We start from the raw sequence: 115,343 nt of genomic DNA on the forward strand, positions 1-115,343 counted from the left end.
ACTCCCAGCCCGATTGTCGGCGCAAGCGCGCACCGATGGCCAATGGATTTGCGCACTGACGCATTGCGGAATCACCACCCGAGGATGCCGCAATACTCAGTGGGCTCCACTTTATACACCGTGTGGCCATTTTCAGACACGACACGGCTGCCCGCGGCGGTCAGCGTTACCTCCACGGTAGCATCAGGAATAGTAGTAAGGAAATCGTCGCTGGAGCCTTCGGGGACAGCTTCCTTCAGTGTAAAAGTGAAATCCCTTGTCTTGGTACCGTCAGCGAAGGTTTTCTTCGCATAGGGTTCGTCAGCGGAATCGTTAATAATTCCTAATGAGAGGTTGCCATCTGGGCCTGTCGTTCCCTCAGCCACTTTGGATTCACCGTCGTAGAGCGCGAAGTTGAAGGTCTTCCCATTAAGCTGAAGGCTCTCGTCAAGAGTTGTCAGAATCTGCTTCGTCAGCCCCAGATTGAACCCAGCATATTCCATGGCAACGTTTTCGAACTTGATACCAGCTTCCGTCGCATTTTCGAGAGCGGTTGCACCGGCGGGCGCCTTGTAGATAGTCGGGCTCGTTTCTAGGCTACGCTTATCCGGGGACAGCGTTACATCAACCTTCACAAGATAAGTGGTACCATCGTAATCCACGCCGCTGTCAACGTTTTGGGTACCCCCGTTTTGTTCAGCAATGGCATACCAGTAAGTTCCCGGTGCAGTGTACTCTTCAGTATCGAAGGAAACCGTACCTTCAACCTTCTGCTTTGTTGACTCTGCAAGTTGCCCGGTTTCCTTAACGGTTGCACCCTCCGCTGTAGCAATGCTGACAAGGCTGTTAGCCTGCTTAAGCTCCGTAGGATTGCTCGGATCGTTGACAACATCATCAATGTTATCGATCTTCTTGAATCCGAACGCAAAGCTGCCAGCCGCGATGCCATCAGCGATCTTCGTCACCGGAATGTTCACAGACGTCTTCAAGTTCAGCGTATTCGTAACTGTCGCAGCATCGTCGCCCGATTGATTGCCAATCTGCACCGAGCTGACCTTGGTGGTATAGGTAGTGGAAGTCAGGAGAACGTTGTTGTCCTTTTCTTCGTAGCTAGCCACCTCTTTTTCGACATTCAGACTGACATGAACATCGATGCCGTCGGGAATAGAGGACACAAATCCCGCTTCTTTTTGTTCACCGGTTAAGCACTCTTTCAGAGAGAAGGTCTTCGTTTTCTCTCCTTCGGCATCGAAACCAGGTAATGCAAATTGCAGATTGCCGTTCTCAGTGTATCCCTCGTACTTCTCATTAGTTTCTTTGTCAGTTAGTTCGAAACGGAAAACGTCATCGGAATCAGTGTCTAGAAGATCGCCTAGGCTGTTAACAATCTTCTTCGTCAGCGAGATCGTATAAGGGTTCACCGTGGTTTTTTCTTCCGTGTCGAACTTTCCGAACTTGATCGCGCCGTTGCAGGCAATACCACCGCCGTGAGTTCCACTTTTGTTTCCTGTTATGATGACACTTCGAGCTATGTTCACATTATCGGCAGTAGCCGTGTTAGTAAGACAAAGGGTGGCATCATGGGATTCATAGCTCTGGCCCACAGGAATACCGATTTCCCTTGACCACAATCCAGTATCGCTCACCGAACAACCGTTCACGGGAGGCATGCCAACCTCGAACCCCCGCCAAGCAAGAGTTTCTCCATCCCCACGCACGAGAGTATTATCCGCAGAAACATAGCTCGCGAGAGTACAATAATAGTCTTGTGCAAGATCAACCTTAAAAGACTTGCTCACATAATCCTTATTTTCAAGAGTATATTTTGTGCTCCATCCGTAGGTAAGCTTACCATCGACTACGTTGCCAGGATTCTCCCCGTTTAGTAATTTGTCAATTTCGCCTTCGCCCATACCAGTAAGGAAGAAGTCGCCCGAGGGAACATTCTTACCAGAAGAAACAACAGACGCAGGAACATTGAACCGCAGCACCGTATTCAAAGGATAGCTCGTTCCCGAAGCAGTGTTCTTGAACACTGCGGCGCTGCTTTCCAGCTGGCCTGCACTGGTTGTTTCCTTCTCTCCGATAATAATTTTCGCATGAGGGCAGCCAGCAACGCCTCCACCCAGACCAGCAGCGCTGTTGTTCGTAATAAGGGCAGAGGGAATCATCAAGGTGCCATTATTGTTGATATAAATGCCACCGCCGCCCCAGTCGGTAGTAGTCTCTGTTTCATTGTTAATGATGGAACCACCAGTTATCTTGGTGTCTTTTGCGTCAGTAAAAATTCCGCCGCCTTCATGGGCACGCAAAGGACCATCGGAGTCATCCGTTTTATCGGGGTCTTTTGCTTTGTTACTGGAGATCTCGCCGCCCGTCATTTCGAAGTGACAACCATTCCACACGAATACACCGCCACCAGCGCCCGCTTCGTTCTTGGTGATGGCGCCGCTGTGCATGATGAAGCTAGCCCCGTCGTTCACAAAAACGCCGCCGCCTACCGTGCCTGCGCCGTTGTTGAAGTTACCAGGGCTCTCCGATCCTTTGCCACCTGTAACGGTTGGTCCTACACCGTTTTCTGTGCCGAGAATGACCTTGCTGTTAGAACCAACTATCGCTATGACAGAACTGATACCCGATCCCTGGATTGTGCCTGCCCCCACAATGGACAGCGTAGCGCCGCTGGTCACTCTGATGTCGCTGTGAAGCGTGCCATTGACGGTGAGGGTGTAGGCTCCATTCCCGCTGAAGGTCAGAGGGCTAGAGGTGTTGGTCACGTCGCCTTCAATGGTATGCGATTCGTTGTTGGCCAACGCCGTGGAAGTCGTATCCGCGGGAGTTTCGGCGCCTGCGTCGGGATTCTCCTCGGGGAGCGCCGTCGCCATGATCCCGGCCTCTTCGCCTGCAGGCGGCTCTTCCCCATCGAGAGTTGCACCGTCTAAAACGTTTTCTTCTGAGAGGACCCCCTCCTCTTCACCTTCAGCATTTTCCGCACCTTCGGCGCCTTCCAGATCGTCCGTATCTTCGACGGATTCTTCCGTGCCCGTGTCGGCTAGGACGTCGTCCTTGGAGCCGTAGGCGATGTTGATCTGGGGGACAAGGGCGACGATCAGTAGGATCGACAGGGCGATTCCCAAGAATTTGATGATCGATTTGTTCTGCAGCAACTTGGTCATGTCGTCCTCCTCCCTTTAAGCGTTCATCGAATCGGTTGCGGTTTGCTCGTTCTTTTTGCGGCGACGCATCCACCAGTAGATGCCAAGGCCGGCGACCACGAGAACGATAGCGCCCGTGGCTACGACCAGCGCCATGCCCGAGCCGGAGGTCGCCACGTCCTGGGCGAGGCCGGAGTACAGCGGGTTCTCGTCGTCGACGATAGCGCGCTCAGTACCGGTGTCCTGGCCGCCAAGCGTCGCCAGCGGATTGTCATCGTCGTTGATGACCGCGGCGGCATCGCCTGTGCCCACACCGGCATCAACCGTTGCCGGCGCCGTAGCATCGGCAGCGGCTCCTTCCGCAGCGGGGGCGGCAGCAACCGGAGCGGCCGTCATCACTGTGGTGCCCGGCACCGTCACCACGCGCTCGGTGTCGACGATCTGCGTGCGGCGAATAGTGATCTGCGCGCTGAGCTCGTCGTTCACATCGCGGTAGTAAATGGTGTAGGTACGCGCCGGTGAGAAGTAGGCATGGCGGATGGCCGTTTCCTGACCCGCCAGACGCACGTAGGTGTCATCGCCGAGCGCGAACTGCTCCTCGCCGAGGATGTTCACGAAGTCGTTCGTTTCGGGATCGATGGTGATGGTCTCACTGCGGAGAATCTGGCTGTTGGCGATGTTCATGTACTGCACGGTGATGTCGTAGGTATCGCCCGGCGTGTAGTCCTCCGGCACGTAGTAGACGTACTGGAGCACGTCGGTGCCCTTTTCCAGATCTTCCCACGCGTAGGTGATGGGCTCCATATTGCCAGACCACGGCACCAGACCGTTCTTCGGGGCCGGGGTGTAGGTGGCCGTCTGCTCCGGGGTGACTTCGTAGTGGATCTTATCGATAAGAGCACCCGTCTCACCGTTGATTTCCATCACGGTGAGGTTGACCTTCTTCGTAGTGGCCTGCGAGACGTACTTCGCCGTTACCGTGCGGCCGGCCGGATACTCGCCCGCTTCGAAGGCGACGACGGGATTGCCCTGCTGGGTCTCCGCCGAGCGGGCCCCAATGGCCACATTGTCGTCCGTCGCATTGGTCTCGATGGTCCAAGAATCCAGCGTGTAGTAGTTGACGCCCCACTGTCCCTTGTCGCGGTCGGTGGTAGGCGCATCCGCTGCATTCGTGACAGCGCTCATCGAAAAGGAGTTCGGCAGGGTGTATTGGTAGCCCTTGCCCTTCACATCTACGCTGTCGGTCCACAACGTATTGCCGTTATCGTCCACATAGTTAATGGTGACCTGATAGGCGCCGGCTTCGGTGTTCTTCACTTCCATAACGCGAATCTGCTTCGTGGCCTGCTCGGGCGTCAGCATGATGGTGGAGCCGGTGAGACGCTGGATGACGCGATAATAATGCGTGGTCTCCTGGCCGGCCTCATCGGTAGTCGTCTTGAAGAAAGACTTCTTGATAGCAACCTCTTTGCCTTCGCCGAGGTTTTCCACGATTTCCGTTTCGATGATGTTGCCATCGACATCGACGTACTTGACGGCGCCGGAGATGGCGGCAGCGTCAACTTGCTCGTAGGTGACGACGAGGCGCTGGCCATGAGTGGTGTCAGCGGCCTGCACCTCGGCTTTGGGCTCGCCATCCTTGGTGGTTTCCGCGCTTTGGAAGACAATGGGGATGTCGCCCGTGAGGTTCTTATAGTAGCTGGCACCAGCGCCGACCGTTTCCGCGAACTTGTCGTTTTTGGGATCGATCGTGCGAATGCCGAGCACCTTCCACTCATCCTCATTCGGCACGGCGGGGTCGTTGACAAGCTTCGCGTAGATGGGGCAAATAGTGCCCGCGTACAACGGGTCACCGCCGCGCTTCGCGTCGAACACTTTCACTGTATAGGCAGGGAAATTGTTCGGGTCGCCAAACACGTCATGCAACGATTGCGGCACCGAGGCTGGGGCCTCGGCATCCTGAGCCGCCGGAGCCGGCTGTGCAATCTTCAGCGCGACAATTTGGGCGATGCGAAAGGAGTTGGCATCGCCAGCGTAGTCGGGCGCGGAAGTGTCGGCATCCTTTGCCTCGGGATCGGTATCCTGCGTCTCGGGAATAGCGTAGGCGAAACGCGGCGCGATGGTTTTGCCGTCTTTCTCAACCTCTATATAGATGGTCTTCCCCGCGCCGTTTTCCACGCGGAAGAGATCCCACATACCATCTTCAGCTGTGGGGGTCATGAAATCGATGCCGTGAATTTCGCCGCTCTTGACCGGGTCGACTACAGGAGCGGCAGGAGCTTCTGCCGCATCACCATTCGAAGGGTCATCGGCAAAGGCCTGGGCAACGAAAGAAAGACTCGCTGCCGGAAAAGCCAACGTAGCTGCAAGAGTAAAGGCTAGAAGGCTTCGGCCGAAAATTCTCTTTTCAGCGAGACCCCCCCATGACCGATTTCCTCATTTGTGTCTCCTCTGCTGCTCGCGATCGCCTCTGGTGCTATATGCACCTATACGCGCGCGAAGCGGGGGCTTCGGGCGCGTCGGCGATCCTCTTCTCCTCGTTGATTGCGAAGAGCCGCCTCTCTTCGTCAGCTGATTCGCAATCCTGCTCTCTTGCTTGCTATTTTAGACGGCTCATCAGGCTATTGTCTACCCGTCAAATCATCTTTTAGCAAGCTAGCTCTCTGTCAATGCTAAGGATCACTTTATTGATCTGAGATTTTTTGTCTACTGCCAAAAATGACAACAAATGAGACAATTATGGCTTCTCTTCAAATTGCAAGGCTTTGACCTGGTGATTCTTCGCTATTTCACAGAGACCCCGAAAGAAGATGACTAGGTAAATGACAGGGTAATGACTATATTAAAACGCCCTGCAAGGAGTCAATCTGTGGCAAACAATAACTACTTTTCAACGAATGGCACTCAGCTAAGCGAGTGGCAATGCGTTAGGGATGACTCATGTCCCCTTCCTTGCTTCTACTTCCCTTAACAGGCAGCTACAAAAAGACGAACACCCAAAGGTGTTCGTCTGATTCGTTTATGGTGGAGCGTAGGGGGATCGAACCCCTGACCTCAGGCTTGCAAAGCCCGCGCTCTCCCAGCTGAGCTAACGCCCCATGGCATGCACTAGCAGTCATCACTTTGCTCGTTCGGGATTTCGTCAGTTTAAAGAAAATCGGCCGATTCTGGCCCGAAATATAATAAACGCTCCACCGGCTAACTCGGCTCACGGTGGAGCGTTTATCGCAAAGTAATGGTGGGCCCGAATGGATTTGAACCAGCGACCTCACGCTTATCAGGCGTGCGCTCTAACCAACTGAGCTACGGGCCCTTGAAAAAGTGCTTGACTATCTTAAGCCTGTTTCATAGGTGAGGTCAAGGAAAATTTTCCCGATTTCCAAAACGTACACGACACGCCGCGAACGGCACGAGTAGTATCCTCTTAATCAGAATATGAATTATTTCACCTTCCGTGACAGCATCCTCCCTTTCGATGCGCGAAAAGCGACTTATACAGACATTCGAAACTCCAGGATGCAAGAATTTTGAGTTATACAGGCAAACCTGCTCCTGTTTTATTTCGGAAATGCCTGTATAAGTCGCTTTTCGCGTCCTAGACTCAATGTTTTTGTCACCGGAAGATGGGCTTAAGCGGTTAAACATTCCAAAAGTTTAAATAAGCTTGGTTCAACAATGAGACAATAGACATCAAACATAGAAAGCTCAATCTGCAATCATGTTCTCATCGAACTAGAGTAAAGGACAAAGCATGGTTCCGTTGAAAGTGTTGACATTGGTGGTGGCGGGGCAGAACCAGCCGTCCGTGCTGGTTCTGCAACCCGTAGAGGAGACACCAGCGGGGAAGGCGCGCGTTGTGCCCATTTGGATTGGCCCCACCGAGGCGGCACAAATCGGGATGGCACTGGAGCATGTGAAGTTCGCGCGGCCCATGACCCATGACCTCATGCTAGATGCGCTCACCAATTTGGATGCGCGCGTCGATTCCATGGTGATTTACGGATCGAAGGGGCAGATGTTCTTCGCGCACCTGGTTCTTTCCCAGGGAGGACGACTCATCACCTTAGACGCCCGGCCGAGCGACGCCATTGCCCTGGCGCTTCGGCAAGATGCGCCGCTCTATATTGAAGAGACGGTACTTGACGCTTCTTCGTTCCCGTTTCTCTTCAAGGGTGAGAAGCAGACGGAAGAGGAACTGGCGGCGTTCAAGACATTCCTCGACCATATATCCCCCGAGGATTTCGGAGATATCGAACAGCTTTAGTTTTCTTTCATCTGTGATAATATAACTGAACCAGCAAAGTCCGTGTGCGGGCGGGACCTACTACAAAGGAGGTTTCGCCTATGAATGAATTCCTGATTGCTTTGGCCGCCATGGCCAACGTGGTGACAGCTTTGCTATCACTGTGGCGGGAGTATAAGCACCAACGGATGGAGAGGATAGACAAGAGGGACTAGCAGCAACTAGTCCCTCAAGTTGTTAACCCGCTCCGCCCGCTCAACCGTTAACCAAACGACGGGCTTTGCTGGTGTTTCTACTATAGCACGTTTTCTAACGTTTTGCTACTCTTCCGTCGCTTCTCCCTCGTCGCCCAGATCGTCGTCGAGGTCGTCGAGGTCGTCGATGGCGAGAGTGCCTTCCTCGCTCTCCTCCTCGAGCAGGCCCATCTGGTTCTCGTCGGCGGGTGCCGCCTTCTTGGCCTTCTTCTTGCCGGTGGAGGCGATGGCCACCGCGCACACCTTGTCCTTGTCGGCGACGTTCATCACCTTCACGCCCTGGGTGGAACGGCCGAGCTCGGAGATGCCCTTCACCGGGGTGCGCACAATGACGCCGTCCTCGGAGACAATCATGATCTCGTCATCGGGGCCGACGATCTTCATGACCGACAGCAGGCCCTTCTTGTGGGTCATCGTAATGGTGTAGACGCCCTGGCCGCCGCGATGATGCTCGGGGTATTCCTCGATCTTCGTGCGCTTGCCGTAGCCCTTTTCGGTGATGACGAACAGGTCAGTGCCGGGCTTGGCGATTTCCATGCCGAGCACGTGAGCGTCGGCCGGCACGTTCATGCCGCGCACGCCCATGGTGCCGCGGCCCATGGCGCGAGCCTCCGACTCATCCCACAGAATGGCCTTGCCGGCGCTGGACACCATGATGACCTTCTCGCCCTTGGCCACGCGCTTCACGGAGATGAGCTCGTCGCCGTCCTTCAGGTTGATGGCGATGAGGCCGTCGCGGCGCGTGCGGTCGTACTGATCCATGGAGGTCTTCTTCACGTTACCCTGAGCCGTGGCGAACATGAGGAACTCCTCGGCCGGGAAGTCCTTCGTGGCGATAACGGCCGAGATGGACTCGCCCTTCTCCAGCGGCAGCAGGTTCACGATGGCCGTGCCGCGGGCATGACGGCCGGCCTCGGGGATCTCGTACACCTTCAGGCGGTAGACCTTGCCCTTGGTGGAGAAGAACAGCATGTAGGAGTGCGTGGAAGCCACAAACAGGTGCTCCACGAAGTCGGCGTCCTTCAAGTTCACGCCTTGCATGCCCTTGCCGCCGCGCTTCTGCTGGCGGTAGGTGCTCACGGGCAGGCGCTTGATATAGCCGGCCTTGGTCATGGTGACGACCATGTTCTCTTCGGCGATGAGGTCCTCCACCTCGATATCCTTGGCCTCGCCGGTCAGACGGGTGCGGCGCGGGGTGTTGTACTTCTTCTTGATCTCTTGCAGCTCTTCCTTGATGACCTGCTTCAACAGGTTCTCGTCGGCAAGGATCTGTTTGTAGTAGGCGATCTTCTCGCGCAGCTCGGCCAACTCTTCCTCGATCTTGGTGCGCTCCAGGCCGGTCAGGCGGCGCAGGCGCATTTCCAGGATGGCGTTGGTCTGCTTCTCGGAAAGACCGAAGCGCTCGGTGAGGCGCGCAGCGGCTTCCTTGTCCGTCTCGGAGGAGCGGATGATGTGGATGACCTCGTCGATGTTATCGAGCGCGATGATGTAGCCCTCGAGGATGTGCTCGCGCTCCTCGGCCTTGGCCAGCTCGTAGCGGGTGCGACGGGTGACGACGTCTTTCTGGTGCTCGATGTAGTAGAAAAGAATCTCCTTCAGCGAGAGCACGCGCGGGGTGCCGTTCACCAGGGCCAGCATGTTGCAGCCGAAGCCCACTTGCAGCTGGGTGTGCTTGAACAGCTTGTTCAGCACCACCTGCGGGATAGCGTTGGACTTCAGATCGATGATGATGTCGATGCCCTTGCGGTCGGCGGCGTCGTGGATGTTGCTGATTTCGGGCAGCTTCTTGTCGCGCACCAGCTCGCCGAGCTTCTCCAGCAGGCGCTTGCGGTTCACCTGGTAGGGGATTTCCTTCACCACGATGGAGGCGCGGCCGTTCTTCTTTTCCTCGATCTCGCATTTCGCACGGATGGTGAGGTTGCCGTGGCCGGTCTCGTAGGCATCAAGAATGCCCTTCTTGCCCATGATGAGGCCGCCCGTGGGGAAGTCGGGGCCGGGCATGGCGCCGAGGAGGTCTTCCGTGGTGCAGTCTGGGTTGTCGATCATGAGGCAGGTGGCGTCGATGGCCTCACCCAGGTTGTGGGGCGGGATGTTGGTGGCCATGCCGACAGCGATGCCGTTCGAGCCGTTGACCAGCAGATTCGGGAAGCGCGACGGCAGTACCGTAGGCTCCTGCAGCGACTCGTCGTAGTTGGGCTGGAAATCGACCGTTTCCTTGTCCAGGTCGCGCAAAAGTTCCATAGCCGGCTTGTCGAGACGCGCCTCGGTGTAACGCATGGCAGCGGCGGAGTCGCCGTCGATAGAGCCGAAGTTGCCGTGGCCGTCGATGAGGGGCAGGCGCAGGCTGAAGGGCTGGGCCAGGCGCACCATGGTGTCGTACACGGCGAAGTCGCCATGGGGATGGTACTTGCCGATCACGTCGCCGACGGTACGGGCCGACTTCATGTGCGGCTTGTTCGGCGTGTAGCCGGACTCGTTCATGGCGTACAGGATGCGGCGATGCACCGGCTTCAGGCCGTCGCGTACATCGGGCAGAGCGCGGGAGACGATAACGGACATGGAGTACTCGAGAAAGGAGGTCTGCATCTCCTTGCCGAGAAACGCTGCGCGCACGATGGTGCCCTCGCCGCCGTTGGCGCCCTCGATGATGGAGCCGTGGGGGTTGGGCATGTCCACCATCAACGAGCGGGCTCGCTCTTCCTCGGAGATGAAGCCGGGCTCGTTGCCATCTTCGTCGGCGTCTTCCACGTCTTCTTCTTCATCGAGGGTGGAGCTGGCGCTGGCGAGTTCCGCGTCATCGTCGCCCTCATCGTCGGTGTTCACTTCCTCGGCCAGGTACAGGGCGTCCTCCTCGGCGGCCTCTACCTCGTCGCGGTCGTCGTCGAATTCGTCAAAGTTATCAGCCATTTAGCTCTCCTAAATATCCAGGAAGCGGACGTCGCGGGCGTGTTTCTGGATGAATTCCTTGCGAGGCTCCACCTGCTCGCCCATAAGCTCGCTCACCACGCGCTCGGCCTCCACGGCGTCGTCGATGTTCACCTGCAGAAGCGTGCGGGTTGCCGGCTCCATGGTGGTTTCCCACAGCTGCTCGGGGTCCATCTCACCGAGGCCCTTGTAGCGCTGAACATCGAACTTGCTGGGGTCGTCGTACTCGGCCAGGGTGGCGGACAGCGCCTTCTCGTCGTAGATGTAACGCTCGACCTTCGGGCTGCGGGAATTCTTCTTCTTCAGGCCGAAGATGGGCGGCTGGGCGATGTAGATGTAGCCGAGGTTGATGAGCTCGGGCATGTAGCGGTAGAAGAACGTCAGCAAGAGGCAGCGGATGTGCGCGCCGTCGACGTCGGCATCGGTCATGATGATGATGCGATGGTAGCGGGCCTTCTCGGCGTCGAAGTCCTCGCCGATGTTGGTGCCGATGGCCGTGATGAGCGAGCTGATGGTGTCGGAGGACAGCGAGCGGTGCAGGCCGGCGCGCTCCACGTTCAGAATCTTACCGCGCAGAGGCAGGATGGCCTGGAACTTGCGGTCGCGGGCCTGCTTGGCCGAACCGCCTGCGGAATCGCCCTCTACAATGAAGATTTCGGACTGGGAGGCGTCCTTGCTGGCGCAGTCGGCGAGCTTGCCAGGCATGCTGAACGAGTCGAGCACGTTCTTGCGACGGGTCATCTCGCGAGCCTTGCGAGCAGCCTCGCGGGCCTTCAGCGCCTGGGTGGCCTTGCCGATGATGCGCTTGGCCGGCGTGGGGTTCTCCTCCAGGTATTCGCCGAGGCCCTGGGCGACGGCGTTTTGCACCAGCGGGCGGATCTCGGTGTTGCCGAGCTTCGTCTTCGTCTGGCCCTCGAATTGCGGATCGTGCAGCTTCACGGAGATGATGGCCGCCAGACCCTCGCGGGCGTCCTCGCCGGAGAGGTTCGGATCCTTCTCCTTCAGAAGGCCCTTCGAGCGGGCGTAATCGTTGATGGTACGCGTAATGGCCTGCTTGAAGCCGTCCATATGCGTGCCGCCCTCATGGGTGTTGATATTGTTGGCGAAGGCCATGACGGAGTTGGTGGAATAGGAGCTGGACCACTGCAGGGCCACTTCCACGGTGCCGTCGGCGTTCTCGGCCTCGAAGTAGATGGGCTTGTTCAGGGTCTCCTTGCCGTCGTTCAAGAACTTCACGAAGTCGACGATACCGCCCATGGCCTGGAACACCTCAGTGCGGGGGTTGCCGTCGGCGTCGGTGATGCGCTCGTCGGTGAGGATGATTTTCAGACCGCGGTTCAGGAAGGCCATCTCGCGGAAACGGGCGGCCAGGGTGTCGTAGTCGTACACCGTGGTCTCGGTGAAGATGTCGGGGTCGGGCCAGAACGTGACCGTGGTGCCCGTGTGCTTTGCCTTACCGATCTCGTGCAGCTTGGTCTTGGTCTTGCCGTGATCGAAATCGATCTCGTATTCCTTGCCATCGCGGCGCACCTGCACTTCCACCTTCGTGGAAAGGGCGTTCACAACGGAAACGCCGACGCCGTGCAAACCGCCGGAAACCTTGTAGCCTTCACCGCCGAATTTGCCGCCGGCGTGCAGAATGGTAAGCACGACCTCGACGGTGGGGATCTTCTCCTTGGGATGCTTGTCCACGGGAATACCGCGGCCGTTGTCCTCGCAGGAGATGGAATTGTCGGGATGGATGGTCACCTTGATGGTATCGCAGTACCCGGCCAGGGCCTCGTCCACAGCGTTGTCGACCACCTCGTAAACCAGGTGGTGCAGACCGCGGGGGCCGGTGGAGCCGATGTACATGCCCGGGCGCTTGCGAACAGCTTCAAGTCCTTCTAGAACTTGAATGTCAGAACCGTCGTAGTGATCTGGTTTGTTTGCCACTGACACTCCTTCGCTCTCGGAACAAAAGAACGCGCCCAGATGCGGGCGCCGAATGAGTGTCAATTATAGCATGTGAAAATCGCATTTCGGCTGAAAGTCGCGGAATGGGGCTATTTTAAGGCTGTTTGAGGGCCTATGTTGCGGTTCGGTGAAGACTTTGCCAGGAATTGTGGAAAACAGGGCTTAAATCAAGCGAGAAATGCACGGAGTTAATACTTTGGGGACTCGAATGGGACTATTCTACGGTTTTGGCGGGTCACACCACCGGCAAATGGATAACATTGCTCTTGTTCAACATGGCCTCATTAAAGTAATCGATGTTCGCTGTGGTGATAAAAGTCTGACTACCGCCTTCCATAGCGGTCACCAGCGCATCGCGTCGTCGGCCGTCCAGCTCGCTCATCACATCGTCAAGAAGGAGCACCGGCTTCTGCTCGATGATCTCCTCGATGACGGCCGCTTCAGCCAGTTTATACGAGAGTACAATGGAGCGCTGCTGTCCCTGACTTCCGTAGATTGAAGCGTTTTCCCCATCGAGAGTGAATACGATTTCATCGCTATGAGGTCCCACCACTGCCCGGCCGCGCCGCCGCTCTTCCTCCGCACGCTCATGAAGCGCGCGGGCCAACGCCTCGCGGGCTTCGTCGCGGGTAAGGGGCTCAACCGTTTCCTCTGGCGCTCCTTTTCCCCACGAGGGAACATAGACGGCGTTCAAACAATCGCGTCCTTGAGAAATCTCCTGGTACTTTGCAGTCAGATGAGGGAGCAGCCGCTCAAATAACGCGATGCGATAGATCGTGAGCTGAGCTCCCACCGTGACGATCATCTCATTGATGGCCTCCACAAGGGCAACATCGGCCTCCTCTTTGAGAAGGCGATTCTTATGGCGAATCACCTTCTCATAATCACGCCGTACCGTGTAGTAGCTTTTATTTACCTGAGCGCCCAACGTGTCCAACGATGACCGCCGCCCGCTGTTCGGCCCTTTTACCAAATCGAGATCATCAGGCGTAAAAACGACCGAGGGAATGACTCCTTTCAAATCGATCGGCCGTTTCGCCTTTCCATTGAGCCGATACTTGCGCGTACGACCATCAAGCGTGAGGTCGATATCAAGACGCCGATTGCCGTCAGTTGCCTGCATGGATACGCGACTACGCTCCTCGCCGTGGCGAATCAACTGATCAGCCGTACCATGTCGGAACGACGTGAGCGCCGTAAGCAGCTGGATGGCCTCGATGAGGTTCGTTTTGCCAACAGCGTTCTCCCCCACAAGTACGGTGATGTCCCCAAGCTCGTTTAGAGCCGCATCCTCATAGTTGCGAAAATTCCGCAAAGAGAGGCTTTCAATACGCAGGGTCATTTAGGAGATGCGCACAGGCATGACGAGGTAGAGGAAGTTTTCCGGCTCAAGCGCGCGGAAGATGCCCGGCTTCAACGCCGATTGCACTTCAAGATACACCTCGTCGGTGGCAATGGATCCGAGGCCATCCAACACATAGGCATAGTTGAAAGCGATTTCCACATCTTCGCCTTCAATGGCGCAGGAGATGATCTCCTGAGCGCTGCCCACATCCTGAGATGCTGCGGAAATCTGCACCGTTTGGGAGGCGTTGTTCAAATCAAAACGCACCGGCGAGGAGGTGGATCCGAGCAGCGAGGCGCGCCGAACACTGGCCACGAGCTTATCCACCTCGATGGTAGCGCGAGTAGCGTAGCCGTCGGGGAGCAGCTGCTTGTAATTGGGGAAGTTGCCCTCAATGCGGCGGTTGATAAACACCGTGTCCTCGCAGGTCACGACGATCTGATTGTCAGCCAAGGCCAGAGACACCGGCGACTCCGTTTTCGGCAACGACGCGATTTCCGATAGGAAGCTGCCCGAGATGACCGCGTGGAACTCATCGGCCGAGGAGTTCGGCAGAGGAGCATCCGTGATGGCGAGACGATAGGAGTCGGTGGCCACCATGCGCAGCACGCCGGCCTCCAGGGTGATGAGGACGCCCGTGAGAATAGCGCGAGACTCATCTTTGGATACGACGCGAGAAACACGCTTGACCATAGTGGAAAACTGATGAAAGGGAATTTCTATCTTCTGGTGAACGTCCACACGGGGAAAACCGGGGAAATCCTCAGCGTTCAAGGCGCGGATAGAGAACGAAGACGTGTCGCAGGTGACAAAGGCCTGATCATCAGTGGCCTCGACATGGACCGCAGCATCGGGAAGGTTCTTCACAATTTCCGAGAACAGCTTGCCGGGCACCACCGTGCGGCCTTCCTCCTCAACGAGCGCGGCCACGGAGTATTGAATGGAGAGCTCCAAGTCGGTGGCTTGGAGGATAATTTTGTCGCCGGCGGCCTCGATGAGGATACCGGACAAGACAGGGAGCGTCGATCGAGTGGAAACCCCTTTGAGGACAATGGACAGGGCGTTGGCAAGCTCGGTGCGATTGATACTGAATTTCAAGGGATGCCTCTCTTCGTAATGGCCTGAGCTGAAACAGAAGATATCGTGCGGGTATTATAACGCCGGAAAACAGGGAAACGGAGAGGCCGCGCAGAGTTGTCTGACTAATGGTTGATTAGTTTTACACCCTTTTCTCGCTCCGCTAGTGGAAAAAGTGGATAACTTCCTCTTTCCCCAGCGCAAGCAGTGGATAACCGTCCTTTTCACTGAGTGGATATCGAAGGTAAAGATGGTTGACAGTTTTAGCTAACAATTCACTGTCGATTTTTCTTTTCAAAAACGACGCGTTGAGCTGGGGTTTTGTAAATTATGTCAGGGTAATTCTCTTTAAACGCACCTATGTTCGAACAAGATCGTGCTTGATGGGAATTTTCTTCTCAAAGGCATAGGAAGCGGCTGAGAAGGGTTATCGAGAGCCTCTGTCAAGGTTTTTGGGTAAAGTTTTTCACTTTTTCCTCTTTGAATGACAGCCGTTAGGAATTCTCGAATTCCGAGTTTTCCACTTTTACTGAATATTTGGTTGATAAGTCGGAATTCTTCAGAAAATCGCAGGTAGTTCAGTTTCGGTTTTCCACTTTTACTGAACAAATAGTGAATTACTCATCACTGGTTATGAAATGCGCAGGTAGATACCTTGTAAAATGATGAAACACGTTACAATATCCTGAAAAATTCTTGAAACGACGAATTGAACGGCGAACAAAACGGAATGATCTTGGAAACCATGGAACAACATACTTCTCTTCACGACGAAGCTCCCCAGGGGGCTTCCTTCGACTATTCCTTCGTCGACACCGTGGGGCGCATCGCTCTCTACGACGACCTGCGCAGCGCACCACGGGTTGTGGAGATAAAGCCCGCCGACACGGCGGCTTATATCGAGGCGCTCGCCTCCACGGTGTACGAACAGTCCCATGGCGCAGGGGGAACCATCCCTTACACCGTTATTCGGGAGGTTTCCGAAAATTTCATCCATGCGCGCTTCAAAGAGGTGGTGGTCTCCATTCTCGACAAAGGGAACACCATCCGCTTCGCCGATCATGGCCCCGGCATCCCCTCGAAAGAAAAAGCCCAAATGCCAGGGTTTTCTTCTGCCGTCGAGCCTATGAAAAACTATATTCGGGGCGTCGGGTCGGGCCTTCCCATTGTGCGGGAGTACCTCGAATCGTCCCATGGCACCATTACTATCGAGGACAATCTGGGGACCGGCGCCGTCGTCACCGTCAGCTTGGTGCGTGAAGAAGACGATCCTCTGGACGACTGGGACGAAACCGACGTGCTGAGCAGCAAGAGAGAGTACACCTCAGGCTCGTCCTACGCTTCGGAAACCGCCGTGGTTCATCAGCCCTACGCAGCGCCCCTCGCAGCCGGCACCGAACCCTATCCCTCCAATCCAGCCGGAATCTATCCCTCCATGGGCTCATCCAGCGCACCAGGGGCGACTCCCTACCCACCCGCCTACGCGCCGCAAGGCTACAGCGCAGTACCCGCGGCTCCAGCTCCCGTACCGGCTCCCTCTTACGGAGCCCCTTACCAGGGATATCCGAGCTACGGGGCCTATGGAGCCGCCCCAACCGCCTATCCGGCCTACGGAGCAGCGCCAGCACCGGCGGCGTATCCGGGTTACCCGAGTGCCGTCATGCCGGCGCCCGCCCTCTCCGAACGCGAGCGAATATTCCTGAAGCTTCTCCTTAAAGAAGGAACCCTCCGGAACAAGGATTTCAGCGACCTGACCGAGACGCCGGCCTCCACCACCAACACCACCCTCAATCGGCTGCGAGAGGCAGGTTTGGTGGAAATGGTCGGGAAACAGCGGGCCCTCACCCCTTACGGCCGACAGATCGCACAGGGTCTCTAAGACCCAAGCCTTGCCAATTTGCTAGAATTGCCCTGAAAGCGGAGAACCACGGCAAAATACGCCGGCGGAAGGATGATGTATGGATAGCGAGACGCTCAACGAACAATGGGCGCGTATTTGCGCCCAGGTCAAAAGCTACCAGGATATCGACCCCTCCCAGGTTTCCGCCTTTTTCTCGCGGCTCGTTCCCCAGGCCATGAGCGATTCATTTCTCATGCTCACCGCCGACAACGACTTTATAAAGACATGGGTCGAGCAGCATTACACCGAGGTTATCGTACGCGCGCTGCGCGATCTCACCGGCGTCGTATTCGCGGTGGCCATCGCCGTCGACCCCACCCAAGAGCAGCGTAAAATCGCCGCTGCAGGCCAACCATCCCCTGCGGCGCCCCTTTCGGCGCCCGCCCAACCGATGCCGACGCCAACACCCGCGCAGCCAGCAGCATCGACGATGGAGTCTCTCCCTTCTCAGCCCATCGCGGCAGCTGCGCCCCCCTCACCGGCCTATGGTGCTCCCCTGTCTCAGGCGACCCCCTTCGAACCATCCGGCATGGTCGCCCATTCCCTTGCAGAGGACGTCGTGGTCGATCACTACGCGCCTCCCGCGCCCGCACCGCTCTCCCAGGAGCCGGTCGCCGAGAGGGCTTCGAATCCCTCGTCTTCCCTCACGTTCGAGAACTTCGTTATCGGGGAATCGAACCGCATGGCCTACTCCATGGCCGTCGAAGTTGCAGAGTCCCCCGGACGGCTTCCCCTTAATCCCCTGTTCATTTACGGGAAAAGCGGCTTGGGCAAAACCCATCTCATGAGAGCCATTCAGAACTACATCGAGGAAACGCGTCCCTCGATGCGAACGGTCTACGTGGATGCTCAGGACTTTGTCTCGAAGTACTCAGAGGCCGGCGCCATCAAGGACCAGGAGAAGGTCAGCTTCCGCAACTTCCGCGCCTACTATGAGCAGGCGGACATCCTCCTCCTCGATGACGTCCAGCACCTTCAGGGCAAGAAGGAATCCATGAACATGCTTTTCCAGCTGTTCAACACGCTGACCAGCCAGGGCAAGCAGGTGGTGCTCTCCGCCGACCGCGCTCCCAAGAACATCCAATTCGACGAACGTCTGAAATCTCGCTTCTACAGCGGCGGCACCATCGATATCCAGCCGCCGGAAGTGGAAACCAAACTCGGCATCGTCAAATCCTTCACCGACGAGTTCAGCCGCAGCGAGGGCCTGGGAAACTTCACCCTCTCCGACGACATTCAAATGTACATCGCCGAGAACTCCGGGTCCAACATCCGCGAGCTCAAGGGCGCCGTGAATACCGTCATCTACCGCATGATCTACTGCGATCGCAGCGATATCTCCATCGATGAAGTGCGCGAGCTTCTAGCCAATCATTTCACCGGCGGCATGTCACGAAGCTTGACCGTGGAGGACATCCAGCGCGAAGTGGAGAACTTCTTCAAAGTGAGCCATAGCGACATGGTAGGCCCCAAGCGATCCCAATCCATTGTGAGACCGCGACAGATCGCCATCTACCTGTGCCGACAACTGCTCGACCTCCCCTACGGCGATATCGGCAAGAAATTCAATCGCGACCATTCGACCGCCATCCATTCGGCAACAAGTATCGAAGAGCGTTTGAAGACCGATCGTGATACCCAGGAAGAGATTGAGGTGCTGCAGAAGATCATCTGCGAGCTGGACTAGTTTGTTCACAAACTCTTGATAAGAAGGGAAAACCTGCGCATAACAGGGCAACTTTTCAACGACAACGGGAGAGAGCAGAGGATGGCCGCCAGCGCATGGTTCACAAGCGCGCTTGACAACTCACCAAGCAGTAAGTACGTTAGCAAGCTCCCCACCTGCGGCTATGCCAGTTATCGACTAATCCACTCGTCTTATTGAGACTACTATTTGAATTCTATTTTTAGAATCCCTCTTCAATGGGAACTACTTTTTAGTTCTGCACAGCCGTTACCTGTACTTCATGGTTCCACCTCCCTATCGCAACTCCCTTCGCAGCCATCTTCCTTATTCTTCTGTTCGCCCCGTTGACAGTACTTTTTTGCGTTGTATAATTCAAAAGCTACTCTTTAAACCATGAAAGGGAAAGAAACAATGAAACGCACCTATCAACCGAACAAACGCAAGCGCGCCAAGTGCCATGGCTTCCGTGCCCGTATGGCTACCAAGGGTGGTCGCGCTGTTCTCGCTTCCCGTCGTGCTAAGGGGCGCAAGCGTCTCACCGTCTAGGAGATCTTTAGGTGCAGACTATTAAATCCAGCACTGAAATCTCCCAGCTCTTCTCTACGGGGCATCGTCTTCATACGCCATACTTTACGGTTATTGTAGGCGTCCAGGACGACAAGCAGAGCAATTATGAGCGACACGGCCATTCCGGTCGTGTCGCTTTTATTGCGGGGAAGAAGTTGGGGAATGCCGTTTGGAGAAACCGCGCCAAGCGCCGCTTGAGAGCACTCTGCATGGAAATGGGTGGGCCGTGGGCCGGCTTTGACGTGATATTTCTGGCAAAATCAGGCCTCACTCGGGCTTCTTATAGTAAAGTGCTGAAAGCATGCGGAAATGTCGCTGAGCGCCTTGCCCAAGGCGAAGGGAAGAACACCGTTGAAGAAGCTACTCGTACGCATTAAGAGGATTCCGACTCTGGTCGCTATCGGTCTTATTATGTTTTACCGAATGGCTCTTTCACCCCTTCTCCCCCCTTCTTGCCGCTTCATTCCCACATGTTCCGAGTACGGACTCACCGCGTTCAAGCGATATGGGTTTTGCAAAGGGTTCGTGCTCACTGCAAAGAGAATACTGCGATGCCGCCCTGGCGGTCCGTGTGGGTACGATCCCGTTCCCTGAGTCGCTGGTGCATTTGGAAAGGTAAGCTATGTGGGATATCTTTAAAGACTGGATCTTCGACATCATCCAGTTCTTCTATAACTTCTGCCACGACTGGGGACTGGCGATCATCATCGTCACGATTATCTTTCGTATCATTGTCGCGCCCCTCATGCATAAGCAAGCGAAGTCCAATTATGCTATGCAGAAGGTGCAGCCGAAGATTCAGGCCCTGAAAGATCGTTTCCCCGATGATCCCACGCGTCAATCCCAGGAGATGCAGAAGATATACGCGGAGATGAAGTTCAACCCGCTCGCTGGTTGTCTTCCGATGCTGCTCCAGATGCCGATCTTTATTGCTCTGTTCAAGGTGCTTCGCGAGATGGGCGATCGTATTGGCGAGGGCACGTACTCGTTCTACAACTTGGTTCCGAATCTCGTCACGACGCCCTCCCAGGCTTTCGGCGAGGGATTCGGAACATTTGTTCCCTATCTCATTCTCATGATTATCTTTGCTGGTGCTACCTTCCTTCCGATGGTTCTTCAGCAGTTGAAAACTGAAAACACCCAGCAGAAAAATCAGACGCTCATGATGGGCGCGATCATGTCTCTTATGATGCTTTGGATTTCCTGGGGTTCACCGGCGGGTGTGTTGCTGTTCTGGGGCGCATCCTCCCTTATCGGTATCGGGCAGAACCAGTTGACGCTTGCGCGCTGCCGTGCTGCCGATCGGCGTAAAGAGGAGGAAGAAGCTCTCGTCGTCAAGCCGATCGAGGTTAACGTCACGCGCAAAGAGAAGAAGAAGCGTCCTAAGAAAAAGCGCTAGACCTTACTGATTTTAGGGAGTGTTTCACATGAAACACTCCCTTTGTACGTTCCGTGGCATCATTTCAACCGCGGTGTTTAAGGTTAGGAGCCTGTAATGACTGAAGAGTTCGAGGACATGATTGAAGAGGTAGAAGACGAGGTGGTGGAAGAATCTCAGTCTTCTGCGGATCCCATTAATACCGAAGAGGTTGTTGAAGAGGACGAGCTTATCGTGACGGACGAGATGCTCGATACCATTGCCGACACTGCTATCGCGGCGCTCCAAGATATTCTCCAGTATTTCAATGTCGGCGAAGTGACTATTGATGAGTACGAGGGTGACGAGGGCGAACTGATTCTTGATATCAGCGGCAAAGATATGGCTGTCCTTATTGGTCGTCATGGAAAAACTCTTGATGCGCTGCAATTCATTGTGTCGATGATAACGGTACGCACTATCGGTTTCCGTTATCCAGTTATTGTCGATGTTGAGGGCTACAAGAACCGCCAGCGCCAAAAGCTCGAGTCGATTGCGCACAGCTCCGCTAATCGAGCTGCTTCTCAGCACCGTAAAGTTGGATTGCGCCCGATGACCCCCTACGAGCGTCGGATTATCCACATTGCTTTGAGAGACGATGATCGAGTCGAGACCGTTTCTGAGGGGGAGGGTCCTTCCCGCCATGTGGTCGTGGTTCCTCTGTAAAAACTGTTCTAATACTTTCAATGTGCTGATGGGACGCGCAAAGCACGTCCCATTTCCTTTATTATGGACACGTTCGCCTATGGAAAGGAGTTGAGATGGCAGATGATCAGACGATGAGCTTGATGCAGTGCTATCTTGCTTCAATCCTTGAAGCAAACAAAGTTACGAATCTTACTCGCATTACTGATGGGGAACAGGCGCGTCTCCTTCATATAGAGGATTCGCTGGTAGGTTTGCCGGAGGTCAATGAAGCTCCTGACGGTCTCTATGGAGACCTTGGCTCAGGAGGGGGGTTCCCCGGCGTCCCTCTTGCGCTTGCGACAGGAAGAACGACCCTTCTCGTTGATTCGGTGAAGAAGAAAATGGCCATCGTCCAATCTGTCCTTGATGATCTTTCGTTGAGTGAGCAAATTTCTACATCGAGCGAACGCATCGAGGATCTTCCTCTGGAGTACAAGGAGAAATTCGCCGTCCTCACAGCTCGAGCTCTGTCTAAACTAGTTTCTCTTATAGAGCTTGCTTCGCCCCTTTTGAAAAAGGGCGGTCGGTTAGTCTGTTATAAAGCCCAGCTATCATCGGAAGAACTTGATGAAGCTCTTGCTGTGCAAGACCTTGTGGGTATGAGAATGATCTCTCAGCGTGAGATTTGCTTGAGCGATGGAGAGACCATGAGAACCATTGTAGTGTTTGAGAAAGTCGGCAAGTCACGCATCAAGCTTCCTCGAAGAATTGGCTTGGCTCAGAAACAGCCACTGCGTCCCCGTAACTGAATGTAGTATGTGATCGTGTTTCACGTGAAACACGATCAATTTGAATCCTTCTGTCGAACATCGCCTGAACCAGCTTGAGGCGATGATATACTGTGCTCCAATCAAGGAAGGAGGTTCCTGTGGGATTCTTTGATGGTCTTAAACGAGACACAAAACAAGCCCGGACTGTCGAAGAGGTTGATCAACCTCAGACTCAGGAACAAGAAGTGGTAGCCGCTGAAGAGGAACTCGTTGACGATCCTGAAAATATTGAAGTGGTTGTCAGGGAGGTTGAGGATTACGCAGCTCCTGTGATTCCTCGAGAACCTTTGAAGAGCTATAAAGACAAAGCGCCGGTGCGTCATGTTGTCGGACAGACGAAGATTATTGCCATCATTAACCAAAAAGGTGGCGTAGGGAAGTCGACAACAGCGATCAACCTTGGGGCTGCACTGGGAGAGATGGGCAAACAGGTGCTTCTTGTCGATCTTGATCCTCAGGGAAATTGCTCCAGTGGCCTAGGCGTTGAGAAGAGTCTTATACAGCAGTGCATCTACGATGTTCTCCTTAACGATGTTCCTCTTGAAGAGGTAATTATTCCTGATATCGCCGAGGGATTAGACATTGCTCCGGCTACGATTAATCTTGCGGGGGCGGAAGTCGAGCTGGTCTCGGAAATGGCGCGAGAGAATCGCCTTAAGGATGCTGTGGGTAGCATGCGGGGCAAATATGATTTCATTCTCATCGACTGCCCGCCTTCTTTGGGTCTTTTAACAGTTAATGCTCTGGTGGCGGCTGATAAATTGCTTATTCCTATCCAATGCGAGTTCTATGCCTTGGAGGGTGTGACAAAACTTCTCGAATCAATGAAGCGTGTCAAATCTCGCCTTAATCCTACTCTGGATATCTACGGCATTCTTCTTACTATGTACGATAGCCGTACGACGCTCTCGAAGCAGGTTGTCGATGAAGTGCGTGAGTATTTTGGGCGCCTGGTGTTCGCCACGCCTATTCCTCGCACGGTTAAATTGTCGGAAGCTCCGAGTTTTGGGCAGCCGATTACCCAATACGATCCCAAGGGAAGAGGCGCTCTTTCCTATATTGAATTAGCGAAGGAAGTGATTGCACGTGGCTAAGCCCGAACGTCGTGGAGGACTCGGTCGAGGTCTGGGTTCCCTCCTCCCCGGTTCCTATGAATCACCTGCCCCTGTTTCCCCTGCGCCCGAGCGCCAGAGAGTGACAATTGAAGTAGATGAAGAGGCGGCGCGAGAGGCCCCTGTTTCCACACGGCCCGTACGGACGATGGTTGAGATAGAGGAAGAACCAGTTAAGGTCTCTGAACCCATTGTGCGAGAAGCCATCATTGAGGAATCGAGGACTGAGGAGGTTCCTGCACGGGGAACTGATGAGGTGGAGATTGATAGAATCGCCCCTAATCCTGATCAGCCGAGAACCCAATTTAAAAAAGAGGAAATAGAAGAACTCGCTGCTTCTATTGAAAAGGATGGTCTGCTCCAACCTATTCTTGTAAGGCAAATGGCCGATGGTACCTATCAGATCATTGCCGGTGAGCGCCGTTGGCAAGCCTCTAAGGCTGCTGGTCTTAAGAAGGTTCCCGTTCGTGTAAAAGAGGTTGATGACGACCAAGCCCTTGAGCTTGCGTTAATTGAAAATATCCAGCGCTCTGATTTGAACCCGATAGAAGAGGCGTACGGATACCGTCGGTTGATGGAGCGACGCTCGATGACTCAGGCGGAAGTGGCACAAGCAGTTTCCAAAGGTCGTTCGACTGTCGCCAATGCACTTCGACTTCTCGATCTTCCTGAAGAGGCTCAGCAGCTTCTGTTTGAGGAAAAGATCACGGCGGGCCATGCACGGGCCATTCTTTCAGTGCCCACAGCTGAAGGTCGTCTTTCCTTGACTCAGAAGATTATTGATAACGGTTTGAACGTACGCGAAGCAGAGAATCTTGCTCGCCTTATGTCAGGTAAAAAGGACGGCTCTGCCTCGACCCCTCGTGAGCCGATGCCTGCGGTTTACAAGTCTGTGGCGAAGACCTTACGCGAGACACTGAAGACTAACGTGCGTGTGAAATCGTCTAAAGGGAAGAACAAAATCGAGATTGAATTCAAAGATGAGGAAGATTTGCGGCGACTCTTCAGTGAGCTTGTTGGTGAGTAACTTTCGATAGCATTTAATGACTAAGAAAAGAGTCTGTTTCACGTGAAACAGACTCTTTTCTTTTGTTAAAAGAAGTCGTTGTAGACCCTAGTATGAGGTAAGAGAAAATGCTTTACATAACATGCCATTAGTTATCTTTGTTTCACGTGAAACAAGAGAAGAGAAAGACGAATTAACGAAGAGAACCTTGCGCTAACTTGTTTTTTAACTGACCACATGCTCCATCGATATCAGCTCCGCGGGATTTTCTGAAACTTGTTTCCACACCATAATGGATCAGCGTCTCGACCCAATGTTTTGCAGTTGCTGGCGAGGCAGCTTGCAGAGGGGATCCTTCTACGGTGTTCACCGGAAGAAGGTTGACATGGCAGAGTAGCCCATCACAGAAGTCGAGAAGTGCTCGAAGATCTTCTTCTGAATCGTTGATATCCTTGATGAGAAGATACTCGAAGGAGACACGACGGTTGGTAGACTGGGTGTATCTCTCCACAGCCTTTTTTAGATCCGAAAGAGGTTGCTTTGCCACTTTCGGCATAAGCCGATCACGCTTCTTCTGTAAAGCCGAATGAAGAGACACGGCGAGCGTGAATTGCTCTGGCTCTTGGGAGAGACGATCGATCCCATCTATAATGCCGCAGGTAGAGAGCGTGATATGTCTCGCTCCTATATTGAAATCGTCCCGGCTGTTTAGAATGCGCAAAGCGGCAAGAACTTCATCGTAGTTAAGGAAAGGTTCCCCTTGACCCATAACAACGACATTGCTTACCCGTTCTTGGAAATCCTCTTGGACGAGAGCCACTTGAGCGATGATTTCTGCAGCCGTGAGATTCCGTGTAAGGCCTTCGCGGCCAGTTGCACAGAACTGGCAGGCCATAGGACATCCTACTTGTGAGGAAACGCATACTGATAGCCGATCGAGAGAGCCGTCTCGATGGTAGACGGGCATGCCCACCGTCTCAACTAATGAGCCGTCGGCCAGAGTCACAACATATTTGCGTGTCCCATCTAAGGAAATTTGTCGGTCGAAAATTTTTACCGTCTCCAACGGAAAGAACTCAGAAAGTTTCGTCCTGAGGTCTTTCGGAAGATTGGACATGGTATCGAAAGAAGCCGCATGATGGCGGTGAACCCACTCGTGAATCTGTTTTGCGCGAAAGCGAGGATATCCCCACGAGGTGACAAGATCCTCGAGTTCGGCTTCTGTAAGCTTTATCAGTTCGTTATTCATAGGTTCATTATAGACGGTGGCGTTGCTCTGATATACTGCCTCCAGAGATTTATCGTCTGGAAGGAATGCTCCATGGCAACAGTAGTTGAACCCGCAAAATGTCGCGTCGCCCTCTTAGCTGGAGGAACCAGTGGGGAACGCGAAATTTCCCTTGCATCGGGCAAAGGTGCCGGGGAGGCGCTTCGTGAAGCGGGGTTTATTGTTCAGGAGTTGGATCCGGCGAAGAAGGACCATCTGAAAACGCTCATTGAGGAGCCCTTCGACGTTGCCTTTCTCTGTCTTCATGGAAAAGGTGGCGAGGATGGCGTGCTCCAGGGCTTTCTGGAAACGATCGGCCTTCCCTATACGGGACCTGGTGTGTGGTCAAGCGCGACGGCGATGAATAAGGCCCAATCCAAGCTCTTTTACCAGCGCGAAGGCATTCCTACTGCTCCCTATCAATACATCAAGAAGGGAGAGGGGTATTCCGTTCAAGAGCTTGCATTGGCTATGGGCGGAACCTGTGTCGTGAAACCGGCTACCGAAGGCAGCGCTTTGGGTATTTACATCGTGGAAGGCGAAGAAGCTATCGCTGATGCCATCGAGCGTGTGTTCGAAATCGACGAGCTTGTTGTCGTTGAGAAGTATATTCAAGGTACCGAGCTTACGGTTGCCGTGTTAGGAAACAGAGATCCTTTCGCTTTACCTGTCATCGAGATTGTTCCTAAAGCTGATTTTTATGATTTCGAATCGAAATATGCCCCCGGTGGTTCGCAGCATATATGCCCGGCACCTCTCGATGAGGAGAAAACCAAGCAAGTAATGGACGCCGCTGTCGGCGCCCATAAGGCATTGCAGTGCAGTGGCGTGTCGCGTTCCGATTTCATTCTCGACGAGAATGGCATCCCGTGGATTCTGGAGACCAATACCATTCCTGGCATGACGGCGACCTCGCTTCTTCCCGATGCGGCCCGCGCGGCAGGCATCAGTTTCCCTGAGTTGTGCACGAAGCTCATTGAATATGCCTTCGAAGAGGGAGAGTAAGCGCTTGCGGCCGAGGGGCGACCAAGGTCGCCCCTTACGGTTACCGGTTAGATAACTAAAACAAGTGTTCTCGTTTTAGAACACTCCGCAAGACTTCAGGCCGATGATGATGGCGGCAACGAGGGCAAGAAGAAAGGCCCAGCTGAGAATGTAACAGCCTTTATTGCCCGTGCGTCCAGCCTCCACGAGGCCGTCGATGAACCCTCGGCGCGTTTTAAGTAGCGCCATGCCGCGTTGTTTCTCGGGGAGAGGCTCGCGCTCGCTCGGAAGCCACGTGCCGTTCGAGTTGATGATCTCGTCGACGGCCGACCCCTTCAACGCCAGCTTCGGGCGAATGCCCTTGCCGATAAGCCCGCAGATGCCATCGATGAACTGGTTGAATTCTTCTGCGTAATGGGGGCTGTACCCGATAACTGCGGCCTGTCCCCAATATTCACCTGGCTCAGGTGTTTCCGTGAAGGCGACAAAGGAGAGAATTCCCACGAGTTCCAGACCTTCCGCTGCCAAAAGGCTCAGTTCGCGTGAGAAGCTGTCGTCGAAGTAACCGATAGTTTCGTTGAACTTGTTGATAAGCCATGCGCGATGGACGCCCTCGTCCATAGTGAGATTGATGCGGTATCGGTCTCCCACGAGGGTGTTGGAACCCATGAGCACCGCCGCATCTTTCTTTGAGACCGTTCGAAATGTTTGATATGTACCGAAATACCGTTCCATGAATATTCTCTCCGCCCTGGCTGATACAATACCGTGAGTTGTCGAGAACACCATAACCGAGCCCGATGAATCAGGGAACACTCGCTAGGCCGAGGTTCCTTTTTTTCACCACCAAGGGCGCCGCGAAAGATAGGCTGCGCTATGTCACGTGACACCACCCCCCTTGAAGGACAGCTGAAGAACTTCATCAGCGACGGAACGCCGCCGGAGATTATCGCGCGTTACGAGTCGCTGCCTGAACGGGCCCAAAGGAGCGATTTCGGCCGGTTCGATAATAATGTCGTTGTTTTGGATACGGAGACAACGGGATTCTCTCTCGTCCATGATGAGTTGACGCAGATTGCAGCGGCACGGGTGGAAAACGGCGAAATTGTCGACTGGTTCGTTACCTTCGTGAACCCGGGAAAGCCCATTCCTGAGGATGTTGCCCATCTCACCGATATCCACGATGAGGATGTGGCCGACGCTCCCTCGGCGTCCGAGGCCCTAGCCGATCTGGCCGCTTTCATAGGAGATGCCGTCGTCGTGGCCCATAATGCCGAGTTCGACCGCAATTTCACGACGAAGCATCCGACGGGCTATCCGCTGCTCGAGAACACTTGGATCGATTCCCTTGATTTGTCCCGCATCGCGCTGCCCCGCATGAAATCCCATCGACTCATCGATCTCGTGAAGGCTTTCGGTGCTCCTCGGTCAACGCATCGGGCCGATGAAGATGTGGCGGCGACCTGTGCCCTCCTGCGTATTTTGCTTGCTGCTGTGGAGACCATGCCGACTATGTTGCTGCGGGAAATCGCCTCTATGGCGGAACCGAACGATTGGCCGACGGTTGTGGTGTTCAAGTATTTTGCCGAGCGTGCGGCTGAGACGAGCGAGGAGAAACCCCTTCCTTTCTCACTGCGCACCCTGCGCCGAGAACGGGTGGGGAAAGCCGATCTAAGACCGCTCGTGGATGCCGATGAAATCGCCGCCGATCCAGGGCGATCCTTCTTGCTCCCCACGGCCGATGCTGTGGCCCAAGCGTTCACCGCCGAGGGCGTAGTAGGCTCCCTGTACGAAGAGTACGAGCAGCGCGGCGAGCAAGTGGCTATGGCCGAGGCGGTGCGCAACGCGTTTGCCCGATCGCGCAATCTTATGGTGGAGGCAGGAACAGGCGTGGGTAAATCCATGGCCTATCTTTTGCCGGCGGCCATCATTGCCCGAGATAACGGTATTAATGTCGGCGTAGCTACTAAGACGAACGCTCTCCTCGACCAACTGGTCTATCATGAGCTTCCCGCTCTTTCGGAGGAGCTCGGTGCCGACCTCACCTATGCTGCTCTCAAGGGGTTCTCCCATTATCCCTGTCTGCACAAGGTGGAGCGCCTCGTCGTGGAAGGCCCCGGCATGCGCACCGTGGGCAAGGAGCAAAAACCTCAGGCTCCGGCCCTTGCCGCCTTGCTTTCCTTTATTGAGCAGACGGCCTACGACGACATCGACGGCCTGAAGATCGACTACCGCACGCTGCCGCGCTGGATGATCACCACCACGAGCCACGATTGCCTGCGCCGTAAATGCCCATTCTTCGGCACGTCCTGCTTCGTTCACGGTTCGCGCCGCAAGGCCGAGGCCGCCAATATCGTCGTTACCAATCACAGTCTCCTATTCTGCGATCTTGCCGCTGACGGAGGCTTGCTCCCGCCCATCCGCTATTGGGTGGTGGATGAGGCCCACAGCGCCGAAAGCGAGGCTCGCCGGGCATTTTCCCTTGAACTGGCAGAGGAGGACATTCTCTCCCTCGCGCGCCGCGTAGCTTCCGAGGAATCTCGGCGCAATGTCTTCGTGCGGGCGGAGCGCACCGTTGTTATGCCGGGCAATGAATCCTCGACGACGCTGTTCTATGGGCTCACGGGAAAGGCGCGCCGCGCGGGAGCCGAATTCGGCGAAGCGGCCCAAGCGTTCTGCAAGGCACTGCCCGACTTGTTCTTCTATGACACCAATAAGCGCTCGAAGGGCTACGAGACGGTGGATCTTTGGCTGAATGACGAGATTCGCCACGGCTCCCTCTTCCAGAACATTGCCCGTCTTGGCCGCGCCATGGCCGAGCGTGCCGAGAAGATGGTGACGGTTTGCCAGGAACTCGTGGGTTATTTGGAAGATATCGAAGGGGCCGCCGTCATTCAGCGCGAAATTGCCTCCATTGCGATGGAGATGAAGGAGATCATTCAGAACGTCGAGGTCATCTGCACGCAATGTCCCGAGCGCTATGTGTATGCGGCGAGCTTAAGTCGCAAGACCGATCGTCCGCAGAACAAGCTGGAGGCCTTGCTCGTATCGGTGGGGGAGACGCTGAACGAGACCTTGTATGCGCGGACCCATTCGGTGGTCTACGCGTCGGCCACGCTGACCGTTGACGGCAGCTTCAACAGCTTCTCCCAGGCCATGGGGCTGAACGAGAGCGAGTTTTCCGTTGCCGACGAGCTGCTGCTTGCCTCAAGCTACGACTTCGACAATCAGATGGTTGTCTATGTTGTCAACGATATGCCCGAACCCAATGATCCGAGTTATCTCGGTGCTCTGCAGCGCCTGCTCATCGACGCTCACCGTGCCCAGAACGGGTCGATGCTCACCCTGTTCACGAATCGCCGCGAAATGGAGAAGTGCTTCGAAGAGGTGCAGCCGGCTCTGAAGGGAGACGATTTGCGCGTCGTGTGCCAGAAGTGGGGTGTGTCGGTGAAGGGCCTGCGCGATGACTTCCTCGCCGACGAGCATTTGTCCCTTTTCGCTCTGAAGAGCTTCTGGGAAGGGTTCGACGCGCCGGGCGCCACGCTGAAGGGCGTCGTGATACCGAAATTGCCCTTCTCGAAGCCGACGGATCCCCTTTCTTGCGAACGGGCCGCTCGTGACGATGCCGCCTGGCGGCGCTATGTCCTGCCAGCGGCGGTGTTGGAAACGAAGCAGGCAGCAGGCCGTCTTATTCGCAAAGCTGATGACCGGGGCATTCTGATCCTTGCGGACAAGCGTCTTATTACGAAGGGCTACGGCAAGACGTTCCTGAGATCACTTCCCAGCCAGAATATCCGATTCCTATCGGCGGCTCAGATCGTCGACGAGATAGCAGCGCGCCGCTAGGGGAGCATTCTGGTTATGGTAGCGAAGAGGGCGCATCATCCGATGCACATAAAGCGGCGCACGCGGGGGTCTTCCAACGAGATTTCCTTCAGCGTGCTCGATGCCGCCCGTGAGGCTCGCGATGCCGAGGAGCGCGATCGGCGCGAGGGAGGCTCGGGCGGCCCTTCTCTTTTCACATTGGGGAAGGGAAAGAAGCCTCGGCCAACACCGGTCAAAGGGCAGTCCATCGTCTTGTCTGGCGAAGCTCCCGCATCCCCATCAGCCTCTTCTTCCGCTGTTGATCGAAAAATGAGGGGCATCGTGCCCGTGTTCGTGGTGGTGTGCGCCCTTTTGGTCATCACGCTGGTGGGCGGCCAAGCTCTTATGTCGATGAGGGAGCAGCAGAAGTCTCTGCTTGATACCCTGAATGATCAGGTTGACATCATCAAGAGCTGCGATGAATCCCTTCTTCCCTTCGACGAACTGGTTATTGAACAGTGTGATGCCAAGCGCCTTTCCCCCTCGGCGACGGGAGACGCCGCGCCTTCCGCAGAAGCGCTGAACGAGGGGTATCGTGCCGTTGTCGCGGAGATCGCCCCGATGAGAGCCCAGTTAGAGGACTCTATCGCATCCATGGAGACGCTGCAGTCGTCGCTGAGCGACAATGACGATAAGGAGGCGGCCTCTCAGGTGGTGACGGCCGCTCGCTCGCGCCTTAATATGCTGGATGCGGGGGTCAGTATCATCGAGGAGTCGATGATGGCGACAGAGGCGTTTCTCAAAGCCCGATCGGGGTGGAATGCCGTGATAAACGCCGATGCGGCTATTCGTGAAGCCACGGCGTTGGCTGAAGAGATGAGCAAGGAGAACATTCTTGCCTCGCAGGCTAAGGGCAACGAGGCCCTGGCGTTTTTGGAAGAGGCTCAGCAGGATTTCTCTCAAGCCGAAGCGGCCTATCTCAGTCTTGATTTGGCAGCCTTTAAAGCCTACGTGGCTAAAAGAATAGAATCGCAGCAGGCAGCCCTTGCTGCCGACGAGGCCTATCTTTCCCGCAACAAGGAAGAGCTCGAGGCTCAGAACAGCCGCTATAACGCGTTGGAGGAGGAAGCGGCCGCCTTGGCCCAAGAACTCGGGGAAGATGACCCAGAGCAAATCGTTGCTCTTCGATTCTACAAAGAGATTGAGGCCGACCAAGGCGCCTATGAGGCCGAGCGCCTAAAAGCAGGAAATGCTGATGCCTTTCTTCGTGAATATCTCGGAACGGCCTCGTAATGGCGTATACTTACGATAATTATGTCCATAGAACCCTCTTCACCGAGGAAAGGCAACGTACATGGCCGAATTGAACGAACATGTCGCATATCTGTCTCAGGAGATCGGCCCCCGGCCGGCGGGTACTGAGGAAGAACAGCGTGCGGCTCTCTACATAAGCGAGCAGTTTTCCGCCGAGGCCGGTCTGACGACTGCTATGGAAGACTTCCAGTGCAATCCCGACAGCTCACTTCCTCGAACGCTGTGCAGTGGTGTAGCTGTGTTGGTGACGCTGGTGGCGACGATTGTGGGGGCGCTGGCTGTTCCTGCCATCGTGGTGTCCCTCATCTGCGCTGCGTTGGCAGCCGCTGAGGTGTTCGATAAGCCGGTGCTTTCGCGGCTTTTGAACCGCGGGGTGAGCCAGAACGTCGTCGCGCGCTACCTGCCTGCGAAATCGCCGACGCGAGCGAGCCGGAGACGCAAGGTGATCGTGGTGGCGAACTACGACAGCGGTAAGGTGCGACGCGATTTGAACGGTGCGATGCCGGCGGTGCTCCCCATCCTTTATTGGGTTGAGCTGGCGATGCTGGTGGTCATGCCGCTGCTTTTGGCGATTCGCATGGTGCTCGCACCCGACGGTAGCGTGCTCGTGGTGTTCAACGTCCTTCTGGCTGTTGCCATGGTGGTAGCGGTTTTGCCGGTTGCGTCGTTTCTGCTTGAGAAGTTCGCGAACTACAACGAGGGCGCAAACTGCAACGCTGCAGGAGTGGCGGTGCTTTTGGAAGTCGCCTCTCGCGTGGCCGCCGCTCGGGATCTCCCCGATGCCCCCGAGCCAACGGTTCATGGCGAGGCGGCCGCCGTGTCGGCGGGACTTGTTCCTGAGGGGGCGGAGATTGTCTACCATACGGGGAATACTTCCGAGGATTTGGGAACCTCCATGGAGTCAGCTGCCGAGCGCCTGGCGGCCGCCAAAGCTGCCGTAGCGGCGTTGTCAGGGAAACCGGTGTCTGCAACGCCTACTGAGGTGGCAACAGAGGATGAATCTCCGGCGAAGGGAGAGGAAAACGGCGCCGTGGAGGTTTCTCCGGAAGAGAGCCTAACTCCATCCTCTGCCGCGGTCGTCGTCCCTGTTGCTGCTCCCGCCTACGCGGCGCCTGTTGAGCATCAAGTACCTGAATGGTTCAAAAAGGGCCAGGAGCAAGCCAAGAAGCCTGCTAAGGAAAAGCCCGTGCAGCGGTCGCGGTACGCCACGGCTTTGGAACGGGCCGAGGAAGAAATTAACGCGCGCGAGGAGCATGAGCGCCGCAACCTCGACGAGCTTTCCGAGCGTATGCGTGTTATGCGCGCTTCGGTGCAGGCAGCTTCGGCAGCAGCTGGCGCAACACCCACCGAGATTATGGACAGCGTGGTTGCGGACGAGAGCTCCGAGGAAATTTCTGCTCCGCCTTCCGCATCGGCCGTTAATGAAGAGGCATCGCCCTCGTTGGCCCCCGTATTGCCAGCCATTGAAGTGCCGGCGGTTGAGGCCGATCAATTGCCGTCTCCTTCTAACAACACGGTCTCCGCGATGCTGGCCGACATTCCCGCCATCGCATCCGAGCCGGCCTCTTCGGAAACGGGGACGCCTGCCTCGAAGCCTGTCGTGTCTGCTGTACCGGCTGCGCCTGTTGTGCCCCAGCCGACGGATGACCCCGATGTGACGGTGCGAGACGGCCAGCGTCCGTTGACGGGCGCCACCGTGGCGGTTCCTCCCATTGATCTTTCGACGTCTGATGCTCCTGCTGCGCCTGCGGGCGGGCAGCGCGTGGTGGTGCCCTCGGTGGGAGAAGTGGCTGAGACTCCGGCTTCGGCTCCAGCCGCTGCCCCCCGCCGCCGGCGCGCTATTACGCTGCCCAATATCGGCATCTCCCAAGAGCTCCCGCGCATCTCTATGGATGATTGCCAGCAAGCCGCTCCTCTTTCAGAAGATCGCCCCGAGCATGATGGTCGCGTGCATGACTTGAGCGCCGTCATCCCCTCGGTGACGACGCCCGAGCCGCCGTCGGCCGTTTCAGGTACGCGGGAAGCGGCGCTGCTCGACGCGCTGCCGTCTTTGGGAAGAACGACAACGACGACTGATCCAGCGCTTTCCGGCAGCATTAGTCTTGCGGGCACGTTTTCTTCTATGGGGGCGACGGGAGCGGCCGCGCCTATCGGCGATGAGCTTTTGGAGAATGCCTCCGAGAACGATATATATATCGAAGACGTCGATGACTCTGCTTATGTGGAGCAGATCACCGAGACGGGAGCGATGGCTGGTCCCGGTTATGTGGAGATGCCCAAGAGCCGTTTCGGCGGTATCTTCGGCAAATTCCGCCGCAAGAAGCGTGAGGAAGCATCCAGCCCGCAGGAATGGCTCGATGTTGAGGAGAGCTTCGATGCCCGTGAAGTAGGAGCAGCGCGCGGCGGTTGGGAGAGTTTCCGCGAAGAAGGCGATATCCAGGCTTACGACGAGGAGTATTTGGACGCCGACGCAACGACAGCGTTTTCTCCCGAGTTTGATGACGATTTTGCCGAGGACGGCTTTGATGCACCGCGCTCTTTGCATCGTCGCGGCCGTCATTTCGAGGGTGGGGCGTTCTCTCGCGATCAATTTGACGATGAGTCTGAAGGCGAAGAAAACCAGACCAGTGCCGCCGATCCGTCCAGTGTGTTCGGTGAAGGACTGCCCGCCGATTTCGTCTTCGAGCCGACGCCGGAAATCGAGCAGATCGAGCAATTCCACAGCGACCGCATCGATATGGAAGTGTGGTTTGTGGCGCTCGGTTCCGAACTTGCCGGCAATGGCGGCATGAAAGCGTTTATGGCTGCTCATGAGGTCGAGCTCAAGGGCGCGCTTATTGTGGAGCTGGAGGCGTTGGGTGCCGGTGAGCTGACGCTGATTGACAAAGAGGGCACCTATGTTCCCAAGAAGGCCTCGAGCCGCATGAAGCGCTTGGTTCGCAAGGCCGGTCAGGCCACCGGGCTGAAAGTGCCCGAGGCTACGATGGAATGGCGCAACAGCGCATCGGCCTACGCCTTGAAGCACGGCCAGCAGGCCCTGCATTTGGCGGGCATGGATGGCAGAAAACCGGCATTCTTCGCCGAAGAGGACGATGTCATTGAAAACATCGACAACGACATGTTAGCCTTGAACAGCGATTTTGTCATGGAAGTACTCAAGCATATCTAGCGACGAAATCCAGATATCCGCCCCCGTAGCTCAGCGGATAGAGCGTCGGTTTCCTAAACCGTGCGTCGGAGGTTCGAGTCCTCTCGGGGGCGCCATGATGTGAGCGGCGGAGCTTCGGCTCCGCCTTTTTATTGCTATCGAAATTAGTTCCGTGGGGGCAACCAGAGTCGTGCCCTGGGGGGACGGAGATACGACGCTGATACGGTTGGCGCGAGGAACGAAACGGGACATTTCCGCGTCATTTTTACGGTTCGCTTGGTTTACCATGGCCCCAGCGACCGAGGCAATGTGTGCTTACCGTGATGGAGAAACGCAGGTTCAACCGCAGCGGGAAAAGCTCTGCTAAGATAGCAAGGCTATTCCTGCTCCGGTGTGTGCCTTCACCAGCCCGGAGCCGTAAAGTCCAAAGGAGGTGAGCTGATGAAGGCGTATGAACTGCTGTTTATTGTTGCTCCGACGATTGACGACGAGACGCGCGCTGGCGTTATGAAGCGCATCGAGACGACGATCACCGACGCCCAGGGCGTGGTGGACAACGTCGACAATTGGGGCAAGCGTAAACTCGCTTATGAGATCAACGGTCTGTCTGATGGCGACTACACTCTCATCGATTTCCATACTGACCCGCAGAGCATTGCCGAGCTCGATCGCGTGCTGCGCATCAACGATGCCGTTGTGCGTCACATGATCGTCGCCCGCACCGATCGCGACTAGTTGGAAACTGAGCGGTCCCGCAAAGGGGAGCGCTCACCATGAGAAGAGGTAGAAATGAGCATTAATCGAGTGATCATCAGCGGCAATCTGACCCGCGACCCCGAGCTGCGCAGCACCCAGTCCGGCATGGACGTCATGAGCTTCGGCGTGGCCGTGAACGACCGTCGTCGTAATCCTCAGACCAACGAATGGGAGGATTATCCGAACTTCGTTGACTGCACCATGTTCGGCAACCGGGCTCGCAGCCTGCACCAGTACTTGTCCAAGGGCACCAAGGTGGCCATCGAGGGCAAGCTTCGCTGGAGCCAGTGGGAGCGCGATGGTCAGAAGCGCAGCAAGCTCGAAGTCATCGTTGACGAGCTCGAGTTCATGTCGAGCCGCAGCGGCGGCGGCGCTCAGTCCTACGGCGGCGATTTCGGCGGCAACCAGGGCTATGCTCCGGCGACTCCGGCCTATAGTGCTCCGGCTCCCATGCCCGCACCGGCCCCGACGCCCGCGCCCATGCCCGCTGCTCCGGTTATCGACGCTTCCTCTTCCGTGTACGATGATGACATTCCGTTTTAAGCGAAACGAAAGAGGTTAATATGGCCGATTACGCTAAGCAGCCTCGTCGTAAGTATTGCCAGTTCTGCAAGGACGACGTGGAGTATATCGATTACAAAGATACTCAAATGCTGCGCAAGTACGTTACCGATCGTGGCAAGATCAAGCCCCGTCGCGTGACCGGTGCCTGCACCCAGCACCAGCGCGACATCGCGGAAGCTGTTAAGCGCGCCCGCGTCATGGCTCTCATGCCCTATGCCGTTCCCGCTGTCAGCGGCCGTGGCGATCGCCGCAACCGCTAGGCGAAGGGAGGAGAACCATGAAAGTTATTCTTCTGAAGGAACTCCAGGGCAAAGGCGGCGAGGGTGACGTCATCGACGTCAACCGCGGCTTTGCCAACAACTTCCTGCTGACCCAGGGCTATGCCGTGAAGGCTACCCCGGGCAACCTGAAGCAGCTTGAGGAGCGCAAGAAGAACATCGCCAAGCGCGAGGAGACTCGCATTGCCGATGCCAACGCTCTGGCCGAGAAGCTGAACGACGCCACCGTGCGCGTTATCGCCCAGGTGGGCGAGGAGGGCGTGCTCTTCGGTTCCGTCACTGCTCCTCTGGTGGCCGACGCCATCGCCGAGCAGCTCGACATCGAAATCGATCGTCGTCGTGTAGAACTGGGCAAGCCCATCAAGATGACCGGTACCTACCATGTGCCCGTGTCTCTGTACCGCGACATCAAGGGTACGGTAACCGTGGTCGTCGCTGGTGAGTCCGAGGCCGAAGAGGCCATCGACGCTATCGAGGAAGCTATCGATATCGCCGAGACTCCGGCCGACGAGATGGTTGAAGTTGACGGCGAAGTTGCCGCCGACGGCACCGTCGAGGTTGAGGTGACCGAGACCGAGGAGTAGTCCTCGTCTTGCGAGACCCTTTGATGGCCCCTCTTCGGAGGGGCCATTTTCTATAATGAGCCTGTTTCCCGTGAAACAGTGGCGGTAAGCCGAGTTCCAGCGTTCGCGGGAAGAAACGCGATACAATAGGCGCACCGACGACGCGAAGGATGTTTCATGCCCTACCAGCCTCAGCCTCCCATGGATGCCAACAATACGCCCGGACTTGCGCCCCGCGCGCAGTTGCCTCAGAACATCGAGGCAGAGCAATCGGTGCTCGCCGCCTGCCTGCTCAACGGGGAGGTGACCGAAGAGGCGGTCATGCGGCTGCGTCCGGAAAACTTCTTCCGTCCGGCCCATCGCATCATCTTCGAGGCCATCATCAGTCTCACGAACCGCCACATTCCCGTTGACCCCATCGCTCTCGCCGACACCTTGAAGTCCACGGGGCAGCTGGAGGCCGTGGGCGGCCGCGCCTATCTGGCCGAGCTAGCCGACAACACCTTCTCGCTCACCAGCTGGGAGCGCCATGTCGACATTGTCAAGCGGCAGTCCATTTTGCGCGAGCTCGTGTTCGCCGCCACGCAGATTAACGCTCTGGCCTATGACGCGCCCGATGATTTGGATCAGGTGGTGGAAGAGGCGGAGAAGACGCTCTTCAACGTAACCGAGAAACGCGTCAGCTCGTCGTTCCGCAAGATGGACGAGTTGGTAAGCGACGCCTACGAGGAAATTTCCCGTCTCGCCAACCAGAAGGACAAGATGGCCGGCGTTCCCACGGGCTTCAAGGACGTCGATGAGCTGTTTCACGGGTTTCGCGGCGGCGATCTGGTTATTCTGGCGGCGCGCCCCGGTGTTGGCAAAACCTCCTTTGCACTGAACCTGGCCACCAACGCGGCTAAATCCGGCGCCGCTGTGGCGTTCTTCTCGTTGGAGATGGGCGCCGAGCAGCTGGTTCAGCGTATCCTGTGCTCCGAGGCTCGCGTGAATCTCTCGAAGCTGCGCAGCGGCTTCATCGCCGAGGGCGACTGGGGTGCCTTGGCCGAAGCCTCGGGCAAGCTCTCCCAGCTGGATATGTTCATCGACGACACCCCAGGCCTCTCGGTACTGGAAGCCCGCGCCAAGGGCCGCCGCGAGCTGCATGGCCTGAAAGAGGGCCAAAAGGGCCTCATCATCGTGGACTACCTGCAGCTCATGCAGCCGGGTCCCATGACGGCCAATAAATCTACCAACGACCAAGTGAGCGAAATTTCCCGCGGACTCAAGATTCTCGCCAAGGAAATGAACATGCCGGTGCTCGCCCTGTCGCAGCTGTCCCGTGCCATCGAACAACGCGGCAAGGACAAGCGCCCCATGCTTTCCGACCTGCGCGACTCCGGCGCCATCGAGCAGGACGCCGATATCGTCATGTTCATCGACCGTTCCATGAACGAGATCGAGGCGGAAAGCGAGTCGCGCCCCGATTTGGGCATGGCCAAGCTCATCGTCGCGAAGCACCGCAACGGCGCCACGCGCGACATCGACTTGGCCTTCAACCCCGAGTTCACGAAGTTCATGGACTTTATTGACGACTCCCGCGTGGGCAGCTTCTAGGGTCTGTTCGTGCCGGAAACGCTGACATTCATCCACGCTGCCGACCTGCACATCGGTGCGCCGTTTCGCGGCCTGAGGGCGCTGTCCGATGAATGGGCGCGCCGTTTGGTAGATGCCATTCCCGGTGCTTGGGATCGCGTAGTGGAGGCGGCCGTGTCGCGCAAGGTCGATTTCGTGGTCGTTTCCGGCGACATCTTCGATTCGGTTCGCGCGTCCTATCGCGACTACCTGCGTTTCTTCGATGGATTGAACCGCCTGGATGCGGAGGGCATTCCCTCGTATTTGTGCACTGGCAACCACGACCCGCTGAGTCTTTGGCAGCAGGATTTCTTCGCCTTGCCCCCGTCCGCCACGATGCTCGCCGCCGATCGTCCCGATTTCGCCCTGTACGAGCGCGACGGGCGTCCCCTTGCGGTCATCGGAGGCCGCGGCTACCCGAACAAGGTGTGGTCGCCCAACGAGAACATCGCCGAGGGTATCACCCGCGCCGCCGCCATTCGGGCGCTGGGCCCGCGCACCGCCGAGGCGTCTTTTGCGGTGGGCGTGCTGCACACCGGGCTTACGTTCGATCCTGTGAAGGCTCCCACCGACCCCGTGGCATTGCTGCGCGCCGGGTTCGACTACTGGGCACTCGGGCATATTCACAAGCGGTGGGTCAACGACGAGCGCGCGCCGCGCATTGCGTTTTCCGGCTGCATTCAAGGGCGCGATGTGCGCGAAACGGGTCCGCGCGGTGTTAACCTCGTCACGCTGGCGGTTGACGCGCCGCCGAAGGTGAGCTTCATTCCCACGGCCTCGGTGGTGTGGGAAAAGGTTCGCATCGACGTCTCCGATTGCACGAACATTCCGGCTCTGGTGTCCAAAACCATGCGGGAGCTGTTCGCGGTCAACGGCGACGCCTCCTGCGAGATGATGGTGTCGCGCATCATTCTCACCGGAGCGACCTCCCTTCACGAGGTGCTCGGCCGCCCCGGGGTGCTGGAAGAGGTGCGCGCCTCTTTGAACGATGCGTACTCGGAATTCTACTGCGATAGTCTCATCGACGAGACAACGGCTCCCATCGATGAAGAGGCGTTGCGCGCCGAGGGGCTGTTCCCAGCGGTGTTTCTTCGCACCGTTGATCGGCTCTCCGAGGATGTCGAAGGGCAGATCGACTATTTACAGGAAGAATACCTCGCGCGCAACGTTCCCCTTACGGCGGCGCTTTCCGAGAAGAAGGCGCGTCAGCTCACGGACGAGGCTGCCCGGCTTGTGCTCGACTTGCTGCTGCAGGGGGGCGACGACCGATGACCGAGCCGCGCATCTACCTTCGCTCTATTCACTTGGAGCGCTTCGGCCGCTTTCACGATACCGTGGTCGGGCCCTTCGGCGATCGTATGAACATTGTCCTGGGCGCCAACGAGGCGGGCAAGACGACGGTGGCCTCCTTTGTGGGCGGCGTGCTGTTCGGTTGGGAAGAGGCTCGAGGAAACCGGAACACCTACAAGCCCGAGGGGGCCGAGCGAGCGGGCTCGCTGCTTTTCGCGCGGTCGGCGGGGGCGGACGCGAGCGCGAGCGCGAGGGAAGACGAGGAGACATTCGTGCTTTCCCGCGCCCGCAACGCCGACGGCCTGCAGGGAGACACCTTCCTGGTGGAAGACATCGACAAGGACACCTATCGTACGATGTTTTCCCTGAACAGCGATGAATTGCGCTCGCTGCGCAACACGACGGACACGACGGCGAAGTTGCTGACGGCTGGTTCGGGCACAGGCTCGTCGCCGGCCCACGCCCTCGCTCATGTGAACGAGCGCTTGGCGGCATTCACCTCCCGCGCCGCCTCGGCCGAGCAGTCGATCCCCCAGCTTCTGGCCCGGCGCAACGCCCTGCGCGCCGAGCAGCAAAGCGCGGCTGATGTCGCCGATGCCTATCGCGCCCAAGATCGCGAGCTGCACGAGCTGGAGCCCGAGCGCGCCGCCATGGGAGAGCGGGTGGAAGAGGCCAACCGCATGATTGAGGCGCTCACCATGGCCAAAAGTTCTCTGGCGGCTCTGGATGCCGAACGCGACAAGCTTAAGGGGGATATCGCCCGGCTGGCCAAGAGCGAGGAAGAGGCAGCCAACAACTACGAACTTCACGAGCGCTCCTGCGGGCGCCGCCTCGCCCGTCTGACGGCCTCCGACGAGCGGGCCTTGCGCGACCGTCTGGAAAACCTCGCGACCCGCCAATCGCGGCAGGCCCATGCCGTGGAGGTGGCTCGCGCGAACTACACGTCTTCCGTGGCGGTGTACGAGGCGCTGCAGGAAACGGCCGACGATGAGGCCGATCGCCGCAGCGAGCGATCGAAGAGGCGCATTCAGGTGGCATTCTGCGTGGTCATTCCCGCGGTGCTGTTTCTTCTGGGCGTCCCTCTTTTCATCGAGGGCCGCGCCCGCGGTGCCCTCAGCTATATGGCTATCGGGTTTCTCCTCTCCGTCTTCGCGGCGCTTATGGCCACCGGCGGCTTCGCCCTGTTGTTCCGGCCTAACAAGGAGGAAGGCGCCCGCAAGGCCCGTTTCGACGACGCCCATTGGGTGATGATCCAGGATAAGAAGAAACTTGAAGTGTGCCAGGCTGAGGAGGAATCGGTGTCTGCGCAGGTACGCGAGGCGCTGGATGAGGAAGGGCTGGGCGAGGCCCAAGGGTCGATGCGCCAGGCCCGGGCACTTCTTGACGAGGCCCGCGAGGCGCGACAGGCCATGGCGCTGTGTCGCCAGCGCCAGCAAGCGGCAGCGGCTCGGCGAGCGGATGCCGAGCATCGCCTTCAGGAAATCGCCTCTGAACGAGCGGCGGCGCTTCAGCGCGCCGGATTGTCGCCTGAAAGCGGGGTAGGCGATGTCGAGGAGGAGCTCGAGCGGCGCGTTCGCCAGCGCACGGGGCTCATTGAGGCGTTGGAGTCCATGAACCAGCGAGCAGGGGAGTTGGTCGCTGTCCTCGCCCAAGCCGAAACGGAGCGCGACTTCGATCGCATCAAGATTGAGGTGCAGGAAGTGACCACGCGCTTGGAAGAGGCGCGCACCGATTTCGCGCGATTGCTTCTAGCCAAGCACATGCTGGAGGCGGCCATTGCCACCTGGGAATCGAAGCGCCAGCCAGAGGTGTATCTGCGGGCGAGCCGGTTGCTGTCCCTCATGACCGAAGGGCGGTGGACTCGCGTGAGCCTTACGCGCGAGGGCACTCTGGAGGTAGCCGACGCCCTCGGGCGCACGCGCCAGCCGGTGCATTTGTCCCTCGGCACGTGCCAGCAACTGTACCTGGCCCTGCGTATTGCGCTTCTTACCTGCGCCGATAACGTGGGGAGGGCCATTCCCATCCTCGCCGACGACATTCTCGTGAATTTCGACGAGCAGCGCCGGCTGGGGGCCGCCCGCGCTTTGGTGGAACTGTCGGAGCAGCGCCAGGTCATTCTCTTCACCTGTCACGAAGGGGTCGCGAGGGCCTTGAAGAAGACCGCGAAGCAATCAGGACGCCCGGCGACGGTGATCAACTTATAGGTTAAACGGGTGTGGCTGCATGAACTCAGTCACCAGAAAGACCACGAAGGACAGCACGAGCAGAATCCCCACAACGATGCTGAAGATGCGCCGGTTGCGCTGCAGGCGTCGCAGTGCCGTGCGCCTTACGAAGGCCCGATCGCCCTCGGGCGTGCCCAGGGGAGGATCTGCCGCAGGGGGCGTGCGGCGCGGTGGCTGGTTGTCGGTCATGTAGGGTCCTTCGCAAGCGGAAGCGTCTTAACTCCGTAAATCTTAGCACGAAGCCCTCCATTCCGAAGCATTAGCCTGTGCGGCTGGTATACTGAGCCCTTGCGGAATGTCGTTTTCAGGGCATTCCCCGCCCAACGTCGAAAGGACTTGAAGATGCCCAGCACAGTGCTCGTCGGCGCCCAGTGGGGCGACGAAGGCAAGGGTAAGATCACCGACCTCATCGCCAGCGACTACGATTACGTGGTGCGCTTCCAGGGAGGCAATAACGCCGGCCACACCGTCATTCACGGCGACAAGAAGCTGGCGCTGCACCTGATGCCCTCCGGGGTCATGTACGAGAACGCCGTGCCGGTCATCGGCAACGGCGTCGTGGTAGACCCGGGCGTGCTCGTGAAGGAAATGGCCATGCTTGAGGCCGAGGGCATCTCCTGCAAGAACCTGAAGATTTCCAACGACGCGCACCTTATCATGCCGTACCACAAGGATCTCGATGGCGCCGACGAGAAGAGCCTCGGCGACAAGAAGATCGGCACCACCAAACGCGGCATCGGCCCCTGCTACCAGGACAAGATGGGTCGCAAGGGCATCCGCATGCAGGACTTGCTGGACGAGAAGATCTTCCGCCTGAAGCTTGAGGCGGTGCTGGCCCAGAAGAACCCCATCTTGGAGAAGATTTACGGTCTGCACACCTACACGGTGGAGGAGATCTGCGACGAGTACCTGCCTTACGCGCGCATTCTGGCTCCCTATGTGTGCGAGTCGGCCCATATGCTGAACGAGGCGCTGGGCGATGGGAAGTCCATTCTTTTCGAAGGCGCTCAGGGCACGCTGCTCGACATCGACCATGGCACCTATCCGTTCGTGACGTCTTCCAGCTGCTGCGCGGGCGGCGCTTCCACGGGTACCGGCGTCGGCCCCAAGGCCATCGACCGCGTGCTCGGCATCCAGAAGGCCTATGTCACTCGCGTGGGCGAGGGCCCCTTCCCCACGGAGCTGAAGTTCCCCGAGAACGGCGGCACCGGCCAGGACGCGGAGGACGGCGAGCTTCTGTGCGCCGCCGGTCATGAGTTCGGTGTCACCACGGGCCGCAAGCGCCGCTGCGGCTGGTTCGATGCCGTCATCGGGCGTTACGCTGCCGAGGTGAACGGGCTCACCGATGTGGCCCTCACGAAGCTGGATGTGCTTTCGGCCTTCGACACCATCAAGGTGTGCGTGGCTTACGAGTGCGACGGCGTGCGTTACGACTACTTCCCCATGCAGCAATCGGTGCTGCATCACGCGAAGCCCATTTACGTGGAGCTGCCCGGCTGGAAAGACGAGGACATCACCGGCTGCCGCACCTACGAGGAGCTGCCGGAGAACACGCGCAAGTACATCGAGTATTTGGAAGAGGTGTGCGGCGTGCCCATGAGCATCATCTCCGTCGGGCCTGATCGCGACCAGACGATTATCCGCATGTCCTGGTTGAGGGACGAGTAGCTTTTACCTGCTGTCCGGGCGCGTCCCCCCGAGAGGGGTGCCGTGCTCAGACAGATGCGAAATGCGCTCATCCGATTCCGGCTCGCGGAATCGTGGGGCGCACTTCGCATAACTGCGCGCGGCACCCCTCCCGGGGGGACGCGCCCTACGCTAAGAAACAACTTGCTGCAAAGCGAGGAAAGGAACGAACGTGAACATTCTGCTGATCGGTTCGGGTGGGCGCGAACATGCCATCGCGTGGGCGCTGCAGAAGTCTCCGAACACCGACGTGCTGTACGTGGCGCCGGGCAACGGCGGCACGGCGGAAATCGCCGAGAACGTCGACCTGGATATCGCCGACGGCGAGGCGCTGCTGAGCTTCGTGCATGAGCGCAACATCGGGCTTGTGGTCATCGGCCCCGAGGCGCCGCTGGTCGATGGCGTGGCCGATCTGCTACGCGCCGACGGTGTCCCGGTATTCGGGCCCAACGCCGACGGGGCTCAGCTGGAAGGCTCCAAGGCCTATTCGAAGGCGTTCATGGAAGCCAACGACATTCCCACGGCCGCTTACGGGCGCTTCGACGACGAGGCCGCCGCGCTTGCCTACGTGCGCGAGCAGGGCGCTCCCATCGTCATCAAGGCCGACGGTCTGGCGGCGGGCAAGGGCGTTGTGGTGGCCGAAACTGTGGAAGATGCCGAGGCTGCCGTGCGCGCCTGCTTCGACGGCGCCTTCGGCGATGCCGGCTCCACGGTGGTTATCGAGGAGTGCATGACGGGCCCCGAGTGCTCGCTTCTGTGCTTCGTCACGGCCGGGCAGTCGTTCCCCATGGCTCCGGCGCAAGACCACAAGCGCGCCTACGATGGCGACTTGGGCCCCAACACCGGCGGCATGGGCGTGTACTCGCCGGTGCCCATCGTCACCGATGAGGAGATGGCCGCCATGGTGGCCATCATGGAGAAAGCGGCCGCTGCCACGGCCGTCGCTCCCTTTACCAGCGACTACCGCGGCACGCTGTACGGCGGCTTCATGCTGACCCCCGAAGGCCCGAAGATCGTGGAGTTCAACGTGCGCTTCGGCGACCCCGAGACGCAGGTTGTGCTGCCCCGCTTGGAAAGCGATCTGGTTGAGGTCATGCTCGCCGTGGCCGAGGGACGTCCCGAGGACGTGCAGCTGGAGTGGTCCGACGACTGGGCTGTTTCCGTGGTGCTTGCCAGTGAGGGGTACCCGGGCGCTTACGAGAAGGGCAAGGTCATTCTGGGTATTGAAGAGGCCGAGGAGCTGCCCGGCGTGACGGTCTTCCACGCGGGTACCCGCCGCAACTACGACGGCGAGCTGCTCACCAACGGCGGCCGCGTGCTGAACGTGGTGGCCAAGGGCGACAGCTTCGAAGAGGCTCGCGAGCGTGCCTACGAGGCCTGCGATCTCATCAACTTCGAAGGCAAGATGTTCCGTCACGATATCGGCAAGAAAGCTTTGCAGGGCCGATCTGCCTGGGACGAGTAGGAACCTTCTAAAGGTTCAATGCCAGGAATAGAACCCGTAGGGGCAGACATTGGTCTGCCTTCCTCAAGCATGGCGATCAGCCAAGAAAGAAGGAACGCACGATATGCTTTCAGAACGAATGCTTTCCAAGGTGGTGGAGGCTTGCACGGCCAACTACCTGCAGCTTAAGCCCTGCGACGAGGCGTTCATGCCCTCGCCCAACCCGGGTCAGCCTTACATGCTGTACATGCATGTGCCGTTCTGCGAGCGTCTGTGCCCCTACTGTTCCTTCAATCGCTTCCCCTTCCGCGAGGATCGCGCGAAGCCCTACTTCCAGAACATGCGACGCGAGATGCGCATGTTGAAAGATCTTGGCTACGATTTCGATTCTGTCTACATCGGCGGCGGCACGCCCACCATCATGATCGACGAGCTGTGCGAGACCATCGACATGGCTCGCGACCTGTTCTCGATCAAGGAAGTTTCTAGCGAGACGAATCCGAATCACCTCACCCACGAGTATTTGGAGAAGTTGAAAGGACGCGTGCAGCGCCTTTCTGTGGGGGTGCAGTCCTTCGACGACGATCTGCTGCGCCAAATGGATCGCTACGACAAGTACGGCAGCGGTCAGGAGATTCTCGAGCGCATTCAGGAGGCGAGCCCGTACTTCACCTCGATGAACGCGGACATGATCTTCAACTTCCCGGCGCAAACCGAGGACACGCTCATTCACGACATTGAGATGGTGGTGGCTTCCGGCGCGAGCCAGACGACATTCTATCCGCTGATGGCCTCGCCGTCGGTGCAGCGCTCGCTCGCTGCCACGGTGGGCAAGGTTGACTACAACCGCGAGCGCCGCTTCTACGAGATCATCTGCGATCTGCTGCTGGGAGATTTGCCTGGCGGGCAGCCGGGCCTGTTCGAGTTGGGCAGCGCCTGGACGTTCAACCGCCGCGGCACCGGTGCGGCCGGCGAGGACGCCATGATCGACGAGTACGTGGTCGATTACGAGGAGTACCCGGCCATCGGCAGTGGCGGCATCACCTATCTGGGCGAGAATTTGTACGTGAACACGTTCTCGGTGCGCGAGTACAACACGGCCATCGAGGCGGGGCATATGTCCATGATGGGCAAGACCACGTTCTCGCTGCGCGACCGCATGCGCTACCGCTTTATGATGCAGCTGTTCGGTCTGCGTCTTGATAAGCGCCAGTTCGAGCGCGATTTCGGTATGTCGGTGGAACGCGGTCTGCCCGTGGAAATGGGCTTCATGCGCGCGTGTGGGGCTTTCGCCACCGACAACGCCGACGAGCTGACGCTGACGCCGAAGGGCCGCTACCTGGTGGTGGTCATGATGCGCCAGTTCTTCATCGGCGTGAACAACCTGCGCGATCAGGCTCGCGCGGCGCTCACCGGAGAGGAGCGCGAGCTTATCTTCGGCGACGGGAAAGATTGCGGGACCGTGGGGGCCAAGCCGGCATCGGCCGACGCTGTCGCGGCGGAGATTGCTCGGGAAGAAGCGGCCTCGGCGATTCTCGATGGCACTCAAGCCGTGGCTTCGGAGGAATAAACGGCGCCGATGACTTATGTTTCCGTCATAACGCTGGTCACATACGCCCTCGTGCTGGGTCTGCTAGCCGTCGTATCCGTTATCGATGTGCGGTCGCGGCGCGTGCCCAATGTGCTGGCCGGCGCGCTGGGGCTTCTGTGGCTGGCTTGGCGCGTGGTGCTTGGGTTTGCGGGAGCGCACATGGGCTTGGGTTTCCGGGCTGAGTTTCTCGGGCCCGCGCCCGATGTGCTAGTACCACCCGGCCTGGAAATCGGAGGCATCTCCTTTGCGAGCGGCATCTTAGGCGCTGTGGTGCTCGGCGGGGGCTTGCTCGTGCTGACGACGGTCTATGAGCTTGTTCGGCGCAAGGAGGCTTTCGGCGGCGGCGATATCAAACTCATGGCCGTGCTCGGGTTGTTTCTCGGGTTGGAGCGCGGGGTTGTTTGCCTGCTGGCGGCGTGCGTGCTCAGTGTCGCCTATGTGTTTGGCCGCGAGATTGGCCGCCGAGTGATGGGGCGAAGGCGCCACGATCGCAACACGGGCGCTTCCGGCAGCGCCGATCATGCTGGCACTGGAGTGCCTTCTGTCAGTGAGCCTTTCTTAAGCGGCGCCATTCGGGAGGTTGCCACCGAGCACGACCGCGATTCCCTCCTCGCCGGCACCATGCCCTTCGCCCCTTTCATCGCCCTCGGCACCCTCGTCGCCTTCGTGGCGTAAACTGAGTCAGAAGAACCGTCTCCTTGGCTCATTGACTCAGAACCCAACATAAATAAAAAAGTTCTTGCGTCTGGGAGGAATACCCGCTAGAATATATGCTCGCGTCGAAACGGAAACCGTTTCCGCGTATCCGGTCGGGTAGCTCAGTTGGTAGAGCAGCGGACTGAAAATCCGCGTGCCGAGGGTTCAAGTCCCCCTCCGACCACCATAACTTCGAAGGGCCCCAGCAACGGGGCCCTTTTCGTTGATGATCTCCGACGGCGCCGATACTGCCTGCCGTTGTTCTACCTGTAGGGGCTGACCTTGGTCAGCCCTTCTCAACCGAAGAGCGGGCGCAGCTCCACAGTGCCATTATCCCAGACGGCATAGCTGGCGGAACCGTCCTTGGGGTGGCCGATACTGCCGGGGTTGACGAAGGTGACTGAGGGCTGTGCGGACAGCGCGGGGCAGGCTTCGGCTGCTCCTTCTTTGCTGCCGGATTCTGCGGCCCCGGCGTCCTTCACGAATGCGGGTGCCACTTCCGGCCCGATGCCCTTCACGTGGGTGTGGCCCGAGAGCACGAACGACCCTGCGGGAAGCCCTGCGACAACCCGCGACAAATCCAGATGCCCATGGGTGAGCATCAGCGTAGTGTCTGCGTCCACCACCAGCGCGTAATCGCCCAGGCAGGGAAAGTCCAGCACCATCTGATCCACCTCGGCATCGCAGTTACCACGCACGGCTGTAATGCGGTCGGCGTATCCGTTCAGCAGCTTCGCCACCTCGGCCGGCGCATAGCCTTCGGGCAGGGGATTGCGCGGGCCGTGGTACAGCAGGTCGCCAAGCAGCAGCAGTCGGTCGGCGCCTTCTTCGTGAAAGCGAGTCATAAGCGCTTCGGCTGCCGGTAGCGCGCCGTGGATGTCGGAGGCGATGAGATAGCGCATAAGGTTCTCCTATCGAAAGGGGCACGCTTAAGGGGCGCCCCGTCAATACTGCGTCGTCAGTATAGCAGCGCTTCTCGAAGCGGTGATGTTCGCCGTGGGCTGGCGATAGCGTGCGCCGCTGGCTCCTCTTCTCGCAGCAAATAATTACATATGAGGGGGGAGTTGTTGCAGCAAGGGGTTTCCAGAGGCACCGGCGGTGGTATGATCGTGGGGGAGCAATGAGACGTGGGGGTCGCGGCTGGCGGCTTCCCATTGGTAAGAGGTACGTAGGGGGCTGGTTATGACGGTCTTTCATCGGGTGACCGAGGGCAAGCTCGGTTCTCATGACGGGTGCACGATTGAAGATGAGGTATCCCAGGAGTTCCTCGACCGCATTCCCGGAGGCCTGTTTCGCTATCGCGCCGATGACGAGGGCGGCACGATCGACTACGTAAGCCGCGACGTGCTGGAGCTGTTCGGCTGCGCCACCTACGAAGAGTTCTGCTCCATTACGGGCAACAGCTTCATCGGCATGGTGCACCCGAACGATCGTCAGCGGGTCACCGAGGAGATAACCTCTCAAATCAAGTGTGGCAACACTGACGCAGTCACCTACCGGCTGAACCGTCCCGACGGCGCTGAGGTGTGGGTGGATGACCGCGGCCGCTACGTGGTGGACGACGAGGGTCAGGCCTGGTTCTACGTCACCATCATCGACATCACCGAGAAGATGAGCTATCAGCGCAAACTGGAACGGGCTGAAGAGCGGGTGGAAATGCTCACGGTGCTCTCGCGCGACGTCATTTTCGATATCGACTGCCAGGCACAGACCGGCGAGATCTTCGGCGATTTCGAGGTGCGGTTCAACCGCGAGCCGCAGTCGGACGACCTCATTTTGCAGAAGCGTTGCGACAAAGAATGCTCTATCGATCTGGAGGTGCACGACATCGAGCGCATCCGCGACATCGTTGCGCAAGGCGACTTCATCGATATGGAAACCTCGCTGCCCAATGCGGAGGGCGACCCCATCTGGTGCCGCTACCAGTCTTTCGTGCTGTTCAACGGCGTCGGTTGTCCCGTTCGCCATGTGGGTCGTCTTCTGGACACCCACGATATGGTTATGCGCGAGGCCACGCTGCGGAAGAAGGCCGAGCTGGATGGGCTCACGGGCGTTTTCAACCGCGAGGCGGCTATGGCGCGCATCGAGAAGGCCCTGGCCAGCGAGGATTGCTCGCACGGTTGCAGCCTCTTCCTCGTGGATGTGGACAACTTCAAGCAAGTGAGCGATGGCTTCGGCCATCCGGAGGGCGACCGCGTGCTGAAAGAGATTGCCGCGTTCCTCGGGCGCAACATGCGCAAGGACGATGTCGTGGCTCGCCTCGGCGGTGACGAGTTTGCCGTGTTCGCTGCAGGCCTCGTGCCAGGGCCGGCGTTGGAGCGCGTGCTCGCCCAGCTCTCCGGTGGCATTTATGCGCGCAATCCGCGTCCGGCTGACATGCCCGAAGACTTGCAGCCTTCTGTCTCGATCGGCGCTGTGGTCTGTACGCGCACCTCCGTCACCTTCGATGACTTATATCAGGTAGCTGATGAGGCCCTCTATGTGGCCAAACGCGGCGGCAAGAGCCAAGCGGCCTTACGGCGTCTCGACTAACGCCGGTTTCTCGGTGAGCACGACGACGGCCCGACTGTCCCCCTGTTTGGGGGATTCAGCCGGGCCGCTGTTATTTGAATGGGACGAGTTAGTCTATGGTGTAGAACGCGTACTCGGCCTCGCCCTGGGGGAACGTCGCCTTCACCTCGTAGAGGTAGTTCGGCTCGATGCGCAGGGCCGCAGTGCCGTCGTCGCCCAAGGTGCAAGGTACGTCCTCGCCATCGCTCTGCGGGTCAATCTTGGCGGTTTCGCCCTTCACCAGGGGCCGACGCTCGATTTCCAATGACGTGGGATTCACTGAGAAAGCGACGAATGCATCGACAGCGTTAGGGATGCGCGCATCGACGATCGTTTCGTTCAGGGTTCCGTTTCCATCAGCGGCGGAGCCGTCAACCTGGGACGTGCTGGTTTGGCCGTCTTCCGTTTGCCACTGCCAATCGAACTCGTAGGGGTTCAAAACGACGGAGGTGTCGGCCTGATCCGTCTTGTAACTGAGGCTGCCGACGGGTACCTGGCTTTGGTCGGGCGCTGCGAACACGGTGTCCACGATGTCGGCGTACTGCTCGGCGTCGGCGGGGCTGCCGGTTTCTATGACTTCGACTTTAGTGATGCCAGGATACTGCCCCGGGTAGCTTTCCAGCATGATGCCGTTGCCCGTGACCTGCACGATATTACCCGCCACCAAGGCCTCTTCGTCAGTCTGCTGCCCGTCGACGATGATGGTCGCATCATCAATTTCCGTAGGAATGTAGGGAGTCTGCGTCTCCTGGTCGACGAAAAGCACCTGATCGCCGTTGGCGTAGGCAACCATGGCCGTGCTGACGACGTCGCCCTGGGTCGCCTCGCTTGCTCCGTCAGCAGAGCGATTGCCCACGGCATCGGGTTTGCCAGGCGAGTCGTTGGAGCCGCCGGCGCAGCCGGGCAGAATGAGCATAATGCTTGCGGCGGCGAGGGCCACTATAAGCAGGGTAAGGGAGGTGCGAATATGTTTCCTCATGGCAAAACCTTTCAACGAGGAGCAAAGAGGCATTTCGAAAGGGCGCCTTGCTCTGCTTCGGGAGAGCCCTTCCGTAACGCGATTGGCCCTTCATAATAAGGCAAGGAAAAGCGGGCGCGAACCCTGCACAGCCGAACTGTTCCTGGGTTGCTACGCAATTCCACGCAGTCTGCACGGCTTGAACGGTGGCTAGAGGGCTTTCGCCTTTTCCACGCAGGCTGAGATGGCATTCATGACCGATGCGCGGAAAGCGCCTTCTTCCAAGGCCCGCACGCCCTCGATGGTGGTGCCGCCCGGAGAGCAGACCATATCCTTCAGGTCGCCCGGATGACGCCCGGTTTCCAGCACGAGTTGGGCCGATCCGGCGACGGCCGCCGCGGCGAATTCGTACGCTTGCGCGCGGGGCATCCCGGCGGCCACGGCGCCATCGGCCAGGGCCTCGATGAACATGAAGACGAAGGCGGGGGAGGAGCCGGCCGTGGCGCTTGCGGCATCCATCAGCCGTTCGGGAATGACGATGGCCCGGCCGAAGCTTTCCATGAGCCGTAGGCAGAGCGCTTCGTCGGCTTCCGTTGCGCCGGGCCCCGGTACGACGGCGGTGCACCCGGCGTTCACGAGGGCCGGGGTGTTCGGCATGCAGCGAATGAGCCGCATGGCGGTAACGTTGCGGTCGAAAAGGCCCGCGATGCGCTCGAGTGTGAGACCGGCGGCGATGGAGATAACCAGGGTGTTTTCGCTCACTGCGTCGCGGATCTCGGCGATCACTTCAGGAAAGAACTGGGGCTTCACAGCGAGCACCAGCACATCGGCCGCTTCGGCAACTTCGCGGTTGCTGGCGGTGACGGCGATGCCGAATTGCTCGGCGCGCTTCTGCCGCGTGGCCTCGGTCTTGGCCGAGCCGATGATGTTGGCGGCGGTGATCACAGTCGCGTTGCCGTCTTCGCTGTTGAGCGTTGTGTCCTCGCGCAGCAGGCCTCCGATAATGGCCGTGGCCATGTTTCCTAATCCGATGAAACCGATCTTCATGGGAATCCTCCCCTTTCCTTTCCGCAAGGACCAGCAAACTGATTCCATCATTTCGCGCGTCCAGAGGTATTGAGTTCTCTCAAAACCCCCATCTATTTCTTGTTCGTCCCTCGAAACCCCCATCTATTTCCATCTATTTCCGATTTCTATTTACTTATTTGACCTGGGAAAATGTAACGAACCCCCTGGTCAGCTCATCGGAAATAGATGGGAGTTTCGAGGCTGAGCCTAGTATACAAGAAGAGCCCCCGACATGGCCGGGGGCTCGAAAGATGCCGTGCGCTACGGCAGGCAAAGTTGCTGGATCTGCAGGAACGCCGCCTACACTTCCAGGTTCTTAAAGGCGTCGGGCACTTCCTTGAAGCCCTTGGAAATGACCGCGGCAATGATGAGGCCCACGATGAACCAGCTGACGCCCACGCCGTAGGTGAGTAGATCGAAGCCGGTGAACACGTAGATCAGGATAAGAATGCCAATCCAGGGACAGATGAGGTAGCGCAGAACGGCCTTTCCGCCGCGCTGCTTCTCCTTGCACCAGAAGTACCAGAACACGCCGAAGTTCAAAACGATGAAGGAGGCCAGCGCTCCGAAGTTGACCATGGGGGCGAGCACCGTCATGCCGCCGAACTGGCCGGCGGTCAGAGTGAGGACCAGCGAGAACGCGCCCAGGAAGATAGCGGCCACCCAGGGGGTCTGGTACTTGGGATGCACCTTGCCGAGCACGCGGGGCAGCACACCGTCGCGGCCCATGGAGAACAGCAGACGCGAAGAGGCGATCTGGGCGTTCATGATGTTGGCGATGCCGATGGCGACGATGTTGATGACCAGCATGAAGTTCTGCAGCAGCAGACCGCCGGCAGCGTAGCAGGCGTCGAAGAAGCCCATGTCGGGATCGGTGTTCGCCCAGTCGGGAAGAATGAGCGCGGCCACATAAGTCTGAGCCACGAACACGACGATCATGATGCACAGCGCGATGAGGATGCCCTTGCCGATGTTCTTCTCGGGCTTGTAGGTTTCCTCGGCCAGGGTGGACATGCCGTCGAAACCGAGGAACGACAGGCAGGCCAGGGATACGGCCGTGGCCACAAAGTGGAGGTCGACCTCGCCGGGTTTGTAGAACGGCTCGGTGGAGAACTCGCCGTAGCCGCCGCCGCCGGAGACATACATGCAGCCCACAGCAATGAACACGATGAGCGCCAGGATCTCCACGGCGAAGATGATCCAGTCAACGCCCTTCGACATGGTGATGCCGCGCACGTTCACAAACGTGTTGAAAGCGATGAACACGACCACCCAAAGCCACCAAGGCGAGCCGGGAACGAGGGTGGTTCCCCAGTTGGCGACCATGACCAGCAGAAGCGAGGGCACCAGGATGTAGTCCAGCAAGATGAGCCAACCGGACATGAAGCCCACATGCGGGTTGATGGCGCGCTGCACGTAGGAGTACACCGAGCCCGCGATGGGAAACTTGCTGGACATCGCGGCGTAGCTCAGGGCCGTGAAGCTGATGGCAACGAATCCGATGATGTACACGAGCGGGGTCAGGCCACCGGAATCAACCTGTAGCGATCCCCAGATGGACTGCGGTGCGATGAGCACCATGAACAAAACGCCGTACAGAACGACGTCGTGAAGCTGAAGGCCGCGCCTCAGCTCCTGCTTGTAGCCGAAAGCCTCGATGTCCTCGCCGAGGCCGATAGTCGGCTCTTGGATGGGTTGTGACATAGACGTCTCCTCTCTATCCCTTCCAAGTCTTCTCCTCGTGAATCGTGCGGCCCGTGATCCCTCCCAACACGGGTCGGGCGATTCCCCTTTCCTGCGCTTTTGCGCGGCCATAGTTTACCATTTTGCACAGCATTATGAAGCGTAAGCGGCCCGTATTCCGCCAAGGGAGAAGGCATGGAGACCAAAAAGAAGCCGCCTGGGAAGGCGGCTTCTCGAGCAGAGCGGCGACGGCGGTGATGGCACCGCGGCGCCGCTGCGGCGCGGGCAGGGGAACGCCTACCCCACCAGCGGCGGGAACTCGGTCAGCTTCGGGGTGCCGATGCGCAGGGACAGTTGCACTTCGCAGGGCTTGCAACCTTGGCTGATCTCCACGTCGGACTGCACCGACATGTACATGTAGGTTTCCACGGCATCCCAGCCGGTGATGTTCATGAGCAAACGTTGCATTTCCTTCGACGCGCAGATGAGCGCCTCGTTGTACTCCTGGGCGCTGGCGTTCACGTACCACTTGCCTGCCGGGCCGAACGTCTCCAGCACGGGCCAGTGCAGCTCGAGGTTCTTCAGCACGTTCACGCGCACCGTGATTTGCGCGGCGATCTCGATGCCCGTGCCGCACAGCTCCGCATCGCCCATGGTGGCGTGCACGTCGCCCATCTGCAAAAGCGCGCCGGGGACACGCACGGGGAAGTAGAGGCGCGTGCCTTTGGTGATGAGCTTGTTGTCCATGTTCCCACCGTAGTTGCCCACAAAGCCGTCGGCGGGCGCCCCCTCGGCCGGCGCGGTGCCAATGACGCCGATCATGGGATTGATGGGGAAGCGCACACCGTTGAAGTCGGCCATGCCGCCCTCGATCTTGATTTTCTTCGTGCGGTAGTCGGTGCCCTCGAACAAGGGCCCGCAGTGGTCGTCGGTGGCGATGGTGCCCTCGTCGGCGACTTGGATGTCGTAGATGTCCACCACAAGCACGTCGCCCACCTCGGCGCCTTCCACGTACACCGGACCGGCAGCGGGGTTGGTGATGTTGTAGGAGAAGTCCATGTCCTTCATGGTGACGGTCTCGTCGGTTAGGCGCCCGGAGAAGCAGTCGAGCGTGTTGAACTGCAGCACCTCGCCTGGCTGGGCGGTGTAGCACGGCGGATTGTCCTTCGAGAACGCGTACACTTTGTCTTCGATGATTTGCACGGTTTCCTCCTCAGATCAGACATCGGCGCGGCTCTTGCCGCGCAGTGAATCCATCATACGCCGCTCGGGTACGGCTGCGGACGGGAATTGCCGAAAAGTATGGGGCGCCTTTGCCCGCCCCCGCCCAGCGCGCCACGGCTATGCTCCAGATCGCGTATCTCGGCCCGCGACCCGCGCCCCGGCTTGCATCCTCGTGGCCTCTATTCGGGCAGGCGTGCCTTGGCGGTCAGCTCGCTCGGCGTGATCTTCCACACGAGCGTGCGCGGCAGCTCCTCGGCCAGCGCCTCCTTGAAGTGGTCGAGATTCTCGCCGGCATAGCGCTTGGCGATGGCTTGCAGGGCGGTCACGCGCTCGGCATCGTCGGTCACTTCGGCGATGGTTCCGCGCACGATGGCGCTGGCGTATTCGGTGGAGTACGCCTCGGGCAACGGCACCACATCGCGCACGCCGACGAGGCACACGGCGGGGTGCGCGCGCAGAAGCTTCGACTTCGTGCCGTGCTTGGCTGAATGGAAGTAAATGGCGCCGCCTGCCACGGCCGCCGACACGGGAATGCTGTAGGGGAGCCCCGCATCGTCGGTTGTCGAGAGCACGGCGTAGGGGCACGTCTCAAGCACGTCCCAGCCGAACTCCTCGCTCTGCTCGCGATCTTTTCTGCGCATGAAAGCCCCTCTCCTCGGCCAGTGGACGGTCGGTGGATTCAGCATCGATAGACGACGCCCGCATTATAGCGTAGAAAGCTTTCAGAACCCAGTAAATTCAATGTGAAAAGATCATCAATGTTTAAGGTGTGAAATCGGAAGATTCTCGCGCTTTTCCTGGGGATATGTAGTTGAATAGCTATCCCTATTTTGGTACAGTTCCATATAAATCTAGTAAAACACTAGACATTGATGAGATCTTTGCCGCCGGCGGAGAGCCGGCACTGAAGAGGAAAGAGTTTTCACGTGAAACTGTTAGCTGATTTTGCCGCCCGCTCCTTCTCTTCGCTGAAGGGGCTTCTTGGCGCTATGGCTCTGGTCGGTGTTCTCTCGCTGACCCTCGCGGCGGCGCCGCTTCCGGCGATGGCCGAGGAGGGTGGTTCTGCGAGTGACGAGAACGCCACTCAAACCGTTACGGTTTACCACTTCGAGATGGTTTACTACGACGATCCCACCTTCGAGGATTGGGGCGTTCCCGAGCTTACGGGTCTGCGCCTGATTGGCACTTCGACGGTGGAGGGCCTGAAGCCCGGCGATGTCGTTCGGGCGTGGGATCAGGTGGGCACCCATCCGGGCTTCGCCTTTTTCGACGGCTGGCCGCGCGAGCTGACGGTGTCGGAAGATCCGTCGGAAAACGCTATCCAGATGAACTACATCCGCCAGTCCAGCGAGGTGACGGTGAATTATTACGAGGCGTCTCTGCTGGATAACATGGCGGCCATGCCCCTGTACGGAAACACGATAGTGGAAAACGTTGGCGACCATATGGTTGAGTTCACGAAGATGGGCAGCGAAGTGCTCGACCGTGGGTTGTACGCCGAGGTGCTCACAGGCGACGAGCTGGCGGAGGAGACCGATATGGTCGATGGCCTGGCGTACGCGGGCAGCTACCCCGACGACGTGTTCGTGAGTATGGATACGTCGAAAAACGAGATCAACCTGGTTTACACCCGGCCTACCGTGCGGCCCGACGACGTTGAGGTTGGCGCCGATGTGGCCGACGTTCCCGACGAGGTGGCGCCGCCGGCGCCAGACGATGCCCCCGAAGGGCCGGTGACGGGCGACGGGGACGGCGATGCTGCTCCGGACGACTCTGCGGGCGACAAGGAGCCCGCAGGCACGCCGGAGGAAGACGCGGCATCAGAGAGCGGGGCGAATTCCGACACCCAAGTTGTCGAGGGTTCGTCTGACGATGAGGCCGCCCGCGCCGAGGCCCAGGCGGCTTCCGAGGACGGCGTGCTCGCTCTTCCCCAAACGGGCGACGAGAACGACATCGCCTTCTCCATCGCGCTTCTGCTTGGCGCCCTTGCCGCCGTCGGCGCGGCGGTGGCCCTTCGCAACATGAGGCGACAGTAGCCGCACGGCCGGAAGGCGACAGGCTTCCCGCCGAAGAGTGCTGCCGCCGTCGGCGCTGGACGAAACTTCGTTGTACACTCTAGGAAACGAGTCAGCCAAAAGCGGAGACGGTGCCAGCGATATGGACGAGCAACGCTACGAACAACGCTACGAACAATGGGCGGCTCCCTTGCGGAGCCGTCCTGGCGTTGTGCGGGCCCTTCGCGTTCTCAACCGCGGCATCGTAGGAGTGTTCTATGCGGCCTATGCCGTATTGCTCGGATGGGCATGTGCGACCGACCCGTGGAAGCTTGCTCCCCTGTCGGGCGTGGTTGCTCTGGGGTTTGCGGCGGTGAGCGCCTATCGGAGTTGTCTTAATGCGCCTCGCCCTTACGAACGCTGCGCGATTTCGCCGCTCATTGTCCGCGATGGCGCGGGCGAATCGTTTCCGAGCCGCCATGCTTTCTCGGCCTTCGCCATCGCGGCAAGCTGGTTTGCGGCCAGCGTGCCCGTTGCCGTCGTGCTGCTGGTCGCGGCCGGTGCGCTCGCGGTTTGCCGCGTTCTCGGCGGCGTGCACTTTCCGCGCGACGTTGTTGCCGGTGCCTTCATCGGCTCTGCTACGGGTGCGCTTGCTGCTTTTCTTGCGGCGCTGCTCTAAAGGCTTGACCTGGGGTTTGCAACCAGAAGGCGCTTGTGCGTTGCGAAAATTGATGCCGAAAGTTGGTAGAATGCACCCTGAGTGACAGGTAAAGTGGTCGTTGTTGATCAACCGAACTTGTCCTTTGGGGAAGGCGACGACTGATGGCACGGGCTCCTTCGTGGAGCCCGAAGACACAGGGCAGCGGTCTTCCCTCGTTCAGAGAAAGTAGGCCCACCATGAGCTTCCGCGATAACCTTCAACATCTTCGCGCTACCCATGCGATGACCCAGGAACAGCTGGCCCTCATGCTCGGCGTCAGCCGTCAGTCCGTCACGAAATGGGAGGCCGAGAAGTCCTATCCCGAAATGGACAAGCTGCTGAAGCTGTGCCAGATATTCGACGTGACGTTGGACGACCTTGTGCAGGGCGATCTGACGACCAGCGTGCCCACGGCCGCTGTGCAAGCGCGCGCCGCCGTTCTGCGCGAGGCCGCCGGTGGGCCGCCCCAAGATGTGTGCGGCTACGATGAGCACATGCGCGCCTTCGCATGGAAGATCGCCTGGGGCGTGTTCGCTATTCTCATCGGTGTGGCGCTTCTCATGGCCGTGGCCGGTTGGGCCGAGGCGACAGCGCCCTCTCTTGCGGGCGCGAGCCTCATCCCCCTGTTCGCGGGCATCGCCGTCGGTCTCGGCCTTATCGTAACAGCTGCTTTTCAACATACGGAGTTTCAGCGTAGCCACCCCTTCATCCAGGATTTCTACACGGTGGAAGATCGTCAGCGCACCCAGCGTCTTTTCGCGTGGCTGCTTGTAGCGGGCATTGCGCTCGTTTTTACGGGCATCGTGCTTACGGCTTTGACCGACTCCTTGAGCGAATTTGTTCAGACCGAGGCGGCCGCGCTCATGATGGGGCTCATTGCGGTCGGCGTGTGGTGCATCGTATACGGTTCCATGATGCTCGGCCGGCTGAACATCGCCAACTACAACGATGCGCGCGAGCAGGCGATTGCTGAAAGCGACGAGGGTAAAGTCATTGTGAACTCCGACGCGGCGGCCCTGCGCGCGATGTACACCGACGAGCAGATCTGCGCGCTGCTCGGCGTGCCCGAGGCGTCCGATGAGGAGATCGAGCGTGCCCGCGCCCGTATCGAACGCAAGCGCCGCAAGGATCAGCTTACCAGCGGCTTGTGCGCCTGCATCATGATCGTCGCGACCATTGCCGGCTTGGTCATGCTGTTCGTGCCCGAGTACGAGACGCCGTACTTCTGGCTCGCGTGGGCCATCGGCGGCCTGCTGTGCGCTGTGGCCGCCATCGCGGTCGGCTCCTTCGTGAAGGATCAACCGAGCTGATAGAGCTCGCGTTCCCCGCTGCATCCCCCCCCCTATCGCGCATCCCACTGTAGGGGCTGACCTCGGCCTGCCCTCCCAGTCCCCACCGTAGGGGCTGGCCTTGGTCAGCCCTCGCGAGCGCGTTTTGCTCGCATGACAAAAAAAGGGGGCGACCAAGGTCGCCACCTACGGAAGATACGGAAAACGAACAGGGTGCGAGTGCCCCTTCGAAACGGTTTACAGCGCCGCGGCGATAACCTCGCCCAAGCGCTGGATGCCATCGCGAATGGTGTCGGCGTCGGCGTTGGTGAAGTTCAGGCGCATAGTGGAATACGCACCGGGCTGGGCGTAGAAAGGCTCACCCGGCACGAAGGCCACATTGCGCTCCAAGGCCTTCGGGAACAGATCCATGGTGTTCAGGCCCTCGGGCAGCGTGGCCCACAGGAACATTCCGCCTTGGGGTTTGGTGAAGGATACCTCGGCGGGGAAGAACTCGGCCATGGCGTCGGTCATCGCGCGGGCCTGGGTTCGGTACAGCTCGCGGATCTTCACCAGATGCTCGTCCAAGTCGTTGTGGCGCAGGTAGTCGAGCACCACGAACTGGGCGAACACATTGGTGTGCAGGTCGGCGGCCTCCTTGGCGGTGTTAAGGGCGCGCAGCAGGTCGTGGTCCTTCGTGAGGAGGTATCCCATACGGAAGCCCGGCGTGACCGTCTTCGAGAACGATCCCATGACCACGCCATGCGGCAGCGCCGTGCCACCGATGTAGGGCAGCGACTCGCCTTCGAAGCGAAGCTCGCCATAGGGGTCGTCCTCCACTACCACGATGTTGCGGCTTGCCAGCGCCGCGCGCACCTTCTCGCGGTTCTCGGCGGTGTAGGTAAGGCCCGTGGGGTTCTGGAAGTTCGGGATAAGGTAGATCATCTTCGCGCCGGCATCGAGCGCCGCATTGAGTTCGTCGATGTTTAGGCCCTCCTCGGTCAGCTCAACCTCGCGGAAGACGGGCTGCTGCAGCGCGAAGGCCTGAATGGCGGCCAGGTAGGTGGGCTTTTCCACGATAACTCCGTCGCCCTTGTCGAGCAGCACCTTTCCCAGAAGGTCGAGCACCTGCTGCGAGCCGGTGGTCACAAGCACGTCCTCTTCGGTGTAGTCGGTGCCGAAGCGATGGTTATAGCGATCGGCGATCCAGGCGCGCAGCTCGGGCACGCCAGCGGTCACGGAGTACTGGAAGGCTTCCGGCCCGCGCTCGGCCACCACGCGCTGCATCGACTCTAGCAGCTTTTCCTGCGGGAACGAAATGGGGTTGGGCAGACCGCCGGCGAACGAGGTCACCTCCGGATCGGAAGCCGCCTTCAGGATGGCTCGCACGAACGACGGCGGCGTGTTGGTGATGCCGTCAGACAGAAGCTCGTCGATGGGGAATTCCCCGACAGCTTCGGTGGTTTCGGTCGCGATGGTCTCGTTGGTCATGGTGTTGCCTCCGCTCGGTTGAAAGCGCTTCGTCGATGGCGTTGCGTTCGTTGACTAATCTGCTCTTCCATTTTTCCACGAACCGGCCTGTGTGCAACCATTATTTCGGCTTACGTGTAGAAGTGCTCCGCTTTGGGCGCAAACTCCGTCTTTGACAAAACTTGAGGTTTGGTACCCCGTGATCGGTTTTTAGCCCGAACTTTGGCGAAAGTCGAGGTTTGGTATCCCGATTTCTGTCAACTTCGGCGATTTGGTTCCCGGGGCCTGGAGAAACGCCTGGTCGCGAAGCGCGCGAGCGGCCTTCGCGGGTACCAAACCTCGAGATTCGCCCAAGGGCGGGTACCAAACCTCGGATCTTGCCGCGAAAAGGTACCAAATCACGCGATTTCGCCAGAATTTTCTCTTCACGCGGTACCAAATCTCCGATCTCGCCACCGCCCCGTTCCGCTGCGGTACCAAACCGCCGATCTTGGCAAGGAAGGCTGTGGAACTGAATCTCTAAAACGTCTCCTTGTGCACCTTCCCCAGCAGCGCTTCGTCGAAGGGGCGGCGCGGGGCTTCGGCTCCGGGCATGCCGAGGGAGAGGATGGCCTCCAGCTGGTAAGGAGCTGGCACCTTCAGGAGGTTCGCGACGAACTCGTGGGTCGAGCGTCCGTCGGCCGCCTGGCGCAGACGGCCCTGAATCCAGCAGCTGCCCACACCCGAGGCTGCCGCCTCCAGCTGCATGTTCGCCATGACGATGGAGCAGTCCTCCACCCAGGTGTCGGCGAGTGTCGGGTCGGCCACCACGACGATGGCTGCGTCGGCTCCGGCGAGCATGCCTGCGCCCTGTTCGCGGCATTCGGCCAGATCGTCCAGCATAGCCCGGTCGCGCACGACGATGAGTTCCCACGGCCGCCGCGAGCGCCCCGACGCTGAGCGCAGTCCCGCCTCCAGAATGCGGTCGAGCAGCACTTGCGGTACCGGCTCGCCGGAATAGCGGCGCAAGCTGCGACGACGCGCCATGGCGTCCAGCACGTCCACGCCGCCCTGGGGCGCGAACTCGGCCTTGTTCGGCAGAATTTCCAGCCAGCAGCCGTCGGGGTCTTCGATGAAGTACAGCCCCATGACCTCGTTCACGTGGCAGATGCAGCCCATCTCCTCATGCAATGCGCGGGCCGCTTCGTAGTCGTCCACGGTGAAGGCCAGATGCGAGTCGCGGCCACCGTTGTCGTAGGGTTCGGTGCGCCCGCGGTTCCAGGTGAGTTCCAATTGGAAGCCCGAGGCGTCGCTGCCCATGAACACGTTGGTCCACGAGCCGTCCTCGGGCCCCATGCGGCGAATCTCAGTCATGCCGAGCGCCTTCTCGTAAAACGCGATCGACTTCTCCAAATCCAACACATGCAGGCACCGGTGAATAGCTTTCCCGTCCATGCGATTCCTTTCTCAAGCGTTCGCGAAGATATGAGTCCGCTGGCATTTTAGCCTGAGGGCTGGCTCTCTACGACTTCGTCGTGAACTGGTTGCGGCACTTCGGACACGTGATCTTCAGCGTGCCCTTGCCCTTGGGCATCGAAAGCGACTGGCCGCACTGCGGGCACTTCAGGAACTTGGTCGTCTTGCGCTGATCCCACCGCGTGTTGAAACGAGCCCAGGCGGCGCGCGGTTTGGCCGTCAAGGCGATGTAGCGGGCGTTTTCCCGAGTGCGGGCGGCAATATTGCGCGAGAAGCAGCGGAACATGAAGTACAACAGGAACACCATGCCGATAAGCGAGCAGATGCCCAGGCCGGTGATGATTTCCAGGAACGTGAACAGCACGCCCATCCACAGCGACGCGCGCGCCAGCGCATCCGGCCCGTTGCGCCCCGCCATGAAGTTCGCCAACTTATACGGCAGATTTTGGAAGAAGTTGCTCATAGGTGCCTCCTTGGCTGTTCGACAGGCACCTTATCATGGGCACAAATGGTTGCATGAAACAATTATCAAACTGGCATAACTGCAACATCTCTTGATATCGTGCTGCTGAGAAGGCTTTATTGCTGGGCCGTCGAAACCCCGTAGGGACGGACTTTAGTCCGCCCTCGTGTTCCGATAGTGGCTACGTCTGGGGTCGGGGGGGGGGTGACTAAAGTCGCCCTCTGCGCCCTCTGCGGGAAGACCGATCAACCATGTCGAAATATGTGTTTCTTCTCGAACGGGAAAAGGTGCGCTATAATTCCCTTCACGCATGCGGGCGTCGCCAAGTGGTAAGGCCCAAGCTTCCCAAGCTTGTATTCGCGGGTTCGAGTCCCGTCGCCCGCTCCATGAACTTCCCGACCCTGCCTTCCGGCGGGGTCGTTCTTTTTTGGGCGGGGATAGGGTTAAGTTTCAAAAAGTGTGTCCGATCGGATTATTCAACGTCGGTAATTCGTGGGCATGTGGAATTCGGATATTCGGGACGAGGGCAATCGCTACTCGAGCGCATCTTGCTTGTGCTATGCTGGACGCGGCAACTTCGCTGAAAGGACTTCCATGGCCGCTCTGCAACCTGATCCCTGTGCGCTCCTTCGCTTTTCCGCCGGGCAGCTCACGCCGATGCAGGCGATAAAGGAGCGCCATGCCGTGCGTAGTTACACCGACGAGCCCCTCGCGCCCGAAGCGGTGGAGGCGCTGCGGGAGGCCATTGCCTCGGTGAACGAGGAGGCGAACCTGAACATTCAGCTTGTGCTTGATGAGCCGCGGGCTTTTACCGGCTTTAAGGCGCGGCTTGTGAACTTCACAAATGTGCGCAACTACCTGGCGCTCGTGGGGCCTGAGTGCAAGGAGCTCGACGGCATTCTGGGTTACTACGGCGAGCAGCTGGTGCTGCTGGCCCAGTCGCTCGGGCTGAACAGCTGTTGGGTCGGCGGCACCTACAAGGTGGTGAACCGCGCCTACAATGTGGACCTGGGCCAGAAGCTGGCCGCCGTGATAGCGCTCGGATATGGGGCCACGCAGGGGGTGCCGCATCGGTCGAAGGCGCCCCAGGAGGTGACCCCGGGCTACGACGGGGCGCCGGAATGGTTCAAGCGCGGGGTGGACGCGGCCCTCCTCGCTCCCACGGCCTTAAACCAGCAAAAGTTCTCCTTTGCGCTGGGCGTCGAAGAGGACGGCGCGCCGGTGGTGCGGGCGACCACCAAGCGCGGAGCCTTCACCCAGATGGATCTCGGCATCGCCCAATGCCACTTCGAGATCGGTGCCGGCCCAGCCCTCTACCGCTGGGCGGAATAACCGACTTGAAGAGCCAAGAGAACCGCTCTCTTGGCTCCTGCTCAGATCCCCGTAGGGGGCGACCTTGGTCGCCCCTGTTTTGTCGTGAGCGGTTGTCCCGCTCGCGAGGGCTGACCAAGGTCAGCCCCTACGGGGAGGCGTTCGGAAAAGGGAGCGGCGCCCGCTATTTCCCGGGCATGACCAGCTTCAGCAGGCGCATCTTCCTTTCGTTGAAGGGCGGGTTGCGGATGCCGGTCTCGATGAGGGTCGACTTCTTCATAGTGGACTTGTAATGGGTGAACGCGTCGAAGCCCACCTTGCCGTGGTAGGCACCGATGCCGGAGTTCTGCACACCGCCGAAGCCCATAGCATTACTGCTCGCGTGAATGACCACGTCGTTGATGGTGGCGCCGCCGCAGCGCACCGCATCCAGGATGTGCCGCTGGAACGCGCGGCTCTCCGAGAAGATATAGCAGGCCAGCGGATGTTTGATCGACCGCACAATGTCCAGCGCCTCGTCCACGTCGCGCCAGGTGATGACGGGCAGCGCCGGACCGAAGATCTCCTGGCTCATGAGCGGGTCATCGATGCGCACGCCCGTCACCACGGTCGGCTCAATCTGCAGCGTCTCAGGATTGCGCCGGCCGCCGAAGGCGATGCGGGTGCCCTGGGGGCGGTCGTCAATGAGCCGGCACACCATGTCGAAGTGCTTCTGGTTGATCATGTGCGGGTAGTCGGGGCTGGCCAGCACGTCTTTGCCGTAGTACGCGTGAATCCACCGCTGCAATTCTTCCACGAACTCGTCGGCCACATCCTCGTGCACAAGCGCGTAGTCGGGCCCCACGCAGGTCTGACCCGAGTTCAGGCACTTGCCCCAGGCGATGCGCTGGGCGGCGCGGCGGATGTCGGCGTCCGCGGCGATGAACACAGGGCTTTTGCCGCCGAGCTCCAGGGTGACGCTCGTCAGGTTCTGGGCCGCGGCCGTCATGATCTCGCGCCCGACGCGCGGGCTGCCGGTGAACATGATTTTGTCGAATTCCACCTGCAAGAGCCAGTCGTTCATCTCGTTTGAACCGTGCCAGCAGTACACGTAGCGCGGGTCGAACAGCTCGCGGCACATATCGCGCAGAAACTGCGACGTATGCGGCGAGGTCTTCGACGGCTTCATAGCTACGCAGTTGCCCGCGCCAATGGCGTCCACCAGCGGAATGAGCGTCAGCTGCAGCGGGTAGTTCCACGGTGACAGCACGGCCGCCACGCCGAAGGGGTAGGGGTACACCGTGGACGAAGAAGGGAAGTGCGCAAGTGGTGTAGGCACGTGCCGCGGCCGCGCCCATTGGCGCAGCTTCTTCAGGTAAAGGCGGATCTCGTCGTAAACGAGCCCCAACTCGGTGGCGTACGACTCGAAGGCGGACTTCCCCAAGTCAGCATGAAGGGCGTCCAGGGCCTCCCGCTCGTGGGCAAGCAAGTAGGCTTGCAGCCGGCGCAGCTGGCGCAGGCGGAAGTCCACGGGCAGGGTGGCGCCGGTTTCGAAGAAGGCCTCCATCTCGTTGATCTGGTTCTGCACGTCGGCCATGGAGGTGGCAACGCCGTAGTTGTTGGGGATGGGGGTCGCGGCAGCTGCAGACGTGGAAGGCGCGGAAGGCGCGACAGATGCGGAAGGCACGGAAGGCGTTTCGCTCATGAGGACAATCCTTTCGAAGGGGAGGGCCGCCGCAACCAGGCGGCGTAACGCGGTGGGGCGACAGGGAGAGGCGTTGCTATTACAGCCGGCGCAGCACGTCCCAGCCGGCCATGGTGATGCAAGAGGGAACGACCTTGCCGATGAGGCGCAGCGCCGCCGACTGAGGGCTCGCGCAGGCCACGGCGAAATGGGCCTTGTTCGCGCACAGCGCCCGACGCACCACTTCCTGCGGTGTTTGCTCGCCGAGGAGGTGCCCCACGTCGTGGCCGCCGCCCGAGGTGCGCGCCACCTTCTCGAAGCCGGTCTTCACCCAGGTGGGGCACAGCGCCGTGGCGGTGATGCCCGTGCCGTGCAGCTCCCAGCGCAGGGCGCGCGTGTAATGCAGCACGAATGACTTGGTGGCGGCGTACACATTCATATGGGGCAAGGGTGTGAAAGCGGCGGCGGAGGCCACCTGGATGATACGGCTGCCCCGTTCCATATAAGGCAGCGCCGCGCGGGTCATATCCACCAGTCCGCGGCAGTTCAGGTCGATCATGGAATCCACGGCGGCATCGGAAATGGTCTGCCAATCGCCGAACTTGCCGAAGCCGGCCGCGTTCACCAAGAACGTGACGCGGGGGTCTTCCGCGGAAAGCGTTGTGCGAATGTTCGCGATGTCGGCCTCGCTGGTGAGGTCGGCGGCTACCGCGCGGGAGGGCGTGTCCAGCTCGCCGGCCACGTCGGCCAGGGCCTTCTCGTTGCGCGCGACCAGCCACAGCTCGTCGGCCACCTGCTGCGCGTCCAGCTGCCGCGCGAACTCGCGCCCCAGCCCGGAGGACGCGCCCGTGATGATGGCTACTCGTTTCGAAGGATTCATGGAAAGCCTCTTTTCTGAACAACCGTGGGTTTAACCTAACAGTCAGAAGGCTGTTTCCGCATTGGAAGCGGGCAACCGTTACAATGATGTGGCTCTATAAAAGCTCGAAAGGACCAAAGCCTCATGGCTGCTGAAAAACCAACGCCGCCCTTCGACACGTTCGTGTTCGACGTGGACGGCACGCTGCTCGATACGCTTGACGACCTCGTCGTGCTCACTAACGACGCGCTTGCCGAATTCAACCTGCCTCCGCGCACCCGCGAGGAGATCAACTCCTATGTGGGCAACGGCGTGAAGGCGCTCATGTACCAGGCGGTTCCTGAAGGGACGCCCCAGGACGTGGCCGACGCCTGCCTCGCCCGCTGGAAGGAGAACTACGGCACCTATCCCAACGACCTGACGAAGCCCTACCCGGGCATCCCCGCCCTGCTTGCCGAGCTGCGTCGGCGCGGTTGCAAGCTGGGCGTGCTGTCGAACAAGTTCGATGGAGGCGTGCAGTTCATCATGAACAAGTGTCTCCCCGACGCTGTGGATGTGCAGCATGGGGAAGGCGGCCCGCAGAACTTCCCACGCAAGCCCGACCCCACAGGGCTGCTCACCACCATTGAAGAGCTGGGAAGCGCGCCGGCGCGCACGGTGTACATCGGCGACTCCCCGGGCGACATCCACGTGGCCCGCAATGCCGGCTGCTATGCGGTCGGTGTGGACTGGGGCTACCATGACCCGGCCGATTTCGCCGCCGAAGGCTGGGAACCCGACCTGCTCGTGAGCGATCCGAAGCAGATTCTCGTTCTTGCTCCGGAAGTCTAGCGCCTGTGTCGCAGCGAGCCCACCTCATACTCTCCTGGGTTATCGTCGCCCTGTGGACGGGCGTGATCTTCTTCATGTCCGCCCACACCGGCAGCGATTTCGACGGCACCGGCCCGCTGGCCGCGATCAAGCGTTGGCTCGTGGGCCTTGCTGCCCCCGTTTTCGGCCCCGATACCGACATCGTGAATGTGGCAGCTCATTTTACCGAGTACCTGATATTCGGTGTGCTGCTCGTTGTGGCCGCGCGGCGCACCTGGCCCGCGCTGGGATGGGGAAAGCTCGCGCTCGTCGCCGTCGCCCTCGCCAGTCTTTACGCCGTGACCGATGAGTTCCACCAGTCCTTCGTCCCCGGCCGCATGTGCGACCCCGCCGACTGGCTCACCGATACGCTGGGGGCTGCATTAGGAGCTGGCACTGCTGTTCTTGCGCTTGAAAAGATGTTGGCAAAGAGGCAAATGGGTTGATCGGGCGAGGCAAGCGGCGGGATCAGAGAGCGAAAGTCTCCGGCAGATCTGGAGGGCGATTTCGGGCGGAAATTTCGACTTGTTAGGCATGTGCATAGGTTCAAGTACGCACCGAATTGCTATGTATAATGTAATTCATGTATTAATATGCGAATCGAATACGATCATCTAATTCGCACTATTATTGAGCGCCTGGCAAACTCTAACAAGTCGAAATTATTGTCCTCGCAAAGCGCTAGTTCTGCGAGAAATGGGCACGAGAAGCTCCTGCGCCTATTCCGCGTCCCCGTAGCCGTCGGGGTTCTGGGACTGCCAGCGCCAGCCGTCTTCGCACATGCGGGCCATGTCGTATTCGGCCGTCCAGCCCAGCTCGTCGCGGGCCTTCGTGGCGTCGGCGTAGCACTCCGCGATGTCGCCGGGGCGCCGGGCCATGATGCGGTAGGGAATCTCGTGACCGCACGCAGCCTCGAAGGCGTGAATCACGTCGAGTACCGACGAGCCCTTCCCCGTGCCCAGGTTGAAGATGCCCACGCCCCGGCGCGTTCCGTCTTCCGCCGGCTCGCCGGCCACCGAGCCCACGCCGATCGGCGCGCCGGTACCCACGCGCCCGGCCATCCAATCGAGCGCCGCCACATGGCCGCGGGCCAAGTCCACCACGTGAATGTAGTCGCGCACGCCGGTGCCGTCAGGGGTGGGGTAGTCGTCGCCGAACACACCGACCTGCTCCAGCTTGCCTACGGCCACCTGAGCCACATAGGGCAGCAGGTTGTTCGGAATGCCCTTGGGATCCTCGCCGATGCGACCGGATTCGTGGGCGCCGATGGGATTGAAATAGCGCAGCAGCACGACGTTCCACTCGTTATCGCCCGTGTACAAGTCGGAAAGGATCTGCTCGAGCATCGATTTGGTCCAGCCATAGGGGTTGGTGGCGTCGTGCTTCGGGCAACTCTCAGTGATGGGCACGAACTCCGGCTCGCCGTACACGGTGGCGCTCGACGAGAACACGATGTTCTTGCAGCCGTGCTCGCGAGCAACTTCGCACAGAACCAGGGTGCCGGCGATGTTGTTCCAGTAGTACTCAAGCGGCTTGGCCACCGACTCGCCTACGGCTTTGAAGCCGGCGAAGTGGATAATGACGTCCACGGCGTGCATGGTGAAAATGGTCTCCAGGGCCGCGCGGTCCAGAATGTTCGCCTCGTAGAAGGTGAGAGAGGGCCCCGGCGCAACCTTGCGTACCGCAGCGCCGGCCACAGCCGCGACGGCCTCGGCCTCTTCCTCGTTGGGCAGATCGGCAAACACGGGCGCCACGCCGGTGATTTCGCCCACGCGCCGCACGGCCTCGCGACTGGAATTGCTCAGGTCGTCCACGATGACGACCTGGTAGTTACGCTCGAGCAGTTCCACCACGGTGTGGCTACCGATGAACCCGGCACCCCCCGTCACCAGTACGCAGGTTTCGGCGGGATCTTTCGCAAGCAGGGCGTTCGCCATGGGAGCCTTCTTTCTTGGAAACGACGACGCAGGTTTTGCGCTCTTGAATCGCATGACGCTATGGTATCAGGTTGGGATGGCTTGCCGCTATATTTGATGGAAAGCGCATGGTCAGGGCGGCCAGCGAGTTAGGGGGTTCTCCTGACTCGCTTAGGGCAAGTCAGGAGTCGAGAGAACCGTCCTCCGACTCGCGCCCCCGCCTCACCCGCGCCCAAAGAAAGCCGCCTTCAACGAAAAGGCGACTTCTATGGCTCGCATCCTCTATAATCGTTCTCGCAACAAAACTCGCAGAAAAGGCCCAGGAGGCATTGCTCATGGCTGACATTCATTTTGGAACCGACGGCTGGCGCGCCATCATCGGCGAAGATTTCACGCCCGACAATCTGAACCGCGTCGTCGCGGCGGCGGCCCGCATCTTCAAGGAGGAGGCCGTGGCCGCTGGCCGCGATCCGCAAGCCCCGGGTACGCTCATCGTCGGCCATGATTGCCGCCAGGACGCCCACGCCTATGCCGAGCTGGCCGCGCAGGTGGCCGCAGGCGAGGGCTTCAACGTGCTGCTCACCGAGGACTATTGCCCCACGCCCACGCTGTGCTGGTCGGTGGCCCATAACGACGACGCGGTGGGCGGCATCATGCTCACGAGCTCCCATAACCCCGCCGAGTATCTGGGCGTGAAGCTGCGCATGGCCGACGGCGGCGCGAGCCCCGCCGAGTTCACCGACCGCGTCGAAGCCGTGCTGCCGCCCGAGCCGACGGACATTCTCGGCCCCTTCCAAACGGCCGACCTCATGACCGACTACCTGGCCGCCCTGCGCGAGCTGGTCGACGTCGAGGCCATCCGCGGCGCCAACCTGCGCGTGGTGTGCGATCCGCTTTACGGCGCCGGCCGCCACTATCTGGCTGGCCTTCTGCGCGACATGGGCGTGGAGGTCGTGGAAATCCACAACACGGAGGACCCCACCTTTGCCGGGCTGCATCCCGAGCCCATTCAGCCTTGGGTCGATGAAGGCCTCGCGAAAGTGGGCGAGCTGGGCTACGATGCCCTGTTCATCAACGATGGCGACGCCGACCGCATTGCCGCTGGCGACTCGCGCGGCAACTACGTGAACGCTCACCGCATCATCACGCTGCTCACGAAGCACATGGTCGACCGCGGCGAGACGGGCCGCGTGGTGTCCACGGTGACGGCGTCGGCCATGCTCGACCGCATGTGCCGCAAGCTGGGGCTGGAGCTCGTCAGTACGCCCGTCGGCTTCAAGTGGATCTACGGCGAGATGGAAAAGGGCGGCGTCATGATCGGCGGCGAGGAGTCCGGCGGCATCGGGCTTCCCGATCACGTGAAGGAACGCGACGGCCTGCTCATGGCGCTTTTGCTCACGGAATGCATGGCCCAGTCGGGGAAGGACTTGGGCACGATCATCGACGAGATGCTCGCCGATATCGGCCGCTTGGAGTTCGCTCGCCGCGGCCTTTCTGTCACCGACGATCAGATGGCCCGCTTCCGCGCCGAAACCGTGCCCACGTACACGGCCGACGAGATTGCCGGCAAGCGCGTGCTGGACGTGGATCGTCGCGATGGCGTGAAGCTGCTTTTGGAAGGCGACGCCTGGGTGATGATGCGCCCCTCCGGCACCGAGCCGCTCGTGCGGATCTACGCCGAGGCGGCCACCACCGACGAGGTAAACGAGCTTCTGGACGCTGCCGAAACGGTGGTCACGAGCCTGTAGGCCGTCTCGGCACAACGCGCCCGAAAGGCCGCCAGAGCCACTGTGCCCTGGCGGCCGCCCGACTTTTGAAGCACTGTTTGTAAAACAACCAAAATAGCGAAAAAATAGTGAAATTGGAGTTTCGCTATTCAGAAGGTCTCTCTACCGCAGCTTCTTCAGGAGCGCCCAGGCGCGTTGTTTGTCGGCGGGGGTGTTCATCATGCCTTCGAAGTCTTGGAAGATGGCGGCGGTGCGGCCCATCAGGCGATTGTCGGCATCCAGGGTCACCGGTGTGCGGTAGGCGGCCGAAAGCGCCTCGGCGGCGAAGGCGTCGCAGGCCACAAGCGCCACGGGGTCGAGGCCTTCCACGATGGTTCGCACGTCTTCCGCGCCCAGCTTGCCCTCGGCGGTTTCCACGACCACCTGCGCCAGAGGGGCAGTGCCGAACTCCAAGCTCACCGCCGATTTCTCTAGGGCCTCCAAGGCTGCGTCGCCCAAAGGGGTCTCGCTCAGCACGAGCAGCGTGGAGGTTGGCGCGCCGGTCAGGTGGCTGCCGTACAGCATGAGCACCGATTCGCCCGTTACCTCAAAAATGTTACTTTTCACGGAAGAAATCACACTCCCTCTTGCGCTGCGCTCGCACTCGCGATAAAACATTCCTGTATATAGTAGCAAATTCCAAGGAGGCGCCCATGTGCACCAATGGAGTCAACACCGGCCAGCTGGAAATGATGATCGACCAGATCGACGACCACATTAAGCTCGAGCGCCGCCATGCGCACGATCTGGGGCATTTGGCCTCCGACGCCGGGTTTGCCACGGTGGGGGAAAAGCTGCATGACGTGATGCGCCTGCTCGACGAGGTGCGCGCCGCACTTGACGAGGCCAAAGAGGCCATGGAAGATGACGCGAAGGATGCCGCCGGCTTCACCGTCGCCCGCGTCTAGGCGGCGCGACCGATGAGCAACGACCTTGTTCGTTTCTCCGTGGCCATGCCCGAGGGGCTGCTCATGGAGTTCGACCAGCTGGTGGCTCGCCGCGGCCTGGCGAAGAACCGCAGCGAAGTGGTGCGCGATTTGGTGCGCGACGCCCTCGTGGAAGAAGAGTGCGCAACGCCTGGGGGCCTTGTCATGGGCACGCTCACCATTATTTACGACCACCACTCCAACGATCTGCAGGAGAAGCTGCACACCATTCAGCACGACTACTTCGACACCATCATCTCCACGATGCACGTACATGTGGACGAGCATATGTGCTTGGAGGTTATCGTCATGCGCGGTGAAACGGGCCTCGTGCAAAGCGTGGCCAACCTCATTTTGGGCACCAAGGGCGTGAAGAACGGCAAGCTGGTGCTTACCACCACGGGAAGGTTTATGTAATGGCAGACGAGAAGGTAATGCTGGGGCATGGTTCCGGCGGTTCCATGATGAAGCGCATCATCGACGAGGTGTTCTTCGAGGCCTACGGCACCGACGAGCTTCTGCGCGGCGATGACGCGGCGGTGCTGCCGGCCCTCGCGCCGGGTGAGCGCATCGCCTACTCCACGGACAGCTTCGTGGTGACGCCGCATTTCTTTCCCGGCGGCGACATCGGCCGTTTGGCGGTGTGCGGCACCGTGAACGACGTGGCCACCTCCGGCGCCCGCCCGCTGTATCTCTCCTGCGCCTTCATTCTGGAAGAGGGCTTTCCCATGGATGACCTGCGCCGCATCTGCGCTTCCATGGCCGAGGCGGCGCGCGAGGCCGGCGTACGGTTCGTCACCGGCGACACCAAGGTGGTGAACCGGGGCCATGGCGACGGCATCTATATTAATACGAGTGGCGTGGGCGCTCTCGCCGAGGGCGTGAACTTGGGCGGCGCGCAAATTCGTCCCGGTGATGCAGTGCTGGTGAGCGGCACCCTGGGCGACCATGGCATCACCATCATGAGCTGCCGGGAGGGCTTGAATTTCTCCGCGAACATCGAAAGCGATGCGGCACCGCTGAACCACCTCATCGCCGATGTGCTGGCCGCGGCGCCGCACACCCGTTGCTTCCGCGATCCCACGCGCGGCGGCATTGCCTCGACGCTGAACGAGCTGGCCGAGCAGTCCGGCACCGACATCACCGTGGACGAGGATGCCATTCCCGTGAAGGACGCCGTGCTGGGCGCCTGCGAGATGCTCGGCTACGACGTGATGCAGGTGGCCAACGAGGGCAAGATGGTCTGTGTGGTGGCCGCCGATGAGGCTGAGGCGGCGTTGGCCGCCATGCGGAAGAGTCCCTATGGTGACGACGCCGCCATTATCGGGCGCGTGACCGAGGCCGACCCGGCCCGCGGCCCCAAGGTGTTCCTGCGCACCGCTTTCGGTAGCACCCGCATCTTGGACATGCTCGTCGGCGAGCAGCTTCCCCGTATTTGCTAGTTCGTTACGCACTCCTTAGCCGCCCCCTGAAAAGTTTTCTATTTCTACTTGCGCTTTGGCTCTTTCATGGTATCTTGCGCAGTGAAGTAACGGGGGGCGGAAAGCCCCTGCTTCATAGACGAGGATTATCACCCGAGAACGAAGGAGCTTCCCATGTCTCATCCCGTAATTGAAGCTGACGAGTGCATCGGCTGCGGCATCTGCGTTGACGCGTGCCCCCAGGAAGTGCTCGAGGTCGTCAATGGCGTTGCCGACGCCGTGAACGAGGAAGCTTGCATCGCTTGTGGCGACTGCGTCGAGGAGTGCCCCATGGGTGCTATCCCGGAGATCGTCGAGGACTAACTCTCAATTTTCGGTAAGTGCGATTGAACGCGGAGTCTTCCGGAGTCTCTTTTATCGAAATCCATTGAAAGCCCGTTGCTGCTGCAGCGGGCTTTCTTGCGAATTGAGTAAATGAACACGCAAAATGAGGTAGCCTGTCGTACCTTAAAGGGGTAAAATTGGCGAAATGAAAATGAGTTGCCCCACGAGAAGCAACATTCAGGAGTCACGTCGTATGCGAAAGAGCAACTGGATCATAGCCGCTGTGCTTCTGCTGGCTTCCGTTGCCTTCCTCTGGATTTGGCATGCGTTGCAGTTCGATCTCGTGGACAACCCTCTCGATATCGTGGTGACGGTTGTCTGGTGGGTCGTTATTGTCGCTGCCTGCGTTGCCATTCACTGGGCCGAAAAGAAGCGTCAGGAACGGATCCGCACAATCTTCGTTGCGCCGGGGCTGCTCTACAACAGCGAGATGGGAGTGGTGCGTCTGAGCCCCGATGATGAGGTGGTCGACGCGTTGCAGGCGATTCTCTCGAACCTTACCTATGGGTTCGAATTAGCCGAGCTGCCTGCCAACTCACGAGTGCGCTTCCAGCGCATCGTGCATTCCTCGAAGTTCGGCGATGCGGGAGCCACCTGGGAGGGCGATGTCGTGGAGGTTTCACGCCCCGATCGCCCCAGGGAGTTCCATGATCGCAATGAATTGGCCTCTCTGGTTCGCGGCGCCGTTTAGCAAATTTCTCTGAAGGACTTTCCTTATGGCGGCTTCGGCCGCTTTTTCTTGCCTGTCATTTCCATTTCAGAACAGAAGAATGACAAATTCATATCAAATGCAATGTCATTACCCTATCAATATCCTATCAACTTACCGCAAAAGCGACTTCCTCTTTAAAGCTGCGTAGAATTCTCATCGATATTGAAATCACTCTGCATTATGCGTATCGCCGGTGTTTTCGGTATCGCACTCACAGCCTGAAATGTGAGGATGCAAGGCGGCGAAAAAGCCGCCGGGGTTAAGGAGAAGTTGGTGGAAATGAACACAATACAGCGATTCGCCGACGCGCGTAACTGCCTCGAGGGAAAGATCGTGGCGGTCGCGCTCTCTCTGCTTATGGCGCTCTCGTTCCTGAACGTCTCGGTGTTTGCCGATGCTGCGCTGGCCGTCGAAGGCTTCGATGGTGAAGTGGGCGAGAAGACGACGGAGCCAACGCCGCCTGAAAATGCTCCGGAGAAGGCGTCCGAGAGCGTTTCGACGCCGACGAATGATGGCGCCAGCGAGACGCCCGCCCAGAAAGACGACGGCCCCCTCGATGCTCCGACGTCCGATGGCCTGCAAAACAATGCGGCCGTCCTGACCGTCGACACCGATGATGTGACGGTGGAGCTGACCGCTGCGGGTGCGCTTCCCGAAGGAGCGCGGCTGACGGTTGATGTGGCGGTAAACGACGAAGGCAAGACCGCCATGGAGAAGGCTCTGGAAGAGGGATACGGGCTGTACCGCATCTACCGCCTCGGCCTTGTTGACGAGGCAGGCGATCCGCTCACGCTTTCTGACATGGGCTACCGCGTTACCGTGACGTGGAATGGCATGTTTGCGGGCGAAATGAAGGCGTATCGCATTGATGGCCCCGACACGGTCACTGAAATAACGCTGGAAAAGCCCCTTACGACTCAGGGCGATATCAATCCCAACGCTCTCACGTTCTCCACTGATGTGCTCAATGCTCCCTTTGCGTTCGCCATGCCGACGCCCAGTGACGATGAGGGCGACAAGCCGAACGGGCCTGCCGACCCGACCAATCCTGAGCAGTCCGTAATTCCGGGTGATGAGAACGTCGGTGAAGGTGATGGCGACAACGCCGAAAATGACAACGGTTTCGGCAAAGAAGGCGACGTGCCCGGCACCGATAACGGCGATACCGGTACAGGCGCTGACGCTGACGTGGACGCTCCCGAGCAGCCTGCGCTGTCCGAGCCCGCCGCGAACAAGCCCGTCGATGACTCGGACAACGAGCATCAGCTCACCCTGTATGTGGGCGAGGTTCGCGATCTGCACCGTTTTGCCGCTTCTGGCGGCACGTGGGCTTCCGAAAACCCGGCTGTGGCCGAGGTTGCCACCACGGGCAAGGTGACAGCGGTCGCTCCGGGAGACGCGGTGGTGCGCTGCGGCGAGGTTACGATCAACGTCACGGTGCGTCCGGCTCTGACCGAAGACGCCGAAGGCCCCCAGCTTGCCTACTTCTACTTCCTGCCGCCCTCCGAGAATGGTTTGAACGGCGGTGCCGCGGTGGCGGCTGGCAGCGACATGAGCGGCGCTACGTTCCTCGGGTCGGGCGCCGCGCAACTGCCCTCGGGCTATGACGGACACAGCGCCCTGCTCAATGGCACGGTGCTGCCTCTCAGCAAGGATGCCAACGGCAACGAGATCCGCAACAATTACGACGTGCAGGTTGTTCCCGGTACCTTCACCATCGGCCCGGCCGGCTCTACGGTGGTGCCGCCGCGCAACCCGCTTCTGCCGCCGCGTTCGAGCCTGGGCGCGGGCATGCCGGCGGGGGCCACGACTCCGGCTGATGCCATTGCCGGCGTGGTGACGACGATGGTCGGAAGCCAGCGCGCTGCTGCCGTGGCCGAGCAGTTCGGGGCTGTGGCGGGCATCATTCTCGACGAGGACGTCCCCATGGCCGCAAGCGTCTCCTTCGATAACGAGGAGCCCACGGTGACGCGTGTCGGCGGCGAGGTCATCGAGGACGACGCCACGGCTCTGGGCGCCTTCGACGAGCCCCACTGCTGGGTGCACTGGGTGATGCTCATTGGCGTTCTGCTCACGGTGGGCTACGCTGCCGTGGTAGTGGCGAACCGCCTCGGTTACGCCCGCAGGATTGACGACTTCAACAACTCGCTTACCAGCACGGTTACGACGGGAACCGAAGATACTCGCGCGGCCCGAGTCGCCCATAAGGCCTAAGGGCGCAAGCGGCCGCAGAGGCCGACGAGTCGCACGGATCAGGACGCGCGACCGGCGGCCAACTCCATGGACTGCCCGCACGGATCAGGACGTGCGGGCAGTCTTGTTTTCAGATCTGGTTGAGCAAGTTCGAAGAAGGGTGCGATGGGCTACTGAACCTGCCAGAACCCCGACTTGTCCGAGCCGATGCGGGCAATGAGCCCCAAATCGCGCAACCGGCGGAAGCTGCGGCGCACGGTGCTCTCGCTGATGTTGAGGTTCTTGGCGATGCGCGGCGCGGTGAGGCGCCCGTCGATGTCGAGCATGGCGAGCACTTTCTCGTCATTCAGCGTGAGGCTCGTGTCCTGCTGGGTCGCCCGGGCTCGTGCCGTCTGCTGCACTTCGGGCAGGTCAGCTCGGGCCACTGGTGCGGCGCTGATGGCGTTCGCGTGCGTTATCGAGGCGGTCAAAAGGCTGTCTGAATCCATGGGAAAGCACACCATAGTCTCGTCGTCGCGTAGTTCGAAGATGGGCTCGGGCGTGCCGGCTTCCATGCAGCTCATGCGGATGCGCGAGACCCCGTTGCTCCAGCCGTCGATGATGCCGAGCGAGCGCAGGGCCGCCACGAGATTGGGGTTGTTGGGCCGCGATGTGTGGCGTCCGAGGAGCGCGCCCACGGTCCAGGTGCGGGGCGGTCGGCCCACGTTGTCGATGCAGAGGCGGTCGGTGAACACGCTCACCTGCACGGGGGCGCCGCTGTCGTAGTTCTTATGGGCGAGCGCGTTGAGCACGGCTTCGTGCACCGCATCCCGAGGCGGTCGACCATGGCCACCGGCGGTGCCGAGACGGTAGGTGCCGTGCGGGGCCGGCTCCTCTTCCGGTAGGTACTTCTCAAAGAGCAGCTCGACGGTTGAGTGCACTTGCTCGATGAGGGAACCGAAGACCTCGTCCTCGTAGATGGGCGTGCCGCCGTGGCTTCCGAAAAACCCGATGCGCACCGTGGCGCCGGGAATGTACTGGTGCGGTCGGTTGTGCAGCAAAAGGATGCCGGCATTGGTGGGAGTGCCGACGCCGGTCATGAGGCCCGCATGGCGTAGCGTCTGCTCGATGGCCGAGGCTTCGTCGAGGTCGACGGTGAGGTCGGTATCACGAGCCGCGCCGGTGAAGCGCGTGACGAGGCCCATGTTCAAATCGTCCAGACTGGCCTGCACCACAGGACGCTGCTCCCATTTGACGTCGACTTCCATGTCGCGCTGCATGAGCCGATCGAGCGCCTCGTCGTCAAGGATGTGGTTCTCGCCATCTTTATAGAAGAAGAAAATACCGCGGAAGCTGATAGGGTCATTGGCCGGCGGAATAACCACCTCCAAACAGAAACGACCGCTATCGAGCACCAATTCCACCGCGCAGGTGAGGTTGAGCGATTGCGCGATAAGCCCGGGAATGGTTTTCATGAGGCGGCTTGTGCGTCGCTTCACGGCGCCGCGGCTGTCTACGTCGGCATCCAGAATGAGGCGACCTCCACCGGCGTTGGCGATGCCGCAGACCAGCTCGAGGCATTCCGTGTCACGCCAAGTGGCCCGGCGCGCGATAGGAAGCGAAGATTCGGATGGGAGCATAATGGCCTCTCTTACCCTGGCAGTACCGTCGCATTACATTATATATAAACAGCAGCTCTCTGTTCGACGACGAGAAGAAGGGAATGCCGGGCTCGTTTTGCAATGAGCGATCGACTCATAGACATAAATCATTCATATATCGCTTCACGAGAAGCGCTTAGGAAAGTGAAGAGGCACGCACTCAATTTCTTTGAATTCCCCCTGATAACAGCATTGTTTTAGTTTGGCAACAGAAGCTTCGTGTCGTGTCTGCACCATATTTCGGCGCGTATTGTGCTGGGAAGTGAGCTTGTCTCACTGAATGTTGTTGAGAAAACTTGACAGCACCAGACTAAGGTTTTATAGTGCATCTCAACATCATTCATCTATACGTGAAACTGTGAAAGCGAGGCAGTACACAATGGCTAAGATTCTTGGCATCGACTTGGGCACGACGAACTCCGCCATGGCCGTCATGGAGGGCTCCGAGCCCGAAATTCTGGTGAACGCCGAGGGCGATCGCACCACCCCGTCTGTGGAGGGCTTCCGCAAGGACGGCGAGCGCGTCGTCGGCAAGGCCGCGAAGAACCAGGCGGTCACCAATCCTGAGAACACCGTCTCTTCCGTGAAGCGCTTCATCGGCCGCTCCTACGACGAGACTCCCGAAGAGCAGAAGACCGTCAGCTACAAGGTCCAGAAGGGCAAGGACGGCCGTGCGGTCATCGATATCGACGGCAAGGACTACACCCCCGAGGAGATTTCCGCCATGGTGCTTCAGAAGCTGAAGACCGATGCGGAGAAGCAGGTGGGCCAGCCCATCACCCAGGCCGTCATCACCGTGCCGGCTTACTTCAACGACGCTCAGCGTCAGGCCACCAAGGACGCCGGTAAGATCGCCGGTCTGGAGGTCCTGCGCATCATCAACGAGCCGACCGCTGCGGCGCTCGCTTACGGCCTCGACAAGGTCGACCATGACGAGAAGATCCTCGTCTTCGACCTGGGCGGCGGCACCTTCGACGTGTCCGTGCTCGAGCTTGGCGATGGCGTGTTCGAGGTAGCCTCCACCGCTGGCGACAACCACCTGGGCGGCGACGACTGGGATCAGCGCATCATCGACTGGATGGCCGACAAGTTCCAGGCCGAGAACGGCATCGATTTGCGTAAGGACCCCATGGCCCTGCAGCGTCTGAAGGAAGCGGCTGAGAAGGCGAAGATGGAGCTGTCCTCCACCACGCAGACCAACATCAATCTGCCCTTCATCACCGCCGACGCCTCCGGCCCGAAGCATCTTGACTACACGCTGACCCGCGCCGAGTTCGAGCGCATCACCAAGGATCTGCTCGACCGCTGCAAGAAGCCGGTGGAGCAGGCGCTGAAGGACGCCGGCCTGAAGATGGGCGAAGTTGACGAGGTCATTCTCGTCGGCGGCTCCACCCGTATGCCGGCCGTGCAGGAGCTCGTGAAGCAGCTGACCGGCAAGGCCCCGAACATGTCCGTGAACCCGGACGAGGTCGTGGCCATGGGCGCCGCTGTTCAGGGCGGCGTGCTCGCCGGCGACGTGCAGGGCATCCTGCTGCTCGACGTCACCCCGCTGTCCCTCGGCGTTGAAACCATGGGCGGCGTGATGACCAAGATGATCGAGCGCAACACCACCATCCCGACCCGCAAGACCGAAATCTACTCCACAGCGGCCGACAACCAGACCTCCGTCGAGGTGCACGTCCTGCAGGGCGAGCGCGAGATGGCCGCGGGCAACAAGACCTTGGGCCGCTTCCAGCTGACCGGCATTCCGGCTGCCCGTCGTGGCGTGCCGCAGATCGAGGTTACCTTCGACATCGACGCCAACGGCATCGTGAACGTGTCCGCTAAGGATCTCGGCACCGGCAAGCAGCAGCAGATCACCATCTCCGGCTCCACGGCCCTGTCCGACGACGAAGTGGACCGCATGGTGAAGGACGCCGAGCAGCACGCCGAAGAGGACGCCGCTCGCAAGGAAGAGGCCGAGGTGCGCAACAACGCCGACGCTCTGGTGAACGCCACCCAGCAGACGCTGGACGAGCTGGGCGACAAGGTTCCGGCCGACGCCAAGACCCAGGCCGAGGAGGCCATCGCCGAAACCAAGAGCGCTCTTGAGGGCACCGACGTCGACGCTATCAAGGCGGCGACCGAGAAGATCCAGCAGGCCGGCTACAAGCTCGCCGAGGTCGTGTACTCCACCGAGGGTGCAGCCGCCGGCGCCCAGGCAGCCGCTGCCGAGACGGCTCCGGCCGATGACACCATCGAGGCCGACTACGAGGTCGTCGATGACGAGAACGAAGGGAAGTAAGAACGATGACTGAGCCCGAGAAGGACCAGGTCACCTCTTCTACCCAACAGGACGTGGCCGCCGATGTGGCGGCCACCGCCTCCGCCGACGACGCCCGCGCGGCCGAGGTGGTTGCCGACGCCGAGGTGATCGAGGCCAACGAGGCCGGCGAGCTGGATGCCGAGCTCGAGCAGGCCGCCGCTGAAGCGGTGGCGAGCGCGATCGAGGAATCCGAGGAGCTGGCTGCTGCCAAGGCCGAGGCCGCCGATTGGCAGGACAAGTACGTGCGCCTGCACGCCGAGTGGGATACCTACCGTCGGCGCATGGCCGAGCAGCGCGAGGCCGAGAAGGTGCGTGCCACGGAGAAGCTCATGGAGAGCCTTATCCCGGTGCTCGACGACTTCGCCCGCACGGTGGACTACGCCGAGACCAACGGCGAGACCGGCTTGCTCGGCGGCGTGAAGGCCGTGCAGACCAAGCTGTCCGATACGCTGGCCAAGGGAGGCCTGGTCTTGATCAGCCCCGCCGGTGAGGCATTCGACGCCCTTGAGTGCCAGGCCGTGGGTACGGTGGACGATCCGAGCGTTCCCGATGAAACGGTCGCGCAGGTTTACCAACCCGGATACAAAATGGGTACCAAGGTCATCAGGCCTGCCATGGTGACGATCACCACGGGCGGCCCCAAGAGGGAAAAGCCCGAAGAAGAGTAAGACGAACGAGGGCGGCCGCAGCTTGGCCGCCTTCGTGCTTGAAAGAGCAATTCTAAGTAACTAACTAAGGTAATGGAGGTGGAACGAATGGCGTCTACGCCCGATTATTACAAAACGCTAGGCGTTCCGCGCACCGCCACGGCCGATGAGATAAAGAAGGCGTTTCGCAAGCTCGCTCGCAAGCATCATCCCGATGCCGGCGGCGACGAGGCCAAGTTCAAAGAGCTGAACGAGGCCTACGAAGTCTTAAGCGACGAGAAGAAGCGCGCGCTTTACGACCAGTACGGCACGGCGAACGAGAACCAGATCCCCCAGGGATGGGGCGGTGGCCAAGGCTTTAACGTCGAGGATATCTTCGGTGGCGGTGGGGCCGGCGGCTTCGGCGGCAGTTGGGCCGACATTCTGGAGAGCATTCGCCACGGTGAAGGTGCGTTTGGGGGCAACTGGGACTTCGGCGGCGGTTTTGGCGGCCAGCCTCAGCCCCGTCGCGGCCAGGATATGAACGTGACGTTGAACGTGACGTTCGACGAAGCGTTCAACGGCACGGAGAAGCGCATCACCGTGCGCATTCCCGGCAAGAGCGAGTCCGACACCCACACGGTGAAGGTGCCCGCCGGTGCTGTCGATGGCGGCCGCGTGCGCCTGAAGGGCCAGGGAGCTCCTGGCGAAAACGGTGGTGCGGCGGGCGACTTGCTCATCACCACTAAGATTGACGCGCATCCCTACTTCGGTCGCGATAAGGCCGACGTGACGGTTGATTTGCCGATCAATGTGGCGGAGGCAGCGCTCGGTGCTTCCATCGTGGTGCCCACGCCCGACGGCAAAAAGATCAAGGTGAAGGTGCCCGCTGGCACGCAAGACGGCAAGGTGCTCACCATTAAAGGCAAAGGAGCGCCCGATCTGAAGAACAAGGGGCAGTTCGGCAACTTGAAGATTCAGATTCACGTTGAAGTGCCCACGGACATGAACGACGAGCAGAAAAAGGCCATGGAGGACTTCCTCGCCGCGACGGGAGAGGAGAAGCGCCCATGGGCCTAGATGACAAGAACCGGCCGCTGTACATGATCAGCATTGCCGCGGAACTGGCGGGCGTGCACCCGCAGACCCTGCGCTCCTACGAGCAGAAGGGTCTGGTCACGCCGCGACGCACCAGTGGCAACACGCGCATGTACTCCCAGGCCGATATCGATCGGCTCAACCTGATCAACGAGCTGACGAGCGAGGGCATCAACCTCGCCGGTGTCACGCGCATCCTTGATCTGCAGAGCCGGCTGGATGAGCGCGAGGAAGAAGTGGAAGACCTGCACGCGCGGGTGCGCCGCCTCGCCGATCGCGTTCGCGAATTGGAAACCCGCACCCCCGTCGGCGCCATCGTCCGCGTAACGCCGACGAGGCGTTTACCATAAAGGAGAACGTATATGAGACTAGATAAATTGGCGGTGACGGCGCAAGAGGCTTTCCAGAACGCGATGGGCGTTGCTGGCGAAGCCGATGCCGCCGTTATCGAGCCCATTCACTTGCTGAAGGCGCTGCTCGATTCCGACGAGAACAACCTCGCCGCCATCGTGAAGCGCATCGGCGCCGACCCGGTCTGGCTGTCCCAGAACGTGTCCGACGAAATCGCCAAGATGCCCAAGCAGACTGGCGCCACTCCTATGGCCATTCCCGGTCAGGACCTTATCAAGGTCATCGATAACTCGGTGAAGATCGCCGAGAAGCTCGGTGACAGCTACGCGACGAGTGAGCACCTGCTCATTGCCCTGTCCGAGGACAAGGGTGCCGCGGGTCGCATCCTCACGACGGCGGGCGTCACCCGCAAGAACATCGAGGCGGCCTACGAGAGCCTGCGCGGCGACACCCGCGTGACCTCGCAGACCGACAAGACCCAGTTCGAAGCGCTGGAACAGTACGGCCAGAATCTCACCCAGCAGGCCCGCGAGGGCAAGCTCGATCCGGTCATCGGCCGTAACGAGGAGATCCGCCGCACCATTCAGGTTCTGTCGCGCCGTACGAAGAACAACCCGGTGCTCATTGGCGAGCCCGGCACCGGCAAAACCGCTATCGTCGAGGGTCTGGCCCAGCGCATCGTAGCTGGTGATGTTCCCTCGTCGCTGAAGGATCGCGAGATCGTCTCGCTCGATCTGGGTGCGATGATGGCCGGCGCGAAGTATCGCGGCGAGTTCGAGGATCGTTTGAAGAACGTGCTGCGTGAGGTGAAGGAAGCCGACGGCAACATCATCCTGTTCATCGACGAGCTGCACACCATCGTGGGTGCCGGCGCTGGCGGCGACTCTTCCCTGGACGCGGGCAATATGCTGAAGCCGGCTCTGGCTCGCGGCGAGCTGCGCGCCATCGGTGCCACCACGCTCGATGAGTACCGCAAGTACATCGAGAAGGACGCCGCCTTGGAGCGCCGCTTCCAAACGGTGCTCGTGAGCGAGCCGACGGTGGAGGACACCATCGCCATTCTGCGCGGCCTGAAGGAGAAGTACGAGATCCATCACGGCGTGCGCATCACCGACGGCGCCATCGTGTCCGCAGCGGAGCTTTCCGACCGCTACATCACCGACCGCTTCCTCCCCGATAAGGCCATCGATCTTATGGACGAGGCGGCCAGCCGTCTGCGCATCGAGATCGACTCCATGCCCGAGGAAGTGGATGCCGCCGAGCGCAAGCTCATCCAGATGCAGATCGAGGAACAGGCTCTCATGAAGGAGACCGACATGGCCTCCCAGGAACGCCTGGAGAAGCTGCGCCACGACATCGCGGCCGCCCAGGAATCCCTCGATTCCCAGAAGGCTGAGTGGCAGAACGAGAAGGACGCCATCGTCGACGTGCAGAACCTCAAGGCCGAGTTGGAAAGCGCTCAGCTTGATGAGGAGCGCGCCACCCGCGAGGGCAACCTGCAGCTCGCTTCCGAGATCCGCTACTCGCGCATTCCCCAGCTGCAGCAGCAGCTGCACGTGGCCGAGGAAGCCGTGAAGATGAAGCAGCAGGACGGCGCTATCCTGAAGGAAGAGGTTTCCGAAGAGGAGATCGCGTCGGTCGTGGCTGCCTGGACGGGCATCCCCGTGGCCAAGATGATGCAGGGCGAGATGGAAAAGCTCGTCGACCTGGAGGAAGTGTTGAAGGGCCGCGTCATCGGCCAGGACGAGGCTGTGGGTGTGGTGGCCGGTGCCATCCGCCGCAACCGTGCGGGACTTTCCGACCCGAACCGTCCCATTGGCTCTTTCCTGTTCCTCGGCCCCACCGGCGTGGGCAAGACCGAGCTGGCCAAGACGCTGGCCGAGTACCTGTTCGATTCCGAGAAGGCCATGGTGCGCATCGACATGTCCGAGTACATGGAGAAGTTCTCCGTGCAGCGTCTGATCGGAGCGCCTCCGGGATACGTGGGCTACGACGAGGGCGGCCAGCTGACCGAGGCCGTGCGCCGCAACCCCTACTGCGTGGTGCTGCTCGATGAGATGGAAAAGGCCCATCCCGACGTGTTCAACATCCTGCTGCAGGTGCTCGATGACGGACGCCTCACCGACGGCCAGGGTCGCGTGGTGAACTTCAAGAACTGCATCATCATCATGACCTCCAACGTGGGTTCGCAGATCATCCGCGAGCATGCGGCCGAGGGACGTGCCTACGACGAGGCTCAGGCCACCGGCGGCGAGACCATGGGCGAGATGGCCGAGAAGATGATGTCCATGACGCCTGAGCAGGCCGCCAAGCGCATGCAGGAGTTCACGAACAAGATCCAGGACGCCCTTTCCACGACGTTCCGCCCCGAGTTCCTGAATCGTATCGACGACGTGATCACCTTCAACGAGCTGTCCATCTCGGCTATCGAGCCCATCGTGGATTTGCAGCTCGAGCAGGTGCGCGACCGCCTGCAGGCCCGCCACATCACCTTGGACGTGACGCCGGCGGCCATGGAGCACTTGGCCATCGACGGCTACGATCCGGTGTACGGCGCCCGTCCGCTGAAGCGTCTCATCCAGCGCGAGGTGGTCGACCGCATCGCCGAGAAGGTCATCTCCGGCGAGCTGCGCGACCGCAGCCACGTGCTGATCGACCTGGACGCCGAGGGTGATTACACCTGCCGAGTGGAAGGCCCCATGGACTTGGACGGCCTGAACCTGGACGACCCCAGCTTCCTCACGGCCGGCTCCGATCCGAAGGAGACCTTGCAGGATCTGGATACCCTGAGCAACGGCGACCTCGGTGAGGATCCCATCGCTTAATCCGCATACCCCTTTCACAGCAAGCGCCCGGGCAGCCAAGACCCGGGCGCTTTTGCGCGATTGCCGTCGCCTATTGTGCCCCCTATGCCGTTTTCGACTGCTTCTCAGCCTTCCGCGGCTTGCTGGTGACGCAAACCGGTGGCGCCAACACCTATCCAACTTATATAGGCACTCCCTGAGCGGGGGCTTGGTGTTCGAGATCGCACTCACCCTTCCTGATGACAAAAACGTCTTCTCTGGCGCACATTTTTCGACTTATACAGGCATTTTGATTCTCGCTAAGATTCCGCATAGTGCAGTTTGCTCGATTGAAGCTCCGGTGACCTGGGGTAATACGCCAACCTTCATTCATGGTTAAGCCTCCGGGTGTTTTGGTGATTTAAGAATGCCTGTATAAGTCAAAAAACGTGCGTAGAAGGCCCTTGTCGTGTCACCGTATCTCCGAGAGAGAAGTTAGGACGAAGTTGAGCAAGGTTCGAGATGTGTGACATTTACGATCTTGCAAGCAGGCAATGGCATTCAATGTGCGCTATGTTATAAACATCGCCTATGAATATCTATCTCTCACATATCAGCGCATGGTTGTTCTGGATTTGGTGGTCCAAGATGAATGCCATCCCTTTGGGGCTGTTTCATTCGGGAAAGTGCTTCGCACGCGATCGAATGCCGTCGTTTTCGTTGCCGACGGTTTCAATAATCAAGAATGCCGCCGGTTCGAAGCGCGAAGTTCGGCAAATACTCAATGCCAATGGCCAGAGCGTGCGACAGCTGTTGGTGCGCGCTGGTATTGGCACTGGAGCTGATGGCTGTCTGTACGTTTGCGTTCCGTACGTGAAGGGCAGGCGCTGTTCGGAGAAAAATATCCACTTCCACCAAGTGAGTTGCGCGCTGCCTCGGCGATCGTTTGTGAAAGTGGCAGAAGGCTTGTATGTTGCTTCGCCCGAGCTCACGTTTGTGCAGATGGCGAGCGTCCTAGAAGAAGGGGCACTGTGCGCCTGCGGTATGGAATTGACGGGTGGGTATCCTCTGGATGCCGAGTTTCGCCCCGATGGAGAAGTCGTCTACGTGCGGGCGCCCGTCACGTCGCAAACGCTCCTCGCGGCTTACGCTGATCGCTACCAGGGCCGAGGCGGTACCAATAAGGCCCGGCGGGTGACGCGGCATCTTTGCGACAAATCCGCGTCGGTGAAGGAAACTGAGCTGGCGCTCCTCGCTCTTCTCCCGCGCCACTATGGAGGTCTCGGCGCGAAGGAGGCGCTTCTGAATGAAGTTGTGACGCTCAGTCCCGAGGCGGCAACGATTGCGCGCCAGAAGAAAGTCGTCTGCGACCTTAAGTTCAAAGATTCGAATGTTGTCGTGGAATACGATGGTGCAACCCATGGTGACGCCGAAGCGCGAACAACCGATTCTCGTCGCCGGGATGCCTTGCGAGCAGAAGGCTACGACGTGGCTACGCTCACCAACGCGCAGCTGCAGAGCCCGACGGAATTCCAGGCGATCATCGTGCCGGCCTCGCGGAAGGCGGGAAAGAGAACGCGCTACCTCTCCGAGTGCGACATGCCGCGCCATCGGGCCCTCCGCTCGCAAATCGCCCGCTATCACGCAAGAGGGTTTTAGAAGGTTGTCTATGCCTTCTTCACCTTCACGGCGGTACTGGTGACCGAGGCACCGAAGAGGTCCTGGCTCAGAGCTTGGTTCAGCTGGCTCAGCTGCTCGATGGCTACCGCCGTGCCAGTGACCGAGGCGCCGAAAAGTCCTTTCGGCAGCATGTACACGTCGTAGCGTATGGCCAGAATGCCGTTGGCCCCGGCTTCGTGGGCGCGGAACAAAAGCTCGTTCCAGGCGATCCGCTTGACCCGTTCCATCTTGCTGCCGAGCAGAAGGGAACGCTGGTCGGTGAGGTCGGAGACGATGGCGTCAGCCTCGGCGGGAAGGCCCGCGCCCACGACGGCGTCGGTGGACAGCGTGCCTCGGTACTCCGTCACGCGCCAGCCCTCGAAGGAGCTACCAGCCGTGGTCATCATGAGGGAGGGGTTCTTTTCCAGCGCGTCGAGGAACGCCTGTTTGGCCTGCTCGCGCTTCTCGTCGGCCTCGAGGGCCTGCTTGCGCTCTTGGGGAGAAGCGTCCGCGAGATCAGATCCGAAGTCCTCATCCAGCTCGTCGCGCTTTTCCAGCGCCTCTTCTAGGCTCATGACAGAAGTCGCCTCCCATAGACATCGCCAGCACATAAGAAACAATGCCGAAAGTATAGGCCGCCTGCTCCCGTGCAAGGAGAGCGCCCGGCAACGGTTGCGAAGCCTTAACCTGCGCGATTTTTCGGCAGCTTATGGGACGTTTGAATGAGGCGACCTATACCAGCCCGGCACGAAAGTTCTACGCCGCTTTCGCCAGTTTCTCGGCCTTGCGGGCGCGGCGAGCTGCGGCGCGCTTTTGCATGGCATCGACGCAGGTAGCCACGGCGGCATCGCCGGTGACGTTCACCGTGGTGCGCATCATGTCCAGGATGCGGTCGACGCCGGCTACGAGAGCCACGCCCTCTACAGGCAGGCCCACCGACTGCAGCACCATGGCCAGCATGATCATGCCGGACCCGGGCACGCCGGCGGTGCCGATGGAGGCGAGCACGGCGGTCATCACGATGGTCAGCTGCTGGCCGATCGAAAGGTCGATGCCGAACACCTGGGCGATGAAGATGGCGCAGACGCCCTGGTAGATGGCGGTGCCGTCCATGTTGATGGTGGCGCCGAGCGGCAGCACGAACGAGGTGACCTCCTTCGATATGCCCATTTTCTCGGTGCATTCCATGTTGATGGGCAGCGTGCCCACTGACGAGGCCGATGCGAACGCGAAGCCCATTACCGGCATTTCGCCCTTCAGGAACTTAAGCGGGTTCATGCGGGCGAAGATTTTGATGATGCCCGAGTACACCAGGAGAATCTGCACGATCATGGCCACGTAAGCTACCACGATGAGCCACAGAAGGGGCCGCAGCACATCGATGCCGTTGCTGGCGATAACGGGGCAGATGAGTCCGAACACGCCGAAGGGCGCCACCAGGATGATGCCGCGCATGATGGCGATGCACACGTCCGACATGGCGTTGCAAATGTCGATGACCGGCTTGGCTTTCTTCCCAGCGGCGATCATGCCGAAGCCGAACACCACGGCGATGACGATGACCTGCAGCATAGTGGCGTCGGCCATGGGCTGGAAGAAGTTCGACGGGAACATATTCACGATAGTGTCGATGAGCGACGGCGGCTCGGTGGCCTCGTAGGAAAGCTCGCCTGTGGGCATCGTGTAGCCGGCGCCGACGTTCATGAGGTTGGCGAACACAAGCCCCAGCGTAACGGCGCAGGCGGTGGTGGCCAGGTAGAACAGCACGGTTTTGCCGCCGATGGCGCCAACCTTCTTCACGTCATCCAGCGACACGACGCCAGCGATGATGGAGAACAGCACCAAAGGTACGACGATCATCTTGATGAGGTTCAAGAAGATGGTGCCGAAGGGCTTGATGTAGGTGTCGGCGATCTCTGGCGAGCCTTGCAGCGCGAGACCCGCCAGCACGCCCAGGATGAGCGCGATGAAGATCCAGGTGGTCAGCGACAGGCGCTTGAACCAGGGCTTTGGCTTGCTATGTTCGCTCCCACTGTCGCTGTTGTTGGGCGTCGGTGCGGCCGTCTCGGCGGCGTCGACGGGTGCCGAAGTGATGGAGTCGTCGGCCATGGCGGTGCGTCCTTTCCCTTTGTGCGAAAACCGCCACCATTATAAGCGTATTCGCAGGGAAAATAGGGCACGCGGCCCAGCGATCTAACGGCCCTGCAACAAATGACGGAACGGCCTGCGCTGATTTCGCGGAAGGGCCATAATGGCAACGGAGAGTAGCCGGGAACGTGCCGACGCGAGATGTGTGGAATACGTTTTTGCTCGAAGAAGGTAGAAGCGCCATGCTATGGTGTGCCGCGCTTCAGGGGACAATATATATGAAAGGAACGTCTATGGACCGCAAGGAAATTGTCGCTGCTGCCGAGGCTTATTGGGATGAACATCGCGATGCGATTGTGGCCGATATCGCCAAGCTCGTGGAAATCCCCTCGACGGAGGATCTGGCCGCCGCCGCTCCGGGCGCGCCGTACGGGCCTGGGCCGGCCGCTGCGTTGGATGCGGCGCTGGAAATCGCCGAGGGTATGGGCATGACCGTCACGAACTGCGAGGGGCATATCGGGTTTGCGGATCTTGCCGGCAAGACCGAGAAGCAGCTGGGCATCATCGGTCACGTGGACGTCGTGCCCGCCGGTCCTGGCTGGTCGTTCGAGCCTTTCAAGGTGACCGAGAAGGACGGTTACCTTATGGGCCGTGGCTGCCTGGACGACAAGGGCCCCTCGGTGGTGGCTCTGCATGCCGTGAAGTGCTTGAGTGACCTTGATGTGGAGCGCCCCTATTCCATGCGCTTCATCTTCGGTGCCAATGAGGAAACGGGCATGGCCGACGTGATGTGGTATCTCGAGAAGTACGAGAGCCCGGCCTTCTTGTTCACGCCCGACGCCGACTTCCCGGTGTGCTATGGCGAGAAGGGCGGCTATGACGGCTGCATCACGAGCGCACCTATCGCCGATCCGGTAATCTTGGATATCTCCGGCGGCGTGGTGACCAACGCCGTGCCTGGTGAAGCCTGGGCCGTCGTGCGCGCGGATGCCTCTGCGCTGCCCAGCGCCGAGCGCATCATGGTAGCCGACGCCGGTGACGGTACGGCGCGCGTTGATGCTGAGGGAGTGAATGCTCACGCCGCCTGGCCCGAGCGCGGCATCTCCGCCATCATGCTGCTGGCGAACTACCTGCTGGAAAACGGCTTGTGCAACCAGCAGGAGCGCGAGTTCCTCGAGCTGGTGCAGAGCCTCGTGTCCGATACGACCGGTGCTGGCGTGGGCATCGCCACGGCTGACGAGTACTTCGGGCCGCTGACGGTGGTAGGTGGCACCATCCGCAAGGAAGGCGATCGTCTCGTGCAGACCATGGACAGCCGCTGGCCTACGTCCATCACAGCCGAGGAGATCACCGCCGCGCTCACGAAGCTGACCGACAACATTGGTGCCACCTTCGAGAACACCCTGCTCATGGTGCCCTTCCTCGTGAAGCCCGATGACCCGGAGATTCAGGTGCTCCAGGATGCCTTCCAGTTCGTGACCGGCGACACCGAGCACAAGCCCTTCACCATCGGCGGCGGCACCTACGCTCGCGAGTTCAAGAAGGGCGCCTCCTTCGGTGTGAACATGCCTTGGATCGAGAACCCCGACTGGGTCGGCGGCGAACACGGCCCCGACGAGGGTGTCTCCGAAGAGCTGCTGAAGACCTCCTTCAAGATCTACGTCCTAGCTCTGGCCGAGCTGCAGGGACTAGAGATTCAGTAATTGAGTACAGCTTACAGCGTATGTCTGCAATGGCCCCGCATCTGCGGGGCCATTTTACGATTGAGCGACGGGAGCGATGAGGGTATCGGCAATTTCAATGTCCTCATCTGGAATTAGCCCGTGATTTCCTCATGATCGGGCATGACGGGGCGTCAGCTGTGCTATAGAATAGTATGAATGCAATCAGAGATTTCTTTTGGAGGACGACGTGCTTAACGCAATTATCGTTGACGACGAGGCGCCTGCCCGTTCTGAACTGCGCTTTCTTCTCGATGAGGTCGGCGGAGTTGAAGTGACAGCCGAAGCTGCCAACGTGCGCGAGGCTATCGAGAAGCTGAAAGAGTATCCCTGCGACGTTATGTTCATGGATGTGAACATGCCCGAGGCCACTGGCCTTCAACTGGCCGAGGCTCTGCAGCATCTGAAGTTCCCTCCGGCGGTGGTGTTCGTGACCGCCTATTCCGAGCACGCGCTGGACGCCTTCAAGGTGAGCGCTATCGATTATCTGGTTAAGCCGGTGGAGACCGAGCGCTTGGCTCAGGCCATCGCCCGCGTACGCGAGCAGGTGGCTCTGCACTTGCAGGCTCACAAGTCCGAGCGCATCCCGGTGGAAAAGGGCGGCAAGAAGATTCTCATCGGCATCGATAAGATCCGTTTCGTCATGGCTCGCGACGACTACGCTTACCTGCAGACCGATACCGACCGTTACTTCTCCACGGTGAGCCTGGCCCAGCTGGAGAAGCGCCTCGACGGCCACGGGTTCTTCCGCGTACACCGCGGCTATTTGGTGAACCTGTCCATGGTGGAGGAGATCGAGTCCGTTTCCGGTGGTACGCTGCTGCTGACTTTGAACGGCGTGGAGGAGAAGATTCCCGTTTCGCGCCGCCGCGTCAGCTCCCTGAAGAAGGCGCTGAACCTGTAGGACGCCTCGTTCTGAATGATGCGCTGACGAGCCCCGCCCAGGGGCTCGTTTCGTTCACAGAACCGCCATAGGGTTGTGGGGATGTGGGCGCGTTTTGGTGGCGTTTGCTAGAATATTTCCACTAGATTAACGAGGAGGAGCCCCAGTGCAGCGCGTACGGGGCTCGTTTGCAATTCTGCTGGCTGGCGGAAATTGCCCAGAGAGAAGAGGAGCGCCATGCTCTCCGTTGACGTTGAGAAGCTGTATCCGGCGGCAAAGACCCTGGTGAAAGCTCGTGCAGCAAGCCGCATTCACGCCAAGGACGCCACGCTGTACGATTTCTCCCCCGAGGCGCAAGCTTGCGCGAGCGACTACATGGGATGGGCCGATCTGGCCACGAGTCCGCTGTGCGACATGGACGCCATCCAGGCTTTTGCCGACGAAGTGGTGGAAGCGGGTCTCGATACGATTCTGCTTATCGGTCAGGGCGGCTCCACTCAGGCGCCCATGACCATCACGAAGTACAACAAGCACGATTCCAACCGCGTGAAGTTCCGCACGTTGGACTCCGACTCGCCCGTGCGCGTGCGCGAGATGCTCACCATCTGCGATCCCCATCGCACGCTGGTCATCATCTCCTCGAAAAGCGGCGGCACCATTGAGCCGCGTATGCTGCTAGAGGCGGTGCGGGCCTCCTTCGAGAAGGAGTTGGGCGATCATGTGGTGAAGCACCTGGTGGCCATCACCGACCCGGGCAGCGATTTAGATCGGCAGGCACGCGAGGAAGGCTGGCGTGCGGTGTTTTCCGGCGAGCCCACGGTGGGCGGCCGGTTCTCTGCGCTCTCGGTGTTCGGGTTGGTGCCGGCGGCGCTCACAGGTATCGACATGGAAGCGTTCATGGCCCACGCTCGCGCGGCCGAGGAGGCCTGTTCGGAGGACGCCATCGATAACCCGGCCATCAACCTGGCGGCATTCCTCTACGACAACTACCTGAAGGGTCGCAACAAGTTCTCGTTCCTCACTCCCAAGCGCGGGCGCGTACTGGGTCTGTGGATCGAGCAGTTGGTGGCCGAATCGCTGGGGAAGAACGGCGAGGGCATCCTGCCGAACATCGAGATCGACTCGCTGCTGCTTACGGAGGATCCGGGCGACAGATCCATCATCATGTACCAGACCCAAACCGACCTGTGGGACGAGCGCCGCAATTTCGAGATGAGCCTCGCCTACATCGATAACGCTATTCCGCGGCTGAACTACCGCATCGACACTGTGGAAGAACTGGCTGAGCATTTCGTCATGTGGGAATACGCCATCGCCATGTGCGGCTATCTCATGCAGGTGTGCCCCTTCGACCAACCTGACGTTGCCTCCGCCAAAGCTGAGGTGCTCGATATTCTGAAGAACGGACAGCCGGAGCCCGATTTCACCGAGGTGTTCACCGACGAGGTGGACATGGGCCGTGTGGAAGTCTCCTTCGCCCCCATGTTCGAGGGCTGTGAGGACTTGCACGAGACGCTGTATGCGCTGCTGTCCTCCATTCAGCCGGGCGACTTCTTTGCGCTGAACGCGTTTCTTCCGTTTACGGGAGAGGGGCGGCGCGAGGCCATCGAGCAGATTCGCCACGGGGTAGCCGAATCTTTCGGCTGCGTGTCGTGCTTGGAGGTGGGGCCGCGCTACCTGCATTCCACGGGCCAGCTGCAGAAGGGCGGTCCGAACATGGGCGTCTTCCTCATTTTGTCGGCTGACGAATTGAAGGACATTCCGCTGCCGGAGGAAGCTGCGGCACCCAGCCTTGGCGAGCTGGCGAAGGCCCAGGCTGCTGGCGATTTGGCGACGCTCGCCAAGCGCGGGCGCCGCTGCGTGCATCTGCATTTGCCGGACAACTCCGGCGTAACGCTGCGCCAGTTGGCCCAAGTAGTCGACGATGTGATTGCCGACATCCTGACCGATCGGGCGTTGGCTGAGGCCGCCGCCATGGCCGAGGACGAGGAGCTGGCCGAAGCCACCGTGGTTGTGGAAGCTGCCGAGGCCAGCGAGACTGCCGTGGAAGCCGAGTTTGCCGATGCGCCCCAGGATGCCGAGGTGGAGGCTGCGGAGGTCGCCGTCCCCGAAGGCGAGGCGGACGAGGCGTAAGCGGCAAAGCAAAGCGCAAGGCAAGGGAGCTTACTCATGATCGATGCGGTCGATATTCATGTAAAGGGTATTGTGCAGGGGGTAGGTTTTCGACCCTTTGTGTACCGGATGGCGAAGAAGTACCTCATCAACGGCTGGGTGCTGAACGCCACCGATGGCGTGCATATTCACGCCGAGGGCGAGAGCGCGCTGGTGGACGAGTTCATCATGGAATTATCTGACAACGCGCCGGCGGCATCGAAGGTGGAGGAAATCGACATCAAGGAAGTGCCTCTGGAGGATTTCGACAGCTTCGAGATTCGTTTCTCCGACGATGAGGACGTGGCAGAGACCACACTTGTGTCGCCCGAGCTTGCCACCTGCGACGACTGCGTAGCAGAGCTGTTCAATCCGAACGACCGTCGTTACCGTTACCCGTTTGTCAACTGCACGAATTGCGGGCCACGCTTCACCATTATTGACCACTTGCCCTACGACCGCGCTGCCACCTCCATGGCGGCGTTCCCCATGTGCGAGAAGTGCGCCGCCGAGTATGCCGATCCGCTCGACCGCCGCTTCCACGCCCAGCCCGATGCCTGCTTCGAGTGCGGGCCTTCGGTAACGTGGCGTGTTGGGGCGGACGGGCCGATTTCGCTAGGGAAAACCCGCGAGGAGTCCGACGCCATTTTTGCGGCTGCGGTGGAAATGCTCATGGCGGGGAAAATCTTGGCCGTGAAAGGGCTCGGCGGCTTCCATCTCGTATGTGACGCCAACAATGCCGATGCGGTGGCTGAGCTGCGCCGGCGCAAGCGGCGCGATGGGAAGGCCCTGGCGGTGATGGCCCAGGGAATGGGCGATGTGCGGGCGCTTTGCGAGGCGAGCGAAGAGGAAGAGGCGGTTCTGGCGGGGTCGACGCGACCCATTGTGCTGCTGCGCAAACGCCCTGGCGCGGCTATCGGCGCAGGCTTGGCCGATGGATTGTCCGAATTGGGGGTCATGCTGCCTTACACACCGGTGCAACATTTGCTCATGCACGATTTCGCTGAAGCGTGGTATGCGGCGAATCCGGCGGTGGACGAAGCGGGCGACGAACCGGGACGCCTGGTGCCGCTGCTTGTGATGACCTCGGGCAACGTACACGACGAGCCCATCTGTATCGCCGATGAGGAGGCGCGCGCAAAGCTGGCCGGCATCGCCGATGCCTTTTTGGGTAACAATCGCCCCATCCTCACGCGCTTCGACGACTCCGTCGTGCGGCTGATCCAGGTGGATGAGGTCGACGAAAAGCCCGTGTGCGCCATTCAGTTCCTGCGGCGGGCACGCGGCTATGCTCCCGTACCCGTGTCGGTGACGGCCGAGGGCGTTGCGCCTGCCGAGGGCATCATCTTCGCCGCCGGCCCCGAGCAGAAGAATACCTTCACGCTGCTGCGCGGCACCGATGGCTTCGTGTCCCAGCACATCGGCGACGTGGAAAACGCCGAGACCTACGATGCGTGGCTGGCCACAAAGGATCGCTTTGAGAGCCTCTTCGAAACGATTCCCACAGCGGTGGCATGCGACTTGCACCCCGAGTATCTCACAAGCAAATGGGCCCATCACCAGGGACTTCCCGTGACCGAGGTGCAGCACCATCATGCCCACATCGTGTCGGTTATGGCCGAGCATGGGCTGACTGATGCCGTCTGCGGCATCGCCTTCGACGGCACAGGCTACGGTGAGGATGGGGCCATCTGGGGCGGCGAGGTGCTGCTGGCGAACCGCCAGGCCTTCGAGCGTTTCGCGAACTTCGCCTACGTGCCCATGCCCGGAGGGGCTGCGGCCATCAAGCATCCGCTGCGCATGGCCTATGGCGTGCTGTGGGCCTACGACCTGTTGGAGCATCCTGCTGCTGCGGCGGCTTTGGCGCCTCTGGGCGATGAGGCCGAGGTGTGCGACACCATGATCGAGCGCGGGCTGAACACGCCCATGACGTCCTCGGTCGGGCGCCTGTTCGATGCGGCCAGCGCGCTGCTCAGCATCTGCACGAAGCCGAGCTACGAGGGCGAGGGAGCCATCCTTCTGGAGGCGGCTATGGAAACCGCCGGGGCCGACGTGGCCGGCGCTGCGGCTGTCGAAGAGGCCGCGGGCGTGGCAGGCGAGGACGAGCTGGCGGCGAAGGAGCGCTACGCCGTCATCGTCGAGAAGAACACCGCCACCGAGACGAGCACCGCGCAGGACACCTCGGTGCTGCTCCTGGATGCCGAGCCCACCTTCCACGCGTTGCTGGACGACCTGGCGGCGGGAGTGCCGGCGTCCGTCATCAGCCGCCGCTTCCACGATGCCATGGTTGGCGCCATCGTCATGAGCGCCGAGTTGGTGCGAGCCATGTACGACATTTCCACGGTGGCGTTGTCGGGCGGCGTGTTCATGAACCGCTACCTTGTGGAGCACGCGCTGGCTGACTTGGCCGCTGCTGGTTTCACCGTCGCCATCAACCGCGATCTGCCTCCTAACGACGGTTGCATCAGCCTGGGCCAAGCCGTGGTGGCTTCCGCTCGTTCGGGCGAGTAGGGCGCCTCTCGAAACCTCGCCGACTTCCTTGGGCGAACCTGCGACAATGGAGCATTGAGAGACGAATCGAAGGAGCAGCGTATGTGCTTGGCAATTCCGGCGAAGGTGGCGGCCCTGGAAGAGGGGAACTTGGCCACCGTTGACATTTTGGGTGTGACCCGCGAGATTTCCGTCGACCTGACGCCCCAGGCGCAGGTGGGCGACTACGTGCTCGTGCACGCCGGCTTCGCCATCGAGGTGGTGGACGAGCAGTTCGCCCTAGAGACCATCGAGCTGGTGAAGCAATTCCCCGAACTGGCCGATTTGAACGAGGCTCCCACGCCGGCCTAAGGAGCGAAAACAGTGCATTTTGCCTGTTGAATCCGCCCGTGTATTACACTAGACTGACCGCACGGACGAGCGGACTGCTTCTTTCGTCGAAGGGAGCAGCTATGTACGTAAGCTGGATGGAACTCCTCACGTTTTGTTTGGTGATCGTATCGGTGATTGAGTTGACCGCGCGTTTGCGGCAGTAGTCGCAGCGGGCGGCAATGAAAAAGCCGCCCCTCGCATAGGAAGAACGGCTCTTCATCACATTAATAGGAGTAATGTGAAGCAGTCGTGCCCGGTGCCACGGGCATTCCGCTTGTCCGTATTCTACACCCTTGAAGGAGTGGTTGCAAGAATGGACGCCATGCAGCAAGAACTGAAGGCATTCAAGGATCCGGCGTTGGCGCGGGGGCTCATTGAGTCCATTCAAGCGCTGGCCCCGGAGTCTGCTACGCTGATGGAAGTGTGCGGCACCCACACCGTGGCCATTGCGCGCAACGGCATTCGCGGTCTTATGCCCGAGGGGGTTCGTCTGGCGTCGGGCCCTGGATGTCCGGTGTGCGTGACGAGCAACCACGACATCGACAAGGTAATCGCGCTGGCCCGCGTGCCGGAAGTGACCATCGCAACCTTCGGCGACATGACCCGCGTGCCCGGCTCCACGTCCAGCCTGCTGGCCGAGCAGGCGGCGGGACGCGCGGTGGAAATCGTTTACTCGCCGCTGGATGCCCTGCGCCTGGCGCAGGAGAACCCCACGCGGCAGATCGTCTTCGTCGGTGTGGGCTTCGAAACCACCACGCCGCTGGTGGCTATGGCCATCAAGCGGGCGCGCGCCATGGGGCTCACAAACTTCACCGTGTACGGCGCCCACAAGAACATGCCCGGGGCGCTGGAAGTCATTATCAATGATCCGGCGCTGAAGCTGGATGCGCTCATTCTGCCGGGGCATGTGTCCACCATCATCGGCGCCGAGCCCTACCGCTTCCTGGCCGAGAAGTACGGCATCCCCGGCGTCATTACCGGGTTCGAGCCGGTAGACGTGCTTCAGGGCATCGCCATGATCATGCGCCAGCTGCACGAGGGGCGCGCCGAGATCGAGATCGCCTACGCCCGCGGCGTCATGCCCGAGGGCAACCCCGTGGCGCTCGCCGCCATCGACGAGGTCTTCGAAACCTGCTCCGCCACCTGGCGCGGCTTGGGCGAGATTCCCGGCAGCGGCTACCGCATCCGCGAGGAGTTCGCCGACTTCGACGCCATGCGCCGCTTCCAACCAGACGTGGAAGAGGTGCGCGAGCATAAGGGCTGCCGCTGCGGAGACGTGCTCCGCGGCATTATGGCGCCGAGCGAGTGCCCACTGTTTCGCAAGATCTGCACGCCGGAGAACCCGGTTGGCCCCTGCATGGTTTCCAGCGAGGGCAGCTGCGCCGCGTACTACCGCTATTACTAGAAATGCTATTTTCCCTTCGAAAGTGGTTTCAAAGCATCTATTGGCATTGTACTAATTGTATTTTTCCTAAAATAGTATAATTAGCGTGGCAATTTCGGAAACGAAAATATATAAGGGGATAGCATGGATTATCAGGAGCTCTCGAGGGCCTTTTATAAGAGTGCTTCGACCGACCGTTTCACTGAGCTTGATGAGCAGGCCCGCTATCGTCGCACGATGCCGTCTTCATTTGATTTAGGCCTTGAGACGCCCGATGGAGTTCTGTTTATCGCCATGCCCCGCGAACTCTTTGTCCTTTACGAGCAGATTCTACGCACGGAACGAAAAGTATCGTCGCTCATGCGATCGATTCCCCCCATTGCGCAAATGGCGCTCGTGCGTGGTCTTGTGTTTGACGAAGTTGTGAATTCAAACGCTATCGAAGAAGTTCACAGCACGCGAGCCCAAGTGAAGGAAGCTCTGGATTCGCGCGCAGTGCAAGAGGGAGGATTTCGCCGTTTCAAGGAGTTGGCTCAGCTGTATCTTGAGCTTGGCAAGTCAGAACATGAGATGCCGAAGACTCCTCAAGAGATAAGGACGATTTACGACAAGATCATGGACGGGGAGCTGCCGGATTCCAAGCTTCCCGATGGAAAGATCTTCCGCGCCGAAGGAGTTGACATTACTGCTGGTGGAGTGAAAGTCGTTCATAAGGGAGTGGAGCCCGAAGACAAGATCATCGAGGTCGTCGAGACGATGCTGCAAACGGTGCAACGTGATGACATGCCGGAGATGATAAGCGCCTTGGCCTCGCACTATCTCTTCGAATACGCCCACCCGTTCTATGACGGGAACGGGAGGACGGGCCGCTATTTACTGGCGTTATTCCTGTCGGAAGCGCTGTCTGTTCCCACGGTTCTGTCGTTGTCGCGAGCAATTGCCGAAAACCGCAGCATTTATTATCGGGCGTTTTCCAGCGTCGAGAATGCGCTCAATAGAGCCGAGATGACCTTTTTCATTTACGACATGTTGACGCTGGTCCGCATTGCCCAGGTCAATATCCTTGAAAGGCTTTCAAAGAGCAAGGAGGCGTTTGGGTCGATCAGCGCTCGAATGGATGCCTTCATGGAGGAGCAAGATCTGAGCGACAAAGAGGGATCCATTATGTTCGTACTTGCCCAATTCGAGCTTTTCGGTATGTACGGAACGGCGACCACGGAGGAACTGGCCGCGAACATTAGGCTGGGAAAACAGATGACGCGCAAGCACCTGTCCTCGCTCGAGGCGAAGGACTTGGTTTGGAAGGCGCGGGCGCGCCCTGCCGAGTTTGCCCTCACTGACCATGCTCGCTGCCTCCTTGGAATGGAAGAAGCGAGTGTCTCGGAAGAAGCGTCGTGATAGGGCGGGGCTGGAGAAGGGGCGGCGTATGACTGGGAAACACTACATGTATGTGTTGGAATGCGCCGATGGGTCACTGTACACGGGCTATGCCGTGGATGTGCAGGCGCGGCTGGCAGTGCACAACGCCGGCAAGGGCGCGAAGTACACCCGTGCGCGGTTGCCCGTGAGCCTGCTCGCCTATGCCGAGTTCGCTACCAAACACGATGCCATGCACGCGGAATACGCCTTCAAGCAACTTTCCCGCAACGAAAAGGACGCTTTGCTCGCTGCCGCCTCGCATTCAAGCTTCGAGGAGGCCCTGCGCGAGCTGCTTGCGTGAACCGGGGGTTCCATTTCTGTCCTTAATTGGCATTTTTTCCGAGAAAACGGGAATAGCGCCGAAAGATGGTCTAAACAGGAAGGCCTCCCATGCGGGAGGCCTTCTTTGCGTTGGATGGGTATACGGCTTAGCTCAGCTTGCTGCCGAGAACCTGGGCGGCGCCGGCTTTGTCGAAGTTGCCGCCAGTGCGGCGGGTGAGCTCGCCCATGACGCGGCCCATGTCCTTCTTCGTGGAGGCGCCGGTGTCGGCGAGCACCACTTCAATGAGGGCCGCCAGCTCGTTGCCTTCCACCTGGCGGGGCAGGTACTCTTCCAGGATGGCCACCTGCTCGGTGAGGGTATCGGTACGCTCCTGGTTGTTCCCAGCCTTGATGGAGCCGTCGAGCGTCTCCTTCGTCTGCTTGATGGTGCGCTTGAGCATGGCGTCCACGTCGGCCTCGGTCACCTCGCGGCGCTCGTTCACCTCGATGGCCTTCAGCTCGGTATGTACCTGGCGCAGAATGTCGCGACGATGGTTGTCGCGCGCCTTCATGGCCGCCTTGATCTCGTCCTGCAGCTGCTGGTATTCCATGAGCGTCCTTTCTCGGAAAATGATCGCTCCCATTATAGCGCGGCTTGCCGCTTCGCTGCCCCTCCCCGTAGGGGGCGACCTTGGTCGCCCCTCTCGAGTGAGTAAGACTATCTTGGTTGCGGAGGGCGGACCTTGGTCAGCCCCTACGGGACAAAGAAGTGAGGGATAGAGCGGAAGGAGACGGGGGCTACCCTTGCTGGAGCGAGCTCTTCACGATGCCGCGGGCGGCGAGGTAGGTCACCAGCATGTAGCCGCCGTAGATGACGAGCGTGAGCGCTGCAGCCATGGTGATAGGGCCGGCCGAGGACACGCCGATAGCGTCCAGCATGGAATCGGACAAGACGCCGATAGCGCAGGCCGAGTGGCACACCGCCAACCCCAGCGGCACGAGGAAGTACACGAGCACCTGGAACAGCAGCGAGCGGTTGATCATGGCCCGGTCGCAGCCGAGCTTCCACAGGGTGCGGTAGCGCGGTGCCGAGTCGGAGGTTTGGGAAAGCTGCTGGATGGCCAGGATGGCGGCGGTGGACACGAGGAAGATGAAGCCGATGTAGAGCGCCAGGTAGGTGATCATGAGGCGCAGGCCAGCCGATTGGGTGAGCATTTCGTTGGCCGTGAGAATGCGCGTGACCGGCCACAAAAGGCTCGCGTAGGGGTCGTCGGCGCCGCTCGTGCCCTTCTCGAACCCGCCCATGTCGCGGGGCTGCAGGGCGGCCACGATGTCGGCCAAGGCCGCGTCGTTCTCGCCGGCAGTCTTGCCGTTGTCGGCGTACATCACGTTCAGGTACTGCAGGTCGGGAATGCAGCCGGCCGCCTTCAGGGCCTCCACCGCCTCGTCGGGGACGACGATAATCATGGCCGTGGCCGCCATGGCGTTGTCCTCCAGCTGCGTGTCATACAGAGGGCCGGCCAGTGCGTACTCTTTGCCGGCGATGGTCACGGTGGGGGCGGCGTCCAGCACGGCACGGGCCAAGGGCTCCACGATTTCCATATTGTTCGCCAAAGCGCAGGTGCCCGCCTCGAGGGTCACGGGCTCTTGGCCCTGCAGCGCGCGGGCGCCGTTGAAGTCGGACAGCGACACAACGGTCAGGTGCGTCGTGCGCACGGAGCCCAGATCGTCCAGGCGCAGCGCCTCTGGATCGGCGCCAGTGGCCTCGGCGGCCGCAACGAGCGGGTCGTAGGTCATGTCCGGCGCCGCGTAGGTGCTCACCTGGGCCCACGCGCCCACGGTCTCGGCCCACAATTCCGGCGAGGCCTCTTCCAGAGCGGCGGCCATGTCCCAGTTGTAGGACTCGGCCTGGGCCAGGCGATCGGGAGCCTCGGCCTCCATCTCGGCGCGGCGCTCGAGCGGATCGCCCGACGACGAGGCCTCCGACCCGCCGGGCCCGTACCATACGGCCGCGTCCAGGCTGGCGGAATAGGGGTTCGCCCGTTCCGCGCCGCCGACGAACACCTCCACAAGCCCCATGCCCGAGGAGAACACGGTGATGGAGAAGAACAGCAGAACGCACACGGCCCATAGCGACAAAAACGCTGTGTTCACCTTGCTAGCGATCTGGCGCACGGTGAACAGGTTCAGCTTGCGCAGGTACACGCCGCGCAGCCGCGTGAGCACGGCAATGGCGAAGCCGGCGAGCGACCAGAAGAACAGCAGCGATCCCACGAGCATGGCGATGGTGGCGCGGATGAACTCGGGCTGGTCCAGCATCACCAGACCGTTTTCGATGAGCTGCTCGTAGGCATAGACGAGGATAGCCACCGCTGAGACGAACCCCACGAGGCAGACCCACGGGTTGCGCACGCCGGCGCGCTCGTTCTTCTCGCCGGCGCGGATGAGGTCGATGAGCTTGCAGCGGCTCACGGTGATGGTGTTGAAGGCGGCCACCACCACGTAAATGGCAGCGAAGCAGGCGAGCGTGACGAGGAAGGCGTCGGGGGAGAACACGAACTGGTAGTTGGTCATCGTCGTGCCGAACAGCGCGGCGGTGAAAAACGACAGTCCCTGGGAGAGCAGCACGCCGCAGATGAGGCCCACGGCCAGGGAAAGCAGCCCCACGAGCACCGTCTCGTACAGCACGATGCGCGACACATGGCCCGGCGTCATGCCCAGCACCAGGTAGGTGCCGAACTCCCGCTTGCGGCGGCGGATGAGGAACTGGTTGGCGTACAGAATGAGGAAGCCCAGCACGCAGGCCACCACCACGGAGAACATGCCCAGGATGTAGGTGGTGGAATCGAACACGCTGCGCGAGGCCGAGGTTTCCATATCGAAGAGGATCTGCTGGCTGCCGATGGAGTTGAACGCGTAGAACACCGCCACACCGAACAGCAGCGTGATGAAGTAGACGGCGTAGTCGCGCACCGATCGGCGGATGTTGCGCAGGGCGAGCTTAAGATACATGGCCGGCCTCCCCGCCGAGGAACGACACGACCTCCATGATGCGAGCGAAGAACGCGTCGCGGCTCTCATCGCCCCGACGCAGCTCGTTGAACACGGCGCCGTCCTTGATAAACAGCACGCGGCTGGTGTAGCTGGCGGCGAAGGCGTCGTGGGTGACCATCATGATGGTGGCGCCCATCTGGGTGTTCATCATCTCCATGATCTCCAGCATCACCGTGGCGGCACGGGAATCGAGGGCGCCGGTGGGCTCGTCGGCTAAAATGAGCTTCGGGTCGGTGACCATGGCACGGGCCGCGGCCACGCGCTGCTTCTGGCCGCCGGACATCTGGTAGGGGTACTTCTGCAGCACGCCATCCACACCGAGGCGCGCGGCCATGGCGTTCACCTTGCCGGGAATGGCGCGGGCCGGCTCGCCCTTGATGGTGAGGGCCAGCGAGATGTTCTCGAAGCCGGTGAGCGTGTCCAGCAGGTTCGAGTCTTGGAAGATGAAGCCGAGGTCGTCGCGGCGGAACTTCGCCAACTGGCGCTTCGACATGCCGGTGATATCGCGGCCGCCCACGATGATGTGCCCGCTCGTGACCGTATCGATGGTAGAGACGCAGTTCAGAAGCGTTGTTTTGCCAGAGCCCGAGGGACCCATGATGCCGACGAACTCGCCGGCGGCCACGTCGAAGCTGACGCCGGCCAGCGCGTGGGTGACCGAGTCGCGGCTGCCGAAGACCTTCTCGATGGAGCGCACGGAGAGGATTGGGGAGCCTGCGTTGACGGGGTGGCCGGCTTGAGAAGCGTGGGTTGGGTCGGCTGCGCGGTGGGCGCCATGGGCGGTGTGGGCGCCCCTTCCGCCGGCGCTGGCCGCGGAGGCGGCGCCGGCCACGTAGTTCTCGCGGGAGAAAGCGGCGGCGATGCCGTCGAGGGTCGTCGTGCCGTCGCCATCGAGGGGCACAGGCGTGCCAGGATCGGTCGGACGCGGGCCGAAGGCCGAGGGGGTGGGTTCGGTGTACACTTCGGCCATTAGTAGCTCCTCTCGGTTTTGGGCAGCTGGTGGGAGATGAAGGCTCCCACGGCCCCGATGATAGCAAGCGTCAGGATGATTTTCCCTGCAGTGTTCACGACAGTCCTTTCTCTCGGATGTGCGGCTCGCGTTCCGCCTGTTCGGAGACGGTTTGATGGATTGCTTCATCCCTCCGGAGGCGGCTACGCGGCATTCCGATTCGCTCAGACAGTCCTCGCTGGTATCGAAGGTGTCGGGGGTGTTTGCTCCCTTTCGCGTATCGCCTTCGATACCATCTGCGGAACTCGCTCGGTCGGAACGCCCCGTATCCGCCTCCTGCATTTGACGGATCGCGAGCTTGATTTCATCCTAAAGAGGAGGTGTGTATGGTTCCATCGATCGGACTTACGGTTGACTTACGAATGTGTTAGGTTGCGCAGGTTTCTACCTGTTTCTACCTGGCCGCCTCTTCTAAGCGCCGAAGAGTTCCTTGCGGGTGCGGTCGTGGGGGAAGGTGAGGATGACGCGGGTGCCGGTGCCCTCCTCGCTGGCGAGGCCCACATGCAGGCCCATGGAGGCGCACAGGCTCGCCACCAGGTAAAGGCCCATGCCCGTGGCCGAACCGTGGGCGCGGCCGACCTGACCGGTGAAACCGCGCTCGAAGACGCGGGGCACGTCGGCGGCGGGAATGCCGCAGCCGTTATCGCGCACCTCAAGTACTGTGCGGCCGCGGGAGGTGCCGGGCTCCTCTTCGCGGGCGGTAAACGTAAGCGTGGTGGCGCCGTACTTCGCCGCGTTTACGATCACCTGCCCCAAGATGAACACGAGCCAGGGCTCGTCGGCCAGCACCGTCATGGCATCCGGAATGTCGAAGGCAGGGGTGCAGCCCTTCTCGATGAGGAACCGGCTGTGGCGCTTGCAAGCCTCCCGCGCCGCGTCGGCCAAATTCACCTCACGGATGGCGTAGTCGCGCTCGACCGAGGTGGATCGCGCGTAGTAGAGGGCCTGATCCACCTGGGCTTCGATGCGCTCCAGCTCGCGGGCCACTTTGGCGGATTCGGGGCCCGGGTTGTTGGCCAGCATGAGCTTGATGGCGGCGATGGGCGTCTTGATCTCGTGGATCCACAGTTCCACGTAACGGCGGTAGGCAGCCTCATTGTCGCGCAGGGCTGCCGTCTCCTCGGCTGAAAGCTGTGCGAGGCGCGAGGCCGTATCGTAGGCGATCTTCCCGTCCAGAAAGGGCGGCTCGGCGATGAGGGAGGGAAGCACGCAAGCTTGGCGCAGCTGCCCGGTAAGGTGGTGCAATTCGTGGTAGAAAGCGGCCTTGCGGCGGTAGTCCAGAAAGCCGGCGCCCAGCGCGATGAGCGTGAGGACGTCGGCGACGAGCAGCGTGCCCGCCGAGTTCACGCCGAGGGCCGGCAGAATGAGCACGGTGCTTGCAAGGGCCAGCAGAAACGCCGCCAGACCGATGACGTTGTCGCGCACGTAGGTGGCCGGCGTGAAGGGGGCGATGGGCGTATCCGCCTCGCCTGTGCCGTGCCCGCTCATACGGCGTACCCGACGCCGCGGCGGGTAGTGAGGAAGTCCTCCGGCACGCCCAAAGCTCCCAGCGTCTTGCGTAGGCGGTTCACGTTCACCGTCAGCGTGTTGTCGTCGATGAAGGCGTCGGATTCCCACAGGGCGCACATGATCTCGCTGCGGGGTACCACCACGCCGGGGTTGCGCATGAGCGTCTGCAGGATGCGCAGCTCGTTGCGCGTGAGCTCGGCGGTGCGTCCTCGGAATTCCACGGTGCCGGCGCCCATGTTCAACGTCACGCCTTTGTGAAGGATCGTCATACCGGCGGCGGGACTCGCGCTGCGCCGCAGTAGCGCCTGCAGATGCGCGAGCAGCACGGCGGGCCGATAGGGCTTGGTCACGTAATCGTCGGCCCCCAGGTTCATAGCCATCACCTCGTCGAACTCGCTTTCCGAAGAGGTGAGCATGAGGATGGGCACCGAGCTTTTGGCCCGGATGTCGCGGCAAATGGAATGCCCGTCGGCGCCGGGCAGCTTCAAATCGAGCACGATGCAGTCGGGCTCGGCAGCGAGGGCACGGGCCGCGGTGTCGCCCCAGGTGCCCTCGTAGGCCGCCACGGCGTAGCCGGAAAGCTCCAGCACGTGGGCCAGCTCCGTGCGCAGGGCGGTATCGTCTTCGATGAGGTAAATGCGCTGGGCCATGGCTGCCTCTCTTTCGGCGGTGTTCACAGGTGCCGTCCGCGCAGGGCGTGGCGCTCGGGCATAAGGCCCAGGCGCGAGGTTCGGACGTGGGGCTCGCGCGCAAGGCTCGGGCGCGGTAGCGCGGGCGCGAGGTTCGGGCGCTCAGGCGCGACGGCAAGCATCGCAGCCCATTGTAAGCCCGCGCGCCGTCCCCGCCCCCAGCAACTTCCAACCTTACGCAACCGTAAGTTGGTTACCAGCTTCCTCGGAAGGCGTGCTCGACTGCTCGATAGTAAGCGAATGGACAGAATTTGCCTGAGATCTTGAGTTATAAGCGTCTGCAGAAGAAAAATGTGGATGAAATTAACGAGTAATGTATAAAGAAGGGGTGAAAATGTGTGCTCAGGCGCTTATAACTGGCGATCTCGTGCAATTCAGGGCTGGTTCGCCGACGACGACGCTTCTTCGCAGCATTGCGACTTCGTTGCGGTCGGCGCAGGGAACGGATCGGGACATTCCCGCGTCATTTCCGCGGTCGTGCTCTGGCAGAATGCCGTCATCGACCGAATCGAGACGGGAGGTTCGCCATGGGAGAGCGGAAGCTCAAGTTCCAGGATCGCTGGATGTTCAACCGCGTGCTATGCGAGGAGGAGGTGTGCCGCAAGGTGCTGCGCGCCGCGCTGGGGATAGAGGCGGGGGAGATCGCCTACCTGAACGCCGAGCAGTGCTTCGAGCCGCTCGCCGCCGGACGAGGCGTGCGCCTGGACGTGTTCGCCCGGGGCGACGGGCGGGTCTACGACATCGAGATGCAGGTCGCCAGGGAGCGAGACCTGGGGCGCCGCATGCGCTACTACCAGGCCGCCATGGACGTGGGGGAGTTGGGGTCGGGCGAGGACTTCGGCGCGCTGCCCGAGAGCTACGTGCTGTTCTTCTGCCGCCACGACGCCTACGGCAAGGGCAAGCCCGCGTACGTGATCGAGCGCAGGTGTGGGGCCCATCCCGACCTTGCTGTGGGCGACGCCTCCCCGTGGGTAGTGCTGAACGCCTCGGCGTGGGAGGCCTCCGCCGACCCCGGGCTGCGGGATGTGCTACGATACCTCCGGACCGGGGAGGCCGAAGGGCCCTTGTCGTCGGAGATCGACGCCCTGGTCGGCGTGTTCAACGAGGACAGGGAGTGGGTGGACCGCGTGCTTACCTACGAGCAGGAGACCGAGATGCGCTGCCGAAAGGCGCGGGAGGAAGGTCGGGAGGAAGGTCGGGAGGAAGGTCGGGAGGAAGGCGAGGCCCGTCTCGCCGTGCTCGTGGGCGCTCTGCTGGCCGACGGCCGTTCCGAAGACGTGGCCGCTGCGGTGGAGGACAAGGTGCGTCGCGAGGAGCTCTACGCCGAGCTCGGAATATGAGGCCAACGCGCCTATACCGTGCGCATTACGCCTGAAGGCGATACGCTGGCCGAGAAGCGCTGCGCCGCGCAGTCCGAGGTAGCCGATCGCATCCTGTCGACCCTGACGCCCGAGGAGGTCGAGTCGTTGAACGTTCTCACGGAGAAGATCATCCACCAGTGCAAGGACATGGGCGTCCGCGGTGAGCGCAAGCATGGTCGCCATCATCGTCATGGCAAGGGCCGCAGCTGCCGCAAGTAGCGTTCGGCACCCTTCTGGCACCTTCTCGATAATGGCCTCCCAGGGGGACATTATTTTTCTCAAAGATTATTCTTGACATAGAACAAAGCATCGTTATAATAGATTTCGACAGAGCGGGAGATGCGAAGTCTCCTCCTCTCTCCTCTTCTCTCGTCCGCATGCGCCTCTCCCCCTCGGGCGCCAAGGACACTCATTTGCGAGCCCGGGATCCCCCCCCCGGGCTCGCAGCATGTCAGGGGCCGGCTGCTTCGGAGGGAAGCCGGCCTCTCGGCTCTCTGCCGCTCTCCATCGAGGCGCACCGGCGCGTTGGCGCATGCGCTTTTCTTCCTTAAGAATCCCTGAGGTTTCGTTGCGAAGGCGAAAAGTGGGGTAGTATGGTCGAGAAAACGTGGCGGCCTTTGCGGGGCCGCCTGCACGTGGCGACTTCCAGAGGCACCAGAACGGGGAGTCGCCTGGATAGGGAAGGATTCGGCTATGCGAGAAATGCCCGCCAATCAGTTGAACCCGCGCATTAAGAGCGTTTGGCGCATCAACGATGCCATTTGGATCGTTGTCTCATTCCTGTGCTGCTTTCTGCCCTTCGCTATCATAGCGTTGGTGGCGCCAGAAGAAGCGTGGGCCGGGGTGGTGGCTCTTATTGTCGCTATCTTGTTCGTGGCGCTGCTTGTGCTGTGCGTGGTGGTGCTGCCGCCCATTCGCTATGCTCGTTGGCGCTACGAGCTTACGCCGGATTACCTGGACATCGCTCGCGGCATCTTCTGGCGCAAGCGCTTCGTCATTCCGTTCATCCGCGTGCAGAACACCGACACGCGCCAAGGGCCCATCCTGCGCGCCTTCGGGCTGTCCAGCGTCACCGTGGCAACTGCCGCCGGCGAGCACGAGATTCCCGGCCTCGGCATCGAAGAGGCCGACGTGCTGCGCGATCGTGCCGCCGAGCTGGCGCGTCTGGCCCGAGAGGACGTATAAATGAGCGCGCCGAACGTGCCCCCGCAGGTGCCCGCGCCCGCGCCGAACGTGCCCCCTGCGGCGGCTGCCCCATCGACTGAGCTGCCGCGCCACCATGTGCACCACAGCTATATCTGGCTCGAAAGCGTGCGCACGATCTTCATCATTGCCGTATGCGTTGTGGTGGCGAACTTCTCCACCATCATTGGGCTCGTTGCCGAAGAGGGCATGGGCGCCGAGGCCGGGTTCATCATGGCGGTGGCTGGCATCGGCACGCTGGTGGTCATCCTCATTACGTTTGGCATCGTCGCCGGGCTGCGCGTCGTTGGCTACAAGCACCTGTACTTCACCGTCGGCCCCGACGAGTTCACGCTGTGCTCCGGCATCTTCAACAAGAAGCAGGTGCACGTGCCCTACCAGCGGGTCCAGTCCGTGGACCAGCGGGCGACGCTCCTTCAGCGACTGTTCGGCGTGTGCACGGTTTCCATCGATACGGCCGGCGGCGCGGCGAACAAGGCCGTCGTGGTGTCCTACGTCACCAAGGCCCAGGCCGAGTGGCTGCGCGCCGAGCTCTACAACCGCAAGAATGCTCTGGCCGCTCAGGCTGCCGTTGCGTCGGGCATGGCGGGTGCAGCGAGTACGGCCGCGACGGGCATGGCGGGTGCGGGCGCCCCGGTTCCGCAGTCGGTGGAGGCCGGTATTGCGGCTATGGCCCAGGGGGCGGCGGCCTTTGCCGGCAACGTGCCGAGCCCGGCCGTCGCGGGCAACGTGCTCGATGTGGGCGCCGAGGCATGGAGCCAAGTGGGCGGCGTGTTCGCCGGTCCTGCTCAAGATACCGGCCGCGTTACCTACGAGTACGGTCTCACTAACAAGGAGCTGTTCTTCGCGGGTCTTTCCAACACCACATCGGTGGGGCTCATCTTCGCCGGTCTGGTTGTCGGCGTGCTGCAAATCGTCGGTTTCATCTTCGCCGTGATGGGGGATGCAGCCGATGGTGCTGTGGAAAGTGCCCTAGTTTTTGCCGGCTCCCAGGCTTCGGCCTACCTGATCGGGGCCGTTTCGGCGGGGATCATCGTGCTGGTGCTCGTGCTGTGGGTGTTCTCGGCGTTGGGTTCCTACATCGGCTACGGCGGCTTCAAGGCGCGCCGTCGCAACAACCGTATCGAGGTGGAATACGGCTTGCTGCAGCACACCTTCCAAGGCATCGACATCGACCGCGTGCAGTCCGTGGTTGTGAAGCAGAGCTTCATCCGCCGTCTGCTCGGCTACTGCGAGCTGTCTCTCGGCAAGATTGACGCCGGCACCGACGAGGACAGCAGCAATCAGAAGAACACTCTGGCCAATCAGGGGATCATCATCCACCCCTTCGTGAAGATGAACCGTGTGCCGGAAATCCTCGCCGGGCTCGTGCCGGAGTTCTCCGACCTTCCCCATGAGGCGAAGCCTGTCGCGAAGGTGGCGCTGCGCCGAGCCGTGCTGCGCCAGAGCATCTGGTTCGGCGGCGGCTTCTGGCTGGCCGTGTTTGCCGTGGCTTGTATGGCCGGGCTTGCGGCGCTCGTCGGCGGCATTGAATCGGGTGCGATTCTTCTGGAAGAGGGCGACGAGCGTTTGATAGGGCTGCTGTACACGTTTGGGGGTGGGGTATTGGTGATTCTGCTGGTTCTGGCGGCTATTCTCTTCATCGTCGATGTAGTGAACGCCGTGCTGTGGGCCCGCGAGTCCAGCTTCGCCTACAACCACCGCTTCATGCAGGTGAGCAACGGCGGCCTTTCTCGAGAAACAGTGAGCTTCCCGCGCCAGAAAATCCAGTTCGGCTGCACGAAGAGCAACCCGTTGCAGCGCCGTGCGGGCACCGACACGCTGCTCGCCACGACGGCGGCCGGTTCCGGCGGCACCACGACGACGCTCATCGACGCCTCTCACGCCGACGCCATGGCGTGGCTCGACTGGCTGAAGCCCGGCGGCAACCAGTAATCCCGGAAAATATGGTAAAGTACCGCTCATGAGTAAAACAGACGACACTGCAAATTCGAAGCCGGCCTTCCTCGATTTTCTGCGCCCCAAACGCGAAAGCGTTACGGAGGACGAGATCAAGGACATGGTGGCCGAGAATATCGAGCTTCTCGAAGACGAGAAGCGCATGATCAACGACATCCTCGATTTGGCCGACATGACGGTGCGCGAAATCATGAAGCCGCGCGTCGATATGATCATGGCCGAGGACACCGAACCGGCCCGCGCGGCGCTCGACCGCATGCGCGGCACGGGCTATTCCCGTTTGCCGGTCTATCACGAGGAAGTGGACGAGGTCATAGGCCTCGTGTCCTACAAAGACCTCATCGGCCCTCTGTTGGACGGCCGCATTGAAGACCCGGTGGCCGAGTTCATGTACGAGCCGCTTTACGTGCCCGAGACGAAAAACGTACTGAAGCTGCTGTCGGAGCTGCAAGAGGCACGTATGCAGCTGGCCATCGTCGTGGACGAATACGGTGGCACCGACGGCCTCATTACCATGGAGGACATCATCGAGGAGATCGTCGGCGAGATTGCCGACGAGACCGACAACGATCGCGACCTCATTGTGCTTGTCGAGCCGAACCAGTGGCGCGTCGACGGTCGCTTTCCCGTGGAGGATGCGGTGGAGCTCGGCTGGCCCGTGGAAGAATCCGACGACTACGAGACGCTTGCGGGCTGGATCATCCACGAGCTGGACTCCGTGCCCCGGGTGGGCGACGAGCTGCTGGTCGACGGCTACGCCTTCAAGGTGGTGAAGATGCGCCGCTCGCGCATTTCCATCGTGCAGGTGAAGAAGTTGCCATCGGTAAGTTGTGAAGAGTCGGTAACGACTGCCTGACAGCGCTCAGGGTCGCACCCGCGAGACCTGCGGGAACCCAGAAAGTGCGTTTTGTCAAGCGAACAAAGCGTGGATGTCGGCTACCGCCTCGGCACGGTTTCAGCCAACTAGGGTAAAATATCCGCGACATAAAACAGCATAGCATTCTTTACTGCAGCAATCCCACACCCTAATCCAGCACGCTGCGCCGCTTGAGCGGTTTAGTTTCGTGCTGTCGAGAAAGGGAATGAGTGGTCACAAGGCGCAAACAGAGTCATCGCAAAACCGTCGTGCTGGCGATGGTTGCGCTCTGCGTGCTGCCGATGCTGGCCGTGGGCTTCCTTGATGCTGGTTGGGCGTCCGCCGGTTCTCACGACATGGGGGCGACCACCTTCGGTCTCGCTCGTCAGTCCGCCGAGAACCCCAGCGCTTCCGATGTTTCCCCCGACACCGTGCAAGACAAGTCCGACGCGGACGTTCTCGCTGTGGAAGACGTCGCCGAGGAAGCAGCGCTGAAGACCGCCTCGTCCCGCGATGTGAGCGCCGGCGTGCAGGAAATCGCCGACGAGGAAGAGGCCGCGCGTCTGGCCGCCGAGGAAGCCGCTCGCGTCGCCGAGCAGGAGGCCATCGATCGGGCCGACGCCACGCGCTCCCGCTACTACGCTACCTTCGGCAGCCTGCCGGCCGGCGATGTAGATTTCTCCATCGGTCGCGAGGCGTTCATCGAAGAATGGTCCGCGCGCATCAACGATTACCTGTTCGGCAGCCCTCTGTCTGGCTACGGCGAGACCTTCGCCGAGGCGGCCTGGGAAGCGGGCATCGACCCGCGCTGGTCTCCGGCCATTTCCAACACCGAGTCCACCAAGGGCCGTGTTTGCTTCAAGTCCCACAACGCTTGGGGCTGGGATCAGACCAACTGGCCCGATTGGGACACGGCCATCCGCTCCCACGTGGCCGGTCTGGCTCGGGGCTATGGTTTCACCATCAGCTACTCCTACGCCATGCGCTACTGCCCCCCGAACTACGACAACTGGTATCGGGATACGCTGAATCAGATGCAATTAATCTAATAGGTTCCGTTCGCCCTGACGGGACGAACGGACTGGTCGACGCTGCGGATCCGACAGGCGCCTGCCCTCGCACCTCAAAGCTTACCCTCGCGTACCGAAGTACGCTCAGCCGCTTTTCGGCACGATTGCAGGCGCCTGTCGGCTCCTCGCTGACTTCCTTGGGCGATCAGGTGCGTTTATAATGGCCCTACTTAAGGAATAAGAAAGAGGTAGGGAATGAGCAACGTGATTGTGGTCGGGTGCGGGCGCGTGGGGTCGCAGCTGGCCAATATGCTCTCGGACAACGGCAACAACGTCTGCTGCATCGACAAGAACGCCGATGCCTTCGCGAACCTCGGCCGCAACTTCAACGGCAGCACCGTGCAGGGCGTGGGCTTCGACGAGGACGTGCTCATCCGTGCCGGCGTGGAAGAGTGCGATGTGCTGGCCGCCGTCACCCAGCTGGACAACACGAACCTCATGTGCGCGGAGGTGGCCAACCATCTGTTCGGTGTGCCCCACGTCATCTCGCGCCTGTACAATCCCGACCACGAGCGCGCCTATATGCAGCTGGGCATCGACTACGTCTGCGGCACGTCACTGGTGGCCGAGGATGTGTTCTCGAAGATTGTGTCAGGCCACGGTTCCCACATCGACACGTTCGGTGAATTCGAGGTACTCCGGTTCACGCTGGATCTTTCCAGCCGCGACAACGCCAAAACGATCCGCGTCTCGGAACTCGAGCGCGATCATGAGGTGCGTATTATCGCCTTCGAACGTGCCGACGGCTCCGCGTCCTCCATCCCGACGCCCGATTCGCTGCTGTACGCCGGCGACTCCATTCTCGCCTGCGTGCGCCACGACGTCATCGCGCAATTCTCGCGCTACATTCTGGATTAGGTGATACCCATGTACATCGTTATCGCTGGCGGCGGCAAAATCGGGTCGTATCTGGCTGGCATCATGTTGAAGAGCGGCAACGAGGTGGCGGTCATCGAGCAAAGGCTCGCCACGGCCGATCGCCTCTCCGTGCAGCTGACAGGCCCGTACCTCGTCATTCACGGCGACGGCTGCGACTCGCGCTACCAGGAGGACGCGGGCATCCGCCAGGCCGATGTGTTCGTGGCCACCACGGGCCAGGACGATTCGAATCTCGTATCCTGCGAAATCGCCCAGCGCGTGTTCCGCGTGCCCCGCTGCATCGCTCGCGTGAACAATCCGAAAAACGAGCGCATCTTCCGCGAGGTGGGCATCGAATGCGTGTCCTCTACGACGCTCATTGCGAACCTCATCGAGGAGGAAGCGCTTTTGGGCTCGGTATCCGTCGTGTCGTCGCTGACTCACGGCAACGTGGCCTTAGCCGAGGTGATGGTGCCGCGCATGCGCCACTTCTCCAACGAGGACGGCGTGCTCATCAACGAGGTGCTGCTGCCGGACAACGCCATCATCGCGGCCGTGGCTAGCGGAGGGGACGTGGAAGTGGCCAATGACGAGACGGTGCTGCATCCGGGAGATAAGGCCATCGTAGTGGCGGATGAGGACGTGCTGGATGACGTGCGGCTGGCGTTTCGGGGGCTCTAGTGGTTGTGGAAAGGGCCGGTTGCATGTCGCTTGGGGCGGAATCAGGGGGTACCTTGATTCGCGGTCGCACGTCGCCGGGGGAGGAGCTACGGGGTATTCCAATTCGCTCAGACAGTCCTCGCTCGGCGGAACAGCCCACTGGACTGTTCCGTTCGCTGCGGAACTCGCTCGGTTGGAACACCTCGTATCTCCTCTTCGCCGCCATCTTGCTGATAGTTTGCCTCCTGCCCTTTTGCATGCCCGGAAAAGCTCTGGCGACGGATTATCGGTGCTCGGAGGTGGACTTGCTGGCATCGGTGGAGACCGACGGGTCGGTGCACATGACCGATCAGCGCATCTTCGACCTCACGGAAGGGGAGAGCGCGCCGGAGCGGTTGAAGTGGCTCTACGATGGGTTCATCGAAGGGGCTGAGGTTACTATCGAACGGGTGCGCATGGCGCCGGTGGATGGCGATGGTGCGCTTGCCGGGGAGTGGACGGAGCTTCCCGAGACGACGTTCCTTTTGCCCTGGCGCGGCGGCGGAGGGCCCGAGCACGACGCCTGGGCCTACGACAAGTTTCAACATACGCTCTACGCCTTTGTGGACGCCATGCCCGAGCGCGTCATGTTCGAGGTGGTCTACCGCGTGGAAGACGCCATCGAGGCCTTCGACGACGCGGCCGACTTCCAATGGCTTTATGTTCCCCAGGACTACGATGTGGCCTTGGCCGATGTGCGAGCAGAAGTGGTGCTGCCTGTGGCGGCCGACGATTCCGTGAAGGTCATGGAAAACGTTTATGCGTGGGGTCACGGCCCTGCCGATGGCGAGGTGGACATCCGCTCCGACGGTACGGTGATCTTTACGGATCCTGCGGTCGAGCCCACGATGTACGCCAAAGCGCGGGTGATGTTCCCCGTCGAGTGGCTGACGAACCTGAGCGAGGAGGCGCGCCTGGCGAATCAGGGCACCCTGCAGTACTACTGGACGAGCCGTTACGAGGAAACGTGGGTCGATACGGATACGTCTCAGGAGGTCATTCGTCTTGGGCTGGCTTTGGGGCTGCTGGGCTTGTCTGCGGCGTTGCTGCTGGCGGCGCTCATCGTTTGGTGGCGCTGGGGCCGAGAGCGGCCGCCGGCGTTTCGCGACGATTATTGGATGAACCCGCCTGCCGACGCCATGGCGCCAGCCGTGCTCGGTCGTCTATGGCGCTGGAACCACGAGAGCCCCGACGACATAGTAGCCACGGTGCTCGATATGGTGCGTCGCGGTGTTCTTGAAGTGCGAGACGATGAGCTGGTCATACCTGCCGCGGGAGAGGAGCCGGCGAAGAGGGTCGAGAGTGGGTCGGCCGCCGCCCTTGCTGCGCCTCGGGCCGCTGATGTTGGTGCGGATGATGCGCCCGACGCGGCTGACGCGGTCAACGCAGAGCAGGCCGCCCTCGATGCGGCCACGCTGCGGCTGCTGCGCATGGTCGCCACGGGCGGTCGGACACTCAGCCGCGCCAAGCTTTCCGCTTTGGCCCACGAACATCCGCGCGATCTTTTGGAGGCCAGCGCGGCCTGGCAGCGTCGCCTCACCGCTTTGGTTGAGCCCTACGGCTTCTTCGATACAGCCTCCCGTCGCGCTCAGCATGTCGTTTTGGGGGCAGCGATTTTCCTGGCGGTTGTCGCGGTAGCGGCCATCATTTGGGTCAGCTGGCGTGCTGGCGTGCTCGCTCTGGCCACGGCGGCGGCCATGGGGGTGCTCGG

At 60.3% G+C, this 115,343-nt stretch carries 93 protein-coding genes and 5 tRNA genes (1 of these 98 running past the window's edge); 66 read left to right on the forward strand and 32 right to left on the reverse strand.

Annotated features, from left to right (window positions below; translation table 11 throughout):
* Window positions 1-71: 71 nt before the first annotated feature.
* From ACW4QM_RS02245 to ACW4QM_RS02260, 4 genes are all read right to left on the reverse strand, one after another.
* A complete protein-coding gene (locus ACW4QM_RS02245; protein WP_455798162.1) occupies window positions 72-3,155 on the reverse strand; it encodes a Spy0128 family protein in 3,084 nt (1,027 codons plus the stop codon).
* Between the two features lie 15 nt (window positions 3,156-3,170).
* Window positions 3,171-5,354: a MucBP domain-containing protein gene (locus tag ACW4QM_RS02250; protein WP_455798163.1), complete on the reverse strand. Its 2,184-nt coding sequence runs from the start codon at window positions 5,352-5,354 to the stop codon at window positions 3,171-3,173.
* Window positions 5,355-6,156: 802 nt separating this feature from the next.
* Window positions 6,157-6,232 (reverse strand) — tRNA-Ala (locus ACW4QM_RS02255).
* Window positions 6,233-6,370: 138 nt separating this feature from the next.
* A tRNA-Ile gene (locus ACW4QM_RS02260) sits at window positions 6,371-6,447 on the reverse strand.
* Between the two features lie 438 nt (window positions 6,448-6,885).
* On the opposite strand from ACW4QM_RS02260, the gene ACW4QM_RS02265 reads away from it, so the two are divergent.
* Entirely contained in the window at window positions 6,886-7,398 is a 513-nt protein-coding gene (locus ACW4QM_RS02265) for a bifunctional nuclease family protein (RefSeq protein WP_157011803.1), read from the forward strand.
* Between the two features lie 299 nt (window positions 7,399-7,697).
* Here the strand turns inward: ACW4QM_RS02265 and gyrA are convergent, their stop codons facing one another.
* From gyrA to dnaN, 4 genes are all read right to left on the reverse strand, one after another.
* Complete coding sequence (gene gyrA, locus ACW4QM_RS02270) at window positions 7,698-10,301, reverse strand: DNA gyrase subunit A (protein ID WP_417000850.1); 2,604 nt, start codon at window positions 10,299-10,301, stop codon at window positions 7,698-7,700.
* 246 nt (window positions 10,302-10,547) lie between these two features.
* A complete protein-coding gene (gene gyrB / locus ACW4QM_RS02275) occupies window positions 10,548-12,491 on the reverse strand; it encodes a DNA topoisomerase (ATP-hydrolyzing) subunit B (protein ID WP_114538855.1) in 1,944 nt (647 codons plus the stop codon).
* A gap of 256 nt (window positions 12,492-12,747) precedes the next feature.
* Window positions 12,748-13,854, reverse strand: coding sequence for a DNA replication/repair protein RecF (gene recF, locus ACW4QM_RS02280; protein ID WP_157011799.1), 1,107 nt, complete (start codon window positions 13,852-13,854; stop codon window positions 12,748-12,750).
* Window positions 13,855-14,955, reverse strand: coding sequence for a DNA polymerase III subunit beta (gene dnaN / locus ACW4QM_RS02285; RefSeq protein WP_157011797.1), 1,101 nt, complete (start codon window positions 14,953-14,955; stop codon window positions 13,855-13,857).
* A gap of 724 nt (window positions 14,956-15,679) precedes the next feature.
* Between dnaN and ACW4QM_RS02290 the strand changes: the two genes are divergently transcribed.
* The 10 genes from ACW4QM_RS02290 (at window position 15,680) to ACW4QM_RS02335 (ending at window position 24,101) form a co-directional block, all read left to right on the forward strand.
* The gene (locus tag ACW4QM_RS02290; RefSeq protein ID WP_232325509.1) at window positions 15,680-16,813 is read left to right on the forward strand and encodes an ATP-binding protein; all 1,134 of its coding nucleotides are present in this window, start codon (window positions 15,680-15,682) and stop codon (window positions 16,811-16,813) included.
* A 79-nt stretch (window positions 16,814-16,892) separates the two neighbouring features.
* Window positions 16,893-18,521 carry a chromosomal replication initiator protein DnaA gene (gene dnaA, locus ACW4QM_RS02295; RefSeq protein WP_157011795.1) on the forward strand — a complete coding sequence of 543 codons (1,629 nt, stop codon included), beginning with the start codon at window positions 16,893-16,895 and terminating at the stop codon, window positions 18,519-18,521.
* A gap of 411 nt (window positions 18,522-18,932) precedes the next feature.
* The gene (gene rpmH / locus ACW4QM_RS02300; protein ID WP_022737978.1) at window positions 18,933-19,067 is read left to right on the forward strand and encodes a 50S ribosomal protein L34; all 135 of its coding nucleotides are present in this window, start codon (window positions 18,933-18,935) and stop codon (window positions 19,065-19,067) included.
* A gap of 11 nt (window positions 19,068-19,078) precedes the next feature.
* Window positions 19,079-19,465 (forward strand): ribonuclease P protein component, encoded by a 387-nt coding sequence (gene rnpA / locus ACW4QM_RS02305; RefSeq protein WP_302223934.1) that lies wholly within the window; start codon window positions 19,079-19,081, stop codon window positions 19,463-19,465.
* Window positions 19,398-19,682: a membrane protein insertion efficiency factor YidD gene (gene yidD / locus ACW4QM_RS02310; protein WP_114538850.1), complete on the forward strand. Its 285-nt coding sequence runs from the start codon at window positions 19,398-19,400 to the stop codon at window positions 19,680-19,682. The genes rnpA and yidD overlap by 68 nt, the downstream gene beginning before the upstream one ends.
* 28 nt (window positions 19,683-19,710) lie before the next feature.
* On the forward strand, window positions 19,711-20,487 hold the full coding sequence (locus ACW4QM_RS02315; RefSeq protein WP_455798164.1) for a YidC/Oxa1 family membrane protein insertase: 777 nt from the start codon (window positions 19,711-19,713) through the stop codon (window positions 20,485-20,487).
* 96 nt (window positions 20,488-20,583) lie between these two features.
* Window positions 20,584-21,171: a Jag family protein gene (locus tag ACW4QM_RS02320; protein ID WP_114538848.1), complete on the forward strand. Its 588-nt coding sequence runs from the start codon at window positions 20,584-20,586 to the stop codon at window positions 21,169-21,171.
* A gap of 95 nt (window positions 21,172-21,266) precedes the next feature.
* Window positions 21,267-21,941 (forward strand): 16S rRNA (guanine(527)-N(7))-methyltransferase RsmG, encoded by a 675-nt coding sequence (gene rsmG / locus ACW4QM_RS02325; protein ID WP_302223937.1) that lies wholly within the window; start codon window positions 21,267-21,269, stop codon window positions 21,939-21,941.
* Window positions 21,942-22,060: 119 nt separating this feature from the next.
* Complete coding sequence (locus ACW4QM_RS02330) at window positions 22,061-23,056, forward strand: ParA family protein (RefSeq protein ID WP_321203150.1); 996 nt, start codon at window positions 22,061-22,063, stop codon at window positions 23,054-23,056.
* Complete coding sequence (locus tag ACW4QM_RS02335) at window positions 23,049-24,101, forward strand: ParB/RepB/Spo0J family partition protein (RefSeq protein WP_197745965.1); 1,053 nt, start codon at window positions 23,049-23,051, stop codon at window positions 24,099-24,101. Before ACW4QM_RS02330 ends, ACW4QM_RS02335 begins: the two co-directional genes overlap by 8 nt.
* Window positions 24,102-24,273: 172 nt before the next feature.
* Here the strand turns inward: ACW4QM_RS02335 and rlmN are convergent, their stop codons facing one another.
* Entirely contained in the window at window positions 24,274-25,329 is a 1,056-nt protein-coding gene (gene rlmN, locus ACW4QM_RS02340) for a 23S rRNA (adenine(2503)-C(2))-methyltransferase RlmN (RefSeq protein ID WP_114538845.1), read from the reverse strand.
* A gap of 72 nt (window positions 25,330-25,401) precedes the next feature.
* Here rlmN and ACW4QM_RS02345 point away from each other — a divergent pair, with 72 nt between their 5' ends.
* Window positions 25,402-26,352 (forward strand): D-alanine--D-alanine ligase family protein, encoded by a 951-nt coding sequence (locus ACW4QM_RS02345; protein ID WP_157011791.1) that lies wholly within the window; start codon window positions 25,402-25,404, stop codon window positions 26,350-26,352.
* A 75-nt stretch (window positions 26,353-26,427) separates the two neighbouring features.
* On the opposite strand, the gene ACW4QM_RS02350 is transcribed toward ACW4QM_RS02345, so the two are convergent.
* Window positions 26,428-27,147 (reverse strand): hypothetical protein, encoded by a 720-nt coding sequence (locus ACW4QM_RS02350; RefSeq protein WP_157011789.1) that lies wholly within the window; start codon window positions 27,145-27,147, stop codon window positions 26,428-26,430.
* Window positions 27,148-27,207: 60 nt separating this feature from the next.
* On the opposite strand from ACW4QM_RS02350, the gene ACW4QM_RS02355 reads away from it, so the two are divergent.
* From ACW4QM_RS02355 to ACW4QM_RS02405, 11 genes are all read left to right on the forward strand, one after another.
* On the forward strand, window positions 27,208-30,177 hold the full coding sequence (locus tag ACW4QM_RS02355) for a helicase C-terminal domain-containing protein (RefSeq protein ID WP_157011787.1): 2,970 nt from the start codon (window positions 27,208-27,210) through the stop codon (window positions 30,175-30,177).
* A 15-nt stretch (window positions 30,178-30,192) separates the two neighbouring features.
* Entirely contained in the window at window positions 30,193-31,428 is a 1,236-nt protein-coding gene (locus ACW4QM_RS02360; RefSeq protein ID WP_157011785.1) for a hypothetical protein, read from the forward strand.
* Between the two features lie 61 nt (window positions 31,429-31,489).
* Entirely contained in the window at window positions 31,490-34,618 is a 3,129-nt protein-coding gene (locus tag ACW4QM_RS02365; RefSeq protein WP_455798165.1) for an aminopeptidase, read from the forward strand.
* 19 nt (window positions 34,619-34,637) lie between these two features.
* Window positions 34,638-34,713, forward strand: a tRNA-Arg gene (locus ACW4QM_RS02370).
* Window positions 34,714-35,038: 325 nt separating this feature from the next.
* Complete coding sequence (rpsF, locus tag ACW4QM_RS02375; RefSeq protein WP_022738031.1) at window positions 35,039-35,332, forward strand: 30S ribosomal protein S6; 294 nt, start codon at window positions 35,039-35,041, stop codon at window positions 35,330-35,332.
* Between the two features lie 54 nt (window positions 35,333-35,386).
* Window positions 35,387-35,896 carry a single-stranded DNA-binding protein gene (locus ACW4QM_RS02380; protein ID WP_114540538.1) on the forward strand — a complete coding sequence of 170 codons (510 nt, stop codon included), beginning with the start codon at window positions 35,387-35,389 and terminating at the stop codon, window positions 35,894-35,896.
* A 20-nt stretch (window positions 35,897-35,916) separates the two neighbouring features.
* A complete protein-coding gene (gene rpsR / locus ACW4QM_RS02385; RefSeq protein ID WP_022738039.1) occupies window positions 35,917-36,177 on the forward strand; it encodes a 30S ribosomal protein S18 in 261 nt (86 codons plus the stop codon).
* A 17-nt stretch (window positions 36,178-36,194) separates the two neighbouring features.
* Window positions 36,195-36,779, forward strand: a complete 585-nt coding sequence (rplI, locus tag ACW4QM_RS02390) for a 50S ribosomal protein L9 (protein ID WP_114540539.1) — start codon at window positions 36,195-36,197, stop codon at window positions 36,777-36,779.
* 180 nt (window positions 36,780-36,959) lie between these two features.
* Window positions 36,960-38,351: a replicative DNA helicase gene (gene dnaB, locus ACW4QM_RS02395; protein ID WP_227069955.1), complete on the forward strand. Its 1,392-nt coding sequence runs from the start codon at window positions 36,960-36,962 to the stop codon at window positions 38,349-38,351.
* A 9-nt stretch (window positions 38,352-38,360) separates the two neighbouring features.
* Window positions 38,361-39,641, forward strand: coding sequence for a metallophosphoesterase family protein (locus ACW4QM_RS02400; protein ID WP_237973994.1), 1,281 nt, complete (start codon window positions 38,361-38,363; stop codon window positions 39,639-39,641).
* On the forward strand, window positions 39,638-41,863 hold the full coding sequence (locus ACW4QM_RS02405; protein ID WP_455798166.1) for an ATP-binding protein: 2,226 nt from the start codon (window positions 39,638-39,640) through the stop codon (window positions 41,861-41,863). Before ACW4QM_RS02400 ends, ACW4QM_RS02405 begins: the two co-directional genes overlap by 4 nt.
* Here the strand turns inward: ACW4QM_RS02405 and ACW4QM_RS02410 are convergent.
* Window positions 41,858-42,073 (reverse strand): hypothetical protein, encoded by a 216-nt coding sequence (locus ACW4QM_RS02410; protein ID WP_022738058.1) that lies wholly within the window; start codon window positions 42,071-42,073, stop codon window positions 41,858-41,860. The two genes, ACW4QM_RS02405 and ACW4QM_RS02410, sit on opposite strands and share 6 nt — an antisense overlap.
* Before the next feature lie 153 nt (window positions 42,074-42,226).
* Here ACW4QM_RS02410 and ACW4QM_RS02415 point away from each other — a divergent pair, with 153 nt between their 5' ends.
* The 5 genes from ACW4QM_RS02415 to ACW4QM_RS02435 all read left to right on the forward strand — a co-directional run bounded on the left by ACW4QM_RS02415 (window position 42,227) and on the right by ACW4QM_RS02435 (window position 47,488).
* On the forward strand, window positions 42,227-43,552 hold the full coding sequence (locus ACW4QM_RS02415; RefSeq protein ID WP_022738060.1) for an adenylosuccinate synthase: 1,326 nt from the start codon (window positions 42,227-42,229) through the stop codon (window positions 43,550-43,552).
* A gap of 190 nt (window positions 43,553-43,742) precedes the next feature.
* On the forward strand, window positions 43,743-45,035 hold the full coding sequence (gene purD / locus ACW4QM_RS02420; protein WP_114549516.1) for a phosphoribosylamine--glycine ligase: 1,293 nt from the start codon (window positions 43,743-43,745) through the stop codon (window positions 45,033-45,035).
* Window positions 45,036-45,084: 49 nt separating this feature from the next.
* Window positions 45,085-46,584 (forward strand): coproporphyrinogen III oxidase family protein, encoded by a 1,500-nt coding sequence (locus tag ACW4QM_RS02425; protein WP_273701180.1) that lies wholly within the window; start codon window positions 45,085-45,087, stop codon window positions 46,582-46,584.
* A gap of 9 nt (window positions 46,585-46,593) precedes the next feature.
* On the forward strand, window positions 46,594-47,280 hold the full coding sequence (locus ACW4QM_RS02430) for a prepilin peptidase (protein WP_302148283.1): 687 nt from the start codon (window positions 46,594-46,596) through the stop codon (window positions 47,278-47,280).
* 132 nt (window positions 47,281-47,412) lie between these two features.
* Window positions 47,413-47,488 (forward strand) — tRNA-Phe (locus tag ACW4QM_RS02435).
* Between the two features lie 109 nt (window positions 47,489-47,597).
* Here the strand turns inward: ACW4QM_RS02435 and yfcE are convergent.
* The gene (gene yfcE / locus ACW4QM_RS02440) at window positions 47,598-48,203 is read right to left on the reverse strand and encodes a phosphodiesterase (protein ID WP_161128158.1); all 606 of its coding nucleotides are present in this window, start codon (window positions 48,201-48,203) and stop codon (window positions 47,598-47,600) included.
* 280 nt (window positions 48,204-48,483) lie between these two features.
* Between yfcE and ACW4QM_RS02445 the strand changes: the two genes are divergently transcribed.
* Window positions 48,484-49,833 carry a sensor domain-containing diguanylate cyclase gene (locus ACW4QM_RS02445; protein WP_302148284.1) on the forward strand — a complete coding sequence of 450 codons (1,350 nt, stop codon included), beginning with the start codon at window positions 48,484-48,486 and terminating at the stop codon, window positions 49,831-49,833.
* An 88-nt stretch (window positions 49,834-49,921) separates the two neighbouring features.
* On the opposite strand, the gene ACW4QM_RS02450 is transcribed toward ACW4QM_RS02445, so the two are convergent.
* From ACW4QM_RS02450 to ACW4QM_RS02470, 5 genes are all read right to left on the reverse strand, one after another.
* Window positions 49,922-50,830 (reverse strand): hypothetical protein, encoded by a 909-nt coding sequence (locus ACW4QM_RS02450; RefSeq protein ID WP_302148285.1) that lies wholly within the window; start codon window positions 50,828-50,830, stop codon window positions 49,922-49,924.
* A gap of 189 nt (window positions 50,831-51,019) precedes the next feature.
* Entirely contained in the window at window positions 51,020-51,856 is an 837-nt protein-coding gene (gene proC, locus ACW4QM_RS02455) for a pyrroline-5-carboxylate reductase (protein WP_302148286.1), read from the reverse strand.
* A 321-nt stretch (window positions 51,857-52,177) separates the two neighbouring features.
* Window positions 52,178-53,581 (reverse strand): APC family permease, encoded by a 1,404-nt coding sequence (locus ACW4QM_RS02460; RefSeq protein WP_022738089.1) that lies wholly within the window; start codon window positions 53,579-53,581, stop codon window positions 52,178-52,180.
* A gap of 276 nt (window positions 53,582-53,857) precedes the next feature.
* Window positions 53,858-54,763 carry an acetamidase/formamidase family protein gene (locus ACW4QM_RS02465; protein WP_302148287.1) on the reverse strand — a complete coding sequence of 302 codons (906 nt, stop codon included), beginning with the start codon at window positions 54,761-54,763 and terminating at the stop codon, window positions 53,858-53,860.
* Between the two features lie 200 nt (window positions 54,764-54,963).
* Window positions 54,964-55,425 (reverse strand): pyridoxamine 5'-phosphate oxidase family protein, encoded by a 462-nt coding sequence (locus ACW4QM_RS02470; protein WP_302148288.1) that lies wholly within the window; start codon window positions 55,423-55,425, stop codon window positions 54,964-54,966.
* Between the two features lie 285 nt (window positions 55,426-55,710).
* Between ACW4QM_RS02470 and ACW4QM_RS02475 the strand changes: the two genes are divergently transcribed.
* From ACW4QM_RS02475 to ACW4QM_RS02485, 3 genes are all read left to right on the forward strand, one after another.
* Window positions 55,711-56,820, forward strand: a complete 1,110-nt coding sequence (locus ACW4QM_RS02475; protein WP_302148289.1) for an LPXTG cell wall anchor domain-containing protein — start codon at window positions 55,711-55,713, stop codon at window positions 56,818-56,820.
* A 121-nt stretch (window positions 56,821-56,941) separates the two neighbouring features.
* On the forward strand, window positions 56,942-57,457 hold the full coding sequence (locus tag ACW4QM_RS02480; protein ID WP_302148290.1) for a phosphatase PAP2 family protein: 516 nt from the start codon (window positions 56,942-56,944) through the stop codon (window positions 57,455-57,457).
* Between the two features lie 218 nt (window positions 57,458-57,675).
* On the forward strand, window positions 57,676-58,788 hold the full coding sequence (locus tag ACW4QM_RS02485; protein WP_302148291.1) for a helix-turn-helix transcriptional regulator: 1,113 nt from the start codon (window positions 57,676-57,678) through the stop codon (window positions 58,786-58,788).
* A gap of 216 nt (window positions 58,789-59,004) precedes the next feature.
* Here ACW4QM_RS02485 and ACW4QM_RS02490 read toward each other — a convergent pair whose 3' ends face one another.
* The 3 genes from ACW4QM_RS02490 to ACW4QM_RS02500 all read right to left on the reverse strand — a co-directional run bounded on the left by ACW4QM_RS02490 (window position 59,005) and on the right by ACW4QM_RS02500 (window position 62,134).
* A complete protein-coding gene (locus ACW4QM_RS02490) occupies window positions 59,005-60,237 on the reverse strand; it encodes an aminotransferase-like domain-containing protein (protein ID WP_302148292.1) in 1,233 nt (410 codons plus the stop codon).
* 498 nt (window positions 60,238-60,735) lie between these two features.
* Window positions 60,736-61,650, reverse strand: coding sequence for a nitroreductase family protein (locus ACW4QM_RS02495; RefSeq protein ID WP_302148293.1), 915 nt, complete (start codon window positions 61,648-61,650; stop codon window positions 60,736-60,738).
* A gap of 67 nt (window positions 61,651-61,717) precedes the next feature.
* The gene (locus ACW4QM_RS02500; RefSeq protein ID WP_302148294.1) at window positions 61,718-62,134 is read right to left on the reverse strand and encodes a hypothetical protein; all 417 of its coding nucleotides are present in this window, start codon (window positions 62,132-62,134) and stop codon (window positions 61,718-61,720) included.
* A 312-nt stretch (window positions 62,135-62,446) separates the two neighbouring features.
* Here ACW4QM_RS02500 and ACW4QM_RS02505 point away from each other — a divergent pair.
* Window positions 62,447-62,521: transfer RNA gene (locus tag ACW4QM_RS02505), tRNA-Gly, on the forward strand.
* A gap of 207 nt (window positions 62,522-62,728) precedes the next feature.
* Window positions 62,729-63,466: a nitroreductase family protein gene (locus ACW4QM_RS02510; protein WP_455798167.1), complete on the forward strand. Its 738-nt coding sequence runs from the start codon at window positions 62,729-62,731 to the stop codon at window positions 63,464-63,466.
* Window positions 63,467-63,629: 163 nt separating this feature from the next.
* Here the strand turns inward: ACW4QM_RS02510 and ACW4QM_RS02515 are convergent, their stop codons facing one another.
* Both ACW4QM_RS02515 and ACW4QM_RS02520 read right to left on the reverse strand, forming a co-directional pair.
* Window positions 63,630-65,129, reverse strand: coding sequence for an aldehyde dehydrogenase family protein (locus tag ACW4QM_RS02515; protein ID WP_455798168.1), 1,500 nt, complete (start codon window positions 65,127-65,129; stop codon window positions 63,630-63,632).
* Window positions 65,130-65,208: 79 nt separating this feature from the next.
* Window positions 65,209-65,988, reverse strand: a complete 780-nt coding sequence (locus tag ACW4QM_RS02520; protein WP_302383633.1) for an SDR family NAD(P)-dependent oxidoreductase — start codon at window positions 65,986-65,988, stop codon at window positions 65,209-65,211.
* 123 nt (window positions 65,989-66,111) lie between these two features.
* Here ACW4QM_RS02520 and ACW4QM_RS02525 point away from each other — a divergent pair, with 123 nt between their 5' ends.
* Window positions 66,112-66,798 carry an HAD family hydrolase gene (locus ACW4QM_RS02525; RefSeq protein WP_114538583.1) on the forward strand — a complete coding sequence of 229 codons (687 nt, stop codon included), beginning with the start codon at window positions 66,112-66,114 and terminating at the stop codon, window positions 66,796-66,798.
* Between the two features lie 5 nt (window positions 66,799-66,803).
* Window positions 66,804-67,262, forward strand: coding sequence for a VanZ family protein (locus ACW4QM_RS02530; protein WP_227069931.1), 459 nt, complete (start codon window positions 66,804-66,806; stop codon window positions 67,260-67,262).
* A gap of 273 nt (window positions 67,263-67,535) precedes the next feature.
* Here the strand turns inward: ACW4QM_RS02530 and galE are convergent, their stop codons facing one another.
* Window positions 67,536-68,753, reverse strand: a complete 1,218-nt coding sequence (galE, locus tag ACW4QM_RS02535; protein ID WP_114538584.1) for a UDP-glucose 4-epimerase GalE — start codon at window positions 68,751-68,753, stop codon at window positions 67,536-67,538.
* A gap of 314 nt (window positions 68,754-69,067) precedes the next feature.
* On the opposite strand from galE, the gene ACW4QM_RS02540 reads away from it, so the two are divergent.
* On the forward strand, window positions 69,068-70,480 hold the full coding sequence (locus ACW4QM_RS02540) for a phosphohexomutase domain-containing protein (RefSeq protein ID WP_157012183.1): 1,413 nt from the start codon (window positions 69,068-69,070) through the stop codon (window positions 70,478-70,480).
* 141 nt (window positions 70,481-70,621) lie between these two features.
* Here the strand turns inward: ACW4QM_RS02540 and ACW4QM_RS02545 are convergent, their stop codons facing one another.
* On the reverse strand, window positions 70,622-71,065 hold the full coding sequence (locus ACW4QM_RS02545) for a hypothetical protein (protein WP_147272649.1): 444 nt from the start codon (window positions 71,063-71,065) through the stop codon (window positions 70,622-70,624).
* Between the two features lie 86 nt (window positions 71,066-71,151).
* Between ACW4QM_RS02545 and ACW4QM_RS02550 the strand changes: the two genes are divergently transcribed.
* The 6 genes from ACW4QM_RS02550 to ACW4QM_RS02575 all read left to right on the forward strand — a co-directional run bounded on the left by ACW4QM_RS02550 (window position 71,152) and on the right by ACW4QM_RS02575 (window position 76,155).
* The gene (locus ACW4QM_RS02550; protein ID WP_114538587.1) at window positions 71,152-71,406 is read left to right on the forward strand and encodes a dynein gamma chain protein; all 255 of its coding nucleotides are present in this window, start codon (window positions 71,152-71,154) and stop codon (window positions 71,404-71,406) included.
* Between the two features lie 12 nt (window positions 71,407-71,418).
* The gene (gene nikR, locus ACW4QM_RS02555) at window positions 71,419-71,841 is read left to right on the forward strand and encodes a nickel-responsive transcriptional regulator NikR (protein ID WP_022738200.1); all 423 of its coding nucleotides are present in this window, start codon (window positions 71,419-71,421) and stop codon (window positions 71,839-71,841) included.
* Window positions 71,841-72,866: a hydrogenase expression/formation protein HypE gene (gene hypE / locus ACW4QM_RS02560; protein WP_114538588.1), complete on the forward strand. Its 1,026-nt coding sequence runs from the start codon at window positions 71,841-71,843 to the stop codon at window positions 72,864-72,866. The genes nikR and hypE overlap by 1 nt, the downstream gene beginning before the upstream one ends.
* Before the next feature lie 153 nt (window positions 72,867-73,019).
* On the forward strand, window positions 73,020-73,208 hold the full coding sequence (locus ACW4QM_RS02565; RefSeq protein WP_022738207.1) for a 4Fe-4S binding protein: 189 nt from the start codon (window positions 73,020-73,022) through the stop codon (window positions 73,206-73,208).
* Between the two features lie 214 nt (window positions 73,209-73,422).
* Window positions 73,423-73,920: a hypothetical protein gene (locus ACW4QM_RS02570; protein ID WP_114538589.1), complete on the forward strand. Its 498-nt coding sequence runs from the start codon at window positions 73,423-73,425 to the stop codon at window positions 73,918-73,920.
* Between the two features lie 300 nt (window positions 73,921-74,220).
* On the forward strand, window positions 74,221-76,155 hold the full coding sequence (locus ACW4QM_RS02575) for an Ig-like domain-containing protein (protein ID WP_256156347.1): 1,935 nt from the start codon (window positions 74,221-74,223) through the stop codon (window positions 76,153-76,155).
* Window positions 76,156-76,304: 149 nt separating this feature from the next.
* On the opposite strand, the gene ACW4QM_RS02580 is transcribed toward ACW4QM_RS02575, so the two are convergent.
* Window positions 76,305-77,753 (reverse strand): ATP-binding protein, encoded by a 1,449-nt coding sequence (locus ACW4QM_RS02580; RefSeq protein WP_173111393.1) that lies wholly within the window; start codon window positions 77,751-77,753, stop codon window positions 76,305-76,307.
* A 400-nt stretch (window positions 77,754-78,153) separates the two neighbouring features.
* Between ACW4QM_RS02580 and dnaK the strand changes: the two genes are divergently transcribed.
* The 6 genes from dnaK to ACW4QM_RS02610 all read left to right on the forward strand — a co-directional run bounded on the left by dnaK (window position 78,154) and on the right by ACW4QM_RS02610 (window position 86,596).
* Window positions 78,154-80,058 carry a molecular chaperone DnaK gene (gene dnaK / locus ACW4QM_RS02585; RefSeq protein WP_173111396.1) on the forward strand — a complete coding sequence of 635 codons (1,905 nt, stop codon included), beginning with the start codon at window positions 78,154-78,156 and terminating at the stop codon, window positions 80,056-80,058.
* Window positions 80,059-80,063: 5 nt separating this feature from the next.
* Window positions 80,064-80,747, forward strand: coding sequence for a nucleotide exchange factor GrpE (locus tag ACW4QM_RS02590; RefSeq protein WP_173111398.1), 684 nt, complete (start codon window positions 80,064-80,066; stop codon window positions 80,745-80,747).
* An 87-nt stretch (window positions 80,748-80,834) separates the two neighbouring features.
* A complete protein-coding gene (locus ACW4QM_RS02595; RefSeq protein ID WP_022738233.1) occupies window positions 80,835-81,785 on the forward strand; it encodes a DnaJ C-terminal domain-containing protein in 951 nt (316 codons plus the stop codon).
* Window positions 81,776-82,153, forward strand: a complete 378-nt coding sequence (locus ACW4QM_RS02600; RefSeq protein ID WP_114538594.1) for a heat shock protein transcriptional repressor HspR — start codon at window positions 81,776-81,778, stop codon at window positions 82,151-82,153. The genes ACW4QM_RS02595 and ACW4QM_RS02600 overlap by 10 nt, the downstream gene beginning before the upstream one ends.
* A gap of 12 nt (window positions 82,154-82,165) precedes the next feature.
* Window positions 82,166-84,979 carry an ATP-dependent Clp protease ATP-binding subunit gene (locus ACW4QM_RS02605; protein ID WP_455798169.1) on the forward strand — a complete coding sequence of 938 codons (2,814 nt, stop codon included), beginning with the start codon at window positions 82,166-82,168 and terminating at the stop codon, window positions 84,977-84,979.
* A 549-nt stretch (window positions 84,980-85,528) separates the two neighbouring features.
* Window positions 85,529-86,596, forward strand: a complete 1,068-nt coding sequence (locus ACW4QM_RS02610; protein ID WP_022738241.1) for a DUF559 domain-containing protein — start codon at window positions 85,529-85,531, stop codon at window positions 86,594-86,596.
* Between the two features lie 8 nt (window positions 86,597-86,604).
* On the opposite strand, the gene ACW4QM_RS02615 is transcribed toward ACW4QM_RS02610, so the two are convergent.
* Entirely contained in the window at window positions 86,605-87,171 is a 567-nt protein-coding gene (locus ACW4QM_RS02615; RefSeq protein WP_161128019.1) for a YbjQ family protein, read from the reverse strand.
* A gap of 181 nt (window positions 87,172-87,352) precedes the next feature.
* A complete protein-coding gene (locus tag ACW4QM_RS02620; protein ID WP_161128018.1) occupies window positions 87,353-88,705 on the reverse strand; it encodes a dicarboxylate/amino acid:cation symporter in 1,353 nt (450 codons plus the stop codon).
* A 272-nt stretch (window positions 88,706-88,977) separates the two neighbouring features.
* Here ACW4QM_RS02620 and ACW4QM_RS02625 point away from each other — a divergent pair, with 272 nt between their 5' ends.
* The 8 genes from ACW4QM_RS02625 to ACW4QM_RS02660 all read left to right on the forward strand — a co-directional run bounded on the left by ACW4QM_RS02625 (window position 88,978) and on the right by ACW4QM_RS02660 (window position 99,405).
* On the forward strand, window positions 88,978-90,387 hold the full coding sequence (locus tag ACW4QM_RS02625; RefSeq protein WP_161128017.1) for a Sapep family Mn(2+)-dependent dipeptidase: 1,410 nt from the start codon (window positions 88,978-88,980) through the stop codon (window positions 90,385-90,387).
* A gap of 208 nt (window positions 90,388-90,595) precedes the next feature.
* Window positions 90,596-91,309: a LytR/AlgR family response regulator transcription factor gene (locus tag ACW4QM_RS02630; protein WP_041714276.1), complete on the forward strand. Its 714-nt coding sequence runs from the start codon at window positions 90,596-90,598 to the stop codon at window positions 91,307-91,309.
* Between the two features lie 216 nt (window positions 91,310-91,525).
* Complete coding sequence (locus ACW4QM_RS02635; RefSeq protein WP_147270620.1) at window positions 91,526-93,421, forward strand: glucose-6-phosphate isomerase; 1,896 nt, start codon at window positions 91,526-91,528, stop codon at window positions 93,419-93,421.
* Between the two features lie 36 nt (window positions 93,422-93,457).
* A complete protein-coding gene (gene hypF, locus ACW4QM_RS02640; RefSeq protein ID WP_161128016.1) occupies window positions 93,458-95,950 on the forward strand; it encodes a carbamoyltransferase HypF in 2,493 nt (830 codons plus the stop codon).
* 81 nt (window positions 95,951-96,031) lie between these two features.
* The gene (locus ACW4QM_RS02645; protein WP_022738267.1) at window positions 96,032-96,280 is read left to right on the forward strand and encodes a HypC/HybG/HupF family hydrogenase formation chaperone; all 249 of its coding nucleotides are present in this window, start codon (window positions 96,032-96,034) and stop codon (window positions 96,278-96,280) included.
* Between the two features lie 334 nt (window positions 96,281-96,614).
* On the forward strand, window positions 96,615-97,706 hold the full coding sequence (hypD, locus tag ACW4QM_RS02650) for a hydrogenase formation protein HypD (RefSeq protein ID WP_161128015.1): 1,092 nt from the start codon (window positions 96,615-96,617) through the stop codon (window positions 97,704-97,706).
* 123 nt (window positions 97,707-97,829) lie between these two features.
* Window positions 97,830-99,083 carry a Fic family protein gene (locus tag ACW4QM_RS02655; protein WP_161128014.1) on the forward strand — a complete coding sequence of 418 codons (1,254 nt, stop codon included), beginning with the start codon at window positions 97,830-97,832 and terminating at the stop codon, window positions 99,081-99,083.
* 28 nt (window positions 99,084-99,111) lie between these two features.
* Window positions 99,112-99,405 carry a GIY-YIG nuclease family protein gene (locus ACW4QM_RS02660; RefSeq protein WP_161128013.1) on the forward strand — a complete coding sequence of 98 codons (294 nt, stop codon included), beginning with the start codon at window positions 99,112-99,114 and terminating at the stop codon, window positions 99,403-99,405.
* A 127-nt stretch (window positions 99,406-99,532) separates the two neighbouring features.
* Here the strand turns inward: ACW4QM_RS02660 and ACW4QM_RS02665 are convergent, their stop codons facing one another.
* The 5 genes from ACW4QM_RS02665 to ACW4QM_RS02685 form a co-directional block, all read right to left on the reverse strand.
* A complete protein-coding gene (locus ACW4QM_RS02665; protein WP_114548250.1) occupies window positions 99,533-99,976 on the reverse strand; it encodes a GatB/YqeY domain-containing protein in 444 nt (147 codons plus the stop codon).
* 187 nt (window positions 99,977-100,163) lie between these two features.
* Entirely contained in the window at window positions 100,164-102,377 is a 2,214-nt protein-coding gene (locus tag ACW4QM_RS02670) for an ABC transporter permease (RefSeq protein ID WP_455798170.1), read from the reverse strand.
* A complete protein-coding gene (locus ACW4QM_RS02675) occupies window positions 102,367-103,125 on the reverse strand; it encodes an ABC transporter ATP-binding protein (protein WP_227069953.1) in 759 nt (252 codons plus the stop codon). Before ACW4QM_RS02675 ends, ACW4QM_RS02670 begins: the two co-directional genes overlap by 11 nt.
* Window positions 103,126-103,839: 714 nt before the next feature.
* Window positions 103,840-104,916 (reverse strand): sensor histidine kinase, encoded by a 1,077-nt coding sequence (locus ACW4QM_RS02680; protein ID WP_114538620.1) that lies wholly within the window; start codon window positions 104,914-104,916, stop codon window positions 103,840-103,842.
* Window positions 104,913-105,587, reverse strand: a complete 675-nt coding sequence (locus ACW4QM_RS02685) for a response regulator transcription factor (RefSeq protein WP_114538621.1) — start codon at window positions 105,585-105,587, stop codon at window positions 104,913-104,915. Before ACW4QM_RS02685 ends, ACW4QM_RS02680 begins: the two co-directional genes overlap by 4 nt.
* Before the next feature lie 566 nt (window positions 105,588-106,153).
* Between ACW4QM_RS02685 and ACW4QM_RS02690 the strand changes: the two genes are divergently transcribed.
* From ACW4QM_RS02690 to ACW4QM_RS02730, 9 genes are all read left to right on the forward strand, one after another.
* On the forward strand, window positions 106,154-106,966 hold the full coding sequence (locus ACW4QM_RS02690; protein WP_161128009.1) for an Rpn family recombination-promoting nuclease/putative transposase: 813 nt from the start codon (window positions 106,154-106,156) through the stop codon (window positions 106,964-106,966).
* A gap of 18 nt (window positions 106,967-106,984) precedes the next feature.
* Window positions 106,985-107,206 (forward strand): hypothetical protein, encoded by a 222-nt coding sequence (locus tag ACW4QM_RS02695; protein ID WP_161128008.1) that lies wholly within the window; start codon window positions 106,985-106,987, stop codon window positions 107,204-107,206.
* 474 nt (window positions 107,207-107,680) lie between these two features.
* The gene (locus ACW4QM_RS02700; protein WP_022738317.1) at window positions 107,681-108,172 is read left to right on the forward strand and encodes a PH domain-containing protein; all 492 of its coding nucleotides are present in this window, start codon (window positions 107,681-107,683) and stop codon (window positions 108,170-108,172) included.
* On the forward strand, window positions 108,173-110,125 hold the full coding sequence (locus tag ACW4QM_RS02705; RefSeq protein WP_455798171.1) for a PH domain-containing protein: 1,953 nt from the start codon (window positions 108,173-108,175) through the stop codon (window positions 110,123-110,125).
* A 28-nt stretch (window positions 110,126-110,153) separates the two neighbouring features.
* The gene (locus ACW4QM_RS02710; RefSeq protein WP_114548242.1) at window positions 110,154-111,005 is read left to right on the forward strand and encodes a hemolysin family protein; all 852 of its coding nucleotides are present in this window, start codon (window positions 110,154-110,156) and stop codon (window positions 111,003-111,005) included.
* Between the two features lie 230 nt (window positions 111,006-111,235).
* A complete protein-coding gene (locus tag ACW4QM_RS02715; RefSeq protein ID WP_022738328.1) occupies window positions 111,236-112,054 on the forward strand; it encodes a hypothetical protein in 819 nt (272 codons plus the stop codon).
* 216 nt (window positions 112,055-112,270) lie between these two features.
* A complete protein-coding gene (locus tag ACW4QM_RS02720; RefSeq protein ID WP_114538628.1) occupies window positions 112,271-112,933 on the forward strand; it encodes a potassium channel family protein in 663 nt (220 codons plus the stop codon).
* 9 nt (window positions 112,934-112,942) lie between these two features.
* Window positions 112,943-113,614 (forward strand): potassium channel family protein, encoded by a 672-nt coding sequence (locus ACW4QM_RS02725; protein ID WP_157012168.1) that lies wholly within the window; start codon window positions 112,943-112,945, stop codon window positions 113,612-113,614.
* A 284-nt stretch (window positions 113,615-113,898) separates the two neighbouring features.
* A protein-coding gene (locus ACW4QM_RS02730; protein WP_198161001.1) for a DUF2207 family protein crosses the window boundary here: on the forward strand, window positions 113,899-115,343 show its 5' portion. Its footprint extends 367 nt past the window's final position; only the first 1,445 of its 1,812 coding nucleotides appear in the window; its start codon is at window positions 113,899-113,901; the stop codon falls past the right edge of the window.

It is taken from the genome of Adlercreutzia sp. CNCM I-6207 (assembly GCF_977072305.1).

Coding starts and splice junctions, on each gene's coding strand:
- ACW4QM_RS02665 (WP_114548250.1), bottom strand. CDS start 99,976: ATGGAATACCAGCAGCTGCAGGACGAGATCAAGGCGGCCATGAAGGCG.
- ACW4QM_RS02595 (WP_022738233.1), top strand. CDS start 80,835: ATGGCGTCTACGCCCGATTATTACAAAACGCTAGGCGTTCCGCGCACC.
- rpmH (WP_022737978.1), top strand. CDS start 18,933: ATGAAACGCACCTATCAACCGAACAAACGCAAGCGCGCCAAGTGCCAT.
- ACW4QM_RS02495 (WP_302148293.1), bottom strand. CDS start 61,650: ATGGACGGGAAAGCTATTCACCGGTGCCTGCATGTGTTGGATTTGGAG.
- ACW4QM_RS02680 (WP_114538620.1), bottom strand. CDS start 104,916: ATGAGCGGGCACGGCACAGGCGAGGCGGATACGCCCATCGCCCCCTTC.
- ACW4QM_RS02705 (WP_455798171.1), top strand. CDS start 108,173: ATGAGCGCGCCGAACGTGCCCCCGCAGGTGCCCGCGCCCGCGCCGAAC.
- ACW4QM_RS02480 (WP_302148290.1), top strand. CDS start 56,942: ATGGACGAGCAACGCTACGAACAACGCTACGAACAATGGGCGGCTCCC.
- ACW4QM_RS02725 (WP_157012168.1), top strand. CDS start 112,943: ATGTACATCGTTATCGCTGGCGGCGGCAAAATCGGGTCGTATCTGGCT.
- ACW4QM_RS02460 (WP_022738089.1), bottom strand. CDS start 53,581: ATGTCACAACCCATCCAAGAGCCGACTATCGGCCTCGGCGAGGACATC.
- ACW4QM_RS02430 (WP_302148283.1), top strand. CDS start 46,594: ATGACTTATGTTTCCGTCATAACGCTGGTCACATACGCCCTCGTGCTG.
- ACW4QM_RS02625 (WP_161128017.1), top strand. CDS start 88,978: ATGGACCGCAAGGAAATTGTCGCTGCTGCCGAGGCTTATTGGGATGAA.
- ACW4QM_RS02635 (WP_147270620.1), top strand. CDS start 91,526: ATGCTCTCCGTTGACGTTGAGAAGCTGTATCCGGCGGCAAAGACCCTG.
- ACW4QM_RS02710 (WP_114548242.1), top strand. CDS start 110,154: ATGAGTAAAACAGACGACACTGCAAATTCGAAGCCGGCCTTCCTCGAT.
- rsmG (WP_302223937.1), top strand. CDS start 21,267: ATGGCAGATGATCAGACGATGAGCTTGATGCAGTGCTATCTTGCTTCA.
- ACW4QM_RS02320 (WP_114538848.1), top strand. CDS start 20,584: ATGACTGAAGAGTTCGAGGACATGATTGAAGAGGTAGAAGACGAGGTG.
- proC (WP_302148286.1), bottom strand. CDS start 51,856: ATGAAGATCGGTTTCATCGGATTAGGAAACATGGCCACGGCCATTATC.
- hypF (WP_161128016.1), top strand. CDS start 93,458: ATGATCGATGCGGTCGATATTCATGTAAAGGGTATTGTGCAGGGGGTA.
- ACW4QM_RS02380 (WP_114540538.1), top strand. CDS start 35,387: ATGAGCATTAATCGAGTGATCATCAGCGGCAATCTGACCCGCGACCCC.
- ACW4QM_RS02415 (WP_022738060.1), top strand. CDS start 42,227: ATGCCCAGCACAGTGCTCGTCGGCGCCCAGTGGGGCGACGAAGGCAAG.
- ACW4QM_RS02540 (WP_157012183.1), top strand. CDS start 69,068: ATGGCTGACATTCATTTTGGAACCGACGGCTGGCGCGCCATCATCGGC.
- ACW4QM_RS02645 (WP_022738267.1), top strand. CDS start 96,032: ATGTGCTTGGCAATTCCGGCGAAGGTGGCGGCCCTGGAAGAGGGGAAC.
- hypD (WP_161128015.1), top strand. CDS start 96,615: ATGGACGCCATGCAGCAAGAACTGAAGGCATTCAAGGATCCGGCGTTG.
- ACW4QM_RS02670 (WP_455798170.1), bottom strand. CDS start 102,377: ATGTATCTTAAGCTCGCCCTGCGCAACATCCGCCGATCGGTGCGCGAC.
- recF (WP_157011799.1), bottom strand. CDS start 13,854: ATGACCCTGCGTATTGAAAGCCTCTCTTTGCGGAATTTTCGCAACTAT.
- ACW4QM_RS02470 (WP_302148288.1), bottom strand. CDS start 55,425: ATGCGCAGAAAAGATCGCGAGCAGAGCGAGGAGTTCGGCTGGGACGTG.
- ACW4QM_RS02620 (WP_161128018.1), bottom strand. CDS start 88,705: ATGGCCGACGACTCCATCACTTCGGCACCCGTCGACGCCGCCGAGACG.
- ACW4QM_RS02720 (WP_114538628.1), top strand. CDS start 112,271: ATGAGCAACGTGATTGTGGTCGGGTGCGGGCGCGTGGGGTCGCAGCTG.
- ACW4QM_RS02410 (WP_022738058.1), bottom strand. CDS start 42,073: ATGACCGACAACCAGCCACCGCGCCGCACGCCCCCTGCGGCAGATCCT.
- ACW4QM_RS02510 (WP_455798167.1), top strand. CDS start 62,729: ATGGCCGCTCTGCAACCTGATCCCTGTGCGCTCCTTCGCTTTTCCGCC.
- dnaB (WP_227069955.1), top strand. CDS start 36,960: ATGGATGCCAACAATACGCCCGGACTTGCGCCCCGCGCGCAGTTGCCT.
- ACW4QM_RS02575 (WP_256156347.1), top strand. CDS start 74,221: ATGAACACAATACAGCGATTCGCCGACGCGCGTAACTGCCTCGAGGGA.
- rlmN (WP_114538845.1), bottom strand. CDS start 25,329: ATGAATAACGAACTGATAAAGCTTACAGAAGCCGAACTCGAGGATCTT.
- ACW4QM_RS02245 (WP_455798162.1), bottom strand. CDS start 3,155: ATGACCAAGTTGCTGCAGAACAAATCGATCATCAAATTCTTGGGAATC.
- ACW4QM_RS02700 (WP_022738317.1), top strand. CDS start 107,681: ATGCGAGAAATGCCCGCCAATCAGTTGAACCCGCGCATTAAGAGCGTT.
- ACW4QM_RS02605 (WP_455798169.1), top strand. CDS start 82,166: ATGAGACTAGATAAATTGGCGGTGACGGCGCAAGAGGCTTTCCAGAAC.
- dnaA (WP_157011795.1), top strand. CDS start 16,893: ATGGATAGCGAGACGCTCAACGAACAATGGGCGCGTATTTGCGCCCAG.
- ACW4QM_RS02500 (WP_302148294.1), bottom strand. CDS start 62,134: ATGAGCAACTTCTTCCAAAATCTGCCGTATAAGTTGGCGAACTTCATG.
- ACW4QM_RS02550 (WP_114538587.1), top strand. CDS start 71,152: ATGTGCACCAATGGAGTCAACACCGGCCAGCTGGAAATGATGATCGAC.
- ACW4QM_RS02690 (WP_161128009.1), top strand. CDS start 106,154: ATGGGAGAGCGGAAGCTCAAGTTCCAGGATCGCTGGATGTTCAACCGC.
- ACW4QM_RS02490 (WP_302148292.1), bottom strand. CDS start 60,237: ATGACCAACGAGACCATCGCGACCGAAACCACCGAAGCTGTCGGGGAA.
- yfcE (WP_161128158.1), bottom strand. CDS start 48,203: ATGCGCTATCTCATCGCCTCCGACATCCACGGCGCGCTACCGGCAGCC.
- ACW4QM_RS02685 (WP_114538621.1), bottom strand. CDS start 105,587: ATGGCCCAGCGCATTTACCTCATCGAAGACGATACCGCCCTGCGCACG.
- ACW4QM_RS02565 (WP_022738207.1), top strand. CDS start 73,020: ATGTCTCATCCCGTAATTGAAGCTGACGAGTGCATCGGCTGCGGCATC.
- ACW4QM_RS02570 (WP_114538589.1), top strand. CDS start 73,423: ATGCGAAAGAGCAACTGGATCATAGCCGCTGTGCTTCTGCTGGCTTCC.
- ACW4QM_RS02525 (WP_114538583.1), top strand. CDS start 66,112: ATGGCTGCTGAAAAACCAACGCCGCCCTTCGACACGTTCGTGTTCGAC.
- ACW4QM_RS02580 (WP_173111393.1), bottom strand. CDS start 77,753: ATGCTCCCATCCGAATCTTCGCTTCCTATCGCGCGCCGGGCCACTTGG.
- ACW4QM_RS02520 (WP_302383633.1), bottom strand. CDS start 65,988: ATGAATCCTTCGAAACGAGTAGCCATCATCACGGGCGCGTCCTCCGGG.
- ACW4QM_RS02250 (WP_455798163.1), bottom strand. CDS start 5,354: ATGACCCCCACAGCTGAAGATGGTATGTGGGATCTCTTCCGCGTGGAA.
- ACW4QM_RS02360 (WP_157011785.1), top strand. CDS start 30,193: ATGGTAGCGAAGAGGGCGCATCATCCGATGCACATAAAGCGGCGCACG.
- ACW4QM_RS02355 (WP_157011787.1), top strand. CDS start 27,208: ATGTCACGTGACACCACCCCCCTTGAAGGACAGCTGAAGAACTTCATC.
- ACW4QM_RS02590 (WP_173111398.1), top strand. CDS start 80,064: ATGACTGAGCCCGAGAAGGACCAGGTCACCTCTTCTACCCAACAGGAC.
- ACW4QM_RS02515 (WP_455798168.1), bottom strand. CDS start 65,129: ATGAGCGAAACGCCTTCCGTGCCTTCCGCATCTGTCGCGCCTTCCGCG.
- ACW4QM_RS02445 (WP_302148284.1), top strand. CDS start 48,484: ATGACGGTCTTTCATCGGGTGACCGAGGGCAAGCTCGGTTCTCATGAC.
- ACW4QM_RS02615 (WP_161128019.1), bottom strand. CDS start 87,171: ATGAGCCTAGAAGAGGCGCTGGAAAAGCGCGACGAGCTGGATGAGGAC.
- ACW4QM_RS02290 (WP_232325509.1), top strand. CDS start 15,680: ATGGAACAACATACTTCTCTTCACGACGAAGCTCCCCAGGGGGCTTCC.
- ACW4QM_RS02345 (WP_157011791.1), top strand. CDS start 25,402: ATGGCAACAGTAGTTGAACCCGCAAAATGTCGCGTCGCCCTCTTAGCT.
- rpsR (WP_022738039.1), top strand. CDS start 35,917: ATGGCCGATTACGCTAAGCAGCCTCGTCGTAAGTATTGCCAGTTCTGC.
- ACW4QM_RS02655 (WP_161128014.1), top strand. CDS start 97,830: ATGGATTATCAGGAGCTCTCGAGGGCCTTTTATAAGAGTGCTTCGACC.
- ACW4QM_RS02600 (WP_114538594.1), top strand. CDS start 81,776: ATGGGCCTAGATGACAAGAACCGGCCGCTGTACATGATCAGCATTGCC.
- rpsF (WP_022738031.1), top strand. CDS start 35,039: ATGAAGGCGTATGAACTGCTGTTTATTGTTGCTCCGACGATTGACGAC.
- ACW4QM_RS02265 (WP_157011803.1), top strand. CDS start 6,886: ATGGTTCCGTTGAAAGTGTTGACATTGGTGGTGGCGGGGCAGAACCAG.
- ACW4QM_RS02365 (WP_455798165.1), top strand. CDS start 31,490: ATGGCCGAATTGAACGAACATGTCGCATATCTGTCTCAGGAGATCGGC.
- nikR (WP_022738200.1), top strand. CDS start 71,419: ATGAGCAACGACCTTGTTCGTTTCTCCGTGGCCATGCCCGAGGGGCTG.
- ACW4QM_RS02485 (WP_302148291.1), top strand. CDS start 57,676: ATGAGCTTCCGCGATAACCTTCAACATCTTCGCGCTACCCATGCGATG.
- hypE (WP_114538588.1), top strand. CDS start 71,841: ATGGCAGACGAGAAGGTAATGCTGGGGCATGGTTCCGGCGGTTCCATG.
- gyrA (WP_417000850.1), bottom strand. CDS start 10,301: ATGCCCAACCCCCACGGCTCCATCATCGAGGGCGCCAACGGCGGCGAG.
- ACW4QM_RS02315 (WP_455798164.1), top strand. CDS start 19,711: ATGTGGGATATCTTTAAAGACTGGATCTTCGACATCATCCAGTTCTTC.
- yidD (WP_114538850.1), top strand. CDS start 19,398: ATGTCGCTGAGCGCCTTGCCCAAGGCGAAGGGAAGAACACCGTTGAAG.
- dnaK (WP_173111396.1), top strand. CDS start 78,154: ATGGCTAAGATTCTTGGCATCGACTTGGGCACGACGAACTCCGCCATG.
- ACW4QM_RS02450 (WP_302148285.1), bottom strand. CDS start 50,830: ATGAGGAAACATATTCGCACCTCCCTTACCCTGCTTATAGTGGCCCTC.
- galE (WP_114538584.1), bottom strand. CDS start 68,753: ATGGCGAACGCCCTGCTTGCGAAAGATCCCGCCGAAACCTGCGTACTG.
- ACW4QM_RS02405 (WP_455798166.1), top strand. CDS start 39,638: ATGACCGAGCCGCGCATCTACCTTCGCTCTATTCACTTGGAGCGCTTC.
- ACW4QM_RS02660 (WP_161128013.1), top strand. CDS start 99,112: ATGACTGGGAAACACTACATGTATGTGTTGGAATGCGCCGATGGGTCA.
- ACW4QM_RS02610 (WP_022738241.1), top strand. CDS start 85,529: ATGAATATCTATCTCTCACATATCAGCGCATGGTTGTTCTGGATTTGG.
- rplI (WP_114540539.1), top strand. CDS start 36,195: ATGAAAGTTATTCTTCTGAAGGAACTCCAGGGCAAAGGCGGCGAGGGT.